Origin of the sequence: Fusibacter bizertensis, assembly GCF_029914245.1 — a bacterium.
Taxonomy (GTDB): Bacteria; Bacillota; Clostridia; order Peptostreptococcales; family Acidaminobacteraceae; genus Fusibacter_C; species Fusibacter_C bizertensis.
Map to the genome: position 1 here is coordinate 115,344 of NZ_JARYZI010000006.1, position 115,343 is coordinate 230,686.

At 34.4% G+C, this 115,343-nt stretch carries 103 protein-coding genes and 3 riboswitches (1 of these 106 only partly in view); of the genes, 84 read left to right on the forward strand and 19 right to left on the reverse strand.

The features are described from left to right. The 5 genes from flgG to QE109_RS10455 all read left to right on the forward strand — a co-directional run. On the forward strand, nt 1–614 hold the 3' portion of the coding sequence (gene flgG, locus QE109_RS10435) for a flagellar basal-body rod protein FlgG (protein ID WP_281094418.1). 181 nt of this gene lie to the left of the window's left edge; the window shows 614 of its 795 coding nt (coding positions 182–795); the start codon falls outside the window, past its left edge; the stop codon is at nt 612–614. A gap of 55 nt (nt 615–669) precedes the next feature. Beyond that, complete coding sequence (locus QE109_RS10440) at nt 670–1,110, forward strand: rod-binding protein (RefSeq protein ID WP_281094419.1); 441 nt, start codon at nt 670–672, stop codon at nt 1,108–1,110. Between the two features lie 142 nt (nt 1,111–1,252). Continuing rightward, nucleotides 1,253–2,500 carry a patatin-like phospholipase family protein gene (locus QE109_RS10445; RefSeq protein ID WP_281094420.1) on the forward strand — a complete coding sequence of 416 codons (1,248 nt, stop codon included), beginning with the start codon at nt 1,253–1,255 and terminating at the stop codon, nt 2,498–2,500. Between the two features lie 53 nt (nt 2,501–2,553). Next, nucleotides 2,554–4,224 carry a phospho-sugar mutase gene (locus tag QE109_RS10450; protein ID WP_281094421.1) on the forward strand — a complete coding sequence of 557 codons (1,671 nt, stop codon included), beginning with the start codon at nt 2,554–2,556 and terminating at the stop codon, nt 4,222–4,224. Continuing rightward, nucleotides 4,224–5,360 (forward strand): hypothetical protein, encoded by a 1,137-nt coding sequence (locus QE109_RS10455; protein ID WP_281094422.1) that lies wholly within the window; start codon nt 4,224–4,226, stop codon nt 5,358–5,360. Before QE109_RS10450 ends, QE109_RS10455 begins: the two co-directional genes overlap by 1 nt. A gap of 60 nt (nt 5,361–5,420) precedes the next feature. Here the strand turns inward: QE109_RS10455 and QE109_RS10460 are convergent, their stop codons facing one another. Next, entirely contained in the window at nt 5,421–5,615 is a 195-nt protein-coding gene (locus QE109_RS10460; RefSeq protein WP_281094423.1) for a hypothetical protein, read from the reverse strand. 178 nt (nt 5,616–5,793) lie between these two features. Beyond that, a riboswitch (SAM riboswitch) is annotated at nt 5,794–5,896 on the forward strand. Between the two features lie 114 nt (nt 5,897–6,010). On the opposite strand from QE109_RS10460, the gene metK reads away from it, so the two are divergent. The 38 genes from metK to hpf all read left to right on the forward strand — a co-directional run bounded on the left by metK (nt 6,011) and on the right by hpf (nt 44,798). Further along, a complete protein-coding gene (gene metK / locus QE109_RS10465) occupies nt 6,011–7,204 on the forward strand; it encodes a methionine adenosyltransferase (protein ID WP_281094424.1) in 1,194 nt (397 codons plus the stop codon). Nucleotides 7,205–7,354: 150 nt separating this feature from the next. Continuing rightward, nucleotides 7,355–9,583: an SF1B family DNA helicase RecD2 gene (gene recD2 / locus QE109_RS10470; protein ID WP_281094425.1), complete on the forward strand. Its 2,229-nt coding sequence runs from the start codon at nt 7,355–7,357 to the stop codon at nt 9,581–9,583. Between the two features lie 53 nt (nt 9,584–9,636). Continuing rightward, nucleotides 9,637–10,389 (forward strand): ComF family protein, encoded by a 753-nt coding sequence (locus tag QE109_RS10475; protein ID WP_281094426.1) that lies wholly within the window; start codon nt 9,637–9,639, stop codon nt 10,387–10,389. A 16-nt stretch (nt 10,390–10,405) separates the two neighbouring features. Next, nucleotides 10,406–10,822, forward strand: coding sequence for a MerR family transcriptional regulator (locus QE109_RS10480; RefSeq protein WP_281094427.1), 417 nt, complete (start codon nt 10,406–10,408; stop codon nt 10,820–10,822). Between the two features lie 76 nt (nt 10,823–10,898). After that, entirely contained in the window at nt 10,899–11,186 is a 288-nt protein-coding gene (gene flgM / locus QE109_RS10485) for a flagellar biosynthesis anti-sigma factor FlgM (RefSeq protein ID WP_281094428.1), read from the forward strand. 92 nt (nt 11,187–11,278) lie between these two features. Continuing rightward, a complete protein-coding gene (locus QE109_RS10490; protein WP_281094429.1) occupies nt 11,279–11,773 on the forward strand; it encodes a flagellar protein FlgN in 495 nt (164 codons plus the stop codon). Nucleotides 11,774–11,793: 20 nt separating this feature from the next. After that, on the forward strand, nt 11,794–13,446 hold the full coding sequence (flgK, locus tag QE109_RS10495) for a flagellar hook-associated protein FlgK (RefSeq protein ID WP_281094430.1): 1,653 nt from the start codon (nt 11,794–11,796) through the stop codon (nt 13,444–13,446). Nucleotides 13,447–13,457: 11 nt separating this feature from the next. Further along, on the forward strand, nt 13,458–15,050 hold the full coding sequence (gene flgL / locus QE109_RS10500; RefSeq protein ID WP_281094431.1) for a flagellar hook-associated protein FlgL: 1,593 nt from the start codon (nt 13,458–13,460) through the stop codon (nt 15,048–15,050). A 12-nt stretch (nt 15,051–15,062) separates the two neighbouring features. Continuing rightward, the gene (locus tag QE109_RS10505; protein WP_281094432.1) at nt 15,063–15,632 is read left to right on the forward strand and encodes a DUF6470 family protein; all 570 of its coding nucleotides are present in this window, start codon (nt 15,063–15,065) and stop codon (nt 15,630–15,632) included. Nucleotides 15,633–15,644: 12 nt separating this feature from the next. Further along, nucleotides 15,645–16,091: a flagellar assembly protein FliW gene (gene fliW, locus QE109_RS10510; RefSeq protein ID WP_281094433.1), complete on the forward strand. Its 447-nt coding sequence runs from the start codon at nt 15,645–15,647 to the stop codon at nt 16,089–16,091. 3 nt (nt 16,092–16,094) lie between these two features. Then, complete coding sequence (gene csrA / locus QE109_RS10515; RefSeq protein WP_281094434.1) at nt 16,095–16,328, forward strand: carbon storage regulator CsrA; 234 nt, start codon at nt 16,095–16,097, stop codon at nt 16,326–16,328. Between the two features lie 145 nt (nt 16,329–16,473). Next, entirely contained in the window at nt 16,474–17,667 is a 1,194-nt protein-coding gene (locus tag QE109_RS10520; RefSeq protein WP_281094435.1) for a flagellin N-terminal helical domain-containing protein, read from the forward strand. 122 nt (nt 17,668–17,789) lie between these two features. After that, a complete protein-coding gene (locus tag QE109_RS10525) occupies nt 17,790–19,832 on the forward strand; it encodes a glycosyltransferase (RefSeq protein WP_281094436.1) in 2,043 nt (680 codons plus the stop codon). An 84-nt stretch (nt 19,833–19,916) separates the two neighbouring features. Further along, complete coding sequence (locus QE109_RS10530) at nt 19,917–20,909, forward strand: NAD-dependent 4,6-dehydratase LegB (RefSeq protein ID WP_281094437.1); 993 nt, start codon at nt 19,917–19,919, stop codon at nt 20,907–20,909. 12 nt (nt 20,910–20,921) lie between these two features. Then, complete coding sequence (locus tag QE109_RS10535) at nt 20,922–21,623, forward strand: sugar phosphate nucleotidyltransferase (protein WP_281094438.1); 702 nt, start codon at nt 20,922–20,924, stop codon at nt 21,621–21,623. 19 nt (nt 21,624–21,642) lie between these two features. Then, nucleotides 21,643–22,500: an NAD-dependent epimerase/dehydratase family protein gene (locus QE109_RS10540; protein WP_281094439.1), complete on the forward strand. Its 858-nt coding sequence runs from the start codon at nt 21,643–21,645 to the stop codon at nt 22,498–22,500. A gap of 12 nt (nt 22,501–22,512) precedes the next feature. Continuing rightward, the gene (locus QE109_RS10545) at nt 22,513–26,253 is read left to right on the forward strand and encodes a glycosyltransferase (protein ID WP_281094440.1); all 3,741 of its coding nucleotides are present in this window, start codon (nt 22,513–22,515) and stop codon (nt 26,251–26,253) included. A gap of 12 nt (nt 26,254–26,265) precedes the next feature. Further along, complete coding sequence (locus QE109_RS10550) at nt 26,266–26,781, forward strand: adenylyl-sulfate kinase (RefSeq protein ID WP_281094441.1); 516 nt, start codon at nt 26,266–26,268, stop codon at nt 26,779–26,781. Between the two features lie 10 nt (nt 26,782–26,791). Further along, nucleotides 26,792–27,544: a class I SAM-dependent methyltransferase gene (locus tag QE109_RS10555; protein WP_281094442.1), complete on the forward strand. Its 753-nt coding sequence runs from the start codon at nt 26,792–26,794 to the stop codon at nt 27,542–27,544. Nucleotides 27,545–27,553: 9 nt separating this feature from the next. Beyond that, nucleotides 27,554–28,162: a gamma-glutamyl-gamma-aminobutyrate hydrolase family protein gene (locus QE109_RS10560; protein WP_281094443.1), complete on the forward strand. Its 609-nt coding sequence runs from the start codon at nt 27,554–27,556 to the stop codon at nt 28,160–28,162. 26 nt (nt 28,163–28,188) lie between these two features. Beyond that, nucleotides 28,189–28,914 carry a phosphocholine cytidylyltransferase family protein gene (locus tag QE109_RS10565; protein ID WP_281094444.1) on the forward strand — a complete coding sequence of 242 codons (726 nt, stop codon included), beginning with the start codon at nt 28,189–28,191 and terminating at the stop codon, nt 28,912–28,914. A gap of 18 nt (nt 28,915–28,932) precedes the next feature. Beyond that, complete coding sequence (locus QE109_RS10570; protein ID WP_281094445.1) at nt 28,933–31,281, forward strand: PEP/pyruvate-binding domain-containing protein; 2,349 nt, start codon at nt 28,933–28,935, stop codon at nt 31,279–31,281. A 16-nt stretch (nt 31,282–31,297) separates the two neighbouring features. Beyond that, nucleotides 31,298–31,714, forward strand: a complete 417-nt coding sequence (locus QE109_RS10575) for a sugar 3,4-ketoisomerase (RefSeq protein WP_281094446.1) — start codon at nt 31,298–31,300, stop codon at nt 31,712–31,714. After that, on the forward strand, nt 31,711–32,817 hold the full coding sequence (locus QE109_RS10580) for a DegT/DnrJ/EryC1/StrS family aminotransferase (RefSeq protein WP_281094447.1): 1,107 nt from the start codon (nt 31,711–31,713) through the stop codon (nt 32,815–32,817). Before QE109_RS10575 ends, QE109_RS10580 begins: the two co-directional genes overlap by 4 nt. A gap of 10 nt (nt 32,818–32,827) precedes the next feature. Next, complete coding sequence (locus QE109_RS10585) at nt 32,828–33,922, forward strand: ankyrin repeat domain-containing protein (protein ID WP_281094448.1); 1,095 nt, start codon at nt 32,828–32,830, stop codon at nt 33,920–33,922. A 13-nt stretch (nt 33,923–33,935) separates the two neighbouring features. Further along, nucleotides 33,936–34,805, forward strand: coding sequence for a glucose-1-phosphate thymidylyltransferase RfbA (gene rfbA, locus QE109_RS10590; RefSeq protein ID WP_281094449.1), 870 nt, complete (start codon nt 33,936–33,938; stop codon nt 34,803–34,805). Nucleotides 34,806–34,820: 15 nt separating this feature from the next. After that, a complete protein-coding gene (gene rfbB, locus QE109_RS10595; RefSeq protein WP_281094549.1) occupies nt 34,821–35,867 on the forward strand; it encodes a dTDP-glucose 4,6-dehydratase in 1,047 nt (348 codons plus the stop codon). 28 nt (nt 35,868–35,895) lie between these two features. Further along, nucleotides 35,896–37,098, forward strand: coding sequence for a DegT/DnrJ/EryC1/StrS family aminotransferase (locus QE109_RS10600; RefSeq protein WP_281094551.1), 1,203 nt, complete (start codon nt 35,896–35,898; stop codon nt 37,096–37,098). A 33-nt stretch (nt 37,099–37,131) separates the two neighbouring features. Beyond that, nucleotides 37,132–37,743, forward strand: a complete 612-nt coding sequence (locus tag QE109_RS10605) for an acyltransferase (protein WP_281094450.1) — start codon at nt 37,132–37,134, stop codon at nt 37,741–37,743. A gap of 1 nt (nt 37,744) precedes the next feature. Beyond that, nucleotides 37,745–39,058 carry a nucleotide sugar dehydrogenase gene (locus QE109_RS10610; protein ID WP_281094553.1) on the forward strand — a complete coding sequence of 438 codons (1,314 nt, stop codon included), beginning with the start codon at nt 37,745–37,747 and terminating at the stop codon, nt 39,056–39,058. A gap of 39 nt (nt 39,059–39,097) precedes the next feature. Continuing rightward, complete coding sequence (locus QE109_RS10615; protein ID WP_281094451.1) at nt 39,098–40,126, forward strand: Gfo/Idh/MocA family protein; 1,029 nt, start codon at nt 39,098–39,100, stop codon at nt 40,124–40,126. 93 nt (nt 40,127–40,219) lie between these two features. Beyond that, nucleotides 40,220–40,615, forward strand: a complete 396-nt coding sequence (locus QE109_RS10620) for a flagellar protein FlaG (RefSeq protein WP_281094452.1) — start codon at nt 40,220–40,222, stop codon at nt 40,613–40,615. 29 nt (nt 40,616–40,644) lie between these two features. Continuing rightward, nucleotides 40,645–42,537, forward strand: a complete 1,893-nt coding sequence (gene fliD, locus QE109_RS10625; protein WP_281094453.1) for a flagellar filament capping protein FliD — start codon at nt 40,645–40,647, stop codon at nt 42,535–42,537. A gap of 2 nt (nt 42,538–42,539) precedes the next feature. Further along, entirely contained in the window at nt 42,540–42,905 is a 366-nt protein-coding gene (locus QE109_RS10630) for a hypothetical protein (RefSeq protein WP_281094454.1), read from the forward strand. Between the two features lie 17 nt (nt 42,906–42,922). Continuing rightward, nucleotides 42,923–43,390 (forward strand): flagellar export chaperone FliS, encoded by a 468-nt coding sequence (gene fliS, locus QE109_RS10635; protein WP_281094455.1) that lies wholly within the window; start codon nt 42,923–42,925, stop codon nt 43,388–43,390. Between the two features lie 107 nt (nt 43,391–43,497). Beyond that, nucleotides 43,498–43,677, forward strand: coding sequence for a YjfB family protein (locus QE109_RS10640; protein WP_281094457.1), 180 nt, complete (start codon nt 43,498–43,500; stop codon nt 43,675–43,677). Nucleotides 43,678–43,761: 84 nt separating this feature from the next. Next, nucleotides 43,762–44,190 carry a hypothetical protein gene (locus QE109_RS10645; protein WP_281094459.1) on the forward strand — a complete coding sequence of 143 codons (429 nt, stop codon included), beginning with the start codon at nt 43,762–43,764 and terminating at the stop codon, nt 44,188–44,190. A 77-nt stretch (nt 44,191–44,267) separates the two neighbouring features. Then, complete coding sequence (hpf, locus tag QE109_RS10650; RefSeq protein ID WP_281094554.1) at nt 44,268–44,798, forward strand: ribosome hibernation-promoting factor, HPF/YfiA family; 531 nt, start codon at nt 44,268–44,270, stop codon at nt 44,796–44,798. A 104-nt stretch (nt 44,799–44,902) separates the two neighbouring features. Here the strand turns inward: hpf and QE109_RS10655 are convergent, their stop codons facing one another. Together QE109_RS10655 and QE109_RS10660 are read right to left on the reverse strand one after the other, a co-directional pair. After that, nucleotides 44,903–45,781, reverse strand: coding sequence for a DMT family transporter (locus tag QE109_RS10655; RefSeq protein WP_281094460.1), 879 nt, complete (start codon nt 45,779–45,781; stop codon nt 44,903–44,905). A 504-nt stretch (nt 45,782–46,285) separates the two neighbouring features. Continuing rightward, nucleotides 46,286–46,669, reverse strand: coding sequence for a helix-turn-helix domain-containing protein (locus tag QE109_RS10660; protein ID WP_281094462.1), 384 nt, complete (start codon nt 46,667–46,669; stop codon nt 46,286–46,288). A gap of 292 nt (nt 46,670–46,961) precedes the next feature. Between QE109_RS10660 and QE109_RS10665 the strand changes: the two genes are divergently transcribed. The 9 genes from QE109_RS10665 (at nt 46,962) to tsaD (ending at nt 58,031) form a co-directional block, all read left to right on the forward strand. Then, nucleotides 46,962–47,561: a DUF5317 family protein gene (locus QE109_RS10665; protein ID WP_281094463.1), complete on the forward strand. Its 600-nt coding sequence runs from the start codon at nt 46,962–46,964 to the stop codon at nt 47,559–47,561. Between the two features lie 52 nt (nt 47,562–47,613). After that, complete coding sequence (gene secA / locus QE109_RS10670; RefSeq protein ID WP_459251425.1) at nt 47,614–50,355, forward strand: preprotein translocase subunit SecA; 2,742 nt, start codon at nt 47,614–47,616, stop codon at nt 50,353–50,355. A gap of 208 nt (nt 50,356–50,563) precedes the next feature. Next, nucleotides 50,564–51,692, forward strand: a protein-coding gene (prfB, locus tag QE109_RS10675; protein WP_425365118.1) for a peptide chain release factor 2 whose coding sequence is annotated in 2 segments (ribosomal slippage) — nt 50,564–50,635 and nt 50,637–51,692 — 1,128 coding nt in all. Because the reading frame shifts where the segments join, the coding sequence is not laid out codon by codon here. Beyond that, nucleotides 51,667–53,964, forward strand: a complete 2,298-nt coding sequence (locus QE109_RS10680; RefSeq protein ID WP_281094467.1) for a Tex family protein — start codon at nt 51,667–51,669, stop codon at nt 53,962–53,964. Before prfB ends, QE109_RS10680 begins: the two co-directional genes overlap by 26 nt. Before the next feature lie 67 nt (nt 53,965–54,031). After that, a complete protein-coding gene (locus QE109_RS10685) occupies nt 54,032–55,189 on the forward strand; it encodes an amidohydrolase (protein WP_281094468.1) in 1,158 nt (385 codons plus the stop codon). Between the two features lie 205 nt (nt 55,190–55,394). Next, the gene (gene tsaE / locus QE109_RS10690; RefSeq protein WP_281094469.1) at nt 55,395–55,868 is read left to right on the forward strand and encodes a tRNA (adenosine(37)-N6)-threonylcarbamoyltransferase complex ATPase subunit type 1 TsaE; all 474 of its coding nucleotides are present in this window, start codon (nt 55,395–55,397) and stop codon (nt 55,866–55,868) included. An 11-nt stretch (nt 55,869–55,879) separates the two neighbouring features. Then, nucleotides 55,880–56,551 carry a tRNA (adenosine(37)-N6)-threonylcarbamoyltransferase complex dimerization subunit type 1 TsaB gene (gene tsaB / locus QE109_RS10695; RefSeq protein ID WP_281094470.1) on the forward strand — a complete coding sequence of 224 codons (672 nt, stop codon included), beginning with the start codon at nt 55,880–55,882 and terminating at the stop codon, nt 56,549–56,551. A gap of 17 nt (nt 56,552–56,568) precedes the next feature. Beyond that, on the forward strand, nt 56,569–56,994 hold the full coding sequence (gene rimI, locus QE109_RS10700; protein WP_281094471.1) for a ribosomal protein S18-alanine N-acetyltransferase: 426 nt from the start codon (nt 56,569–56,571) through the stop codon (nt 56,992–56,994). After that, a complete protein-coding gene (tsaD, locus tag QE109_RS10705) occupies nt 56,991–58,031 on the forward strand; it encodes a tRNA (adenosine(37)-N6)-threonylcarbamoyltransferase complex transferase subunit TsaD (RefSeq protein WP_281094472.1) in 1,041 nt (346 codons plus the stop codon). Before rimI ends, tsaD begins: the two co-directional genes overlap by 4 nt. A 413-nt stretch (nt 58,032–58,444) precedes the next feature. Here tsaD and acpP read toward each other — a convergent pair whose 3' ends face one another. Next, the gene (acpP, locus tag QE109_RS10710; RefSeq protein ID WP_281094473.1) at nt 58,445–58,678 is read right to left on the reverse strand and encodes an acyl carrier protein; all 234 of its coding nucleotides are present in this window, start codon (nt 58,676–58,678) and stop codon (nt 58,445–58,447) included. Between the two features lie 125 nt (nt 58,679–58,803). After that, nucleotides 58,804–60,708 (reverse strand): ABC-F family ATP-binding cassette domain-containing protein, encoded by a 1,905-nt coding sequence (locus QE109_RS10715; RefSeq protein ID WP_281094474.1) that lies wholly within the window; start codon nt 60,706–60,708, stop codon nt 58,804–58,806. 251 nt (nt 60,709–60,959) lie between these two features. On the opposite strand from QE109_RS10715, the gene QE109_RS10720 reads away from it, so the two are divergent. The 4 genes from QE109_RS10720 to QE109_RS10735 all read left to right on the forward strand — a co-directional run bounded on the left by QE109_RS10720 (nt 60,960) and on the right by QE109_RS10735 (nt 64,852). Further along, a complete protein-coding gene (locus tag QE109_RS10720; RefSeq protein ID WP_281094475.1) occupies nt 60,960–61,592 on the forward strand; it encodes a redox-sensing transcriptional repressor Rex in 633 nt (210 codons plus the stop codon). A gap of 132 nt (nt 61,593–61,724) precedes the next feature. Further along, complete coding sequence (locus QE109_RS10725; RefSeq protein ID WP_281094476.1) at nt 61,725–62,903, forward strand: acetyl-CoA C-acetyltransferase; 1,179 nt, start codon at nt 61,725–61,727, stop codon at nt 62,901–62,903. A gap of 29 nt (nt 62,904–62,932) precedes the next feature. Continuing rightward, a complete protein-coding gene (locus QE109_RS10730; RefSeq protein WP_281094477.1) occupies nt 62,933–63,385 on the forward strand; it encodes a MarR family winged helix-turn-helix transcriptional regulator in 453 nt (150 codons plus the stop codon). A gap of 231 nt (nt 63,386–63,616) precedes the next feature. Further along, complete coding sequence (locus QE109_RS10735; protein WP_281094478.1) at nt 63,617–64,852, forward strand: cation:proton antiporter; 1,236 nt, start codon at nt 63,617–63,619, stop codon at nt 64,850–64,852. Nucleotides 64,853–64,990: 138 nt separating this feature from the next. Here the strand turns inward: QE109_RS10735 and QE109_RS10740 are convergent, their stop codons facing one another. Further along, the gene (locus QE109_RS10740) at nt 64,991–65,158 is read right to left on the reverse strand and encodes a DUF362 domain-containing protein (protein ID WP_281094557.1); all 168 of its coding nucleotides are present in this window, start codon (nt 65,156–65,158) and stop codon (nt 64,991–64,993) included. A 403-nt stretch (nt 65,159–65,561) separates the two neighbouring features. Between QE109_RS10740 and gdhA the strand changes: the two genes are divergently transcribed. From gdhA to QE109_RS10810, 14 genes are all read left to right on the forward strand, one after another. Next, a complete protein-coding gene (gdhA, locus tag QE109_RS10745; RefSeq protein WP_281094479.1) occupies nt 65,562–66,905 on the forward strand; it encodes an NADP-specific glutamate dehydrogenase in 1,344 nt (447 codons plus the stop codon). A gap of 243 nt (nt 66,906–67,148) precedes the next feature. Beyond that, complete coding sequence (locus QE109_RS10750; protein WP_281094480.1) at nt 67,149–68,780, forward strand: PucR family transcriptional regulator; 1,632 nt, start codon at nt 67,149–67,151, stop codon at nt 68,778–68,780. A gap of 76 nt (nt 68,781–68,856) precedes the next feature. After that, on the forward strand, nt 68,857–70,899 hold the full coding sequence (locus QE109_RS10755; protein WP_281094481.1) for a urocanate hydratase: 2,043 nt from the start codon (nt 68,857–68,859) through the stop codon (nt 70,897–70,899). 57 nt (nt 70,900–70,956) lie between these two features. Then, complete coding sequence (locus QE109_RS10760) at nt 70,957–73,764, forward strand: AAA family ATPase (RefSeq protein ID WP_281094482.1); 2,808 nt, start codon at nt 70,957–70,959, stop codon at nt 73,762–73,764. A 33-nt stretch (nt 73,765–73,797) separates the two neighbouring features. Further along, complete coding sequence (locus tag QE109_RS10765; RefSeq protein ID WP_281094483.1) at nt 73,798–75,468, forward strand: formate--tetrahydrofolate ligase; 1,671 nt, start codon at nt 73,798–73,800, stop codon at nt 75,466–75,468. Nucleotides 75,469–75,534: 66 nt separating this feature from the next. Next, entirely contained in the window at nt 75,535–76,221 is a 687-nt protein-coding gene (locus QE109_RS10770; RefSeq protein WP_281094484.1) for a DUF554 domain-containing protein, read from the forward strand. A 336-nt stretch (nt 76,222–76,557) separates the two neighbouring features. Continuing rightward, nucleotides 76,558–77,856, forward strand: coding sequence for an NCS2 family permease (locus tag QE109_RS10775; protein WP_281094486.1), 1,299 nt, complete (start codon nt 76,558–76,560; stop codon nt 77,854–77,856). Between the two features lie 133 nt (nt 77,857–77,989). Next, nucleotides 77,990–78,898 (forward strand): DNA-3-methyladenine glycosylase family protein, encoded by a 909-nt coding sequence (locus tag QE109_RS10780; RefSeq protein WP_281094487.1) that lies wholly within the window; start codon nt 77,990–77,992, stop codon nt 78,896–78,898. Between the two features lie 13 nt (nt 78,899–78,911). Then, entirely contained in the window at nt 78,912–80,129 is a 1,218-nt protein-coding gene (locus tag QE109_RS10785; RefSeq protein ID WP_281094488.1) for an EAL and HDOD domain-containing protein, read from the forward strand. A gap of 152 nt (nt 80,130–80,281) precedes the next feature. Then, entirely contained in the window at nt 80,282–80,539 is a 258-nt protein-coding gene (locus tag QE109_RS10790) for a co-chaperone GroES (RefSeq protein ID WP_281094489.1), read from the forward strand. A 39-nt stretch (nt 80,540–80,578) separates the two neighbouring features. Beyond that, nucleotides 80,579–82,207 carry a chaperonin GroEL gene (gene groL / locus QE109_RS10795; protein ID WP_281094490.1) on the forward strand — a complete coding sequence of 543 codons (1,629 nt, stop codon included), beginning with the start codon at nt 80,579–80,581 and terminating at the stop codon, nt 82,205–82,207. A 212-nt stretch (nt 82,208–82,419) separates the two neighbouring features. Further along, a complete protein-coding gene (locus QE109_RS10800) occupies nt 82,420–82,626 on the forward strand; it encodes a helix-turn-helix transcriptional regulator (protein WP_281094491.1) in 207 nt (68 codons plus the stop codon). Beyond that, nucleotides 82,616–83,101 (forward strand): DUF6773 family protein, encoded by a 486-nt coding sequence (locus QE109_RS10805; protein WP_281094492.1) that lies wholly within the window; start codon nt 82,616–82,618, stop codon nt 83,099–83,101. Before QE109_RS10800 ends, QE109_RS10805 begins: the two co-directional genes overlap by 11 nt. 135 nt (nt 83,102–83,236) lie before the next feature. Next, nucleotides 83,237–83,656, forward strand: a complete 420-nt coding sequence (locus tag QE109_RS10810; protein ID WP_281094493.1) for a hemerythrin domain-containing protein — start codon at nt 83,237–83,239, stop codon at nt 83,654–83,656. Between the two features lie 59 nt (nt 83,657–83,715). On the opposite strand, the gene thiT is transcribed toward QE109_RS10810, so the two are convergent. From thiT to QE109_RS10825, 3 genes are all read right to left on the reverse strand, one after another. Continuing rightward, a complete protein-coding gene (gene thiT / locus QE109_RS10815; RefSeq protein ID WP_281094494.1) occupies nt 83,716–84,255 on the reverse strand; it encodes an energy-coupled thiamine transporter ThiT in 540 nt (179 codons plus the stop codon). Between the two features lie 105 nt (nt 84,256–84,360). Beyond that, nucleotides 84,361–84,463, reverse strand: a riboswitch (TPP riboswitch). A gap of 38 nt (nt 84,464–84,501) precedes the next feature. Next, nucleotides 84,502–86,616, reverse strand: a complete 2,115-nt coding sequence (locus tag QE109_RS10820) for an ABC transporter ATP-binding protein (RefSeq protein ID WP_281094495.1) — start codon at nt 86,614–86,616, stop codon at nt 84,502–84,504. An 8-nt stretch (nt 86,617–86,624) separates the two neighbouring features. Beyond that, nucleotides 86,625–88,382, reverse strand: coding sequence for an ABC transporter ATP-binding protein (locus QE109_RS10825; RefSeq protein WP_281094496.1), 1,758 nt, complete (start codon nt 88,380–88,382; stop codon nt 86,625–86,627). Between the two features lie 359 nt (nt 88,383–88,741). After that, nucleotides 88,742–88,840: riboswitch (purine riboswitch) on the forward strand. A gap of 116 nt (nt 88,841–88,956) precedes the next feature. On the opposite strand from QE109_RS10825, the gene guaB reads away from it, so the two are divergent. Further along, nucleotides 88,957–90,426, forward strand: a complete 1,470-nt coding sequence (gene guaB, locus QE109_RS10830; protein ID WP_281094497.1) for an IMP dehydrogenase — start codon at nt 88,957–88,959, stop codon at nt 90,424–90,426. Between the two features lie 26 nt (nt 90,427–90,452). Further along, entirely contained in the window at nt 90,453–91,985 is a 1,533-nt protein-coding gene (guaA, locus tag QE109_RS10835) for a glutamine-hydrolyzing GMP synthase (protein WP_281094498.1), read from the forward strand. An 82-nt stretch (nt 91,986–92,067) separates the two neighbouring features. Here the strand turns inward: guaA and QE109_RS10840 are convergent, their stop codons facing one another. From QE109_RS10840 to QE109_RS10875, 8 genes are all read right to left on the reverse strand, one after another. Next, complete coding sequence (locus QE109_RS10840; RefSeq protein WP_281094499.1) at nt 92,068–93,108, reverse strand: site-specific integrase; 1,041 nt, start codon at nt 93,106–93,108, stop codon at nt 92,068–92,070. A 146-nt stretch (nt 93,109–93,254) separates the two neighbouring features. Continuing rightward, entirely contained in the window at nt 93,255–93,719 is a 465-nt protein-coding gene (locus QE109_RS10845) for a helix-turn-helix domain-containing protein (protein ID WP_281094500.1), read from the reverse strand. Nucleotides 93,720–93,783: 64 nt separating this feature from the next. Beyond that, a complete protein-coding gene (locus tag QE109_RS10850) occupies nt 93,784–93,963 on the reverse strand; it encodes a helix-turn-helix domain-containing protein (RefSeq protein WP_281094501.1) in 180 nt (59 codons plus the stop codon). Continuing rightward, complete coding sequence (locus tag QE109_RS10855) at nt 93,953–94,210, reverse strand: hypothetical protein (protein WP_281094502.1); 258 nt, start codon at nt 94,208–94,210, stop codon at nt 93,953–93,955. The genes QE109_RS10850 and QE109_RS10855 overlap by 11 nt, the downstream gene beginning before the upstream one ends. 1 nt (nt 94,211) lies before the next feature. Next, nucleotides 94,212–95,192: a hypothetical protein gene (locus QE109_RS10860; RefSeq protein ID WP_342637133.1), complete on the reverse strand. Its 981-nt coding sequence runs from the start codon at nt 95,190–95,192 to the stop codon at nt 94,212–94,214. 135 nt (nt 95,193–95,327) lie between these two features. Then, a complete protein-coding gene (locus tag QE109_RS10865) occupies nt 95,328–96,050 on the reverse strand; it encodes a type IV secretory system conjugative DNA transfer family protein (RefSeq protein ID WP_281094503.1) in 723 nt (240 codons plus the stop codon). Continuing rightward, nucleotides 96,047–96,793, reverse strand: coding sequence for a hypothetical protein (locus QE109_RS10870; RefSeq protein ID WP_281094504.1), 747 nt, complete (start codon nt 96,791–96,793; stop codon nt 96,047–96,049). Before QE109_RS10870 ends, QE109_RS10865 begins: the two co-directional genes overlap by 4 nt. Nucleotide 96,794: 1 nt before the next feature. Next, entirely contained in the window at nt 96,795–97,133 is a 339-nt protein-coding gene (locus tag QE109_RS10875; protein WP_281094505.1) for a hypothetical protein, read from the reverse strand. 216 nt (nt 97,134–97,349) lie between these two features. On the opposite strand from QE109_RS10875, the gene QE109_RS10880 reads away from it, so the two are divergent. The 8 genes from QE109_RS10880 (at nt 97,350) to QE109_RS10915 (ending at nt 109,263) form a co-directional block, all read left to right on the forward strand. After that, a complete protein-coding gene (locus QE109_RS10880) occupies nt 97,350–98,399 on the forward strand; it encodes a helix-turn-helix domain-containing protein (RefSeq protein WP_281094506.1) in 1,050 nt (349 codons plus the stop codon). A gap of 172 nt (nt 98,400–98,571) precedes the next feature. After that, complete coding sequence (locus QE109_RS10885) at nt 98,572–98,817, forward strand: helix-turn-helix domain-containing protein (protein WP_281094507.1); 246 nt, start codon at nt 98,572–98,574, stop codon at nt 98,815–98,817. 27 nt (nt 98,818–98,844) lie between these two features. After that, on the forward strand, nt 98,845–101,931 hold the full coding sequence (locus tag QE109_RS10890; protein WP_281094508.1) for a DNA methyltransferase: 3,087 nt from the start codon (nt 98,845–98,847) through the stop codon (nt 101,929–101,931). Nucleotides 101,932–101,934: 3 nt separating this feature from the next. Continuing rightward, nucleotides 101,935–105,168, forward strand: a complete 3,234-nt coding sequence (locus QE109_RS10895) for a DEAD/DEAH box helicase family protein (protein ID WP_281094509.1) — start codon at nt 101,935–101,937, stop codon at nt 105,166–105,168. Between the two features lie 405 nt (nt 105,169–105,573). Continuing rightward, the gene (locus QE109_RS10900) at nt 105,574–105,909 is read left to right on the forward strand and encodes a nucleotide pyrophosphohydrolase (protein WP_281094510.1); all 336 of its coding nucleotides are present in this window, start codon (nt 105,574–105,576) and stop codon (nt 105,907–105,909) included. Then, nucleotides 105,909–107,474 (forward strand): DUF2075 domain-containing protein, encoded by a 1,566-nt coding sequence (locus QE109_RS10905; protein ID WP_281094511.1) that lies wholly within the window; start codon nt 105,909–105,911, stop codon nt 107,472–107,474. The genes QE109_RS10900 and QE109_RS10905 overlap by 1 nt, the downstream gene beginning before the upstream one ends. Before the next feature lie 343 nt (nt 107,475–107,817). Then, nucleotides 107,818–108,243 carry a hypothetical protein gene (locus QE109_RS10910; protein ID WP_281094512.1) on the forward strand — a complete coding sequence of 142 codons (426 nt, stop codon included), beginning with the start codon at nt 107,818–107,820 and terminating at the stop codon, nt 108,241–108,243. 21 nt (nt 108,244–108,264) lie between these two features. Then, nucleotides 108,265–109,263, forward strand: a complete 999-nt coding sequence (locus QE109_RS10915) for a type II toxin-antitoxin system antitoxin SocA domain-containing protein (protein WP_281094513.1) — start codon at nt 108,265–108,267, stop codon at nt 109,261–109,263. Between the two features lie 525 nt (nt 109,264–109,788). On the opposite strand, the gene QE109_RS10920 is transcribed toward QE109_RS10915, so the two are convergent. After that, complete coding sequence (locus QE109_RS10920) at nt 109,789–110,238, reverse strand: Hsp20/alpha crystallin family protein (RefSeq protein WP_281094514.1); 450 nt, start codon at nt 110,236–110,238, stop codon at nt 109,789–109,791. A 517-nt stretch (nt 110,239–110,755) separates the two neighbouring features. On the opposite strand from QE109_RS10920, the gene QE109_RS10925 reads away from it, so the two are divergent. The 4 genes from QE109_RS10925 to QE109_RS10940 all read left to right on the forward strand — a co-directional run bounded on the left by QE109_RS10925 (nt 110,756) and on the right by QE109_RS10940 (nt 114,708). Continuing rightward, nucleotides 110,756–111,454, forward strand: coding sequence for a DUF4386 domain-containing protein (locus tag QE109_RS10925; protein ID WP_281094515.1), 699 nt, complete (start codon nt 110,756–110,758; stop codon nt 111,452–111,454). Nucleotides 111,455–111,520: 66 nt separating this feature from the next. After that, a complete protein-coding gene (locus QE109_RS10930) occupies nt 111,521–112,192 on the forward strand; it encodes a hypothetical protein (protein WP_281094516.1) in 672 nt (223 codons plus the stop codon). Between the two features lie 520 nt (nt 112,193–112,712). Beyond that, the gene (locus tag QE109_RS10935) at nt 112,713–113,699 is read left to right on the forward strand and encodes a hypothetical protein (protein ID WP_281094518.1); all 987 of its coding nucleotides are present in this window, start codon (nt 112,713–112,715) and stop codon (nt 113,697–113,699) included. A 145-nt stretch (nt 113,700–113,844) separates the two neighbouring features. After that, entirely contained in the window at nt 113,845–114,708 is an 864-nt protein-coding gene (locus QE109_RS10940) for an AraC family transcriptional regulator (RefSeq protein WP_281094519.1), read from the forward strand. Nucleotides 114,709–114,833: 125 nt separating this feature from the next. On the opposite strand, the gene QE109_RS10945 is transcribed toward QE109_RS10940, so the two are convergent. Beyond that, the gene (locus tag QE109_RS10945; RefSeq protein ID WP_281094520.1) at nt 114,834–115,289 is read right to left on the reverse strand and encodes a hypothetical protein; all 456 of its coding nucleotides are present in this window, start codon (nt 115,287–115,289) and stop codon (nt 114,834–114,836) included. Nucleotides 115,290–115,343: the final 54 nt, after the last annotated feature.

The window sequence follows — 115,343 nt, forward strand, 5'->3', positions numbered from 1 at the left end:
TACCTATTGAGATAGGTCATGGTGTTATGGTTTCAGCAACACTGAGAAGCTTCACAACGGGGAACTTACAGCAAACAGAAAATCCAACGGATTTCGCAATTAATGGGGATCATTTTTTTAAAGTAATTGATAATAATGGGAATACTAGATATACAAAGGATGGTAGCTTTAAAGTTGCGACAACTGAAGCAGGCGCAGAACTAGTGACATCTGATGGATACTACGTTCAAGGTATTGATGGAAATATAGTTTTAGGCGAAAACGTATCTGAAATTAGTGTTGATAGTCAAGGATTTGTACGTGTCAAAAGAGATGGTGCTGAGGAATATGAAGATATTGGTCAAATGTCTCTCAGTAAGTTTGTTAATCCATCTGGACTTGAAGCGGTGGGAAAAAACTTATTTAAAGAAACTTCTGCTTCTGGTGTGGCGATTGAAGGGATTCAAGAGGGTGATAAAACTGAAGTATGGCAGGGTTTTATTGAAAACTCAAATGTGCAGATCGTTGATGAGATGATCAATTTAATCACTGCAGAGCGTGCTTATGAAATCAACTCAAAGTCGATTCAGACAGCAGATCGTATGCTAGAAATTGCGAATAACTTGAAGCGTTAATATAAGAAGAAGCTTTTGATTTGAAAGTTTCAGATAGATAAGGAGGATTGCTACCGTGAAAATAGACAGTAATATGATTAGCAATACCTATCAGACATCAGTGTCTCAAGAGAAAGAAGCGGGCGAAGTAGATTCATTTAAAGATAAACTTGAACAAGCTGCAAACGATAAGGATTTAACCAAACTTAAAGAAGCGAGTCAAGAATTTGAAGCCTATTTCATCAATACTTTATTTAAAGAAATGAGAAAGACCATACAAGATGGTGGACTAGTTGAAAAGAGCCAAGCACGCACGACTTTTGAAGGCATGCTAGATGAAGAAATGTCGAAGAGTATCAGTAAAACAGGTGGATTGGGACTGGCAGATATGATTTATAATAATATGCTTAAGGTATATAGTGCTTCAACACCTGAAAACGACAGTGAAAATACAGAAGAAACACAAGCTTCTATAGGGAATAATAGTAGTGTATCAAGCCTAGATATTAAGGGATAGGACTAATATAATCTACTTTAATAGTAATCAGTAACCAGCTTTTAAAGCTGGTTTTATTTTTTTGATAAGATAAAAAATGATATAATGGGTACATAATAAATTGTGATGATTAGGATAAAATCGATAAGTAAAAGGAGGCATCATGAGAGGGATAGCTTTAGAGGGGGGCGGCGCAAAAGGTGCATTTCATGTTGGCGCGATGAAAGCCTTAAAAGAACTAGGTGTAGAATATCATGCAGTTGCAGGTGCTTCAATAGGCGCACTTAATGGTGCTTTACTTGCAACCAATCAGTTAGAAAAATTAGAAAAGATATGGTTATCAACTGAGATGTCTGATATAATCAAGGGCGATTCCGAAGCTTTGATGGCACTTATGAATTTTGAATTTCCTTCAGATTCTACGAAAATCAAGAAATTTTTAAGTGAAACTTTTAAACAAGGCGGCCTAGATGTATCACCACTTAAGCAAAGTTTAAAACGCTTTGTTGATGAAGATGAGGTTAGAGCTTCTAATATCGCTTACGGACTAGTATCTGTCTCTTTAACTGATTTGAAACCAGTAGAAAAATTTATCGAAGATATTCCTGTTGGTAAACTACATGATTATATGATTGCATCGGCAAATTTACCTGCCTTCAAAGATGAAAAACTAGATAATAAACGGATGCTTGATGGCGCATTCTATGATAATCTACCTATTAACATGTTACTAGATAGAGGGTGTGATGAAGTTATTGCGATACGCGTTTTTGGAATAGGCCGAATTCGTAAGATCAGCAAAAAAGATAGAGATAAGGTCATCTATATAGAACCATCTGAAGATTTAGGAAAAGTACTTGAAATTGATATTGAAAAAGCAAAGTATAATATGAGACTGGGATATTTTGATACGCTTAGAGTATTTAAGGCATTAAAAGGGAGTCGGTATTATATAGATGAACTGGTAACAGAAGAAGTTGTTTTGGAGAAACTTCTAAAAATACCTAAAGTGGTTTTACACCAAATTGCTACTTTTTTAGGTAGTGATAGGGGCACATATCGGATGTTGTTTGAAGAAATACTGCCTTTGATGAGTGAACTGCTAAAAGTTGATAAAACAAAAGGATATGCATATGTGATCTTAAGTTATTATGAATTCTTAGCTGAACAAGCTAAAATTAATCGCTTTGAAATTATGACGTTTGATCAGTTAACTCAGAAAGTAAATGCACACTATAGCAGTGAGTTAAAAAGTTATAAAGGAATACAGGATGAAATTGCAAAAATGCTAATAGCCGCTTTGCCTAGTAAAGGTGTCATCTTTTTTCCTCAAAAATTTAAAAACGAATTATTAATTCACTTCTATTACTTAGTATTACAAGGACTTAGGGATACTGGAATTTCTTTATAATATATGATAAAATTGTGAGAAGTTATGATCACGCATGTGAAAGGAGTATTACGATGAACGCACAAGAACATTATATTCAGTGGCTAAATAATGAGTATTTTGATGAGGCATTTAGAGCTGAACTGGCATCGATTAAAAATCAACCTTTAGAGATTGAAGATAGATTCTATAAAGACCTTGAATTTGGCACGGCTGGAATGAGGGGCATCATTGGTGCTGGTAGAAATAGAATCAATGAATATATCATTAGAAAAGCAACTCAAGGATTTGTGAACTTTCTACTGGAAAGAAAGCAGAAATCACTAGGTAATAAAGTAGATCAGTCTGTGGTTATCGCGTATGATTCTCGAAGAAAATCATATGAGTTCGCACTTGAAACGGCTAAAGTTATGGCAGCCAATGGCATAATGGCTTACCTCTTTGATGAAGTGAGAACAACGCCAGAGCTTTCTTTTGCTGTTAGAGAACTTAATTGTATGGGCGGTGTAATGGTAACTGCAAGCCATAATCCACCTGAGTACAATGGCTATAAAGTATATGATGAAACTGGCTGTCAGTTGGTTCCTCATCTTGCAGATGCTTTAGTTGATCATGTTGAGAAAATCACTGATTTTAGTATGGTAAAAACCATGGGCAGAAAAGAAGCTGTTCAAGCTAAATTGTTAAAAATCATCAACGAAGAAGTTGATTTACCTTATATTGAGATGGTAAAAAAAGTATCAATTAGACCTGAACTTTTAAAATCTTCAAACCTCAAAGTTGTTTATACGCCTTTGCATGGAACAGGTGGTCATACGATTTCAAGAGTTTTAAAAGAAATGTCTTTTTCAAATCTGATTCCAGTTGAAGAACAAATGGCACCAGATGGAGAATTCCCAACTTGTAAGCAACCAAATCCAGAGTCAGTAGAAGCATTTGAACAAGCCCTCAAGACAGCAGAAAAATTTGATGCAGATTTAATTATAGCTACTGATCCGGATTGTGATCGAATTGGTATCATGATAAAAGACGGTAACAGGTTTAAAGCGCTAAATGGTAACCAAGTGGGTTCACTTTTTGTCGAGTATGTTCTTTCTTCTAAAACAGGCCTTACCAAATCACATTATATAGTGAACACCATTGTATCTTCAGATTTGGCGAAAGCGCAAGCAGAGTTCTACGGTGTTGCAACTAAAAAAACACTTACAGGATTTAAATTCATCGGAGAACAAATTGAACTCGATCAATTTCATTTTGTGATGGGGTATGAAGAAAGTTATGGCTATTTGTTTGATCCCCATGTAAGAGATAAAGATGCTGTCATGGGAACCTTAATGGCGATTGAAATGGCTGAATATTATAAAAAGCAAGGCATTTCATTAAGTCAGCTTTTAGATAATATATATAGAAGACATGGCTATTTTGTTGATGAAACTATTTCGAAGAGTTTCGAAGGAAAAGAAGGTGGTTCGTTGATGAAAGAAATCATGAATAAATTCAGAACACAATCTGAAGATATATTCCAGTATGAAGAAAAAATCGACTATTTACTAGATGAAACAGGATTACCAAAATCAGATGTGTTAAAATTCTATTTTGATAACCATTCTTGGATGGTGTTAAGACCTTCAGGAACAGAACCAAAACTTAAAGTTTATTTTTCAATATGTGATGATGAATATGATAAAGCTAAACAGAAACTAGAGTACTTTAAGACGCTGATGATTGAAAAGGTGTTGGCTTAATGAAAGATATAAAATCTTCAAAACTTAGATTTATAAATGCAAAAGCAACGGATACACGCCTAATGGGTGTTGTAGGCGTTGTTGTCAATTGGATGGATGAAGCTGAGCGAGAAATCGCTCAGATTTTTCATTTAGACTATGAAGTTTATGGTATAGATGGTTTTTATCATTTAACATTACCAACAGAGAGCGAACTTAAAGCCTTAATCTTAGCGGTAACAGGTGGATTAGGAGGGAAGTTTGTAGATATTTCATTTAGAGAGATGGTTTACCTTTTAAAAACTGCCCATGAAGTTGAACCCAACAGTATTGAAGCGCATGTTGATTTTGACACCTATTTAGACACTTTTTTGAACTGGAAATCAGATCTAGAAAAAGTTGAAATTATTGAACTTTTCCACCGTATTAATCCTAAGATTTTAAACGCATATCATGCAATTAATTATCTAGTGATGCGCATGATTGGTAAGGATCTACATTCTGCAGTTGCCTTGATGAAATATGATGAATGTTTAATGGTTTTAGATGTTCTAGATGCACCTTATACTTTGATTAAAAATACATCTACTTTACTTTCAGAAGATGAAATGGTTGAAAAATATAAGGTTGAAGCACTAATTGATTTTGAACATAAGTATAAACTATTACTTTATGAAATAGACGTGGAAAAAGGCACACATTTAATATTAAGTTGCAAACAACTAGATGAACTTGTCATGTCTAGCATAGAAGCGGCATTTAATCTAAACAAACCAGAATTTATACTAGTTTCGCAATTAAATGATGAGTTTTTTGAAAGAAGATTTGCTGAGAATAATCCGGAAATGATGAAGCAAACCTATTATCAAGGCAATTTATATATTGAGTTTAATGCTAACAACAACCACGTCTCACAAAATCCGTATTACCTCAATGGCGATATTTATGCAATGTACTTTTTCTCTAGATCTGGACATATGTTGATTTCTTCATTTGTTAAAGAGAATATCGAAGCAATTGACGAAACGTTAGTTGCTAATCAAGCTTATAATGAGAGTCTTCAGTTTGTATGTGAACTGAAAACGGATGATCCGGTGATGTATGATTATATTAATAGTAATTACGAGACAATATTTGATTATCTATCTCAACATTAAAAAATCTAGCGTTTCTATATGTGATAAACATAAGAAAGCTAGATTTTGTTTTTGAGAATATTAATTCTCATTTTTTGCGTAGATATGATGTGTTTTATGTGTTTCATATTCACGATAACGTTTAAGTTCAGATTTTAACATTTCTATTTCGCGCTCAACTTCACTACAGGCAAAAGTTGCATTTTTAGCCCGAAGAGTACGTAGCTGTGTTTTTCTAGATTCTATTTCAAGTGCGAGACGTTCAACATAATTCATAATTGCCTCCAATATGTATGTGACTACTCATATATAATATCGACCAATATCAAAAATAGTTTATGCCTAAATGGTAGATGTGTCAATATTGTATCATAATTATTTCGATTTATTTATAACAAAATTATTGTAATTCTTAAAATCATATGATACTATAGTCAAGTAAATTTAATAGTAATCCTTATCAAGAGAGATGGAGGGAATAGGCCCTATGAAGTCCAGCAACCGGTTATACACGGTGCTAAATCCTACGGGTAGTACGGATACCTGGAAGATGAGATTGTAATAAACACACCCTCTTCTTGCGAAGAGGTTTTTTTTATGCCTATGAATCATCAAATATGATAAATGGATTCCGCTGCTTTAGCAGCACTATATCAATGGAGGTGTATTAAATGTCAAGAAAAAGATTATTTACTTCTGAGTCTGTAACTGAAGGTCACCCAGATAAGATCTGTGACCAAATCTCTGATTCAATTTTAGATGCAATTTTCTCTCAAGATCCTACAGCGAGAGTTGCGTGTGAAACCTCTGTCACAACAGGGTTGGTGCTAATTGCTGGTGAAATCACGACTGATTGCTACGTGGATATCCAAGGCATTGTAAGACAAACAATTAAAGAAATTGGTTATACAAGAGCAAAATATGGTTTTGATGGTGATACTTGTGGTGTTTTAGTCGCAATTGATAAACAATCTGACGATATTGCATTAGGTGTTGACCAAGCGCTTGAGAGCAAAGACGGCAGTATGAATGACGAAGTTGAAGCGGTAGGCGCAGGAGATCAAGGCATCATGTTTGGTTTTGCTTGTGATGAAACTGAAGAGTTAATGCCACTTCCAATCTCTCTTGCACACAAACTTGCTAAGAGACTTTCAGATGTAAGAAAAGATGGCACTTTACCTTACCTTAGACCTGATGGTAAGACACAAGTTACTGTAGAGTACGATGAAAATGGAAGACCATGTAGAATTGACACGGTTTTAATATCTACTCAACATAGTGCAAAAGTGAAAAGAGAGCAAATAGAAGCTGATCTCATAGAGCATGTTATCAAACCAATTATCCCTTCAGAGTTGTTCGTTGATACAAGAATTCTTGTTAATCCAACAGGTAGATTTGTAATCGGTGGACCACAAGGAGATGCTGGCTTAACAGGCAGAAAAATTATCGTAGATACTTACGGTGGTTACTCTAGACACGGCGGCGGTGCGTTCTCAGGAAAAGATCCTACAAAAGTGGACCGTTCTGCTGCTTATGCTGCAAGATATGTTGCAAAAAATATAGTAGCTGCAGGTCTTGCAACTAAATGTGAACTTGAACTAGCTTATGCTATTGGTGTTGCTCATCCTGTTTCAATTTTGGTTGAAACTTTTGGAACGAATAAAATTGCGGTTGATTTAATTGAAGATCTAGTTGAAAAACACTTTGATTTAAGACCAGGTGCTATTATCAGAGATCTTGATCTTAGAAGACCAATCTACAGACAAACTGCAGCTTATGGTCACTTTGGAAGAACTGATATTGAACTCCCATGGGAAAAAACAGACAAAGCTGAGATTTTAAGAAAAGAAGCTTTTGGTGCATAAATTTTAATAAGTATAAAATAATATGAGAGTATGTTTCATGCCTTTTAAAGGTTTTGAGACTACTCTCATTTTTTTATGTCCTAGCAGAAGGTCTTTGATTCACTTCCAATATATGCTAAACTATGAACATAAGTTCTGATTGAGGTAGATATGAAAAATGTATTAGGTGATGACGAAACCTACGAAGGAATCGTCGACGATATCATATATTATAATGAAGATAATGGTTATGTAATTGCGATTTTCGATATTTATGATGATAGCATTTGCATAAAAGGCAGCATCCCCTTTTTAAGAGAAGGGGATAGACTGCGTGTAACAGGAAAGATAGAGATCCATAATTTCTATGGTGAACAGTTAAACGTCAGATATGCCGAGCACATCAAACCAACAGACGAAGATGAAGTTTTTCGATATTTAGCTTCAGGTATAATTAAGGGCATAGGTGACACTACTGCAGGACTACTCATAGAATCTTTTGGAGCTGATTCTCTGGAGGTCCTTCAAAATTCACCCGAGAAGTTACTGGCAATCCCAGGAATTGGACCGAAAAAATTAGAGCAAATAGTGCTCTCTTATAAAGAGCAGTATGAACTTAGAGATTTAATCATGTATTTTCAAGGGTTGGGGATTTCTATTAATCTAGCGATGAAAATTTATAAAAGGTTTGGTCATGAATCTATTAAAAGAGTTGAAGCCAACCCATATGTTTTGGCAGATGAACTTGTAGGTGTTGGATTTAAACAAGCAGATCAAATTGCTATGAAAATGGGCGTAAATTTTCACTCGCCATTTCGAATTGCATCTGGATTGACTTTCTTGCTGAATAAAGAAGCTTCAAACGGAAATACTTATGCTGAGCAAGCGCATCTTGTTAAACTTGCAAGTCAAGAATTACAAGTGAAAACTGAAGAAATTGTAGATGAGATTGGATCAATGGTAATGAATGGGCAACTTAATATTGAAAGATTACCGGAAGAAAAAGTGGGCATATATCACCCAAGTCTTTATTATGCAGAACAACAAGTCGCATCTAAATTATATCAGTTAATGCATCACATAGAGGATATCAGATTTTCTGACATGGACCAATTTATAGATGAATTTCAAGAAAATAGAGGTATTCTACTAGCAGCTAAGCAAAGAGAAGCTGTTCTGGCATCGCTAGAAAGTGGCGTTTTTGTCATAACGGGTGGACCCGGAACAGGCAAAACAACTATAATTAATGCAATTATTGAAGCTTTTGAATCGCAAGATAAAAAAGTATTGTTGGCTGCTCCTACAGGTAGGGCAGCTAAACGTATGACAGAAACAACTCAACGCGAATCCAAAACAATTCATCGTTTGTTAGAATTTCAGGGTGAAAATATTTTTCAGAAAAATTCGGAAAACCCTATTAAAACAGATGTATTAATCATCGATGAAATATCCATGGTTGATATTGTGTTGATGTATAGGCTGTTGGATGCTGTAGAACTAGGTACTCATCTTATCTTAGTTGGTGATGCGGACCAATTGCCATCTGTTGGACCTGGAAGTGTACTTAAAGATTTGCTGATGTGTTCATGGATTACTTCTAGTAGATTGACCGAAATTTATAGGCAGAGCGAAGCTTCGCTGATTGCTGTCAATGCGCATATGATTAACAAAGGAGAAATGCCTGTACTTAACAAAGCAGACAAAGATTTTTTCTTTATCAATCGCCCTAAAGCTGATGAGATTGTGAGAGAGATTAAAAATCTTGTAATTGATAGGCTTCCAAGTTACTATAACTTAAATCCGATGGAGGATATACAAGTACTCTCTCCAGTAAAAGGTTCTGGAGTGGGGGTAGAAGTATTAAATGATATGCTTCAAGAAGTTGTAAATCCAGCATCAAAGAAAAAAGTTGAACGCACCTTTGGGAAAAAGAAATTTCGTGAAGGCGATAAAGTAATGCAGATCAAAAATAACTATAATCTAGAATGGACGACGAAATATGCAGAAGAAGGCAAGGGTGTATTCAATGGTGATATAGGTTTTATCACCCAGATTAACGAATCTGAGCGTATCGTTGTCGTTGTATTTGACCAAGAACGAGAAGTTATATATGACTATCCTACAGTTGATGAGCTCGTACTTGCCTATGCAATCACCGTTCACAAGAGTCAAGGCAGTGAGTTTAAAGCGATCATTATGCCAATGGCATTTATACCACCGATGTTAATGAGCCGAAATATTCTTTATACAGCAATTACCAGGGCAAGAGAGTTGTTAGTCTTGGTGGGTGAAAAACGTGCTTTATCAGAGATGATTCGTAGAACACACGAAATGAAAAGAAATAGCGGTCTTCTAAAAAAACTAGAATTTTTTTCTGAGGCACTTAACGATGAACTATAGCTCTTACAAAACGAAATTTCAATGATAACTTAGACTTTGGCGGTGAATAATTTATGACCATTAAATCAGTGATTATACAATGTCTAGATTTAATATTTCCAAGGAGATTAACTTGTTATTTCTGCGAGGAAGAATTGCCTCCTCATAATACAAGCGCTTTATGTGAGCATTGTGTAGATGAAATTGTTAGATTAGACGGACATCAATGTATGAAGTGTGGCAGAACAATTGAGATAGCATATGCACAGCATGCTGATTACTATTTCAAGTGTAAAGAATGCCAAGAAAAATTCACTTTTTTCTCAAAGCATAGATCTTTTGGTGAATATTCGGGGCATCTAAAAATGGCAATAATGGGACTAAAATATAAAAAACAAATTTACCAAGCACAGTTTTTTGGTGAACAACTCGCTATGATGATAGAAAAAGATGAGGCGTTATTAGATTTTGATATAATTGTTCCAGTTCCTATTCATTTAACCAGAAGAATGATGCGTGGTTACAATCAAGCGGAGAGAATTGCCTTTTATTTAGCAAAAACACTTAATGCTAATCCCCCTGAAGAACTACTTGTGAGAACAAGACATACAAAAAAACTGAAAAATCTGAATAAAGCGTCTAGGAAAGCAATGCTTGAAAATGCTATAATAGTAAAAAGATACAAAAAAAATAGAGTTAAAGGTCAGAAAATACTATTGGTTGACGATATATATACAACAGGCGCCACACTTGACGCATGTTCAAAAGCGCTTTACGAAGCCGGATGTGATCAAATAAATTGTATAACCGTTGCAAGAGGCGTCTAAAACTAAGGAGGATATTATGGCAGAAAATGATAGAATGAGTTCGCTTAAAAATTGTAAAAAGTGTAATCGTGTTTTTTCTTCTGTTGATGGTGCAACGCTTTGTTCTAGATGTAATGATGATGTTGATGATGAGTTTAACCGCGTTCGAGAATATATATATGACAATCCTGCCTCTAGTGTGAAAGATGTCAGCAATGGTACCAATGTCAGTTCGGAATCTATCTTAAAATGGATTAGAGAAGGTAGAATCGTACTCGGGGATCATGCCAATATATCATTTTGTGAGCGATGTGAAGCGCCAATTGAAGGTGGTAGGTTTTGTGCTAGATGTGTCAGAGAGTTAGCAGATGGGCTAAAATCTGGTATAGGTGAGAAAGAAGAACACAAACACAAAGCTGGGATGCATATAAAAGATCAAGATCGAAAAAAATAATAAAATTAGGGCTAAACTTACCCCCATATGTGCCGATATACCTATTAGAGAAATCGGCAATGTGGGGGTGTTTTTTATGAAAATTACAAATCAAATGAATATTCAAAATGTACTTAAAACATATGGGAAAAGTGTCAAGAAAACAGAGACACCTGATAAAGTGGTTCAAAGTAGCGATAAAGTTGAAATTTCTAGCGCAGCTAGAGACATCCAAGTTGCTAGAAAAGCACTTACAGACTTGCCAGAAGTTAGAACGGAAAAACTCGATGAATTAAAACAGTTAATGGCATCTGGGAATTATAAACCATCAGCTGAAGATATAGTAGACAAATTATTTTCCGGAATTGAAGCGAAAAAAATTTAATCGCCGATTTCTTATCCCCCGTCAATATACCGGACATAATGTCCGGTTATTAATTTATTAGGTCGCAAAGATTCTATATAGGAGTGTGCTCTATGACTAAAAGTGTTGAGCAGTTGGTGCAAACATTAGATAAAGAAACAGAAATTTATAGTGATTTACTGGAACTTGCCAAGTCAAAACGTGAAGTAATCAAAGCTCAAGACATCGATAAATTAGAAGCGATGGTCAGTGAAGAACAGGGGCTTGTCGTTACTTTATTTAAACTAGAAGAAATCCGAGAAAAAGTTGTCGATAAAATCATGAGAGATGAAAAGTTAGACTTTGTTGAAAATGTCACTCAACTTGCTCAGTTATTAAAATCTGATGAACGTCAGAAGATCCTTGAGTCTAAAAGTAAGTTAATGGTTATTATTAAAAATGTAACTGAAGAAACAAAATTTAACGGTAGGTTATTAGAAGATAAATTGGAACTTATAAACTTTAATATAGGTCTTTTAGCACAAACTGGTGAAGATAGTGGGATCTATGGCAAAAGAGCTGGAAATGAAGAAAATGAACGCAAGAATCTATTTGATGCGCGTGTTTAAAGTATGTAAGGAGTGATACTATGTCAGCAGGTTTTTTAGGATTAAATACAGCTTTATCAGGATTGTTTGCCAATCAAAGATCGCTTGGCATTGTATCTCATAATATTGCAAATGCAAACACAGAGGGATACTCGCGTCAAGTGATGAATACTAAGGCGTATCAGCCTCAAGTACTACCAGGAGGTATGGGAACCTTAGGCGTTGGTGTAGACGTTACTGCTGTTAAACAAATTAGAGATAATTATCTAGATTTTAAATATAGAGTTGAAAATAGTGTAAAAAGTGAGTGGGATGCAAGAGCAAGTGTTCTAACTGAACTTGAAGGGATATTCAATGAACCATCTGACTCCAGCATTGCTGAACTAATGGATCAATATTATGAATCTTTACAGAGTTTGCAGAAAAATCCTGAAAATTTAACAGCAAGAACGCTAGTAAGACAAAATACAATTGCACTTTCAGAAGGAACAAGACGAATTTCTACGATGCTAAAAGACCTTCAGTCAGATTTAAACTTTCAATTCCAATCGGCAGTAGGTGAGGTTAATTCTCTTGCTGATCAAATTGCTAAACTCAATGAAACCATTTATAAAGCTGAACTCGAAGGTGGCATTGCAAATGACGTTCGTGACCAGAGAAATGTGTTGGTGGATAAATTATCAGAACTTGTAAATGTAGATTACTATGAAGATGAACAAAATAGATTTTATGTACTTGTAGGTGGTCAACAGCTTGTCGCTCACTATAGAAGTGATACGCTTCAACTTGTGCCAAGAGAAAAAAAACTTAACCCAGATGACGGTGATGAGATTATGGATGTCCAGTGGGCGAATGGCAACAAACTCAACGTTACCTCTGGTAAACTTCTTGGACTTAGAGATGTTAGAGATAATATCACAGGTGATAAAAAGGGTATTCCTTACTATGTGGATAAACTCAATGAATTTATAGATACATTTAGCAGTACATTTAATGAAATTCATGAAGGTGGTTATGGGCTTGATGGTAGTACTGGTAATTATATGTTTACGATAAAAAATATGACGACTGCTGAATATAAAGATTATTTGATTAATAAGGGCCTTAATGGACTTCCGGCAACTGAAATTACATCATCAGTCATGGACGGTGTATCCGCTTTGCCAGTTGATGAACAACTTGATAAAATTAATGATAATATTAGCAAGGTTTTAGCAAACAATCCAGACTATAAAGATAAAACCGTTAAATTAATTGATGATAAATATTATATCGTTGATCGCATGAAAGCATCAGATATAACGATTGCAAAAGACCTCGAAGACCTTAACAAATTTGCAGCGGGTACCAACTTAGAAGATCTTCCGGGAGATGGTACTAACATATTAAAACTCATTGAAACCAGACATAACGTCAAGCTATATGAGTGGGGAGCTCCAGAGGACTATATTAAATCGCTTGTTTCAAATCTAGGTGTTGATGCTGCCGAGGCAAATAGAGTATCAACTAATCAAGCTTTATTAGTAAATGAGTATGGTACAGCAAAAGACTCTATCATGGGTGTTTCTCTAGATGAAGAGATGGCAAATATGATCAAATTTCAAACGGCATATAACGCAAATGCGCGTATGGTTAATGTATTTGATGAAATGCTTGATTTAGTAGTGAATCGTCTTGGAACAGTAGGTAGATAGGAGTTGAAAAAATGAGAATAACGAATACAATGCTTGTGAAAGACATGCTTTGGAATGCTAATAACAACCTTATAAGTATGGCAAAAAAGCAATCTGAGTTATCTACGGGTAAGAAAATACAAAGACCTTCTGATGATCCAGTGGGAATTACACAAGTCCTAAAATACAAAACAGATATACGTGAAGCGCAGCAATACAAGAAAAATATCAATGATTCTCTTGGTTGGTTAGAAGTTTCTGAAAGTTCACTTCATAATATGAAAGATATACTACAAAGGATGCGTGAACTAACTGTAGAAGCTGCAAACGGAACCAATACAGCTGATGATCGCAATAAAATAAAAGTTGAAATTGAAGAGTTGAAAAAAGAAATCATTGTATCTGGCAATGCTACCAGTGCTGGTCGATACGTGTTTTCAGGTCTTGAGACCAATCAAAAGTTATTTAATGCGGATGGTACTTATAACATCGACATCACTTCGGAAAGAAATAACCTCAAGCCTGTAATTGGTTATGAAGTTGCTGTTGGTGAGGTTATGTCTGTTGGTGTACATCCGGTTGACTTGTTTGGTATTATAAATGTCAATAATTTTTTTGATGGTAAAATTATTAATAGCGCTGACGATACAACAAAAGCAACTCAATCTAAGTTTACAGCTGATGTGAATTTGAATTATGATTACACTGGCGATACTTTAGATTTAAATGTAGGCGGACTTTTATATAATGTTGATGAATCTCAATTAGGTAATTCAGCACTTAATCCTATGACAAAAGATCGAATGGTCTCTGCTTTAAAAGCAGCAACGAATGGAACTGCAAAGCTAGGTGATGTAGCGGATATCTATTTTGATCTCAATGATAAATTAGTGGTTAGTTCTAAAGCTTATGGTGCTGGGACGACTATATTAGATACGACTGCATCGGCTGGTTTAACAGGAAATACTGTTACAGCTGGAACAGATGGTTTGGCGTCAACTATAGCGGGTTCTGGCGTAGTAACTGATGCAGATGTACTTGCTGATAATGGGATACATGAGTTTGTTTTACAAGTAGATGATGTGAGAAAAACTTTTTCGGTAGATTTTTCAGCACTTGGTGATGTAGCTGCTTTACAATTAGAGATGCAAACTCAGATTGATGGTGCGTTTTTACCTGCGGGCACAGTTACGGTCGGTGCTGTTAGCGGCGGTACAATCGACTTTACTTTAAACGGAACCAACGATGGACAAGATCATACAATTGCAGTTGATTTTATCGTTGCAAACCAAAGTGAAATGCTCACAGATCTAGATAACTTGATTACAGGCCTGGCTACCGACGATAATAATGCTATTCAAACAGCGCTTGACAAACTAGATTTACATCTTGATCGTGTACTGACTGTAGCAGGTGAAATTGGTGGTAAAACAAATCGAGTGGATTTTATTAAAAGCCGCGTTGAAGAAAATGAGATTACATTTACTAGTTTGCTTAGTAAAGTTCAAGATGTGGATATGGCTGAAGCTATCATGTATTTTAAGAATCTTGAAAATGTGTATAGAGCATCACTATCAGTCGGTTCTAAAGTTATACAACCCAGCTTAGTGGATTTTATTAGATAGTAGGAGGTTACTATGCCTATAATCATTAGTCAGCAACCTATCGTGATGAATATTTCTTCAACGCCTGGAAAACTAAGTCAGAATGGTAATGGCGCAAAAACGCTCAATTTAAATATACAAAAACCTGAGCTTGAAATGGAAATAAAGCATCCAAAAGTGAAGATTGATCAATCTGAACCATTTGCAGAAGCTGGATTAAAAAATATTAAAGCTTTTATGGAAGATAACATCTCATTTGGCAGACAAATTATTGCTGGAGGTGTTTCAAGGATTGTCAGTCAGGGTAATGAACTTAAAGAAATCCAAAATGATTATGATCCTATTCCTGATCAAGCAATCAGCAATGCATATGATATGTTTGACAAAGAATTCAATTATGGCGCTATTCCTACTAGTAGACCAACCATTACACTTGATGAAGGAAAAGTAAATTATAGTTTTAGAAGAGGAAGTGTGAGTAATCAATCCCAACAACAAAAGGTGCAGATGTCATATACACCTTATCAAGTGAATTACTCGATTAGTCAGTATAATAGTATCAATTTCAGGTATGAAAAGCCCAATTATGATTTTATGGTTTAGGAGGAGTTTAGTATGGAGATAAGTACAACTCAATTTGGCATTGTTGAGTATGAATCATCTGATGTGATTACATTTTCACAGGGAATTCCAGGATTTGAAGATCAACAATCGTTTATAATCATACCTTCAGGAGATAATGAATTTCCGTTTAACATGTTACAATCAACTCAAACAGATAGTTTAGCTTTTATCGTGACGGATCCGTTCTTGTTTGTTGATAATTATGATTTTGAATTGTCACAAAGCGATGCTTCTTTTTTAAAGATTTCAGATGAGGGTGATTTGGAAGATATAATTGCGCTTAGTATTGTTACTATTCCGGAAAATGTAGAAGATACGACTATAAATATTATGGCTCCACTTATGATTAATAACAAAGAAAAAATTGGAAAGCAAATATTACTAAATGAATATGATGAAGTTAAATATGCGATTTTCAAAAAGACAAGTGAGGAATAGTAGATGCTTATTTTGACAAGAAAAAAAGATGAAAGCATCATTATTGATGGCAATATTGAAATTCAAATAATTGCGATAGAAGAAGGAAAAGTAAAAATAGGTATTAATGCACCTAAAGAAATCGAAATTCATCGAAGTGAAGTGTTTGATAAAATACTCGAAGCCAACAAAGCGGCAGTGAATTCGACAGGTTCAATTAAGGTGTTATCAGATCGTATGAAAAAAAACAATAAATAGAGTTTTTGTTTAAAAAAGCTAAAGTTTTTTACTGATGATCCGATATTAATGTTAGATGATCAATTTATACTTCGGCCGAGCTAAATTGAATCACATAATAAGTTAGAATGGATTCTAACTATACAAAACTCAAGGAGGAACTTTTATGAGAATTAATAACAACTTAATGGCAATGAATACCCACAGACAATTGGGAATCAACAATGCTCAAGGCGCAAAATCAATTGAAAAATTATCTTCTGGTTACAGAATTAACCGTGCTGGTGATGACGCTGCTGGTCTTGCTATCTCTGAAAAAATGAGAGGCCAAATCAGAGGTCTTGATCAAGCATCAAGAAACTCGCAAGATACAATTTCTTTGATCCAAACTGCTGAAGGTGCTCTTAACGAGTCACATGCAATACTTCAACGTATGAGAGAACTATCTGTTCAATCTGCAAATGATACAAACACTGACTCTGATAGAAAAGCACTTCAAGGCGAAGTTAAACAATTAGTGTCTGAACTTGACAGAATTGGTAACACAACTGAGTTCAATACTAAGAAACTTCTTGAAGGTTCTGCAAAAGGCGTAACTGAAGCTGTTAATGGCGCAATGAGAGTTAACAATAACTCTGCTGTAACACTTACAACAACAGCTGCGGATGCTAAAGTTGCTTCGTCTTCAAAAGTTAATGGCGCATACATGTTAATAAGAGTATCAGGTACAGTTTCATCAGGCGGAACTATTACTGCTAATGATTGGAAAGTTGTAGGTCCAGATGGCACTTCTGCAGCTCCAGCAGCAGCAACACTTAATATTGCAGCATCTACAATAACTGTAGGAACTGGTATTACTGGGTCTGCTACTACAATTACTTCTAGTGCAAACCTTAACAGTTTAAAAGTTGGGGATTCTATTACTTTTGTATTTGGTAAATATGAAGCTGCTTCATCTTCACTTGGTGGTTCAATTATGGGTCAAATCGGTGCCAACTCTGGTCAAACAGCATTTATCTCAATGGGTGACATGAGATCAGCTGCTCTTGGCGTTGATAAAGTAGACATCAGCACTAAGTTCGGTGCTCAAGTTGCAATTGAAACAGTTCAAGGCGGACTTGAGAAAGTTTCAGCTCAAAGATCTTCACTTGGTGCTATGCAAAACAGACTTGAACATACTATCAAGAACTTAGATACAGCTGGTGAGAACTTACAAGCATCAGAATCTAGAATTCGTGACGTAGATATGGCTAAAGAAATGATGAACTTTACTAAAAACAATATCCTTACTCAAGCTGCTCAAGCAATGCTTGCACAAGCTAACCAAGCTCCACAAGGTGTATTACAATTACTAAGATAGTCAATTGAACTTAAATAGCCATCCTCCCTTAGAGGGTGGCTATTTTTAATATATTTTGAATCAAGTTATTAGTTTTATAAGAATTTGATTGAATATATATTTGATAAAAATGGGAGGAATTTATGAAGCTAAGTGTATGTATGATGGTTAAAAACGAAGAAGCAAATTTAGAAAGATGTTTAAACAGTTTGAAAAATATTCGTAGTAAAGTATCAAGTGAGCTAATCATTGTTGACACTGGCTCAACAGATCGAACAATCGAAATCGCTAAATCATTTGATGCAAAGGTTTATGAACATAAATGGAATAACAATTTTTCTGAAATGCGTAATATATCGATTTCCTACTGTAATGGTGAATGGGTAATGATAATTGATGCAGATGAAGAACTTGTTGATGATACATTATTAATAAAACAATTAAATCAAAAGAATAATGATGTAAATGCAATTGCACTAGAACTACAGAACATAATAAATTCTAATGGAAAAATTGGTTCGAAAATTGTTACCATGAGGCTATTTAGAAATGATGGCAAATTTCATTATAAAGGCGTTGTGCATAACTTACCTGTAGTATACGGAAATGTTATAAAGATAGACGCTTTATTAAACCATTATGGATATATAGCAGATGATGCACAGCTGATGGAAGCAAAATATCAACGGACATCAAAATTATTAAAACAAGAACTTGAGAAAGATCCAAAAAATATTTACTATCTCTATCAACTTGGAACAACATATGATATGCATAATGAAAATGATAAAGCTATTGAACTTTATAATCAAGCATACACAATAATTAGAGAGGACAACTCTTTGTATAATGAGCATTTTTATCTTTATGGTGCTTATGCAAAAGTCCTCGTATATGCTAATCGATATGAAGAAGCAATTAAAATTGCAAATGAAGGATTGCTCATTAAGAGTGACTATATAGATTTAATGTATTTTGGTGGGTTATCAAACTTAATATTGAAAAAATTTCCAGAAGGAATAGAGTTAGTTAAACGCTATTTAAGTTATATTGACAAAATCGTTGATTCTGATATTTTCAATAATCCTAATGTTCAACTATATACCATTAACTCCAAAACGGAAGTTTTAGTCAATTTAGCAAGTGCATATATAACCCAGCGAGTTTATGATGAATCTATTTCTATAACTTTAAAGTTGTTGCAAGACCTTGACGAAGAGTCTGAATATTTTGAAAAATGTGTTAATAACTATATTGTTGCATGTGTAGAAAGTAGCAAATTTAGTTTGCTTGATGCTTTATATGAAAATATATCCCAAAATAGATGGGACAATGTGGATGTAATGATCTACACTATCTTAAAGAATAAAATTGAGATAAATAGTGATTCAAGAAATCACATATTATCTAATCTGCCTACTTATTTGGGAAAATTATTTAAGTGGTTTTATGGGAGCGATAGAGATAACAAGACAGTGGAACTAGATATTAATAAAAATATGTACTTTATTAATAATGGTATCTCTGAAATGATTTTATTTTTACTTGAAACAAAAAATAAAAGTGATGAATTTTTTGTGTTTATCGACGAATCTACATTGATGCAACACTTTGGGGAGCTAATAGGGGAGAATGAAACTCAATTGAGAATAATGCTTTTAGATTACCTTGAAATGGTTGAGAATGGTTCTACCTTTAATGAGCTTTATATAAAACGAATAATATTGAAAGTTATAGCTTTAAATGACTTCTATTCAATATCAGAGGATAATTATTTTGATAAATATATTAATGCTGGTTTAGACCAGTTATCTTACAAATATAGTGAATTGTTTTTAAAGAACAATACAGGAAAGCAATATTTAAATAGTGAGGAGCAATATTTTGCATGTTTATATAATTTGAGTAAAAATTTTGATAAATATTTTGTGCATTATGCTTTAGAAATTTTCCCGCAATATAGTAGGAAAACATTAAACTGGATTGAAAAGAACATTGTCAATGACGAGTCAAATGTCAATCGTGAAACCAATGAGTTAGTTGCAAAAATCAAAACGAACATTCAAGTACTAATTGATAGTGATAAGAAAGAAGAAGCGATGAATTTAATAAATGAATATTTGGAAATTTATCCAAACGATATTGAGATGGTTTTAATGAAGTCGGAAATGATGTTACTTAATTGATATTTATTAAAGACAGAGTTTTAAATTTCAGACTTAAATCGATGTAGCATGTTAATTCATCAAGTCATATGTTTAGGGGTATTTATGAAATTAGAAAATAAAAAAGTTGTGGTTACAGGTTCAGAAGGATTCATTGGAAGTCACTTGGTTGAAGCTCTAATTGTTCAGGGGGCAGAAGTCACTGCTCTTGTTCAATATAATTCATTTAATAGCTGGGGCTGGATTGATTCGCTTGAACCTACTGTTAAAAATAGTATTCGTGTAGTATCGGGCGATATAAGAGAATATGATAATATTAAAAAAATCATTAAGGGTAATGATGTTGTTTTTCATTTAGCTGCATTAATTGCAATACCGTATTCATATCAGTCTCCAATGTCATATATAAGAACAAATGTTGAAGGAACTGCAAATGTTTTAGAGGCTTCAAGAGAGTTAAATGTAGAAAAAGTAATTCACACTTCAACGTCAGAAACGTATGGTAGTGCTTTGTATGTTCCAATTGATGAAAAGCATCCATTACAAGGTCAATCGCCATATTCTGCATCAAAAATTGGCGCTGATATGTTAGCTCAAAGTTACCATTTAAGTTATGAATTGCCTGTAGCAACTTTGAGACCTTTCAACACATATGGACCTAGACAGTCTTCTAGGGCTGTAATTCCAACTATTATATCTCAAATTAGTAGTGGTAAAAAAATAATTGACTTAGGTGATGTGACGCCAACAAGAGATTTTTCTTATGTTAAAGATACAGTTAATGCATTTCTTAAAGTAGCAGAATCCGATTTGAGTATTGGAAAAATAATGAATGCAGGGTCTGGAAAGGAAATCAGCATTGGTCAGTTATTTTATACTATATGTAAGTTAATGGGAGCAAATGTAGAGTTAAACATAGAGCAACAGAGAATAAGACCTGCAAATAGTGAAGTAAATAGATTACTTGCAGATAATCGATATTTAAAAGAAGTGACTGGTTGGGAATCGAGATATAGTTTAGAGGATGGGCTAATTGAGACAATTAGGTGGATTGACAAGAATATCAATCACTACAAGCCCAATATATATAATGTATAGAAAGGAGTAATCATGAGGGCGATAATAATGGCTGGTGGAAAGGGCGAAAGATTAAGACCTTATACGACAGTTATTCCAAAACCGCTTATGCCAATAGGGAATGTTGCAATTTTAGAGGTTGTAATTATTAGACTTAAGAATGCTGGATTTGAGAAGATCACAATCGCTGTTGGTTATTTGGGTAATTTGATTGAAGCATATGTAGGTGATGGTTCGAGGTTTGGTGTGCAAATTGACTTTGTTTATGAAAACAAGCCATTAAGTACAATTGGACCTTTAGCTTATATAAGTAATTTAAATGAAACTTTTTTAGTGACAAATGGCGATGTGTTAACCGACATTTCATATGAGGAGCTATTGTCGTTTCACAAAAAAGTAGGTGCAAATGCTACAATAGCTACTTATAAAAGAAACGTAAAAATTGATTTTGGTGTATTAACTTATAATGATGAGTTTTGTATTGATGGTTTTATTGAAAAACCAGAGTATAACTATAATGTCAGTATGGGTGTTTATATATTTGAACCTTCTATTTTAGATTATATAGAAAAGGGAAAACCATATGGTGTTGATTCATTAGTACTCGATATGGTTGAAAAGAAAGATAAAATATTTAGCTACTTGTTTGAGGGATATTGGTTAGATATTGGAAGACCTGATGATTATGAAATTGCTATTAATAAATTTCTATCAGAGGCACAAAGTTTTATATAAATGAAATGAGGATAATACTATGAAAAAAGTATTAATAACTGGGGCTTCAGGGTTTGTTGGAAAAGCATTGGTTGATAAACTGATGCTTTTAAATTACGAAGTGATTGCTTTAAATCATAAAACTTGTGATATAACCATTTTTGATAATGTAATGAAAACGGACATGATTGATATTTGCCATGTCTTTCATTTAGCGGCAAAAACATTTGTTCCAGATAGTTGGAAGTCCCCAGAGCAATTTTATAGTGCAAATGTGATAGGTACTTTGAATATACTGGAGTTATGTAAAAAAAATAACACGAACCTTACTTATATTAGTTCTTACTTATATGGCGAGCCTGAATACCTACCTATTGATGAGCATCATGTACTTAAACCTAACAATCCATATGCACATTCAAAATATTTAGCAGAAAAATTGTGCGAGTTTTATAGAGATAATTTTGATCTGAATATCACTATTATAAGACCTTTCAATATTTATGGGAAAGGTCAGAATAGCCAGTTTTTAATTCCACATATTATAAATCAAGTATTAAAGAATGCTGTTGTAACGGTTGAAAATTTGACGCCAAAACGAGATTATATTTATTTGGACGACCTTGTTGATGCTATTGTTTTGAGTGCTAAGGAGCCACTAAACACCACATACAACATTGGTAGTGGCATATCTTATAGCGTGCAAGAAGTAATTGAGATAGTCGGAAAAATTGCTGAGGTTGATGTGAAAATTATCAATAAAAATGTATTGAGAAAGAATGAAGTAAATAATGTAGTTTCAGATATTAGCAAAATCAATTCAGAACTTGGATGGAGTCCCAAATATACGTTTGAAGACGGTTTGCGTTTTCTTGTTCACGAATATAGTCGAACTTGATAGGAGGTAATAATGAAAATTCTCATTGCATGTCATTTTTTTTCACCATATACAAGAGACTTAATTGAAGAAATGTACAATCGATATGGAATAGTATTCGATGTTCTAACGATGGATAAAAAATATAAAAAAGAGATTGATACTGAAATGATTAGAGATGTTTACTATTATGAGAATCTTAAATCATTAGAGAAAGTAATTAATAGTATGGATCACTATGATGTAATTGAAATTCATTTTATTTCAACTTTTTACAGTGCTTTTGCATCGGAATTAAGATCAAAATGTAATAAGTTGAACTTATGTGTATGGGGAAGTGACTTTTATAGAACTTCTAATTCAGAGAGAGAGAAACAGAAAATTCTTATAGATCAAGCGGATCTGGTTATTTTTGGTAATCCAGACACTGCATATGATTTTAAGAATTTTTTTGAAACAAAGGATGATTTGTTGACAATCAACAGATTTGGTTTGTCTGTGCTAAATGAAATAGATTTTGTTAATGAAAAAGATAAAACTGCATTTCGAGATATGTTCGGGATAAATGAGAATGATTTAATCATAACTTGTGGACATAATGCATCTGTTGCACAGAATCACATGTCAATTATTAATTCAATTATCCAGATGCCTAAGGACTATTTAAAGAGATGTCATTTTATTTTTCCGCTGACATATGGCGCTGAAGAGGAATATATAAAAAGTATTTTGAAGCATTTGAAGAAAACTGGTTTAAAGTATACTGCAATTACTAATTACATGAGTAAAAATGAGATTGCAGTTTTAAGAAAGGTCTCAACAATTTTTATACAACTTCAAACAAGTGACCAGTTGAGCGGATCTATGCAAGAGCACATGTATGGTGGTAGTATTGTAATTACCGGTAGTTGGCTACCATATTCCATATTAAAAAATGAAGGTATTTTTTTTATTGAAATCGACCAGATAACCGAATTAGGATCTTGTTTGTCAAATACAATAGATAATCTTGCAGAGAATCAAAATTTGTCGAATATTAATCGAGATATTATTTATAATACATCGTCTTGGCATGTAATTACTGAGCAATGGTACAAATTGTATCAAATTGATACTACAAGGGATAATCCTAAAGAAAAATTGATTTACAATATATCGGAGTTAATTGAAGCAAATAAGCTTGATGCTGCAAAAAATTTAATTTCAAATTATATAAATGTAATTGGACTTGATGCACCCATCAATGCAGTATCGGGTGTTGTTGCAATGATTGAAGGTGATTTAGAAGCAGCAGAGGTATACTTTAAAAAGGGACTACATCAAGACAGTACAAATTTCGATTTGTATTATAATATAAGCTTTTTATATCAAAATCTTAATAAAAACACATTAGCATATATGTATCTTTACAAATCATTAGAGTTTGTCAATGGAGAGGAACTCAGAGCTGAAATTATTAACGAGCTAAACTTAATTACACAGCAAAACAAGACAGGACTTCCATTGATTACAATTGGTGTCATCTCGTATAATAGTGAAAAATATATAGACGAATGTATAAAAAGTATAATAAAACAAGATTACCCCAATTATGAGATTTTTATAGTTGATGATGCATCAATGGATAATACGAGAGAAAAATTAGCATATTACGATGCTGAGTATCCAAATGTTGAATATATAGTTCACGAAAAAAATACTGGTTGTCAGTCAAAAGCGATTAATGAAATTATAGAACATGCTAAGGGTGATTATTTAATGATTTTATCATATGATGATGGTCTTAAAACTAAGTCAACTCTATTTGACTATTTACTTGCTCTTGAAGAAAATAAAGAACTAGATTTTGTTTATGGAGATATGACAATTATTGATGAAGATAGCATTTGTTATGATAATTGGAATTTGAAGATTAAATCACCAGAAGATATAATAAGAAAAACTGTAGATTATGGTTCTGGATCTCTTCCCATGGGAATGGGAGTATTTAAGAGAAGTTTCTTTAGTAAGTTAAAAGATAAATATATAACACCAAGTCTTAAAGACCCTAAAGGAAATACCGGAGCAGACACACTAAATGTTCTTAATTATATCAATAACAATTTGAATTATTGTAAGTTAGATAAATCTCTAATGTATTATAGAGTGCATAGTTCAAATCTATCACATAGTATTGAGTCAAGAATAAAATCAAATTATTATGTTCAGAAATACGCGGTTGAGAATTTAAATAGAAGCCTAGTATTTCACGAAGAAAATTGGAATACAGTTATTGAAGAAGATGCATACTATTATTATCTCTGTGCCTCACATTTTTGGTACTATGTAGAGAACTATTTATCTGGAGAATTAATTCCTAATTATATTAATTTTGAGTACACCCCTAAGCAAATTTTGTCATATTGTGAACTTTTTATAAGATACGCGTTAGACTCTATTCAAAATTCCAGAATAATTTCTTCAGCTTATTTGAGTGAGCTTAATAATTTGGAAGAAAGAATTTGTATGGCAATTTACTCAATTGATGAAAAGTTTTTAAATTCTCTTAGCTTAGACTATCATCAAATTTCAAGTTTGTTTCAAGAAAGTATAGTGTTGTCAAATGTCGACAAATTAAAAATTCAAGATATTGAAAAAGCCGCTTGTATCAGCTTTTATGGGAGAAGTGGTTCTGTCTTTTTACAGAGTCTATTAGATAGTCATCCTGAAATATTGATGCTTCCAGGTTTGTATTTGATGGACTACGGAAGATTTTGGGAAAACCTTGAAGGAAACTTCGAAAAAAAATATGTTTTGGAGAAGTTCTATAAAAAATATGAGTACTTGGTGGATACAAAAGTTCGGTATGATGCCCCTAAAGGGGAACCATGGGTGGATTTAGCATATTATTGTAAGTATGATGAAATGGGAGATAATCAACAAGAAATAATAGAAATTAATGAATCTATTTTCTATAAAGAAATGGACAGATGTTTATCACCTTTTAAATTTATATCAAGAAAAAATTTGTATAAAGCTGTTCAAATAGCATATTTTTATGCAATAGGTAGAGAATATAAAGAAAAAATGCCTCCTCTTATAATTTATCCTATGCATTCAGCACTAGTTTTAGGTTCTCATCACCAGTGGTTTTTAGAGGATTTTACTAATGCAAAAATTCTATATACTGTAAGAAATCCTGTTTATAATTTGACATCGCTAATCAAATACCAAAAGGGATTTGATTTAGTAAATGAAAATACATTGATAACACTATTTTACCACTTAGGTTTGTTGACAGGACCACAGATGCTGTTTGAAAAGTTTAAATTGAGCAATGTCGGGGTTGTAAGACTTGAAGATTTACATCAAGACTCAGAAAAAACGCTAAAGAGAATATGTGAATTTTTGGATATAAAATGGAATTCTGTTTTACTTGAGAGCACTTTTAATGGATTGAAATGGTGGAACTTTAGAGACACAGTAAGTATAAATGGCTTTAGTAAAAGTATAATCAATAGAAGCTGTGATGAATTTTTAGATCAGTTTGATGTGGATAGAATAGAATCCTTATTGAGAGATATTTTAGAGAGCTGGGAATATTCAAAAACATTTAAGTACAATGATAGTGAACTAATTGAACTTATAAAACGACCATTTAAATTTGAAAAAGAATTACTTGAAGAAAAGAAAATTGCTATTAATCGAAATGATTTTGAAAATTTGATTTCAAGTTATATTGATAATCGCGATGGATTTAAGAAATTTATCAGAGAATTGAAGCTATTAAATTGAGAGGATAATATTATGGAGCCGGGAAAAGTATTGTGGATTACTGGGTTGTCGGGAGCAGGGAAAAGTAGTGTTGCAAAGTTGCTTTATGACAAAATCAGGAGGACTAAAAGCAATGTTGTACTATTTGATGGTGATGAGCTCCGTATAATTTTCGGAAATGATTTGGGCTATACTGAGCAAGACCGTAGAATAAGTGCAATGAGAAATTCGAGGCTATGTTCATTTCTATCTAAACAAGGAATTGATGTTGTTTGTGCAACGATTTCAATGTATGATGATTGTCGAAATTGGAATAGAGAAAATATTGATAATTACTTAGAAATTTATCTTAAAGTGCCGATAAACGTTTTGATTGAGCGTGATCAGAAAGGTTTATATACAAGTGCAATAGATAATATTGAATCAAACGTCCTTGGCATCAATCAAAAGTTTGAAGAACCTCAAAATAGTGATTTAGTAATTGTTAATGATGGACAGCAATCTATTGAAAATATTGTAGAAAATATTATGAATGAGTTAAATATTTAGGAGGTATTTTATGAAAGTGAAATGGGATTATACAGAATTAGCAGAGGCATATTTAAAAAGACCGGATTATTCAAAAAAAGCAGTGGAGAAGATGCTTGAAATTTCTGGAGTTAAAAAAGGTGATCATGTTTGCGATGTTGGAGCTGGAGCAGCTCATTTAACTAAATTGCTTGCGGAAAAAGACCTAATAATTGATGCTGTTGAACCAAATGATGCCATGAGAAATAATGGTAAAATCATCACTGAAATGTATGATTCTGTTACTTGGCATGATGGAGTTGGAGAAAATACGGGACAAGAAAGTGGAAAATATAAGCTTGTAACTTTTGGTTCATCTTTTAATGTAACGGATAGAGCTTTGGCATTAATAGAGAGTGATAGAATCTTAGAAAAAGGTGGTTATTTTGCGTGTATGTGGAACCACAGAGATCTTAATGACTCTATCCAAATACAAATAGAAAATGCAATAAAATCAAGAATATCTGATTATGATTATGGATCAAGACGTGAAGATCAAACTGACATTATCGATGCAAGTGGCTTATTTGAAAAGGTACAAAAAATAGAGGGAACTGTCTTACATGAACAATCAATACAAGATTGCTTAGAAGGTTGGAAATCACATGCAACTTTATATAGACAAGCTGGTGATCAGTTTGAGAATATCATCTCGGATATTGAGGATATATTAAAATCATTAAATTCTGAAAAAATCATCATCCCTTATACTACGAGAATTTGGATCGCAAAAGTTAAAAAGTAGGTAATTAATATGACGAAATTTGTTGCAATTACAATGCGTGTAGATGATGTTTTATCTTATCGAGAGAGAAGAGATGCTATTGATCAAAATTGGTATGATTTTATTACTGAATGTGGTTATACACCAATTTTATTGCCCAATAAGCTTACTGTAGTCAAAGAGCTACTTTCTAGTATTCAATTGTCTGGCATTATCTTGAGTGGTGGAAATTCTTTAGTGAAATATGATGGGGATGCTCCTGAAAGAGATGAAATTGAAAGATATTGTATCAAATTTGCTGAAACAGTTAAAGTCCCCTTAATAGGAGTTTGCAGAGGAATGCAAGTAATCGCAGATTATTATGAGAACAATCTTGTTAATATACCAAATCATGTTGCAGTAAAACATCAAATCGTTGATGCTAATAACATCGAAAGGACTGTTAATAGTTATCATAATATGGGTATTGAGAGTATAAAATCACCATTAAGAATTAATGCTCAGTCAAAAGATGGATCAATTGAAAGTATTAGTCACACAATATTTCAGATAATAGGAATAATGTGGCATCCGGAAAGAGAAACACCATTTGAACTAGAAGATATTAATCTGTTTAGTAATTTCTTCAAAAATAAATAATGATTTTATCACTATAAGGAGTCAATATGAAAGCAATCATTTTAGCTGCTGGCAGGGGAAGTCGATTAGGAAATTTGACAGAAGATAAACCTAAGTGTTTTGTGCATGCAAACGGAGTACCTTTGATAATACATCAGATGAATACACTAAGGAAAGCGGGTATCCATGAAATTGCAATCGTTAGAGGATATAAAAAAGAAAGTTTTGAGTTTGAAAATGTCAAATATTTTGATAATGATAATTGGCAAAATACCAACATGGTGATGTCATTATACGAAGCAAAAGAGTGGTTAAGTTCAGACAATTGTATTATAACTTACTCGGATATATTATTTGAGGAAAATACTATTTTGAATCTTTGTAATATAGATAATGATATTGTGTTACCATATAACTTAAATTGGCGATCATTGTGGGAACAAAGGTTTGATAATCCACTGGATGATTTAGAAAGTTTTAAGATTGATGAATTAGGTCGAATAACCGAAATTGGAAAGAAAGTAATAGATATTGATTCTCTTCAAGGTCAATATATGGGGATTATTAAAACAACTCCCAAAGGTTGGCTTGATATTAGTGTTCTTATTAACCAGTTAGATGATTCTGTTAAAAATAAAATGGATTTCACAACATTGTTAAATTTGCTAATAAATGCACAGATAGTATTGAAAGGAATGCCGTGTAATGATACATGGTATGAAATTGATAATGAGAAAGATTTGAGTGTATACCATTTACTCAATCCTAAATAGAGATTGGAGGCTTAACATATGCAAAAGTATTCATTTAAAACAAAAGCGGAGACACTTTTCGATTTAAGTAGCTTAGTTAAGCTTTCAAATATTTTACCATTAAAAACTATTAATTATCATGATTTTAAAATAGACACAAATTTTTATATAAAAGAAATCCAGGATTTTTTTGAGGAAGATCTATTAATTGTTAGATCTTCATGTAGTAATGAAGATACTAATGAACAATCAAGTGCTGGTATGTTTGAAAGTGTTTTAAACGTTGATAAATTGAATTCAGAGATGCTAATAAAAGCAATAGAAGCAGTTTTTGCTTCATATAACACTAAAGAAGAGCAAGTAGTTTTAATTCAACCAATGTTGTCAGGCATTGCTAAATCAGGAGTAGGATTTACTTGTGACATTGATACTATTGCGCCTTACTATGTCATAAATTTCGACGAAACAGACAAAAGCGATACAATAACAAATGGTTCAAGTCGAGATTCAAAGACTTTTATTTGCTTTAAGAATAGTACGATTAAGATTCAAGACCCAAATATGAACAGCCTGATTAATTGTATTAAGGAAATTGAGTTAATATTGGGACATAAATATTTGGATATAGAATTTGGAATTGACATACATGATAATATATATATTTTTCAAGTAAGACCAATTGTTGTTAGTAGAAAAGAAAATTTTTCTAATTTACCACTTGATGTTTCCTTAAATAAAATATTTAAAAAAGTCGAAAAATTGATGTCAAAGCACCCAAACTTATTAGGTGATAGGACTGTATTTGGCGTTATGCCGGACTGGAATCCGGCAGAAATTATTGGATTAAGACCAAAGCAATTGTCAATTTCACTATACAAAGAATTGATCATGGATAATATTTGGGCTTATCAAAGAGATAACTATGGATACAGAAATTTAAGATCTCATCCCTTGATGGTTACTTTTTTAGGTGTTCCATTTATTGATGTAAGAGTAACCTTTAATTCATTTATTCCTAAAAATTTAAACGAAATCACATCAGAAAAATTGGCTAATTATTATATTGAGAAATTAATTTCTAAACCAATTTATCATGATAAAGTCGAATTTGAAATTGTATATTCCTGTTATTTTGCTAATTTGAATGAGCGACTTTTGGAACTATTAGATTATGGATTTGATAATTCTGAGTTAATAGAAATTGAATCATGTTTGTTAGAGTTAACGAATAATATAATTGATCCAGTTGAGGGGTTATATAAGAAAGACATTGAAAAATGCAAGTTGCTTGAAAAGAAATATGATGATATTACAAATAGTAATCTTTCGATTGTAGATAAAATATATTGGCTTGTTGAAGATTGCAAAAGATATGGAACGCTTCCTTTTGCAGGAGTTGCAAGGGCAGGGTTTATTGCAGTTCAATTTTTAAAATCATTTGTTGATTCTGGTATTATCACTGATCTTGAATACAACACATTTATGAATTCTCTTAATACTATAAGTAAAGAAATGAATGAGGATTTATTGGCATTAAGCCAAGGGTCGCTTTCAAAAGAAGTTTTTTTAGATAGATATGGACATATTAGACCAGGAAGTTATGATATTATGTCATATTGCTATGATGAAAAGTTTGATAGTTATTTTTCTAAGGATCATATTTTTGAAAGACCAAGTAGTGAATTTACATTTACAATTGAGCAGGAAAAGAAGATAAATGATTTACTAATTAAAGGTGGCGTTAAAGTTAATGCTAAAGACTTGACAACCTTTATCATCGAAGCGATTGAGGGACGAGAATATACAAAATTTGTATTTTCGAAATCACTTAGTATGTGTTTGAAGCTTGTGGAAGAATTTGGCGGAAAATATGGTATATCTAGAGAAGATTTAGCATTCGTAGATATTCACCGAATCCTTGAATTATATGCATCTTTAGATCACAGAGATGTATATGATATTTTAATGGATGATATTGTTAAAAACAAAAGAATGTATCATTATACTAAGGCTGTTAAGTTCCCGAGTTTAATTATTAGCCCAGAGGATATATATCAATTTTATCTACTTGATGAAGAACCAAATTTTATTACTCAAAAATCAGTTACGGCATTAAAGGTTGATGAAAAAGATATTCAGGTTGGAAATATTGAAGGATTAATTGTTATGATTGAGTCAGCTGATCCAGGTTATGATTTTCTTTTTTCGAGAAATATTGGAGGATTGATTACTAAGTTTGGAGGTGCAAACTCACATATGGCAATTAGATGTGCAGAACTTGGAATTCCAGCTGTTATAGGATCCGGTGAAAAAAATTATATTGAATGGAAAAAAGCAAATAGGATTGAAGTCAATTGCTTAAATAAACAAGTCAAATGTTTTAATTAAATAAAAGAGGTTCTATATGCTTGAAGATATACTCATTAATTTCAAAGTGAATTCAGATAACAAAGGAAAACTGGCATTTTTTGAAGCTGTGAAAGATATTTCTTTCGAAATAAAGCGCGTATATTTTGTTTATGAGGTTCATCAAAATACAATCCGAGGCAAACATGCACATAAAAAATTAGAACAAGTACTTTGGTGTCCTTATGGTGAAATAAGCGTACTTTTAGATGATGGTAAAAATAGTCATGAAATAATACTTGATTCGCCTGAAAAATCAATTATCGTTCGCCCGGGTGTTTGGCATGAAATGAAATGGAATATTGATAACAGTGTGCTTTGTGTAGCTGCATCAGAATATTATGATGAATCCGACTATATTAGAGAATATAAGGACTTCATGTCATACATTGCGAAAGGATATTGGTCAAAATGAATATTGAATTTAATCGTCTTGATTTGAGCTATAAAAAATATAAAGATAGATTTGATAAATCAGTGTCTGAGGTAATGACTTCTGGTTGGTATATACTTGGTAACAAAGTTAGAGATTTTGAAAATGCATTTTCCAACTTTGTAGGGGCTGAATACTGTGTGGGTCTCAATTCTGGACTTGATGCATTGATATTAGCTTTTAGAGCATTAGAAATTGGAGAAGGAGATGAAGTTATTGTTCAAGGAAATACCTATATTGCTTCAGTACTAGGTATAACTGAAAATAAAGCGATTCCTATTTTTGTGGAACCTAATGATTTCCATAATTTAGATTGCTCAAGAATCGAAGAAAAAATCACTTCTAAAACTAAGGCGATATTAGTGGTTCATCTTTATGGACAAGCAGCAAATATGACAGAAATTATGAATATTGCTGAAAAGTATGATCTTTATGTGATTGAGGATTGTGCACAGTCACATGGAGCAACATTTGATAGTAAAGTAACTGGAGTTTTTGGTGATATTGGTTGCTTCAGTTTTTATCCCACTAAAAATTTAGGCGCTTTTGGTGATGCAGGTGCTATTGTAACTTCAAGTACTGAGATTTATGAACGCGTTAAATTACTAAGAAACTATGGAAGTAAAATAAAATACCATAATGAGATTCAGGGGATAAATTCTAGATTAGATGAAATTCAAGCTTCAATTTTGTTGGTTAAGCTGGAACTTTTTAATGAAATGCAAGCAGAGAGAGTGAGTATTGCTCAGAGGTATTTGAGAAAAATTAGTAATATCCTAATTAAATTGCCAGAGATAGATCAGAATTGTGGACATGTTTGGCATTTGTTTGTTGTTCGATGTGAGTTCAGAAGAGAACTGATAGATTATTTGCAAAAAAAGGGGATTACGACTCAAATCCATTATCCAATTCCACCACATCTATCTGATGCATATCAATCATTAGGATATAAAATAAGTGATTTTCCCAAAACTGAATTATTTGCGAATGAAGTATTAAGTCTCCCAATTTATAACGGTCTAAGTCTTGAGGAAGTTGACTATATTATAGATGTAATTAATGATTTTGAAATAAGTGAAAAGTAGTGAGGTAAACATGAAAATATGCATAGCTGGTAAAAATAATATTGCAATTGAAATATGTAAACTAGCAATGCAATATTTCGACAAAGATGATATTTATGTTATTACAAATAGTACAGATAATGGAATTGATGGTTTTCAACGTTCATTTTTAAAATATGCTTATAACGAACAATTAAATATTGTGAATTTAGAGTTTGTGTATTCGTTTAGTAATATGATTTTTTTATCGCTTGAATTTGATAAACTAATTAACCCAAGCAGATTTAAATCTACTAACCTATATAATATTCACTTTTCTTTATTACCTAGTTACAAAGGAATGTACACTTCTTATTGGCCCATTATAAATAATGAAACTTCTACAGGTGTTACTTTGCATAAAATTGACCATGGGATTGATACTGGGGAAATTATATCACAAATAGAAATTCCAATTGCTTCAAATATGAATGCAAAACAATTATACCAAGAATACATTCGAGCTGGTATAATCTTAATCCGAGATAATTTTGACAATATAATTAATGGCAACATTGTATCAAAAATTCAAAGTGCAAAAGGATCAACATATCATTCTAAAGCAAGTGTTAACTATAAAAATATTATCATTGATATGAAGCAAACTGCACACACAATTAAAAATCAAATTAGAGCTCTAAATTTTCGGGATTTTCAATTACCAAAAGTAGAAAACATACCTATTTCGCATTGTGTTATTGATAAGATTAAATCTACAAAAAAAGCTGGAACGCTAATTAGAGAAAATAAGTGGTGTTTTTATTATGCAACTATTGATTATAATATTTATCTATATAAAGACAAATTGCTAGAGATTTGTAATTGCTGTTATGAAGGAAATGTGGAGTTATTAAAATATTTCATCATGTGTGAATATAACATGAATGAACAAGATCGCGAAGGTAATACACCACTTATCATGGCATGCAAAAAAGGTCAAATTGAAATTGTTAAATTGCTAATTGCAAATGGAGTTGAGATTTCTTTAGAGGATTATATGGGTAATAAACCATTAGATCATGCTTTTAATTTTGGTAAATCTACCAATTCTTACGAGTGCTATGACTTAATACAAAACAACATATAGGAGGGTAAGAATTATGAAAGGAATAATTCTGGCAGGAGGTAAAGGTACCAGACTTTATCCAATGACTAAAGTAATATCAAAACAATTACTCCCCATTTATGATAAACCAATGATATATTATCCCCTTTCTGTATTGATGCTAGCTGGAATTAAAGAAATATTATTGATTACTTCACCTTCAGACATTCATCAATATCGCGCTCTTTTGGGTACGGGAGAGGAATTAGGGATATCAATTGAATATGTTATACAACAATATCCTAATGGTATTGCAGAGTCGTTTATCTTAGGGGAAGATTTTATTGGTAATGAAAGTGTTTGTCTAATATTGGGTGATAATATATTTTTTGGTCAGGATCTTGTAAGAGAATTACAAAAAAGCTCTGAAATTATCGAAGGAGCTAAAATTTTCGGATATCCTGTTAAAGATCCTTCATCATTTGGAGTGGTAGAGTTTGATTCGGAATATAATGTAGTATCAATTGAAGAAAAACCCTTGATTCCAAAATCAAATTATGCAGTTCCAGGCTTATATTTTTATGATAATGAAGTGATAAAAATAGCAAAGTCAGTTAGAAAATCTGAACGTGGAGAATTAGAAATCACAAGCATAAATAATCGTTATTTAGAACTAGGTAAGTTAGTTGTAGTACCTTTAAGCAGAGGAATCGCATGGCTTGATACTGGAACACCTGAAGGTATGTTAAAGGCTGCAGAATATGTCGAGACAATTCAATCAAGACAGGGACTATATATTGCATGCTTAGAAGAAATAGCATGGCGGAAAAAATTTATCAGTGACGAGTTATTCAGAAACCTTGGTCAAAAATTGGCTATGACCGATTATGGTAAATATATTCTTACATTATTGAATGAATCTTAATGAGGTGGTGAGTTTATTAATACAATTTTAGTTACTGGAGGAGCAGGTTTTATAGGTAGTCACTTTATAAAATTGTTACTTAATAATGATAAATACAATATTGTAAATTTAGATGCATTAACTTATGCAGGAAATTTAAGAAATTTAAGTGCAATAAGTGAGAATCAAAATTATGTATTTATAAAAGGTGATATTACAGACCATGAGTTAGTATATAGTTTATTTGAAAAATATGCTATTGATATCGTTGTAAATTTTGCAGCTGAATCTCATGTTGATAGAAGTATATTAGACCCTATGGTTTTTCTTAAGACTAATGTAATGGGAACTCAGACGCTTTTAAACGTTGCAAATCAGTTTTGGAAAATTGACCCTTTAGATAAGCATAATCGTCAATATAGAGAAGGAACTAAATTTATTCAGGTTTCTACAGATGAAGTTTATGGATCATTAGGGGAGCTGGGAAAATTTACGGAACTAACAAGTTTATCTCCAAATAGCCCTTACTCAGCTTCAAAAGCAAGTGCAGATTTGTTTGTTAAAGCGTATCACACGACTTACGGGCTCCCCATAAATATAACGCGATGCAGCAATAATTATGGAACTAATCAATTTCCTGAGAAGCTTATTCCATTGGTTATAAGGAATTGTCAGAATAACTTTGAGATTCCTGTGTACGGAGATGGATTGCAAATTCGTGACTGGCTACATGTAGAAGACCATTGTGAAGCTATAAAACTTGTTATGACTCATGGTATTTCTGGTGAAGTATATAACATCGGAGGGAATAGTGAAAAAACAAACATTGAGATCATAAAATTTATTCTTTCAAAAATGGGAAAATCAGAAAAATTAATAAAATATATAAATGATCGACCTGGACATGATAAAAGATATGCCATAGATAATACAAAAATAACTAAAGAGTTAATGTGGTGTCCTAAATATCAATTTGAAGACGGATTATTACAAACGATAAATTGGTATTGTGATAACCAAGAATGGATTGATGATATTGTAACAGGTAATTATGAACTATATTATAAAAACATGTATTTGTGATTAAAATAAAAATATGAGAGGTTTTATGGTGAATATTCCCTTAATAGATTTAAAAGCACAAAACAAAGCGATTGGTTCTGAGCTAATGAATCAAATTGAAAACGTTATGAGTTCTACCCAATTTATCATGGGACCAGAGGTAAAAGCGTTTGAAATGAATTTCTCTAAATATCTAGGTGTAAAACATGCGATTTCTTGTGGAAACGGTACTGATGCACTTGTCATAGCACTTGAAGCCCTTGGCATTGGAGAAGGAGATGAAGTCATTACGACGCCTTATACTTTCTTTGCCACTGGTGAGAGTATCGCGTATGTTGGTGCTACGCCTGTATTTGTTGATGTTGAAGCAGATTCGTTTAATATTGATGTCACAAAAATAGAAGCTGCAATAACACCACGTACAAAAGCGATCATGCCAGTTCATTTGTTTGGTAATGCATGTGATATGGATGAAATTATGCAGATTGCTGACCGGAATAATCTATATGTAATAGAAGATGCATGTCAAGCAATAGGTGGTGAATACAAGGGCAGAAAACTTGGTACAATTGGACATATAGCATGTTTCTCGTTTTTTCCAACAAAAAATCTTGGTGCTGCAGGTGATGGTGGTATGATCATAGCAAATGATGATCAGATCGCAATTATTTGCAAAGCTATAAAAGCACATGGCAGTGGAGAAAATGGTCAAAAAGCTTCTAATTTCTTAAATGGAATGACTGAAGAAATCATCATTGACCAAAATGAGGACAATACGGTTTACAATCCTTTTAAATACTACAATTATCTTATTGGACACAATTCAAGACTGGATGAAATTCAAGCGGCAATACTCAATGTGAAATTAAAGTACCTTGATGAATGGAATACTGCACGAATTGATCATGCAGAGGTTTATACGCAAACGCTTCACCCATTTGAGCAAAGTTTAAAATTTACGTTGCCTAAAGTTGCATCTCATGTGAAGCATGTATATCATATGTATATTTTGAGAGCTGAAAATAAAAGCGCTCTTATTCAACACTTAAAAGACAATGGGGTATCGACAGGTGTGTATTATCCTGTACCGCTTCATTTACAAAAGGCATTTTTACAGTTAGGTTATAAAAAGGGTGATTTTCCAGTTGCGGAATATTTATCAGAGAGAACTTTCGCTATACCAATGTATGCAGAATTAACCCACTCTCAGCAAATGTCGATTTGTGAGATCATAAAAAGATTTAGGTTATAAACTCTGAGTTGATTTTTTATTTCAGGAGGCAATATGGATAAATTAAATTACTACATTCATGAATCGAGTTATGTGGATGAACCTTGCGAAATTGGTGCAGATACTAAGATTTGGCACTTTTCTCATATTATGAAAGATTGTCAAATAGGTGTTGGTTGTAACATCGGCCAAAATGTAGTAATCTCTCCTGGAGTAAGCTTGGGTAATAATGTAAAAATCCAAAATAATGTCTCTGTGTACACAGGGGTAATCTGTGAGGATGATGTTTTTTTAGGGCCTTCATGTGTATTTACCAACGTCATCAATCCTAGAAGTTTTATTCAGCGAAAAGATGAATATCGTAAAACTGTAGTAGGAAAAGGTGCTTCAATTGGTGCAAATGCAACTTTAGTATGTGGTCATAATATAGGCAAATATGCATTTGTTGGGGCCGGTGCTGTAGTGACAAAAGACGTACCTGACTATGCACTTGTCGTTGGAAATCCAGGTAAAATTATTGGATATGTATGCAGTTGTGGGAATAGACTTAAGAAATCTGATGTTAATTACGGATATAAATGTGATGTGTGTGATAAAACTTACCAAAAGGTTGATCATCAAATCATTGAAAATCAAAGCAGAGAAAGGATTTCCGCTGATGAATGAGATGAAAGAATTATTACTTAATCGTATTAAAGATAAAACAGCGGTTGTCGCTGTAATTGGCCTGGGGTATGTTGGACTTCCCCTTGCTGTTGAAAAGGCAAAGGCAGGCTATAAAACCATCGGTTTTGATGTACAACAAGAAAAGATAGATATGGTGAATAGAGGGAAGAACTATATTGGCGATGTGGTCGATAGTGAGCTTGAGAGTATCATAAAAGATGGAAAGTTAAGTGCTACTTCCGATTTTTCAGTGGTATCAGCAGCAGATTTCATTGCCATTTGTGTACCGACACCACTTGATGATTATAAGCAGCCCGATATAAGTTATGTAAAGAATTCAACAATAGAGATTGCAAAATACTTACAACCAGGAACGATTGTTGTTCTTGAAAGTACGACCTATCCAGGTACCACTGAAGAGTTACTTTTACCTATCCTTGAAAAAGGAAGTGGGTTAAAATGTGGTGAAGATTTCTTTTTAGCTTTCTCACCAGAACGAGTTGATCCTGGCAATTTGCTTTACAAAACGAAGAATACACCTAAGGTAGTTGGTGGTGTTGGAAAAGATGCCACAGAGATAGCTGCCGCAATGTATCGTAATGTACTTGAAGGAGATATATTTGAAGCATCATCGCCAAGAGTCGCTGAGATGGAGAAAATTCTTGAAAATACTTATAGGAACATCAATATAGGTCTTGCCAATGAGATGGCAATTATTTGCAATAAGATGGGAATTGATGTATGGGAAGTGATTGAAGCGGCTAAAACGAAACCCTATGGTTTTCAAGCGTTTTATCCTGGACCTGGACTTGGTGGACACTGTATACCTCTTGATCCATACTATTTGAGCTGGAAGGCAAGGGAATATGATTATCATACACAGCTTATAGAAACTTCAGGTATTATCAACGATGGTATGCCAGCTTATGTTGTAGAAAGATGTAGTCTTATACTCAATCGATTTAAGAAACCACTCAATGGATCAAAGGTTTTGATACTTGGCGTGGCTTATAAACAAGATATTGACGATTTTAGAGAAAGTCCAGCACTTAAGGTGATTGAACATTTTGAGGAATCGGGTAGTATGATAGATTATTATGATCCTTATATAGAAAATTATCGTTACAAAGGTAAAGAACGTAAGGGTCTTAGAGTATTAAACGAATCAGCTATAAAGGGGTATGACCTTGTAGTTGTGACAACTGCACATACAAAAGTCGATTATGAAATGGTTCAAAACAATGCTACGTTTATTTTTGATACAAAAAATGCAATGAAAAATGTTAGTAAACGTGACAACATTGAATTGCTTTAATTATAAACACGCTAATTAAAAGCATAGCCGAGGTGAATAATGTCAAAGTTAAAAGTCGCAATCCTAGGATGCGGACGAATTTCTTATAAACATGTGGAAGCGTTGATTAATAACTCAGATGAAGCTGAACTGGTTGCTGTATGTGATTTAGTTGAAAGTAGAGCGATTGAAAGACAAAAACAATATTTGGATAAAATGATAGATGGAAAAGTGGACTTATATACAGATTATAAAAATATGCTAAAATATACCGAAATTGATGCAGTTGCTATCGCTACAGAAAGTGGTTACCATGCGTCGCACGCACTTTACTGTATAGAACATGGAAAACATGTACTAATTGAGAAGCCAATGGCACTATCCACGGATGATGCAAATAAGATTAACGCTGCGGGAAAGAAAAATGATGTTAAAATATGTGTGTCACATCAAAACCGTTTCAATCCACCTATACAAAAGTTAAGAAGGGCCGTAGAAGAAGGGCGATTTGGAAAGATCATTAACGGTACTGCACGTATACTTTGGACCAGAGATGAGAACTATTATAAGCAAGCACCATGGAGAGGCACAAAGACACTTGATGGTGGTACTTTGATGAATCAATGCATCCATAATATCGATTTACTCCAGTGGATGATGAATTCTGAGGTCACTAGAGTGCATGCAGAGAGAGGTACATTTTTAAGAAAAATAGAGATGGAAGACTTTGGTGCTCTTTTATTGCGTTTTGAAAGTGGAGCGATTGGCATTGTGGAAGGAAGTGCGTGTGTATATCCTAAAAACTTAGAAGAAACCTTAAGTATCTTTGGTGAAAAAGGAACGGTAGTAATAGGTGGACTAGCAGTGAATGAAATTAAGGTATGGCAATTTGAAGATGAAAGGTCTTATGATCGTGATGATGTAAATGATGAAGTTGATTCTGTTTATGGGAGCGGACACACGCCGTTATATAAAGACTTCTTCCAAGCTATCGTTGAAAACCGTGAACCCTATATCAATGGCATTCAAGGAATGAAAGCAATGAAAATAATTTTAGACGCCTATGAAGTTTCTCAAATCCAAAAATAAACATTAATTCGTCTGAATATTATAAAGATTTCTCTGATGAATGCCGATATATCCTACAGAATATAGTTTTTTCCATGGAGAGGAGAATGTATTATGAAGATTAACCAGATTAACATAGGGAGTCAACCCACAACTAATACAGGCACGGAAGCCGTTAGAAAATCAATTGAAACTAGAATTCCAGTTGCAAAGCCTGTAGAAAGAATAAAAACAGAAACTTTAGTTAAAAAATCATCGAAAGAGGATGAAGACAAAAAAAATGTTGATGATGAAATTTTACAAAAATCAGTTGAACAGGCAAATAAATCTTTAGAAGTATACAATAGGGTTATTGAACGATCTGTTCATTCAAAAACACATACAATTATGTATACTGTAAAAGATTCAAAAACGGGTGAAGTAATTCAAGAATTCCCACCCAAGAAAATTCAAGATATGATTGCTAAGATGTGGGAATTAGCAGGGCTTTTTGTTGATGAGAAAGCGTAAGTGTTTTGTATTAAAAAGGAAGTGAGCATATGGCAGTAACAAGAATATCTGGAATTGCATCAGGTATGGATACGGATCAAATGGTTAAAGATTTAATGAAAGCAGAGAGTGCTAGACTTGATAAAGTGAAAAAAAGTCAAACGTATGTATCTTGGCAACAAGAAGCATATAGAGATGTTATTTCTAAAATTAAAGATTTACAAGCGAAGTATTTTGATACATTATCACCATCTAAAAACATTAGTTCATCTTCCTCTTTTGGAAGATTTTCGTACAATGTAACGAGTGGTGGGGTTGCATCAACTGCAGTAGAGATAACTGCAAATGCTGATATTAAATCTAGAACATTAACGATAGATAGTATAACTCAATTGGCAACAAAAGATACCATGTCAGGTGTTAAATCTGGAATTAAAGGAATCACAACTTCTGGATTTGATTTTAATGCTTTTAAAACCAGCATGGGAACCGATAATTTTGATATGAATTTGTTAATTGGAAGTAATTCTAAAAAAATAGAGATTACTCAAACTGAATTAAGTGGAATCAATAACTCAACGGAGTTTGTTGCTGCACTTAATACGAAAATAGCTGAAGCTTTCGGTTCTAATTATAACAATTTAGTTTCAGAAATAAATGGTGAAATATCCATTGATAAATCAGGATCTGTAGTTAGAGTTGCAGATTATACATCAGCAACTAGTTTATCTGCGCTTGGTTTAACTTCAGGGCAATCTAATATAGACTATCAATCAAAAACGCTTAAAGATCTATTTGGTTTGACTGACTCAGATTTAGGAACTTTACTGATCAATGGAAAGTCAGTTTCCTTATCAGAAGAAGATACTTATGCGACCATGATGGATAAGATTAACAAATCTAATGCTGGCATTAGCTTAAACTATGATAGCCTGAGCGACAAATTTTCGCTAGAATCTACTACAGAAGGTAGTGTCAATAATATAGAGATAGCTTCGGGTTCCAACACGGAAGTGCTTTTTTCTAAGCTATTTGGTGTGACTGATTTTTCAGATCCTAATTTTGTACATGAAGAAGGGAAAAATGCGGTTTTGAGTATTAACGGTACCGAAGTTGTTCAAGATAGTAATTTATTTTCATTTGAAGGTGTTACTTACAACTTAAAAGCTGTAACAGCATCAGCAATTGACGTTTCTGTAAATATAGATAAAACACCGATCATTGACAATATCAAGAACTTTGTAAGTGAATATAATCAGTTAATTGACGATATTTCTACAAAATATAGTGAAAAAAAATATTATAGCTATGAGCCTTTAACTGATGATGAAAGAGATGCGCTTTCGGAAGATGAAATTAAAAAATGGGAAGATAAAGCGAAATCAGGTGTCATTAGAAGTTCATCAGAATTAGATGCGTTTTTATCAAAACTTAGAAATGCACTGGTAGAACCAGTTGAAGGAGTTGGTATTTCGCTGAGTAGTATTGGAATTACAAGCGCTAGTTATACGGACAAAGGTAAACTTTATATTGATGAAACTAAACTCTCAGAGAATTTAGAGAATAATTTTGACAGTGTAGTCAAGTTGTTTTCACAACAATCTGATGAAACTTATCTAAATGGAAATGCTTCTGTTAGATATAAGGAAAGTGGAATCGGAGCTAGACTTGACGATATTATGAAAGATTATACAAGAACGACACGAGATGAAAATGGTAATAAAGGAATTTTGGTTAATAAGGCTGGACTTATTAATGATTCTAGTGTAATTAACAATGAACTCACAAAAAAATTACTAGAATATGATACTAGAATTAACAGCTTAGAAGATTATTTGGCTGATAAAGAGTCTAGTTATTATAGTATGTTTTCAGCCATGGAGACAGCAATGTCGAAACTTCAATCACAAGCAGATTCACTCGTTAATATGTTGGGTAGTTGATCATGAAAACAATTAAAGATATTTTCGATAAAGTTATGGAAGAAACGTATCTTTTACAGGGTACAGTGAAGATTGGTGATATTGCAACTGCACTTAATATAATTGACAGAAGAGAACCGTTGATTAAGATGCTTGAAAAACTCGAAGTTCCAGAAAGGGATGCGCTTCTAGCGGAGTTTTTACCTGAATATCAGCGTATTGACGAAGAGTGTAAAATTGCAATAGCGGAGTTAAAAACAAAGATGGAACTTGAGTTTTATCAAAATAGAAACAAGCAACACCAAGTACGTCAAAATAGAAAAGCGCATGATTTATACAGCAATAACGCTATTAGCGAATATGGCTCACGTATAGATAACAGGAAATAGACAGAAGGAGGAAAGAAATGGCAGTTATGAACCCTTATAACTATTCTAAGCCGAAGAGTTTTGTAAGAGTAGAACCTCAAAAAAAAATAATGACTTCTGTAGGCGAAAATAAGCCAAACGCAATAGGCGATAAAATGGATCAATATCTAGAAAGCAAAATTATTGCTGCTAAACCAGAAGAATTAACGTTTATGCTCTATGAAGGTTTGGTCAAGTTTATTAAAAAAGCGATGTTAACTTTAGAAACTAAGAATTATGAACAAGTTAACTACAATACACAGCGTGCTCAAGCCATTGTAGATGAACTTAGAAGTACACTTAATATGGATATCCCATTAAGTGAAAGTTTAGATGCGTTATATGAGTATTTAGGATTTAAATTACTCAATGCAAACGTAGGAAAAAGTGAAGAAGAGTATGGTGAAGCACTTGAAATTGCAGAAAACTTCAAAGATACTTGGAAGGAAGCGTTTAATATCAAGTAGCATCATTTCATAAATTGTTTACATTCATGAACTGTTAACGCAGTAGAAAATAGGGTATAATAGTGTATGACAGGTTATACCCTTTTGGCATAGAATGGAGGGACTAAATGAATATTCAACCATCGTCCTATCAAGCTCAGATGTTAGCTAGCGTTAAACAAGCTCTTAATATCTCGGTACTTCAAAAAACCATGAAACAAGATGCGCAATCAGTAGATAGTGTCATCAAAGCCATGGAACAGTCAGTATCACCAAACTTAGGACAAAATATTGACATTAAACTATAGAGATAAGGTTAAGCGATAACGCTTGACCTTAATTTCGTTTAATCACATGTTAATTCTTATTTAAGTATAATAGTGGAGCATGAAATGATGAAAAGTGAACTAATCATAGAAATGGAAGATCTTCTGCTTGAAAAAATAGAAAGACAAAATAGATGTCTTAGTTTATATAAAACGTTAGACGATAGCGTGAGGGCAGATCTATGTAGTGCGATATTTCGTAGCATCGATGAAGAAGTAATCCTGATTGGACATATAGATTTGGTTTTTGTTTCAAAATTAGAAAAATTTAAGAGCCGTCATAATGTTAGTGATTTGAGTGAACTAAAGCGTGAGGCTTTAGATGAGTTTGCCATGGTGAAAAAAGCTGTTAATAGGATATTGGAAAGCGATGAGAAGTTGAATATTTATTTTGATAGTACTTATTTGCTGCGCGTGAAAGCGAAAAAAGACGCCCAAGATCAAGTGAAAAAATTGCGTATGACATCTGCTTATAGAAATATAAATAAAATATGATATTTTTTATAACTTAATGGTTATTACAAATGATCATGGGTATAAAATTAGATATCAAAAGTAAAGGGGTTGAGCTTATGAAAGTAATCGTGACTGGAAGAAACCTAGTAATTACTGATGCAATTAGAGAGCAAGTAGAGAAGAAGCTTGGTAAATTTGACAAAATGTTTAATAAAGATGTCGAGGCACATGCGACTTTTAGTACTCAAAAAAACAAACATATCGTGGAGGTGACAATCCCACTCAAAAATGGGGCATTATTTAGAGCAGAAGGTATTACTGAAGATATGTATCAATCTATCGATGAAGCAATAGATCATATATCAAGACAAATGAAAAAACATAAAACAAAAATTGAAAAAAGATTTCATGCAAATGATTCAATTAGATTTGAAGAAATTCCAGATTCAGTTGAGGATTATCCAGAGCAATCTATCGTGAAGACGAAAAGATTTGGTGTTAAACCGATGATGGCTGAGGAAGCGGTATTGCAGATGGAACTCTTGGGACATGACTTTTTCGTATTTCTCAATGGAGACACTGATGAAATCAACGTTGTATATAAGAGAAAAGACGGAGATTTTGGTTTAATTGAACCATATTTATAGTCGATAGTATAATATAATATCAAAGAGCAATTAATGTGGATAAACACATTAATTGCTCTTTTTAAGTTAAAAATTGAACTTCTTATCCGGTTTAATTTGAGGCATTAGGAAATTAATAGTACAGAAAGTATAATAAGAAAAATACCAATGTATTCTTTTCTTTCTAACTTTTCTTTAAATAAGAAAAAACTCAATAAACTGACGAGTACGATAGTGCTCGCGCTAAATAGAGGAAAAACAACGACAGCAAGCATATTATTAAGGGCCATTACTAAGAAAAAAGAGGAGAGCAAATTTGGAAAACCTATGGTTATGCCCGTGATTAGATCCCATTTTCTAAAATTTTTCTGTTTGAAAAACTGCTTTAAACTGAGTAATAGCGCAGTGAAAAAAACGATAAAAAGAAATACTTCCTTATATGCTACATCACTATACGTTTGAAAAATCTTGTTACCAAAATCCGCAAATCCACCTATGAATAATAAAACAATTAGGACGGGGTGGATCTTAGAAAGTTTAAATGCACTAAAATCGATAGAGATATATAGAATCGCAACAATCGCAAGTATAATACCGATCCATTGTTTTGTTGTTGGGTATTCCTTGAAAATAAGTAAGGACAACAGAACGGGAATCAATATGCCGATTTTACCGAATGCACCTGCCATAGTAGCGCCACTTTGGCGCACTGCTTTTTGATAATAATAGAAACTAAAATAAAATAAGGCACCCGTTAATACACCTATAAGTATGGATAACCCAAATTTTGATGTAATAAAACTTAGTAAATCAGGTGTTTCACTTAAGAGCACTTTGCCCTGAAACAACCAATTGTTCCTAAGGACAATGAATCCCATAAAAATAGTAATTACAAAATAATTAAGTGTAATCACTATAGCTTCTTGAACTTTATGTTGATGAGCGAGTTTGAATAGTATGGGTATAAGGGCGCTACTTATAACAGCTCCAACTAAATAAATCATAATTTTATCTCCAGTAGGTAAATTTTGTGTCATCTAAGTATACAATAGATTAACGATTCTGTACTAGTAAAATCGATGCTCTGAAAAGTGAGCAGCACTTTAAAGGGCGTCGAAGCACAAGAGTACCATAACTAAAAAAGAGCTTCGTTAATAACTTATAAGTAGTTATTAACGAAGCTCTCTTTGTAAGTATATGATTAGTTTAGCATTTTCCTTTGATGTATTCGACACACTCTTCGCATATGCACTGATTTTTAAATGAGATGATATCGTTTTCCCCTCGACAAATTTTACAATACGTTTGATTAGGTACAATTGTGGTTTCTAGCTTGAAATTGTTTTGAACTTTCATTAAATACTCCTCCAATTGGCATAATTTTACATCTATGAAAAAATTATAACATTTTCGTAAAATAAAAACAACAAAAAAGGAAGAAAATTCAAAATAAATTTATAAAAATAAAACTATAAAATTAAATCTATATCAGAATAACATAAAAATTACTATGTCTTTTTATCAAGTTTACCTTTTTTAGCATTTCGCTCATATAGCATTTCAGCATATTCTCTTATTTTTAAGAGCTCAGTGAGTGGTAATGCTCTCATTTTATCAGCTTCCAAAATTACAAAATCCGCATTTGAGGGGTGGGGTTTTAAATACTCATCTAAGTCTTCATTGACACTAGGTGTATAGACAAAAGATACAAGTTCCTCTATTGAAATATTAAATAATTTTGAAAAAGCATATAGTAAATCATAGCTAGGAACTCTTGATCCACGTTCATAGTGACTGAGCGTAGATGCAGAAATATTAAGTTTTTCCGCAGTCTCCTTTTGAGACATATTACTGGATTCACGAATCTCTTTTAATTTATTACCGTTTAGCATAGAATACCTCATCAATTGTCACTTAATTGAGTTTAGCATATAACAATATGGAAATATTTAGCGCTAGCCACATTGTATATTAGTCAGACTGAACTGTACAAAATGTCAATTGTGTGATAGAAAATTATCAATTTGTTCATAATATAGACGCAGCTCTGAAAAGCTTGAGTGCTATAATACAAATTGTGGAATGCCGCTGAGTAGTTTAAAATCAATTTATTTTATGATAGAATAAGTTAAATGATTATCTTTAGAAATCTGATGATTTCTATGACTGACAAAGGAGTGTTCTATGTATATTGAAGCAATATTACTAGGTTTGATCATAGGTTTAGCTCGTAATGGTAGATTAACAAATTTTTTTGAAGTAAGATTTAAAGGATGGGGATTAAGTATACTGGCATTTTTACTTTTTTTAGTTCCTTACGGTTTAAAACTTTTAGATATTTCCTATGATAAACTTCAGATATTCCCCTTTGCAGCAATGGTAATTTGTGCCCTCATTGCACTGATGAATTTTGAAAAAACGGGCATGAAGATTTTATTGGTTGGGATATTGCTGAATTTGATTGCAATGGGTTTTAATGATTTTAAAATGCCAATGGATACTGTTAAGATGGCAAGTCTCGGATTTAATTCATTTGTAGAATCCATGAACAATGGCGACGTAGTAAATTATATGCCATTATCACAAGCGGAAGGATTTAGTAAATATCTAGGTAAAATTATTGCATTGCCAAAGGCATATCCGCTTGCCAAAGTTTTAAGTATCGGCGATTTCATAGTTTCAATCGGCATAGCATTTATCATTCAATATGAGATGTTACTCTCTTCACTAAAAAGTAGAGGGTCCATGTTACGGTTTACTTACAATTCAAAAATAAGAAGATAATATAAGTGATGGTTATGAGCAACTACAAATATAGAATAATGGGGACAGAATAATGAGTCTTTTAAAAGTAATTTTTGGCGATATTAATGCAAAAGAAGTAAAGAAACTTGAAAAAACAGTGGATCAAATAGAAGCGTTAGAAGGAAAATATAGCGCTATGTCTGATCAAGAGCTTCAAGGGATGACAGCTTTACTAAAAGAACGTCTTTTTAAAGGTGAAACGCTAGATGATATTTTGCCAGATGCGTTTGCAACGGCAAGAGAAGCCGGTAAAAGAGTACTTGGCATGCGTGCCTATAGAGTACAACTAATGGGTGGTATCGTTCTGCATCAAGGACGAATCGCTGAGATGAAAACGGGTGAAGGTAAAACGTTAGTGGCAACACTTCCTGCATATCTCAACGCACTAAGTGGCGACGGTGTCCATATCGTTACTGTCAACGATTATCTTGCGTCTCGTGATAAAGAGTGGATGGGTAAAATTCATGAATTTTTAGGACTTAAAGTTGGTTGTGTTGTGCATGGTGTGGAAGGAGAAGATCGTAAAAATGCTTATCTTTCTGATATCACATATGGAACCAACAACGAGTTTGGTTTTGATTACTTAAGAGACAACATGGTAATGCGTCAAGAACGTCTAGTTCAGAGACCGCTTAACTTTGCAATTGTGGATGAGGTAGATAGTATACTTGTAGATGAGGCAAGAACGCCTTTGATTATCTCAGGTGAAAGTGCGAAATCTACAGACCTTTATAGAGTCGCGAACATGTTTGCAAAAACGTTAAAAAACGAAGAAGATTTTAAAATTGATGAAAAAGCAAAAACGATTACTTTAACTGATGGCGTTGTTCAAGATAAGTTTGGTTCAGTTGAAGAAGGCAGTGAAAATAGAAATGGTGTTAAGAAAGCTGAAACTTATTTTGGAATTACTAATTTATCTGATCCGGAAAATCTTGAATTTTCACACCATATCAATCAAGCTATTAGAGCAAACTACTTGATGAAGAGAGATGTAGATTATATCGTTAAAGATGGAGAAGTAATTATTGTTGATGAGTTTACTGGCCGTCTAATGTATGGTCGTCGTTATTCAAATGGACTTCATCAAGCCATTGAAGCAAAAGAAAACATAGAAGTTAGAAAAGAATCGCAAACATTGGCGACAATTACGCTACAAAACTATTTCCGTATGTATAAAAAATTAGCGGGTATGACAGGTACGGCAAAAACAGAAGAAGAAGAATTTAGACATATTTACAACATGGATGTTGTAATGGTGCCAACCAATCGACCTATCGCTAGACTTGACATGGAAGATGGCATTTATAAAAATTTGCAAGGTAAGTTTAATGCTGTTTTAAATGATATTGAAACACGCCACGCTACAGGTCAACCTATACTTGTGGGTACAATTAGTATTGAAACTTCAGAGTTTTTAAGTACTTTGCTTAAGAAAAAAGGCATTAAACATGAAGTCTTAAATGCAAAGCAGCATGATAGAGAAGCTGAAATTGTCGCTCAAGCAGGTCGATTTGGAGCAGTTACCATAGCGACTAATATGGCAGGTCGTGGTACAGATATCGTACTTGGTGGTAATCCTGAATTCTTAGCAAAACGCGATATGTTAAAGAAAGGTTATGATGAAGCACTAGTATTGGCTGCCGCTAGTCCTATCGTAGGAGATGAACCAGAAGTACAAGAGGCTAAAAAAGTATATGATGAACTTTATCATTCGCATAAAGTTGTAAATGATGCAGAAGCAGAACAAGTTAAAGCAGCAGGTGGACTTCATATTATTGGTACAGAGAGACATGAGTCAAGACGTATTGATAATCAGCTTAGAGGTCGTGCGGGTCGTCAAGGAGATCCCGGATCTACTCAGTTTTATATCTCGTTTGAAGATGATTTGATGAGGTTATTTGTAAGTGAACGCGCTAAATCCATCGTTGATACGTTAGGTTTTGAAGAAGACATGCAACTTGAGAATAAACTTTTAACCAAATCAATTGAAAACGCTCAGAAAAAAGTCGAGGGAAGAAACTTCGGAATCAGAAAGCATGTCCTTCAATACGATGATGTAATGAACATGCAACGTGAGATTATATATGGTCAAAGAAACAAGGTGTTACATGGTGAAGATTTAAGAGATAATGTCATGAACATGATTGAAAAAGTTATTGAACGTACTATTCCTATGTTTACTGAAGGATATAAGTATCCTGAAGAGTGGGATTTAGAGGGTTTGTTTAACCACTTGCACCCATTGTTTTTACCTTTAGGATCTGTACAGATAGATCGAGTTGAAGACCTTACAAAAGAAAGTCTAAAAGAAATAATTCTTGCGAAAGCAAAAGAAATTTATGCAATTAAAGAAGAAGAAATTGAAATTGAACGTATGAGAGAGGTTGAACGCGCGATTCTTTTGAGAGTTGTTGATTTGCACTGGATTGATCACATAGATGCCATGGATGATTTGAAACAAGGTATTGGACTTAGAGCGATAGGACAGCAAGATCCAGTTATTGCATACAAAATGGAAGGTTTTGAGATGTTTGACGAGATGATTGCTAACATTCAAGAAGAAACCGTTAAAGCTTTATTCCATGCAACGATTCAAACGGAAACAGAACGAAAAGTCGTAGCTAAGATCACCAATACATCAGGTACTGGAGACGGAACTTCGACAAAAAAACCAGTAAAAGTAGATAAAAAAGTTGGTAGAAACGACCCTTGTCCGTGCGGGAGTGGCAAAAAATATAAAAAGTGCCATGGCGCTTCATACGATGGTGAATAGTCAAAGTGGTCGTTAAAGCAAGTTTTTTGCTAATATTCACAAATTGTTATGAAACAAGCGTATAATATAATAGTCAGATTAGGCCAGAATTGATCTTTCATTCTGGCTTTTTTAAAGTCTTAATTTTGTTGTGTTTCATCACAACTAGAATATCAATAATCAGAAGATGAATAGTCGGATGATGTTATTTATGAGAGAGGTGAGCTATATGATTTTATTAGAGAAAGTTGGAAAAGAAGTTAAAAAACTAAAGGCGTCTATCGCTGAGCTTGAGGTGTCACTTTGACTTAGCTAACGTTAGGTACAGAGTTGAAGAAATCGAGATGGATATGACAGCGCCCGATTTTTGGAATGACAACGAGGCAGCACAAATTAAGCTTAAGTTTCAAAAGATGCTAAAAAATAAGATTGAAAAGTATGACCAACTGTTTGGAAAAGCAGAAGAACTTGAAGGCTTAATCGAAATGGCACTTGAAGATAACGATGATTCTATGGAAGAAGAGATTGATGAAAGTTATCGTGAACTTGAAGTAGCCTATGAAAAACTCTTGCTTGAAACGTTGTTAAAAGGCGATTATGATGCCAATAATGCAATTTTTTCTATACATGCTGGTTCTGGTGGTACTGATGCGCAAGATTGGGCATCCATGCTACTTAGAATGTATAAAAGATGGGGTGAACAACACGGCTATGGTGTAAAAGTACTTGATCTTCAAAATGATACTGAAGCTGGAATCAAAAGCGTCTCTCTTCTATTCGAAGGTCTCAATGCTTATGGATTTTTAAAATCGGAAAAAGGTGTGCATCGTATTGTAAGGATTTCTCCTTTTGATGCCTCAGGTAAAAGACATACTTCTTTTTCATCGGTTGATGTTATGCCAGAACTCGATGATTCTGTTGAAATTGATATAAATCCTGTAGACTTAAAGATTGATACGTATAGGTCTTCAGGATCTGGTGGTCAGCATGTTAATACCACAGACTCAGCGGTAAGGATTACACATATTCCAACAGGTGTTGTGGTGCAGTGTCAAAATGAAAGATCTCAGATTGCCAATAGAGCAACTGCTATGAAGATGCTCATGGGAAAATTAATTGAATTACAAGAGCGTGAGCATAAAGACAAAATCGAGGACCTAGCAGGTGATTATTCACAAATCACATGGGGGAGTCAAATTAGATCGTATGTTTTTCATCCATATAATCTTGTAAAAGACCATAGAACTGGTGCTGAAATGGGGAACATACAAGCGGTGATGGATGGAGATATAGATATATTTATTGATGCATATTTGAAGGAGGCCAACAACCATGAACTTAAAACCGACAACGCATAAAGAAGAGACTGAGGCAGCTTTAGAAGCAGAAAAACTAGCGATTATTGAAGATGCAGCAGCAAGAAAACTTATCGTCGCGCAACTGAGTAAAGAGTTGGCACTTAAGTCGTCTCAAGTCGAATCTACTATTGCTTTAATAGATGAAGGAAATACAATCCCATTTATTGCAAGGTATCGTAAAGAAGTAACAGGTGGTATCAGCGATGAAGTGCTTAGAAATTTTGATGACAGGCTCAAATACCTTAGAAATCTACAAGCGAGAAAAAATGAAGTCTTGAGAATAATTGATGAACAAGGAAAATTGACCCCTGAATTAAAGGCGGATATTGAAAAAGCTACTGTACTCCAAACTGTAGAAGACTTGTATCGACCATATAAACAGAAAAAAAGCACGCGTGCTTCAAAAGCAATCGATAGAGGACTTGAACCGCTTGCAGATGTAATTTGGTCACAAGAGATGGTTAGTGGTGATTTTGATTCGATAGCTGCTACGTATATAGATGCTGAAAAAGAAGTCGCAACCACTGCTGATGCTATTGCTGGTGCAATGGATATTATTGCTGAGCGTATCTCTGATCATCCTGAGAACCGCGCATTTATCAGAAAGATGTCTATTGCACAAGGCGTTGTAGAGTCAACAGCAGTAAATGATGCAGAATCCACAGTGTTTGACATGTATTATAAGTACTCAGAGCCAATTTCAAAAATTGTTAACCATAGGATTTTAGCAATGAACAGAGGTGAAAGCGAAAAAATTCTAAAAGTTAAGTTAAATACACCAGATGCGTTGATACTTGAGCGCCTAGAGAAAGCTGTTGTTACAAATCCCAAAGCGATAACAACGGGCTATCTAGTGGCGGCAATGGAAGATGCTTATAAAAGGTTGATTTCACCTTCTATTGAAAGGGAAATTAGAAGTATGTTAACAGAACGTGCTGAAGAAGAGGCGATTAAAGTTTTTGGGAAAAACACCAAGTCTCTTTTATTAGTTGCTCCTGTAAAAGATGCACGTGTTCTTGCCGTTGATCCAAGTTATCGAACTGGTTGTAAACTTGCCGTTTTAGATGAAACAGGAAAACTTTTAGAATACGCAACAATCTATCCAAATGCACCACAAAACAAAGTTGAGGAAGCTAAGGTTAAGCTAACTGAACTCATCAAAAAACACCGAATCAACATTATTCCTATTGGAAATGGAACGGCATCTAGAGAAACAGAACAACTAATAGCGGAACTCATAAAAGAGTTAAAAGAAGAAGTTTACTATACCATTGTCAGCGAGGCAGGAGCTTCGGTGTATTCTGCATCTAAACTTGCTACAGAAGAGTATCCGGATATAGATGTATCTATAAGAGGTGCAATCTCTATTGGAAGGCGTCTTCAAGATCCACTTGCAGAACTCGTTAAAATAGATCCTAAAAGTATAGGTGTAGGGCAATATCAACACGATGTTAATCAAAAAAGATTGGAAGAACAGTTGACGAATGTCGTTGAGGATTGTGTTAACAGTGTCGGCGTTGACCTCAATACTGCTACACCATCTCTACTGAGCTATGTTTCAGGTGTTTCATCGGCAATCGCTAAAAATATCGTAGCTTATCGAGATGAAAATGGTAAATTCAAGTCTAGAAAAGAACTTCTAAAAGTTAAACGACTAGGTGATAAAGCTTATCAGCAAGCAGTTGGTTTTATGAGGATTCCAAAAGCGAAGAATCCACTAGATAATACGGCTGTCCATCCAGAATCATATGAAACGACAAACAGACTTCTAGATACACTGGGATTTAGCCAAGAAGATATCGCTAGTGGGGCTGTGAAAGACATCGTAGGTCGCGTGATTCTTCAATCGGGTGTAATGGGTAGCCAACCGGATGCGATGAAATATCAAATGGGCCTGGAGAAGTTATCTAAACAACTTGATATAGGGGTACTCACATTAAAAGATATTGTAGATGAGATCGTAAAACCTGGTCGCGATCCAAGGGAAGATATGCCGAAACCGATCTTCAGAAGTGATGTTCTGAAAATGGAAGATTTGCAAGTAGGGATGATCATGCAAGGCACTGTTAGAAATGTTGTGGATTTTGGCGCTTTCGTAGATATCGGTGTCAAGCAAGATGGGCTTGTGCATATCTCTGAGATTTGCGATCGATTTATCAAACACCCTATGCAAGTACTTTCTGTTGGAGACAATGTGAAAGTTCAAATTATTAGTATTGATCTCAATCGACATAAAATTGGCATGACCATGAAAAATATTAAAGAATCCTAATGCAGTATGACGTTAGAAGTGCTATAATTTAATTAGTGTTACGAAACAATACGTAGGGAGGCCATTCATGCTTTTTATCAAAAACGCAAAAATTTACACAATGGCAGGTGAAGTCATTGAAAACGGATGTATTTTAGTAGAAAATGGTAAGATCAAAGAGATTGGTACAGACCTTGTAGCGCCACTTGACGCTCAAGTGATCGATGGAGAAGGTAAGAACGTTTTTCCAGGTTTTATTGACGCACACTGCCATATCGGTATGTGGGAAGAGGGCATTGGTTTTGAAGGTGCTGATGGAAACGAGATGACTGATCCAGTTACACCACATCTTAGAGCGATTGATGCACTCAATCCAAGAGATGAAGCTTTTGAAAATGCCATAAAAGGTGGCGTTACAACTGCTGCGACCGGACCAGGAAGTGCAAACGTTATCGGCGGTACGTTTTCAGTAATCAAACTTCACGGCAATCGTATTGATGATATGATTGTGAAAGAAACTTTGGCTATGAAATGTGCTTTTGGTGAAAACCCAAAACGTGTTTATAACGACAAAAAAATGATGCCATCAACACGTATGGGCACAGCTGCAAAATTAAGAGAAACTTTAGCTAAAACTGTAGAATACAGAGATAAAAAAGTAGCTGCTGGCGGGGATGCATCTAAGATGCCAACGTATGACATGAAGCTAGAAGCGATGCTTCCTGTAATTAATAAGGAAATTCCTTTAAAAGCACATGCGCATAGAGCTGATGATATTTTCACTTCAATTAGAATTGCAAAAGAATTTGATGTGCTTTTGACACTTGAACATTGTACAGAAGGACATTTGATTGCAGATCAACTTGCAAAAGAAGGATATCCAGCAATAATCGGACCTTCATTTGGTAATAAATCAAAGTTTGAGCTCAATCAAAAAACTTTTGACACACCAGGTGTACTTCATAAAGCAGGTGTGAAAATAGCGATTATGACAGATAGTCCTGTGATTCCACTTGAGTATCTACCAATGGCTGCTGCTTTAGCACATAAAGCCGGTCTTGAGGAGATGGAAGCACTTAAGTGTATCTCTATAAATGCTGCTGAGATATTAGGTGTTGATGACCGCATCGGTTCAATTGAAGTCGGAAAAGATGCTGATTTAGTAGTATGGGAAGGTCATCCTTTTGATTTACAAGCAAGAGTTGCATTCACGCTTATAAATGGTGAAGTTGTATACCAAAAATAATAATAGAAACTTTACAAAAGTATCATGAGGGAGATCTTTGCACAGATTGAAAAATCAATGTGAATTTCTCCCTTTCCTTTTTACATATTTGTCCTAAAAATTGATTAAAAATTTTTTTTGTTATAAAATATAGTGTGGTCTAGTTAGTGATAAGATTAGATTTAACACTTAAATCTTAAAGATTAATAATAGATGAGGAGTTAGCATGCGCATTAAACTCAAACAATTAGAAGATACAGAGAAATTTGCAAAACAATTGATAAGGTACTTAAAGCGAGGACAAGTCATTTGTATGGTAGGGGATTTAGGTGCAGGTAAAACTACTATGACGCAGTTTTTATGTAGCTTACTTGGCGTAGATGATTATATTACAAGTCCAACTTTCAATTTAATGAATTCTTATACTGGCAAGTTGGCAGGTGATGATATTGAGATTCATCATTTTGATGTGTATCGAATTTTTGATCCAGATGAAATGATAGAAGTTGGATTTGATGAGTATTTGTTTGGTAATGGGATTAGTATTGTTGAATGGGCCAACCAGGTTGAAGAAATGTTACCCAAAGACAGTATCTGGCTTCGTATATCATTTGATGCTATGGGAGAACGTATACTAGAATATTCAGGTGGTCCACTAACGGATGTGATCATGGATGAATTTGAGTATTTAAATGAATGAGGAGCTTAATTATGAAGATTTTAGCGATAGATACATCATCAAGTGCAGCGGGAGTTGCGCTTTTTAAAGAGAATAGATTAATGGGTGAATTTGTAGTAAATACTGCACAAACCCATTCTCAGAAACTTATGCCTATTGTTGATTCGCTTTTGAATCAGACGCAGACAGCTATGGATGAAATTGATACTTTTTTCGTCTGTGAAGGTCCAGGGTCATTTACAGGTGTCAGAATTGGTATTGCAGCGATCAAAGGATTTGCTCAGCCTTTTGGGAAGAAAGTATTTGGCTACTCAAGCATGTTTTTATTAGCGTGTAACTTTAGATATGAATCAGGGTATATTTTTACAGCAATTGATGCGAAGAGAGGCGACGTTTATTATGGTGTATATACATGGCAAGATGATAAACTTATAATCCTTGAAGAAGGAATAGAAGCGTTGTCCAAGCTACTTCCTCTTGTTGCGGAGAAATACAAAGACAAACCCGTGATACTGGCAGGTGATGTGATCGCGATATATCCAGATGCTGTGAAAGAGTGGCCGGGACGTTTGTGCAGGCCAGAAGATGTCGTTCAAAGAGTTGGGAACTTACATGTCGCATCCATTGTTCAAAGTGATGCGGGCAGTGTTTATGAAATAAAAGCAAACTATATGAGAAAGTCTCAAGCAGAGAGGGATAAATGATGCTAATTTCTCGAAGAATGAAAGTAGAAGATATTGATCGCGTATTTGAAATAGAGACAAACTCTTTTACAACACCATGGTCTAAAGAATCTTTCCACCAAGAACTGATCGAGAATACTTTAGCAGAATATTATGTACTTGAGCTAGACGATTACATTATAGGATATGGCGGTATGTGGTTGATTATAGACGAGATTCATATTACAAATATCGCCATAGATACGCCGTTTAGAGGGCATGGTTATAGCAAAACCCTTATGTATGCTTTAATTGAGTTTGGCGCAGCAAATGGTTATCACCATATGACACTTGAAGTGAGAGTGAGCAATGATGTTGCAATCGCTCTTTATGAAAAAATAGGATTTACAGGCGTTGGAAAAAGACCAAAGTATTATATAGACACTGGTGAGGATGCCTTAGTAATGTGGAAGGAAATCAAATGAAAATAAACGAAAATCAAAACGTAAATGATGTCATTACTTTAGCAATTGAAACGTCTTGTGATGAAACTGCATGTGCAATATTGAAAAATGGACGTGAGATTCTATCCAATGAAGTTTACACTCAGATAGAGATACATCAAGCATTTGGTGGGGTTGTGCCTGAAATAGCATCTCGAAACCATCTCGAAAAAATATCGGAAGTTATGGATAAAGCGTTAAATGATGCTGCAGTCACCTTTAGTGATATAGACGAGATTGCCGTGACATACGGTCCGGGACTTGTAGGCGCTTTATTGGTGGGGCTTTCAACTGCAAAAGGTCTAGCATATAGCCTTGATATCCCATTGATTCCCGTAAACCATATTGAAGGACATATCGCAGCGAATTATATTGCACATCCTGAACTAGAACCTCCATTTGCCTGTCTAGTTGTATCAGGAGGGCATACACATCTTGTAGACGTTAAATCCTATACCGAGTTTGAAATCATCGGTAGAACAAGAGATGACGCCGCTGGAGAAGCTTTTGATAAGATCGCAAGGACATTAGGTCTTGGTTATCCAGGGGGACCACTGATTGATAGAATTTCAAAGGAAGGAAATCCCTTAGCAATTGATTTTCCAAAAGCTATGTTAGATCAAGAACATATGGACTTTAGTTTTAGTGGGCTTAAATCTTCGGTGCTTAATTATCTTAATTCTTGTAAAATGAAGCAAATTGAGATCAACGTTCCCGATGTTTGTGCAAGTTTTCAGCATGCGGTTGTACAGGTTTTAAAACACAAGGCACAGCAAGCCGTTATAAGTACGGGGTATGAAACTTTGGTTATAGCAGGTGGTGTCGCTGCAAATAGTTCATTGCGTGCTGCCTTGGGCGAAATTCCGGGAATTAAGCTATATTATCCACCGATCCATTTGTGTACAGATAATGCTGCGATGATTGGATGTGCAGGTTATTATGCTTCCAGAGCTGGAAATCGAGGACACTTAGAAACCAATGCAGTACCTAATTTGAAAATAGGGGAGAAAAAATATTAAAAATGGGACGAGAGTCCCATTTACTTTTTTGCCACAAAAAAGGCAGATTATTTGTTGTTAAGTGATTATGTAAACCAAAGCCGTGTAACGATATTCATGTTCAAAAAACAGTACAATTGTGGACAACATTGTGGATAGTGTGGAACATTATAATTTCAGTGGACTACGTTCTTGACAAACTGTGGATAACAGTGTGGAAAACAGTGGATAACCTAGTGAAGCTGTGGACTAAATGTATTATATACACTTTCATATATGAAAATGCATAAAATTTATGCATTTTTTCGGTTTCCATAATAATTACACTGTTAACCATGTAACTGTGATTTTGATAAAATAAGTTAAAAACAATCATAAAAAAATGAGCCTATTAAAATAGACTCATTTATGATTAATGAATTTTCACTAATTTTCTACCCTTCAATCTCGATGCTGTTCAAGTAATTGATAATATCGGCAATAGATGTAAATTGTTCAGCTTCTTCATCAGGGATCTCAATTTCAAATTCATCTTCAATCGCCATGATAATTTCAACAGCATCTATTGAATCAATATCCATACTATCAAACGAAGTATCTTGTTTGATCTCAGCTGGATCAATAACGCTTAGTTGCTCAACAATAATAGCCTTTATTTTCTTAAACATATGTACCTCCTAAAATTCTGTAAATACGTGTTAACACACCTTTATTACTTATTTTTAATTATAAAGAAAAAATTTGATTTGTCTACATTGTTTTTAGTGATAATGGACTAGGACTTCTGAACAAATTATAATATTTCTAATAATTCATAAAGTTCAGAATAAAGTGTATCAATGTGACTTTTTAAACTTTCAACTTCTTTTTGTACTCTAAAAGCCTCATTATGGTCATTATAGACCTCAGGACTGCATAGTAATAAATCTAATCGATGCAATTCACTTTCTGCATCTTCAATGCTTTTTTCAACATTTTTAAGTGCTTGTTTTTGCTTTTTGATCTCTTGAGATTTTTCTTTTTCTAATTTTGCTAGTTCCTTTTGTTTGGTTTTGGTTAATGTGGGTTCTAGTGTCTCTTCTGTTGACAATTGATTTTTTTCAATGATCTTTTGCTGGTAATAGTCATAATTTCCCCAAAAGACTTCTATTCCCTCTGATGAGAGTTCAAAAATTTTAGTGCAAATTTTATTGAGAAAATAGCGGTCATGCGAAATAGTGATCATGGTACCGTCATAGCTATTTAAAGCTTCTTCTAGTGTTTCTTTGGAGTAAAGATCTAGGTGGTTAGTCGGTTCATCTAGAAACAACAGATTTGAAGTAGAAAGCATCAGTTTTAAAAGTGTCAGTCTGCCACGTTCACCACCACTTAGTTGATGAACATATTTATCAATATCATCACCTGAAAACAGAAAAGCCCCCAGAAGGCTTCTGACCTCAGTAATAGATAGCTGCGGATTGTCATCGTGAATTTCTTCGAGCACTGTATTTTCCAGTGTTAGCGTATTCATCTCTTGATCATAATAACCTGGATAAACATGATGTCCAAGTGTGAGCTCGCCGTCATCGAAAGAGAGCTGACCAAGCAAGATTTTAAACAAAGTTGTCTTACCTACACCATTGGGTCCTATCAGTCCGATACGATCACCTTTATATACTTCCATAGAAACATCTTGAAAGACCTCTTTATCTTCATATGCCTTTGAAAGTGACTTTGCCATAAGGACTTCCTTACCACTAGACACGCCTGCTTTAAGGTCGATTTTGAAATGAGCTTTAAAGAGTTTAGGCTGCGTCATCACTTCCATATGCGCAAGACGCTTTTCTCTTGAACGTGCGCGCTTTGCCAATTTTTCAGTTCCTCTATCTTTAAACTTTCTGATTAGTGCTTCTTGTTTATTTAGTTCCTTTTGCTGGGACTCATATTTTTTGAGTTCAGCTTCAAATAACATCTTCTTCTGATCGATAAATTGACTATAATTACCATTATAAGTAGCTAATATACCATCTTCAATCTCAAAGATCCTAGTTGTAATTTGATCGAGAAAATAACGGTCGTGTGAAATCATGATAATTGTACCTGGATAAGTTTTCAAGAATTCTTCTAGCCATTTAATCGCGGAGATGTCCAAGTGGTTAGTAGGTTCATCGAGAAGTAAAATATCAGGTTTTTTTAAGAGTAATCTTGCTACACCGACTCTTGATTTTTGTCCACCACTTAACTGGTTAATGGGTTTGTTATACTCATCATCAGAGAACCCAAGTCCACTTAGCACCCCGCGAATACGGCTGCTAATAGAGTACCCATCTAGTGTTTCAAATTTTTCTTGTAAAAAACTATATTCATCTAGAACCGACTGTGAATGATCATCAATCATTTTCAGTTCTAATAGTCGCATTTCTTGCTCAAGAGCGAAAATATCACTAAAAACCTCTTCGCAATAATCAAAAGCAGAAGCTGAGATGTCTAGGTTGGTATTTTGTTCAAGATAACCTATCGTCATCTCTTTAGCAATAAAGATATCACCAGAGTCTTTGCTTTCTATACCCATGAGGATCTTCATAAGCGTGGTTTTTCCAGCACCATTGACACCAATAAGACCAACTTTATCCCTGGCGCTAACAGTAAAGCTTATATCTTCTAAAATGTCATCGATTCCATATGCTTTTGATATGTTTGTACACGAAAGAGCAATCATTATAAACCTCAAATCAAAAAAATATTCATAAACTACATAAGTCACTAGATATTATAACTTAAATCATATAAAATAAAAAGAGATTCGAGAGGCTAAATGCCTTGTTATATATTTGACAGTCTTTCTATGAAAGTGCTATAATCTGAATATCAGTAAGATTGGTAAGATCAAATAACTTGAAATCGGAATAAATAAACCTTTATTTAGTATTGAAGTAAAGGTAATAGTTGATTTGATGATGAGGTGAAGAAATGAAAGATAAGAATATCTCAGTTGCAGTAATAAGAAGACTCCCAAAATACCATCGCTATTTGAAAGAAATGCTTGATAATGATATTAAGAGAATATCTTCAAAAGAGCTCAGTAAAATGATAGGATTTACTGCTTCTCAAATCAGGCAAGATCTTAATAATTTTGGTGGATTTGGTCAACAAGGTTATGGCTACAACGTTGAAGATTTATACAATGAAATTGGAAAAATTCTTGGATTAACAAGGCAATACAACGTAGTAATAGTAGGTGCTGGTAACTTAGGTCAAGCGCTTGCTAATTATTCGAGTTTTGATCGCTTAGGCTTTAAATTACAAGCTATGTTTGATGTCAATCCTAAAGTGATTGGATTAAAGATCAATAACGTAGAAGTAATGGATATGGATAAGTTCGAACAATTCGTTGATGAAAATAATGTTGAAATAGTCTACATATGTACAAGTAGAGATGGTGCGCAAGAAGTTGCGGATAAGATTCAAAAAACTAAAGTTAGAGCAATTTGGAATTTTGCACCTGTTGATTTAAAACTCAAATCAGATATTATAGTAGAAAATATTCATCTGATTGACAATCTACTCACTGTTTCTTATTTCTTAAAGGAAAACTTAGAATAGTAGATCATGATAAACTGTTTATGAATAATTTATATTTAAAAGTGGGATAAGGGATGACCTTATTCTTTTTTTTTGATAAAATAGTCAATAGGGATTGTCACAAAAGGGATTTTAAAACTAGGGAGGTTCAAAATGAAAGAAGTTGTTATCGTAAGTGCAGTACGTTCTGCACTAGGTTCCTTTGGAGGAACACTTAAAGATGTTACACCAGCAGATCTTGGTGCGACAGTTATCAAAGGAGCACTTGATAAGATTGGTTTAGCACCTGAAGCAGTAGAAGAAGTAATTCTTGGTTCTGTAATCCAGGGCGGATACGGACAAGGTGTTGCAAGACAAGCTTGGATTAAAAATGGCTATCCAGTGGAAGTACCTTGTACAACGATCAACATGATCTGTGGTTCGGGACTAAAAGCAGTTTCCATGGCATATCAGTCAATTGTATCTGGCGCAAATGACGTGGTTATCGCTGGTGGAACTGAGAACATGAGCATGGCACCATACCTTATAAAAAGTGGACGCTGGGGTCAAAGAATGGGCAATGGCGAACTTTATGATACGATGGTAATGGATGGTTTATGGGATGCATTTAATAACTACCATATGGGAATTACAGCAGAAAATGTAGCGGCGCAGTTTAACATTACAAGAGAAGAACAAGATGCGCTCGCGTTTAACTCACAGAAAAAAGCAGCTCATGCAAGAGCAACAGGCAGATTTAACGATGAGATCGTTCCTGTATATATTCCTATGCGTAAAGGTGATCCTGTTAAATTTGATCAAGATGAATATATAAAAGAAACAACAATTGAAAAATTAGCTGGACTTAGACCTGCTTTTAAGAAAGATGGCGGAACAGTAACTGCAGGTAACGCATCTGGGATCAATGACGGTGCATCTATGGTTGTTGTCATGAGTAAAGAAAAAGCAGATGAGTTGGGTCTTAAACCACTTTGTACAATTGTAACGCATGCATCAGCAGGCGTTGATCCTAAAATCATGGGTACAGGACCAATTCCAGCAACTAAAAAAGCACTTGCAAGAGCTGGACTTAAAGTAGAAGACTTAAGCTTAATTGAAGCAAACGAAGCATTTGCAGCACAAGCGCTTGCAGTAAGTAAAGAACTAGGTTTTAATCAAGAAATTGTCAATGTAAATGGTGGCGCTATCGCACTTGGTCATCCAATCGGCGCTTCTGGTAATAGAATATTAGTAACACTTATTCACGAGCTTATTAAAAGAGATGGTGAATATGGACTTGCGACACTTTGTATCGGTGGCGGTATGGGTGAAGCACTTATTATCAAAAGATAATTACGTCTTAGAGTTATGGTGGAGGCACAATGGCAAATTATACGCGAGAAATAGCACATATGTTAGATCGACTAAATACTAAGATATTGACACAAGATAAAAATGGCTATTTCCGTAAGGATTTGAAAGTCAAATTAAACCTCGTTGAATTATTGTTATTAAAACAATTAGGTGAGAGTGGCGAAGTAAAACTGAATCAACTTATTAAGACTTTGGAAGTAGATAGAAACTTGATTACAACAACTGTCAAACGTCTGAGTAGTCTTAAGTTGGTTCAAAAGCGTGCTGATGAAATAGATGGGCGTGGCCAGGTGATTGTACTTTTGCCTGCAGGTAAAGAGCTATATAATTCACTCATTACGCAGCAAAGCCGAGAGCTTGACTTTATACTAGATGATGTCACCATCAATGAAGAGAAAACAATCCTCAAGTTTATCAGTAAAATGGTTCAATACCATACTGATAAATTTGAAATCAAGTAAGTGTTATTTAAGAATAAAAATAATTTGTATAAATCAAGAAAGTGAGTTTGATTTGAAGACGTATTTTTCAAGTTAACTCACTTTTTTTGTTTTGATGATCAAGGATACATAGCACTCACATCGATACAACAAAATTAAACTGTTAAGAAAAATACTTAGTGAATACAATAATACATGTTGAAGTTAGCTTCAAATAGGAGTACAATCAAATTTGTTTGTCAAGGAGGAAATATGGAAAATGCAATTATACAATCGGCAGATCAATTGATGGAGCTCATGGGTCTCGTAATTTTAGCCGGGCTTATTTTTACAAAAATCAGTAATATTGTCAAGCTCCCAGATGTCGTACTCTACATTTTAGCAGGAATCATACTTGGTCCTAGGCTGCTAAACTGGATCAATATCGATAAATATCCCGTAGAAAATCAACTCATCTTGTCCTTTGGAGCAGCTTATATCTTATATGATGGTGGTAGAGAAATTGATCTTAAGATTCTCAATAAAGTAAAGTTGTCTGTAGGGATGTTATCAACAGTAGGTGTTATGATATCCACTACAATAGTAGGCTTTGTTGCAATGAAAGTGTTCAACTTGCCATTGACCTATGCACTATTGCTTGGGTCAGTAATTGCATCCACAGACCCATCGGTACTTGTACCGCTTTTTAAAAAGATGAATATAAGCACAAAACTAAAACAATCCATTATCTCTGAGTCAGCATTTAACGATGCCGCTGGTGCAGTGATTACCTTTTCGCTTTTAGCCGTTATTTTAGGAGGGGAGTTTTCACTAGGAGAGAGTTTGCTTGAACTTGTTACTTCTATTATAGGAGGACTTGCAATTGGTGCGACTATTGGTTATATGACACATCTTTTAACAGATGAAAAACAAAAATGGGGCATTTTTAAAGATTATGCCACTGAACTTGTTTTGGTTTCAGTTGTAGGCTCGTATTTGATTTCTAATCATTTTGGGTTTAGCGGATTTATGGCAGTTTTTATCATGGGAATGTTCTGTGGCAATAAAAAGATATTTAAATTTTGGATTCCAGAAGAATCTTTTCAATCACATTTACGCTTTAAAGAAGTCTTAACAGTTATCTTGAGGATGATGATCTTTATCTTACTTGGCACGCATCTACAATTTGACACGTTAATTGCAAATCTAGGTTCAACCCTTATTGTAGTAGGCGCCTTGATATTCGTAGCTAGACCTATATCGGTTCTTGCATGTGTCTTAATAGATAAAAAAGCAGAGTGGACTTGGAAGCAGATCATTTATCTGATGTGGGTACGTGAAACTGGTGTTATCCCGGCAGCACTTGCAGGGATGCTCGTTACATCTGGTGTGTTGCATTCTGATATAATTTCATCGGTTACATTTGCCACAATCATGGTAACTTTGACGTTTCAGGCTAGTACTGCAGGAATTCTTGCACATTTTCTCAAGTTAGATGTAGGAAAATAAAATGATTTTTTATACATGTTCTGTGTATGTTTTATGTATACTTAATACGTGCAATAAAAATATGAAATTTTGATTTATAAAAAGTTTATTTTGAATAAAAAAAAAGGACTTCATCGCTGAAGTCCTTTTTCAATTTAATTATTCAGGTTGTGGAGCGTCAACTGGGCAAACATTTGCACAAGCGCCACAATCGATACAATCAGCACTTACAACGTAGATGCTATCACCAGCAGAAATAGCGTTAACTGGACATTCTGGCTCGCATGCGCCACATGAAATACAAGAATCATTAATTACGTACATAATAGACCTCCTTATAAAGTAAAGTTAACTCTTTGTTTAACTTTTGTCACCTCATTATAATACCCAGTGGTTATAAAGGACAACTTATTAAACGAGAAAAAAAGCAATTTTGCCATAAGTACAATGATAATCATTATTAATAGAATAATATAACCAAAACACTTGCAACTGTCTGAATTATCAGAAAACAAAGGGATGAATAATTCCCCACAGGGCATAAAAAAATGCAATAACTATTGCAAAAAGTTTATAGATTTACATGTCAATATAGTTTACACTGTAGTTGGGATGTGTTAAGATGAAAGCGTTAGAGGGTTTAATATTTTTTTAACAATCTCATAACACGAAGCAATATGACCCTATGGGTCAGGGGTAACCACATATCATTTTAAAGGAGATGTTTGAAATGAAGTACATTCAAGAAGTATTTGAGCAAGTTAAAGCGAGAAATGCGAATGAGCCAGAATTCTTACAGACAGTTGAAGAAGTATTCAAGTCATTAGAGCCTGTGATTGAAAGACATCCAGAATATGTAAAAGCAAATATTCTTGCAAGAATCGCTGAGCCAGAAAGACAAATTACCTTTAGAGTTCCATGGGTAGATGATGCTGGTAATTTAAATGTGAACAGAGGATTTAGAGTTCAATTTAACGGCGCAATTGGACCATACAAAGGTGGTCTTAGATTCCACAAGTCAGTATATATTGGAATCGTTAAATTCTTAGGTTTTGAGCAAATCTTTAAAAACTCTTTAACTGGCCTACCAATCGGTGGCGGTAAAGGTGGTTCTGACTTCGACCCTAATGGCAAATCAGATGCAGAAGTAATGAGATTTTGCCAAAGCTTCATGACAGAGTTATATAGACATATCGGTCCAGACGTAGACGTTCCAGCTGGCGACATCGGTGTTGGCGGAAGAGAAATCGGCTACTTATATGGTCAATATAGAAGAATCAGAGGCGCTTTTGAAAATGGCGTTTTAACTGGAAAAGGTTTAACTTATGGTGGATCTTTAATTAGACCAGAAGCAACTGGCTTCGGTGTAACTTACTTTACGAGAGAGATGCTTAAAGCACATGGCGAAACTTTCGAAGGTAAAACAGTTGCATTATCAGGTTTCGGTAACGTAACTTGGGGAACTGCAATTAAAGTAACTGAACTTGGTGGTAAAGTTATCACTATATCAGGTCCAGATGGCTACATCCACGATGAAGCTGGTATTTCTGGCGAAAAAATCGAATTCTTACTTGAACTTAGAGGAAGTGGAAAAGATATCGCGGCACCTTATGCTGATAAATTCCCTGGATCTAAATTCGTTGCTGGCGAAAAACCTTGGGGCATTAAAGCTGATATCGTTATTCCTTGTGCAACTCAAAACGAAATCAGAATTGAAGATGCTAAGAAAATCGTTGCTAACGGCACTAAATTCCTTTGTGAAGCATCTAATATGCCATGTACAAATGAAGCAATTGACTATTTCCTTGAGCACGGCGTTATCGTAGGACCTGCTAAAGCAGCTAATGCTGGTGGTGTTGCTACTTCTGCTCTTGAAATGAGCCAAAACTCTATGAGATACAATTGGACTGCTGAAGAAGTAGATGCTAAACTTGACCAAATCATGGTTAACATCCACGCAAGTGCAGCTAAAGCATCTGAAGAATATGGCTTTGGTTACAACTTAGTTGCTGGTGCAAACATCGCTGGTTTCAGAAAAGTTGCTGATGCTATGTTAGCTCAAGGCAATTACTAAGATTTATTTTAAAAGTATGGGAGAATCTCTAAGGAGATTCTCCTTTTTTAATACATAGAAAAAAGTGTTTAGTCACAGATCGATTCAGCCACGTGTTTATTTGTAATAAGTGTACATAATTGCCGATTGTGTGAAAATATATAAAATACTTGTCAACTAACCACAACAAACAAAGTCAATGTTGTATAATTTTACATGTTTGCTATAATTAAATTATGAAAAAGTAATAAACGGGAGGTCAAATTGATCAACGAATCGAATGTCCTATTAAAGGAAGTTTTAGAACTTCCACTATTTAAAACATCTAAACTGCTGACAGAACATGAAGACTTAAACATGCAGGTAACGTCTGTAAACGTAATGCTCGATAAGGAAATCATTGATTGGATCGGTCAGGATGGACAGCTCATTTTGACCACCGGACAAATTTTTGAGAAAGTTTCAGTAAAGGAGCAAATTGAGCTCTTTAAAGCCATAGCAGAGAAAAATGTAACTGCAGTTTTTATCAAGATCACGCCATATATAGAGGCTTTAGAACCAGAAGTGATAAAGGTTTGTTCTGAGCTAAACCTAGCTGTAGTTGACCTTGACTATCAAGTTTCATTTACAGAGATTTTTTCAACCGTTTACAGTTTGATGTTTGCGAGGCAATCAGCTGTACTTCAGCGTGTAGAAAACCTACACAAAGATACCATGAATGTTGTTATAAATGGTGGTAATTTAGACGATATTTTAAGAAGTATCCAAAAGACCATAACATCACCAGTGTTTATAAGAGACTATTATTTTGAAGACACCTATTTTATCAAAAAAGCCTTTGAAGATGATTATGCGCTACTTTATGAAAACATCGAAGGGATCCAGCTTGATGGCAAAAATTCTAAGTTAATCTGGGATACCGTGACGTTTAAAGAACGTGAAATAGAACGCTTGATTATCCCTATTTTTGTTAAAAATCAAGTTTTTGGACATATAGTCACGTATGGAAAAGACTATGCGATTTCTAATTATGATAAACTTGGACTTGAGGCAACCTCCAATATCATCGCACTTGAATTTTTAAAGAAAATCTCAGTGCAAGAAGTTGAAAATAAATATAAATTGGAGTTCTTTGATGACTTGATCGCTCTTGATGAAGTAAGAAGACAAAAGGCGATTGAGAGAGCTTCGAATTTTAGATTTTCAGAAAGTGCCAATTATGTCATAATCGATGTGAATGTAAGTAGTAAGCAGACCATTGATGAATCTGAAAAAGCACTTAAAGCTGCCTACTTGATAGAAATGATCTGCAAGGATATGGGAAGGGCTTATATGATCCTTAATAAGAGCGATCGTATCTATGTCCTCATCATGCTAAAAGAGGGCGAGGGTGCAACAACTGTTAAAAAATATGTGAAATATATATACGATATTCTTAAGTCAAAGATGAAGAAGTATCAGACTCAGATTGGTGTGGGTCGAATTTATAAAGGGCTTAACCAAGTCCACAAGAGTCTGCAAGATGCAATAAAAGCACTTGAAGCAGCAACGTATTATATAGAAGATGAGATTGTTCTCTTTGAAGAGATGGGGATATACAAAATTCTATCAAATAGTGCAATTCAGACTGAACTCGAGATATTTTACAAAGATATACTAGAGCCACTTGCACTTTATGACAAGAGAAAAGACACTGAACTAGTGAAAACACTTGAAGTGTATTATGAATGTAATGGCAATCTAAAAAAAATGTCAGAACACCTATATACTCATTATAATACTGTTTTGTATCGTCTCTCAAGAATTCAAGAAATTATGAAAATTGACCTTGATAAAGAAGAACACCGCTATGCGGCGCAGACTGCACTCAAGGTGCATAAAATTTTAAGGTTATAACATGGACTAAAAATAGACGCGTAACTGATAAACTTGCTTTAATAAGATAAAAAAAGTAAAGGTTGGAGGCGTTTCAATGATTACAAATCATGATATTTCAATGGCTATGAAGGTGAAGCTAGAAGATATTTTTACTGAGCTTCCCGAGTATCCAGAATTTGAGAAGGGTATAAGAAGAGCACCTAAGAGAAATTTATCTCTTAGTCAAGATGAAGTAGAACTTGCACTTAAAAATGCACTTCGTTATATACCTGAAAAATGGCACCGTGTTTTAGCACCGGAATTTTTAGAAGAGCTTTTAACAAAAGGTAGAATATATGGTTACCGTTTTAGACCTGTTGGCAACATCAAAGCAAAGGGAATCGAAGCGTACAAAGGTGTGATTACAGAGGGAAAAGCAATCCAAGTGATGATTGATAACAATTTGGATTTTGATATTGCACTTTATCCATATGAACTTGTGACATATGGCGAGACTGGCAGTGTATGTCAAAACTGGATGCAGTATCACCTCATTAAACGTTATCTAGAAATTATGACAGATAAACAAACACTTGTGATGCAATCAGGTCATCCAGCTGGACTTTTCCAAGCGCCAGAAAACGCACCTAGGGTGATCATCACTAACGGTTTAATGATTGGTATGTTTGATGATCTCGACAACTTTAACAGAGCTGCTGCACTTGGCGTTGCATCATATGGTCAGATGACTGCAGGTGGTTGGATGTATATTGGACCACAAGGGATCGTTCATGGGACGTATTCTACGGTTTTAAATGCAGGTAGAGATAAACTGGGCATCGCAGAAAAAGACGATTTAAAAGGCAGATTATTTGTAACATCTGGACTTGGTGGCATGAGTGGTGCACAAGGTAAAGCGGTAGAGATTGCTGGTGGTGTAGGGATTATCGCTGAAGTAGATGAGTCGCGTATAGAGACGCGCTTTAGTCAAGGATGGATCAGTGAAGTGACTAGGACGCCTGAAGAAACATTTAGACAAGCTAAAAAATATCAGGTTGAAGGACGTGCTATCGCAATAGGTTTCCACGGTAATATCGTTGATCTTTTGGAATATGCAGTAGAAAATGACGTGCATATAGATCTTTTAAGTGATCAAACATCTTGTCACAATGTCTATGAAGGTGGCTACTGTCCAGCGGGCATCACTTTTGAAGAGAGAACAAATTTGCTAGGTAGTGATAAAGAAAAATTTGAAGCGCTGGTAAATGAAACTTTAGTGAGACATTATAACGCGATTAAGAAGCTTACAAATAAAGGTGTCTACTTCTTTGATTATGGTAACAGCTTTATGAAAGCGATCTATGATGCTGGTGTGAGCGAAATTTGTAAAAATGGCGTCAATGAACTCGACGGCTTTATATGGCCATCATATGTTGAAGATATAATGGGACCAATTTTATTTGATTATGGCTATGGTCCATTTAGATGGGTTTGCTTAAGTGGTAATGATGAAGATCTTGATAAAACAGATGCTGCAGCAATGGCGTGTATTGATCCTGATAGACGATTCCAAGATCGCGACAACTGGATATGGATTAGAGATGCTAAAAAGAACAAACTCGTTGTTGGCTCTAAGGCGAGAATTCTTTATCAAGATGCACTTGGTAGACTTAAAATAGCACTTAAATTCAATGAAATGGTGAGAAATGGCGAAATTGGCCCTGTTATGCTTGGTAGAGACCACCATGATACTGGCGGAACCGATTCACCTTTTAGAGAAACATCAAACATCAAAGATGGATCGAATATCATGGCTGAAATGGCGACGCATATTTTTGCGGGTAATGCGGCAAGAGGTATGAGTATGATTGCCCTTCACAACGGTGGTGGTGTCGGTATTGGCAAGTCTATCAATGGTGGATTTGGCATGGTACTTGATGGTAGCGCAAGAGTGGATGAAATCCTTAAAAATGCAATGCCTTGGGATGTTATGGGCGGCGTTGGTAGACGTGCGTGGGCTAGAAACGACCATGCCATTGAAACGACAATTGCTTACAATCAAACAAGAGATAATGACCATATCACACTTCCGTATTTAACGGATGAAGACTATATTAAGACTTTGGTGCAATCAGAATTTACACCAGGGGGCAAATAAGATTAATTAAAGGCTGCTGTTCCTAGGATTGCAGCCTTTTTTACAAGGTGATGAATGATGAAGATACAGCTTCAGCTCTATGGGAAACCGAGCCTCAAAATCGATGAACAGAATATTGAGATCTCACTAAAAAAGAGTGAAGCATTGCTTTACTATGTAGCCTATGAAAAAAGAGTTACCAGAGATGAACTTGTAGGTGTGATCTGGAGCGATGTAGTGGATCAAACTGCTAAAAAAAATCTAAGAAACAGCCTTTATCGCTTAAAAAAGGACTTGAACTTAGAGCTTTTTTACTGTCCCAACAAACATGTGGTTGAGATAGACCATACACTGGAAATTTTTGTGGAAAGTGAGATGGATGATGACTATTTTTTGGCCCACTATAGCGGGAAATTTCTTGAAACATTTAGTTTAAAAGAAGCGGATAACTATGAAAAATGGCGTTTGGAAGTTGAAAATACACTCAATCAAAGGTACTTGAAGCTTGCTTTTGCAAAAACAAGTGACTTGATGTTGGAAGGAAAAAATGAAGAAGCTCTGAAAATTGCACTTGTAATGCGCAAAATTGATGAATTTGATGAAGCAATTGCAAGACTTTTGATGCAAATTTACTATAAGATGGGTCAGTATAAACAGATCACAGAAGTGTACGCGCAGCTTAAACAGCTATTAGATGATGAGATGGGGATACAACCGGATAAAGTTACAAGGGACCATTATTACGGACTTGTGTATGCACCGCATGAAGCAAAAGATGAAGGCTTAAGGTATTATGGTAGGCAGCGAGAAGCTATGACCATAGAGAAGTTACTTCATCAATCTGCACTGGGACAAAACAAGCAATCTTTAATTGTCAGTGGTGAAGCGGGCGTGGGGAAATCAAAACTTTTAGAGGAATGTCTCTCTCGGTATGACAGTACCTTTAAAATATTAAAGACAACATGTTACCCAGCTGAATCTTCTTATGCTTACAAAGCATGGAATGATGTTTTTTCACAAATCGCAGGGATTGTAGAAGAACAAAAGATAGAATTACCACTTTTTACAAAGCAAGTTTTGGTGAAATTCTTTCCGGGATTTGATGAATGGACTGGCACTGTGTATATGGAAAATACAGAATCTATTAATTCTGATTATCTAGAAAAATTGACTGCTAAATTGTTTAGTCGATTGCTTAAAAGCAGCCGATTGATTCTCTATATTGATGACTTGCAGTGGATGGATCCGCTCAGTTTGAAACTGTTATTAAACCTGGTAAATCACGTGGAGGGCTTTGTCTTTATCGCGACGCTACGCAATGAATTTACCGAAGGGCTTGATGATTTTCTTGGGCACCTTTATCGTTACGAGCGATTATTAACAATTCCACTTGAACGTTTTAATAAAGCAGAGACTTTTGAGTTTATGGACTTTTTATCAGATACGCCGTTGTCACTAGAGCTTAAAGAACAGATTTTTCGAGAGTCAGAAGGAAATGCATTTTTCATCGTCGAGGGAACCGTAGCCATCACACAAGATACTGCCGATAAAGGGCACCGTTTTAAGGGGATACTCGATTCTCGCTTTATTGGACTAGATGCTGGTGAGATGAAGCTACTTGTTATCGCGGCTATGTTTTTTGATGAACTTGAGTTTGAACTTTTAAACAAACTTTACACAATCGATGAAGATTTGCTGTTAGAATATATACAGTCGCTAAAAAGACGTTTTATATTAAAAGAGATTGAACACGACGGTGGTATCAAGTTAAAGTTCACACACCATAAACTTAGAGAACACGTCTATGGACAAACTGCAAGTGCAAAAAAGAAGATTTTACACAATCGAATTGGGGGGCTCTTAGAAGAGCAACTCTGTGGCGATCAAAAAGATGTTTTGATTTTTCAAAAATTAATATATCATTATCAAAGTGCAGGTAATATTGTAAAGCACCTAACGTATTATTTGAGATATTTAAAAGCTTATTTTGACTTTAGCCATGAACTTTACCCTGAACTTGTCAATCAGATGCCGGCAATTATGGATAAGAGTCCTGAGGACTACTTTGATGAACTTGAACAGCTGTTCTTAAAGATAGAGGAAGAGGATGCCATAGAACTCAGGGCACAATTCATGCACATGAAAGCGCGCTACTATATACGCAATGGTGAATATGTGCAAGGGATGGATCTAATTGATAAGCTAGTGAAGATTGGGTTAGAAGCGCATGATGATGAACTTCTATTCAAAGCCTATGTACAATGGTTTTACTATCAAATTCAGACCGAGCGCATCGAAAACATGTCTGAAGTAATTGGTAAGATGTCGCGACTAAAAAGAACGCCCAAAAATGATGCGGTTCTACTTAGACTCATGGGTATAAGTAGTTTGATGTCAGGTCGCTATGAAGAAGCGCGTGTGTATTTTGCAGATTCGATTATAGGTTTTGAAAATTTAGGTAAATCAGGCCGCTATGTGCTCAACATTGCGGCAGCATACAACTATATATCGGATGCGTATCGTAGGCAAGGGCGCATGGAAGAGGCGCTTGAAGAAGTAGAACGCGCAATAGAATTATGTAAGCTTCATAATATTATACGTGGAAGTTCTATATTTAATACAAATGCGGGTATCATTGCTTATAGTATGTCTCGGATTGATCTTGCTAAAGCTTATTTTGAAGAAGCGTTAAAAAACTTTGAGACTGTAGATACACTTTGGCGAAGAAGTGAAGCGGAAGGTTACCTTGGTGTAATTCTCGTCGAAAATGGCTATAAAGAAAAAGGGCTATATTATCTCAAAGAAGCAAAAAGGCATGCGCAAATTATTGGAACACCCGAAACCATAAAATTAATAGATAGTCTTGAAAATGCACTTAATCATTAAAAAAAATTATTTATCATTTGAAAGGGGATTGTTATGAAAACGGATGTACAAATTGCTCAAGAAGCGCAGAAAATGCACATTAAGGAAATCGCTAAAAAAGTAGGCGTTTCAGAGGATGATTTAGAACTTTATGGTAATTATAAAGCTAAAGTGAACCTGGATGTACTAAATAGCAAAAGAGATATGCCAGATGGCAAATTGATCCTTGTGACAGCGATTAATCCAACAGCTGCCGGCGAAGGAAAGACAACAGTTAACGTTGGTCTTAGTATGGGACTTAACAAGATTGGTAAGTTGACATTTACAGCACTAAGAGAACCATCTCTTGGACCTTGTTTTGGTGTAAAAGGTGGAGCAGCTGGCGGTGGATATGCCCAAGTTGTACCAATGGAAGACATTAACCTACACTTTACTGGTGATATCCACGCTGTAACAACGGCAAACAACTTGCTATCTGCGCTTATAGATAACCACTTACATCAAGGAAATGCACTTAATATAGACCCAAATAGAATCACTTGGAGACGTGCGATCGATATGAATGACCGTGCGCTTAGAAACATGGTGATTGGACTCGGTGGCAAGACAAATGGTGTTACACGTGAAGATGGTTTTGATATCTCGGTTGCATCTGAAGTAATGGCAATTTTGTGTCTTGCAGATAGTTTAGAAGATTTAAAAGCGAGACTTTCTAAAATGATAATTGGCTACACATATGCGAACAAACCGGTTACTGCAGCAGAGCTTGACGCTGTGGGATCAATGGCGCTTTTATTAAAAGATGCGATTAAACCAAACTTAGTTCAAACATTAGAAAATACACCAGCTTTTATACATGGTGGTCCTTTTGCAAATATAGCACATGGATGTAACTCTGTAGTTGCAACTAAAACAGCACTTAAACTTGCTGATTATGTTGTTACAGAAGCGGGATTTGGGGCAGATCTTGGAGCAGAAAAATTCTTTGATATCAAATGTAGATTTGCGGGATTAAAACCAAGTGCAGCAGTTGTTGTAGGCACAGTTAGAGCGCTTAAAAAACATGGTGGAGTTGGTAAAAACGATTTAAATACTGAGAACCTTGAGGCGTTATCGGTTGGTTTTGAAAACCTTAAACGTCACGTTGAAAATGTTAGAAAATTCGGTGTACCAGTTGTTGTTGCAGTTAATGAGTTCCCAACAGATACGCAGGCAGAAGTTGATTTGTTGCAAAAAAAATGTTCGGAAATGGGCGTAGAAGTTGTGCTTACACAAGTTTGGGCTAAAGGTGGCGAAGGTGCTGTAAAGCTTGCTGAGAAAGTTGTAGAGCTTGCAGAATCTGGCGTGGCTGATTTTAAACCGCTATATGAACTTGATCAACCAATTATCAGTAAGATCGAGAAGATTGCAAAAGAAATCTATAGAGCTGATGGTGTTGAGTTTACAAACAAAGCACTTAAAAATATCAAGAAGTTCGAAGAAGATGGATTAGGTGGTTTGCCGATTTGCATGGCAAAAACACAATATTCTTTTTCAGATGATCCAAATTTATATGGTGCACCAAATGGGTTTAAAATTACGATCAATGATGTAAAAGTATCTGCAGGTGCTGGATTTATCATCCCAATGGCTGGAGATATTATGAGGATGCCTGGTCTTCCAAAAGTACCAGCTGCAAATAGAATCGATATACTAGATGACGGTGAAATAATCGGATTATTCTAATATCTATCTATTGATTTCTTCCTGTGATGCTGATAATATGGAAATAAAATTTATGAAGGTGTAACTATGCTAGGTACAATTGTAAATGCTATTGCCATTATAGCTGGAAGTATCGCCGGGATCATACTAAAAGGTGGATTGCCTGAAAGGATGAGTCAAACCATCATGCAAGGGGTCGGACTTTGTGTGACGCTCATTGGTCTTTCGGGAGCGCTTAAAGGTATGGATTACTTGATGGAGATCATTTTCTTTATAGTCATCGGAACCATTATAGGTGAAGGTTTTAATATCGAGTTGAGATTAGAACGATTTGGAGATCGGTTGGAAAAACGCTTTTCTAAAAACGGTTCTACTTTCAGTAAAGGCTTTGTAACTGCCAGTTTGCTATATTGTGTTGGTGCAATGGCGATTATGGGGGCACTTGATAGCGGGCTAAGAGGAAATCATGAAACGCTTTTTGCAAAGTCAATCTTAGATGGAATTATCTCCATTGTATTGGCATCAACACTTGGAATTGGCGTAGCATTCTCTGCTTTTTCAGTTTTTATCTATCAAGGATCAATTACCTTGCTTGCAGGCGCTCTGTCATCGGTTCTAACGGAACCAGTTATCATTCAGATGTCTGCCACTGGTGGTTTGTTGATTCTTGGCCTAGGGCTTTCTATGGTGCTTTCTGCGAAAGTTAAAGTTGGCAATATGTTGCCAAGTGTTTTGTTGCCCATCTTTTACCATATGATCATGCAAATTTTCTAAAATATGCAAATCGAGCTATAAAATAGATTACTATTATATACTAAACCAGCCTGAACTTGATGCTTAGGCTGGTTTTTTACGTCTATATACAAATTGTGTAGAATTAGGGTTGATTAATAGGGAATAATACGCTATTATTTTAAGATGTTGTTAAATGTATCTAAATATTAGGTGTATTTATATCATAAAATACCGATTGTTTTGTACTATAAATACATAATAGGTATCAAAAAGACGAAAAATATGATTAAAAACGAAAATAATATTTGTGTTTTTGCGAACTATTTGTTAAAATCAAATCTGTAGAGAATGAAATTATTGGAGGTTATATTTATTATGGAAAAGAACGTAGGTTTCTTTGAAAAAGTTTTTAGACTCAAAGATCACGGTACAAATGTAAGAACAGAAGTGATCGCAGGATTTACAACTTTCATGACTATGGCGTATATCCTTATCGTCAATCCATTAACACTTGGTGCTGCTGGTCTTGATATGGGGAAAGTATTTACAGCTACAGCGCTTGCATCACTTGTAGCAACATTGGTTATGGGTTTATTAGCGAATTTACCATTTGCACTTGCTCCGGGTATGGGACTCAACGCGTTCTTTGCTTACACAGTAGTAATCGGGATGCAAAAATCGCCTAGTTTTGCACTTACAGCAGTATTTTTAGAAGGTCTTATATTTATTTTACTTTCATTCTTCAATGTTCGTGAAGCAATTATTAACTCAATTCCTCACAATATCAAAAAAGCAATATCAGTTGGTATTGGTTTATTTATCGCTTTTATTGGTCTTGTTAATTCAGGTATAGTATTACAAGGTGGCGCAATTCTTGAACTTGGAGATATCACATCTGGTACAGCACTTTTAGCAATTATCGGAATCGTGATCGCAGGTATTTTATTAGCATTTAATGTAAAAGGTGCACTATTTATAGCAATATTAGTAACAACAGTAATTGGTTATCCAATGGGGATCACAACATTACCAGGTAAAGTTGTATCTATGCCTACAGCGCCATACTTCTTTGATTTTGCATGGAGTGAAATTTTCACCTTTGACATGTTCACTGTATTATTTACTTTCCTTTTTGTAGATATCTTCGATACAGTAGGTACACTTGTTGGTGTAAGTACTAAAGCAGGTATGATTAACGAAAAAGGCGAAGTGCCTAAAGTTAAGCAAGCATTACTTGCTGATGCAATCGGAACAACATTTGGTGCGATTTTAGGAACTTCTACAGTAACAACTTATGTAGAATCAGCAGCAGGTGTTTCTGAAGGTGGTAGAACAGGACTTACTGCAGTAGTTACAGCGGGTATGTTTGGAATCGCATTACTTTTCTCACCAATCTTTATCATGATTCCATCTGCGGCAACAGCACCTGCATTAATCCTTGTTGGACTATTTATGATGAGTCCAATTAAAGAAATTAATTTTGATGATTTTACAGAAGCGATTCCCGCTTTCTTGACAATCATCATGATGCCACTTGCTTATTCAATCTCTGAAGGAATTATGTTTGGGGTATTATCATTTGTTATTCTTAAACTTGCAACAGGAAAATTTAAAGATGTTTCATATGTTACTTTGATCTTAGCAGTTTTATTTATAGGTAAGTTATTCATCTAGTATTTAAAGATTAAAGCTTCACTTCAAATTTATTTCTGAAGTGAAGCTTTTTTAGTTTTTTGTCTAAGATTATTGTATAATGATAAGAGTGAGTTGATAATCAGGTGATTGTCCATACAAGGTAGAGGTGAGCATGGATTTTAGAAAAAGTGACCTTAAAACAGAACATAAAAAACTCGAAAAGATAAGAGAAATTCATATAGAGAGTACTTACTTTGACCTTGAAAAAACGCTGTATTGTGGACAAGCATTTCGGTGGAGAAAAGCAGGAGATGTGTTTTATGCGCCTATAGATCATTCCGTCGTTGTTGCTAGAAAAACAGCTGTTACTTCAACTATACAGACAAATAAAACCGAAAGTTATATCTTTGAAATTTATGGTGATGATTTCACTAAAGAACAGTTGATCACCTATTTTGATTTAAATAGAGATTATGCATCGATTTTGGAAGAAATTTCAGGCATAGATGAACATTTAAAAGCTGCAGTCTTGTATGGTAAAGGCATACGAATCATGCGTCAAGGGTTGGTAGAGATGCTGATTACTTTTATATTATCAAGCAACAACAATATTCCGAAGATTTCTATGACAGTTGAAGCGCTTTGTGAAAAATTTGGAGATGCTCTAGGAGTATACAATGGAGAAGTGCTCTATAGCTTCCCGACGATTGCGCAACTGTCAGATGCATCGCTTGAGGACTTAAATGTAAAAGCAATTGGGTATAGAGCAAAATCTTTATATGCGACAGTTCAGCTTCTGCTTAATAGTCAGCTTGATCTAAACGAGCCTTTCAGGCTCTCACATCATACTTCAGTTGAGTGGCTAAAGCAATTTCATGGGGTGGGTAATAAAGTGGCAAATTGCATCTTATTATTTGCCTATGGAGATTACGAAGCCTTTCCTGTGGATACATGGGTAAAACGTATGTTAAATGAACTTTATGGTGTTGAGAAGAAACATGAAGCTTTTGTTGAATCTTATTTCACAAAATTTCCAGGAATTGCCCAACAATATTTATTCTATTATATAAGAAAAGGATAATCACAGGTGAAATATGGAAGTGTTTTTGGCAAGGCAACCGATTTTTGATGTCCATAAAAAAGTTGTTGCTTATGAAATTCTCTATCGAAGTGGAATGAAAAATACATACGATATCAGTATAAATGGAGACTTGGCAACGGCATCAGTCGTTGTTGATGCGCTGATTAATTTTGGTATGGGGCAATTGACAAGTGGGAAGAAAGCGTTTATAAATTTCACGCGAAAACTTCTGCTAGAAGATTTACCCTCTCTTTTTGATGTTGATACCTTGATGATCGAGATCCTTGAGACGCTTGAAGTTGATGATATCCTAGTTGCTAAGTGTAAAGAGCTGAAGGAGAAAGGGTATAGCATCGCGCTTGATGACTTTGTGGGAGATGAAAGGTTTGATGCGCTAATCCCTTATGTGGATATTATCAAAGTAGATTTCTTGGTCTTAAAAACCATGGGACGCAAGTATGTCGCTGAGAAATACCTGCCACTTGGTGTAGAATTACTGGCTGAAAAGGTAGAGACTAAAGCAGATTTAGATGAAGCGATCGCGCTTGGTTACCACTATTTTCAAGGCTATTTCTTTGAAAAGCCAATCATGTGCAAAACAAAGAGTCTCAATGTTACCACATATAGATATATGGAAATCTTAAACGAAACCATGAATGAAGTCCCGGACTTTAATAAAATGTCTGATATCATCAAAAATGATTTTTCATTAACGTATAAATTGCTGAGATTGATTAATTCGCCAGCGTTTTATACAATTAGTCAAATTACATCAGTAAATCATGCGGTATCGTTACTTGGCATCAATGAGATTAGAAAGTGGACGACACTTATTATGCTAAGAGATATTGGCGCTGATAAACCCGATGAACTTATAAAAGTATCTTTGATTCGGGCGATTTTTGCTGAACATCTAGCTGAAGTATTTGGTATAGAATTTAGAAAAACAGAAGCATTTTTGCTAGGGCTTTTTTCACTGATAGATACAGTGATGGAAAAACCACTTTATGACATTATTGAACCACTGCCTTTGAAAGATGATATTAAAGGTGCAATCATGGGGCAAAAGAATACATTCCATGAGATTTTAAGATTAATTAAGTATTATGAATCTGGTAACTGGGACATGGTTATAGGGATCGAAGAACGTAACATGATTGATCCAAGTCTAGTAAATGGTATGTACTTAAGTTCTGTAAATGAAGCGACAAAGATGTTTGCTGAAATGTAAGCGATGAGCGAGGATTGGCATTAGCACTCTAAACCTTAGAGTGCTAAAAAAGTGTTGATTTTTCTCGCTTATTATTATATGATATTTTTAGAAATGCACTGAAGAAAATGCCATTTTGGGCTGCAAAATATGATTTAAAATAGGAGGAAGAAATGCTAAGACCATTGGGAAAAAGAGTAATTATCAAGAGATTAGAAGCTGAAGAGAAGACGGCTAGCGGTATCGTGTTACCATCTCAAGCAAAAGAAAAACCGCAAATGGCGGAAGTAATTGCTGTGAGCAATGAAGTAGAAGATATCAAAGTAGGCGATAAAGTTGTCTTTAAAAAATATGTAGGCACTGATATTAAAGTAGAAGGTGACGAAGTTACAATCTGCGAAATCGCGGATATTTTAGCAATTGTTGAATAGATTTATTCGATAAAATAGACTTAAGTAGGAGGCAATAACATGGCAAAAGATATTATGTTTGGCGAAGACGTCAGAAAAAAACTTGAAGCAGGCGTTGATAAACTTGCGAATACAGTAAAAGTAACACTTGGACCAAAAGGTAGAAATGTTATTTTAGATAAGAAATTTGGATCACCACTTATCACAAACGATGGTGTAACTATTGCAAGAGAGATTGATCTTGAAGATCCATATGAAAACATGGGTGCTCAACTTGTTAAAGAAGTTGCAACACGTACAAATGATGTTGCAGGTGATGGTACTACAACGGCTACTTTACTTGCTCAAGCGATTATCCGTGAAGGCATCAAAAACGTAGCTGCAGGTGCTAACCCAATGATCCTTAAAACAGGAATTGAAAAAGCAGTTAAATCTGCAGTTGAAGTGATAAAAAGTGAAAGTGTATTAATTGTAAACAAAAAAGACGTAGCAGACGTTGCATCTATATCAGCGGCAGATCGTGAAATTGGAGAACTTATCTCTGAAGCAATGGAACGTGTTGGAAAAGATGGCGTTATCACAGTTGAAGAATCAAAAACTTTTGGTACACAACTTGAAGTTGTTGAAGGTATGGAGTTTGATAGAGGTTTCGTATCTCACTACATGGTAACAGATTCTGAGAAGATGGAAGCTTTCTTAGAAAATCCACATATCTTAATCACGGATAAAAAAATCAACAATATCCAAGAAATATTACCTATTCTTGAGCAAATTGTTCAAAGTGCAGGTAAACTTTTGATTATTGCTGATGATATTGAAGGTGAAGCACTTACAACTTTAATCGTCAATAAATTAAGAGGCACTTTTGATTGTATCGCTGTTAAAGCACCTGGCTTTGGCGATAGAAGAAAAGCAATGCTTCAAGATATTGCCATCCTAACAGGTGGAACTTTAATTTCAGAAGAATTAGGTTACGAACTTAAAAATGCAACTATGGAAATGCTTGGTCATGCTAAATCAGTTAAAATCAACAAAGACAATACAACGATCATAGACGGTATGGGTGACAAAGACTTAATCAACGAGCGTGTACGTCAAATCAAAGTCCAAATGGATGAGACTGATTCAGAGTTTGATAAAGAAAAACTTCAAGAGAGACTTGCTAAAATTGCAGGTGGAGTAGCAGTGATCCAAGTAGGTGCTGCAACTGAAGTTGAGATGAAGGAGAAAAAACTCCGTATAGAAGATGCGCTTAATGCAACAAGAGCTGCTGTTGAAGAAGGTATCGTTCCTGGTGGTGGAACTGCACTTATCGGCGCGATTTCAGCGGTACTTGAACTTGTTGAAACACTTGAAGGCGATGAGAAAACAGGTGCACTTATTATCGCAAGAGCACTTGAAGAACCAGTTAGACAAATCGCAATCAACGCTGGACTTGAAGGTTCTGTCGTTGTAGAAAAAGTAAAAAATGCTGCGCCTGGTATTGGTTTTGATGCACTTAAAGGTGTATACATCAACATGATCGAAGCAGGTATCGTAGACCCTACTAAGGTAACGCGCTCTGCACTTCAAAATGCAGCGTCGATTTCAGCGATGTTCTTAACAACAGAAGCGGCAGTTGTTGATACAAAATCTGATAACATGATGGCTATGGACCCAGGTATGGGCGGTATGGGCGGCATGATGTAAATTGAGTAACATATAACACAACAGGTAAGAGGCAAAAACAAAAGTCAAAAATATAAGACTCACCCGATCAACATTCTAAAAAGAATGTAGTAGAGGGTGAGTTTTTTTATGAGAGCGACAAAAAGCGAAAAAAAATCATTTAGTCATAATGCAATTTATATATTGCATTATGCAATTTATATGATATACTATGTAACATAAGGAGGTCGCCTATGAAAAACAAAAGAATGAAAATTGCTCGTATTGAACGAGATATGAAACAAGAGGATTTAGCAAAAGCGGTTTCTGTTACGCGCCAAACGATAGGCTTGATCGAAGCTGGTACATATAACCCTTCTTTAAACCTCTGCATCGCAATATGTGAAGCGCTAGGTAAAACATTAAATGATTTATTTTGGGAGGAAGAACATGAAGAATAACGTAATTCAAGATGAACGTGCAGTAGCGTTAAAGCGTCAAATTAGCAGTGAAGCTTTTAACCTTGTAATGGGATCTTTGGTGATTTCTTTGCTTGTAAAACAGTATGTTTTAGATGTGCCGTTTTCACAATCTATGACAGAGATTCTGTGTTTGTCTGGTGCAGCATTATATGTCTTGGTGAGAAATATCATTGCAGGAAACAATGTATATGAGTCTAAAAAAGGTAGCAAGAAATCATTGATCTATTCTAGTCTTGCAGGCGGCCTTGGTGTTTGCTTAAGTGCAGGAATTTTCAATTATGCAAAGTATAGTGAAAAGTATGCAAATAATTGGATGTTTCTCGCAATCCTAGCAATTTTGTTTGTATCTGGATCGCTTTTTGTTTTCTTTATGTACTTGCCTATATATAAGATTAACCAAAAGAGACAAAAAATGATTGCTAATGAGTTGGACAAAGAAGAGGATGATATTTAGTGATCAAATAGTATGATATTTACTGGTCGAATAGTATGACATTTGGATATCAAATAGAATGATTTGTAAATTTTGATTTTCCCATGATTTTTTACAGTTTTATAGGGTATCAATTTATCGCAAGGAGGTGAGTTGATGCATATCTATAAATGGGATAGTACGCTCAGTACGCATCATACTAATATTGATCAAGACAACCATGAAATTATAAGAAAAGCACAGCATCTTAAAAATTTAATGGCTGACGGTACTGATCAAAAGAAAATTAAAGAAGCAGCAGATCGTCTTGAAAATATGATATATAATCATTTTGAACAAGAGGAAATGATGCAACTTTATAGTCACTTTTCAAACTATGAAGCGCATAAGAAAAGCCATGCGAGGTTTTTAAAAGCGCTTAATCGTTTGATTCACAGTATTAGAGAGAACCCTTGTGAATCAGAACACCTTGAAAGCTTAGACGCATTGATTCAGGATCAATACTTTAATCATATCAAAGAGTACGAAAAAGAAGCTGCAAAGTTTATACTACAAAGGGATTTTTATCACAATTAAAGCATAAAAAAGGTGTGGATGATCTTCAGATTTCAGAAGATTATCCACACATTTTTGTTTTATTTGATGCCTTCAACCGGTTTACGGATGAGGAAGAAGATCACAACTGAGATCACAAGTTCAGGTAACATGTAAGAACCGTTGTAGATCAGTGAGTAAACCACTGGATGCGTACCTTCAGGTGCATAAGATGCAAAGAAGATAAATCCTGAAAGAAAGTGTGCAACAAAACGCATACCAAGCGCTATCGTCGCTGCAAGTGTGATCTGTACAGCAGTAGATTTCTTGTTAGCAAAGTAACCAAAGAGTCCAATCATACCAAATGCAAGTGGGTAGTCAAGTACTACTGAAAGCGGATGCGCTGCATAAGGCTCGATCATAAACTGTAAAAGACCATAAACGGCACTGACAAACATCCCTTTTGTACCACCCCAGCGGTATGCAAACACTAAAAGCGGAATCATACTACCAGCAGTGACAGAACCACCGTTAACCCAAAGTGGTGTCTTCATCTTTAAAAAACTGAGAACTGTTGCTATGGCAATCATCATTGCCCCTTCAACTAACATCTTTGTAGAAATTGACGATTTTCTTTCCATTTTAAACCTCCATTTAAATGTGGTACTGCGTTTTAGCAGTCCTATCTAAATGATTCTTGGTGTCAAAAATAAAAAACCACGCCTGGGAATCCAAACGTGGTTAAACTTTCATTCTTCCACACTTTCCTCCGCTAGCTTTAACTAGTTCAGGTTCAAAGGGTTACACAGTTCATGTGCTCTCAGCTTTTCAGCACCCCTAGGTGAATCATTTTATTTAATTACAAGGCAATAATACCATAAAACCGCTTAGTTGTAAACGCTTTCGCTATATTGAAGTGTGTAAAGATCGTAATACATGCCGCGTTTACTAAGTAGTTCTTGATGGTTACCCATCTCTTTAATTTCACCTTTGCTCATAACGATGATTTTGCTCGCATGCTGGATTGTGGAAAGTCTATGTGCTACAATCAGCGTCGTTCTTCCTTTGATAATCTTGTTGATAGCATCTTGTATGAGCAGTTCAGTTTCAGTGTCTATGTTGGAAGTGGCTTCATCTAGGATCAGAATCCCTGGATCAAATACAAGTGCTCTTGCAAATGAGAGGAGCTGTCGTTGACCGGCGGAAAGTGTTGCACCGCGCTCTACCACGGGTTCATCATAACCAAGAGGGAGCTTAGAAATAAATCCGTCTGCGTTGACGTATTTGGCAATCTCTTTGATGTTTTCATCAGTGATGCTTTCATTGTAGAGTCTGATGTTGCTTTTGATATCACCAGAGAAGAGGAAGACATCCTGAAGCACAATCCCGATGTGTTCTCTGAGTTTGTGTTTGTCAACATCTCTAATATCAACGCCATCTATAGTGATGCGCCCTTTTTGGATATCGTAAAAACGATTGAGTAAGCTGATAATAGTGGTTTTTCCAGAGCCAGTTGCACCGACAAGTGCGATAGATTCGCCAACGCCTGCCTTAAAGGACACCCCTTTTAATACATAGTCATCATCTGTTTGTGGATTTGCTTGATAGCTAAACCACACATCTTCAAATGCAATCTCACCACTAAAGTGACGGCCAGCAGATGCATTTGCAAGTGGAACAGGATGAGTAGGGTTAACGATAGATTCTTTTTCATCAAGGAGCATAAAGATACGCTCTGCACTTGCCATGGATGACTGAAGGATATTGAATTTTTCACTTAAGTCCATGATAGGTCTAAAAAACTGCTGTGTATAAGTGATAAAAGCAACTAGGACACCAAGTTCTACAGCGCCTTTTATGGCATCTCCGCCACCGAACCAAAGGAGCAAGCCTAATGATAAAGAATAAGCTAAATTCATAGTGGGTCTAAAAATAGCGTAGACTCTTGTCTCAGCAATGGTGCTTTTTAGAAAATCAGTATTGATGGCATCAAAGTCTTCGTAGATATCCTTCTCTTTATTGAAAATCTGTATGATTTTCATACCGTTAATGTTCTCTGCCAGTGTCGCGTTGATCTTAGCAAGTTTGACCTTTACTTCTCTTTGTACGTTGCGCGCTTTCTTTCTAAAGATTGAAGCAGAGATCAGTACAAGTGGCATCGTGCTAAAGCAAATTAAAGTCAGTTTAAAGTCTATGATACTCATCACCACAAGTGTACCTATAAGCAGTAAAAAGTCTTTTATGGATGTAACTAGCACGTTGGTAAACATCTCGTTGATGTTGTCCATGTCGTTTGAAACACGCGTTACTAGCCTTCCTACAGGGTTCTTATCGAAGAAGCTAAGGCTCATGTTCTGAATATGTGAATAGAGTTCTTCGCGCATATTATAGACGATCTTTTGACTCCCGTAGTTGAGGAGATAGGTGTGGCCAAAGGCGCAGAAAAAGCTTATAACAAGTAGCGAACCAAGTGTTAAGGTGAGTACTAGAATCTGATGTTTGTTGTTAGCTTTCACAACATCCAGTTCGGTTGCAGTAACGGATTTAACCTTATAAGTTACGCCGTCAAGTGTAGCTGTTTGTCCATCGTTAGCAAGCTTAAATGTTTCAAGTGATTTTGAACGGCTCATGCCTTTAACGAGATAGGTGACACCGTCTTCAGTATAAAGAACTGACGGTTCATAGGCGGTTGTTTTATAAGTGCCTAGTACTTTTTCGCTGATACTTGGAAGGATCAACGAAGCACTTAAATCACTGGCAAGTGACACGTTTGGATCGTCTTTAAGTGTATAGACCTGTTGCTGTTTTGGTGAGATATATTCATCTATTGCAATCTTAGTTACATATGGTATAGCAAGATCTAGTGCGGTAACAAGTAACATAAGAATGATGCTTATGCCTAGCAAAAGCCATTGCGATTTTGCGTAGTGCATCAGTCTCTTCATGATACTTGAGTCAAATGACTTTTCTATCTCTTTTTCTTGATGTATGGTTTCAGCCATTTTTCCTCCTACGCTTCTGATATTTTTTCTTCTAGTAGTTGTTTACGGTACATGTCAGCATAGATACCATCTTTTGAGAGTAACTCTTCATGACGTCCACGTTCTACGATCTCGCCATCTTCAAGTACGATGATCTGTGAGGCATGTTTTATAGTAGAGATCCGATGTGCAATTAAGATGCTTGTCGTGTCTACAAGTGTTTCTTTAAGGTGTGTCAGGATACTTTCTTCTGTCTTGGTATCTACTGCTGAGAGTGAGTCATCTAGGATGATAATCTCAGGTTTTTTAGAAAGTGCTCTGGCGATAGAAACCCTTTGTTTTTGTCCGCCAGACATGTTCACACCGCGTTCGCCAAGTTCTGTTGCATATCCTTTTGGGAACTCTTTGATCTCACTGTGAATCTGTGCGATCTTGGTGTATTTTGTGCCCTCGGTTTCATTGATACCCTCTGTGCCAAATCCTACGTTGTAGAGGACTGTTTTTGAAAAGAGGAAGTTATCTTGTGGCACATAGCCCATCATATGGCGAAGCTTTTTAACAGGAATGCGGTTGATATCTTGATCCCCGATGAGGATCGTGCCATCTGGTACCTGATAAAGTTTGAGCAATAGGTTGACCAAAGTGGTTTTGCCGCTGCCAGTTTTGCCGACGATCGCCAGTGTCTCGCCTTCGCCTAAGTTAAAGGAGATGTTTTTCAGAACCGGAGATTCGCTACCTGGATAAGTAAATGTCATGTCCTTCACTTCAAGTTTTGGTCTAAGTGCGAAGGATTCGTTTAGTGCGTCAATGACATCTTCATCGAAAATCTCAGGTGGTGTATCTAAGATGGTGTTGATTCTTCTAAGGGAAACTTGACCTCTTTGAAGCTGGTTGTAGACGAAACCAAGTGCCATCATCGGCCAAGCTAGCATCCCTACATAGGTTAGAAAAGCAACAAAGTCGCCGATGCTGATCGCGCCATCTATAACGAGACCACCCCCGTAGATCATGGCGATCAGCGTGCTGAGCATAGCGATAAATCCTACCATTGGATTGACCATACCAAAGAGTTTTGCAAGCTTGATGTTTTTGTTAAAGTTGTTTTGGTTCTTCTCGTTGAAATGTTTAAGAGAAGGCGCTTCTTGAACAAACGACTTGATGATGCGTACGCCAGAGAAGTTTTCCTGTGCCACATCTGTGAGGTCTGAGAAGGCTTCTTGTACTTCTTTAAAACGCTGCCTTACTTTCTTGCCAAGTATGATGATGAAAAATGCGATAAGTGGCATAGGGATTAGTGCGATCAAAGTCAGTTTGAGGTCGATGCGTACCATCATGATGGCGATGGTCATAAGTCCCATAAAGAGGGCATCAACGAGCATGATTACACCACCACCAAATGCGTTGCGGATCGATGAGATATCGTTGGTACAGTGCGCCATGAGATCGCCAGTTTTATGGTGGTTAAAGTAGTTGAGCGACATCTTTTCAAGGTGCTCGAAAACGGTGTTGCGTAGCCAGTACTCAAGCTTTTTTGCAGTGGTAACGATGGTCATACGCCATCCATACCGACCGATAGCCACACCGATAGCAATGGCCAATATGTAAACTATCAGCTTTAAGATCGTAGGCGCATCTAGTGTGCCAGTTTTTAGTGCATCGGTAAAGTTTCCGATGAGTAGTGGCGTAATAAGTTGCAGTGCATCGATGATCATGAGTAGCATTATACCGAAAACGTACTTCCATATATGCTTTTTCAAGAATCCCGATACATATCTAAAATCGTTCATAAATTTCCTCCGAATTAATTTAGGGGCACTACTTATCTATTGTAACATATTATCAAAAAAAATCGATTTGGAAAGCCTAATTTAAAAAGTATAATTAAAATGTTGATTTAAATATTGATTTAAAATATTGATTATAGAACTTCATATTGCTGAACTTTAATTTGCCGGAATTTGTATTGTAAGATTTCGAATTAAGCAATATGAGATGGTAAATTATATAATAGTAGAAAAATGTCTTTTTAAGTGTACAAGATAATTAAAAAAAATTAACAGTTTTAAAAAAAGTTTATAGATATGTTTGGTTGACAAAACCCTTTAAAAATGATATTTTGGTTATTAATATTAAACGCAATAGCATACATTTTTGAAGACAATGCACTCATATAATTCCAAAGAAATGGCTTGGAAGTCTCTACGCGGTGGCCTTATATCGCACTATGGGTTGTATCTTATAATTTTTTGTACGTTCTCATTAGACGCTATAAAAGGATTATTAGGGACAACCTGAGGGTTGTCTTTTTTTTTATTTTTTTAAGTTACAACTAAACGTCTATTTTATTATTGGGAGGAACACATGGAAGGCAAATTGGTCAAAGAGGGCTTAACGTACGATGATGTACTTTTAATCCCGCAAAAATCAGAGGTTTTACCACATCAAGTTAGCGTGAAAACGAAGTTGACAAAGAATATCTCACTAAATATACCAATCATCAGTGCGGGGATGGATACAGTAACTGAATCTAAACTTGCAATTGCCATCGCCAGAGAAGGCGGCATCGGAATCATCCACAAGAATATGAGCATCGAGCAACAAGCGCTTGAAGTGGATAAAGTAAAACGCTGTGAACATGGCGTTATCGTTGATCCTTTTTCACTCACACCAACACATAAAGTGAAAGACGCAGAACAATTAATGGCAAGATACAGAATTTCCGGTGTACCTGTAGTAGATGATAAACATAAACTCGTGGGCATCATCACCAACCGTGACATCCGTTTTGAACCGGATATGGAAGCTTATATTGGCGACGTGATGACAAAGGAAAAACTCATCACTGCCCATGCTGATATCACTATGGAAGAAGCAGGTGCTATCTTAAGAAAGCATAAAATTGAAAAATTACCACTGGTTGATGAAAGTGGCAACTTAAAAGGCCTCATCACCATCAAAGATATAGAAAAGCAAGTAAAATACCCTAACCGTGCAACTGATGGACGTGGTAGACTATTAGCAGGTGCTGCTGTAGGTATCGGTTCAGATATGATGGAGCGTGTCGCTGCACTTGTAAAAGCAGGTGTGGATGTCATCGGTCTTGATTCTGCTCACGGTCATAGTATCAACATCTTAAAAGCAGTTACAACGATTAAGAAAGCTTATCCTGAACTTGAAATCATCGCTGGTAACGTCGCTACTGCAGAAGGTACAGTTGATTTGATCAAAGCTGGCGCAGACTGTGTAAAAGTAGGGATCGGTCCTGGATCTATCTGTACAACACGTGTGGTCGCTGGTATAGGCGTCCCTCAAATTACTGCTGTTTACGATTGCGCTCAGGCTGCTAAAGCTTATGGCATCCCTGTAATCGCTGATGGCGGCATCAAGTTCTCAGGCGATATCCCAAAAGCTATCGCTGCAGGCGCTCATCTAGTGATGCTAGGTTCACTTTTCGCAGGTACGGAAGAAAGCCCTGGCGAGATCGTGATGTATCAAGGTAGAAGCTTTAAGACATACAGAGGTATGGGTTCAACAGCTGCTATGGAAGCTGGCTCAAAAGATAGATATTTCCAAAATGAAACGAAAAAATTTGTACCAGAAGGCGTAGAAGGTCGCGTGCCATACCGTGGTTATCTAAGAGATATCATCTATCAACTGGTAGGTGGACTTAGATCTGGTATGGGTTACTGCGGTACTGGTACTATAGAAGAATTACAAGAAAACGGTAAGTTTATGAGGATCACCAACGCAGGACTTAAGGAGTCACATCCACATGATATCTCGATCACTAAAGAGCCACCTAACTATAGTATCTCTAGTGGCGATAAATAGGAAAACAACAATTTTGGAGGAATATAATGCACAATGAACTCATAATGATTGTCGACTTTGGTGGACAATACAATCAGCTCATCGCAAGACGTGTCAGAGAATCTGGCGTATACAGTGAAGTTGTCTCATGGAGAAATGCACTTGAAAAGATCAAAGAGAAATCACCAAAAGGCATCATCTTTACAGGTGGTCCTAATTCGGTATACCTCGATAACGCGCCAACTTTGGATGCTGCGATCTTCGATCTCGGTATCCCAGTGCTTGGTATCTGCTACGGTATGCAGTTGATGTCACAAACGCTTGGTGGTAAGGTTGAACGCGCTAAGCAACAAGAGTATGGTAAGATCAAACTCAATATTGAAAATTCAGATGGTCTTTTTAAAGATGTGGAAACTGGTGCGCAGTGCTGGATGAGTCATTTTGATTATGTTTCGAAAGCACCAGAAGGTTTTGAAGTAATTGCTACAACTGATAACTGTCCTGTTGCAGCGATGAAAAACGACGCTAAAAAATTATATGCGGTTCAGTTTCATGCTGAAGTTGAGCATACACCTTTTGGTAGAACGATGATTAAAAACTTCTTATATGAAGTATGCGGTTGTAGTGGTGACTGGAACATGGGCGACTTTGCTCAAAATATGATCCAAAAGATCAAAGAAACTGTAGGCGATAAAAACGTCCTTTGTGGTTTATCAGGTGGCGTGGACTCTTCAGTTGCAGCGACTATGGTGCATCAAGCAGTGGGCAATCAACTCACTTGTATCTTTGTCGATCACGGTCTTCTAAGAAAAAATGAAGGCGATGAAGTTGAAAAGGTATTTGGCGATGAGTTCCACATGAACTTTATCAGAGTGGATGCCAAAGAGCGTTTTATGAACCGTCTTAAAGGGGTTTCTGATCCTGAGACAAAACGTAAAATCATCGGAGAAGAGTTTATCCGCGTATTTGAAGAAGAAGCAAACAAACTTGATGGAATCGAGTACCTTGTTCAAGGAACAGTTTACCCAGATGTCATCGAAAGTGGTACAGATACAGCTGAAGTCATCAAAAGCCACCACAACGTGGGCGGTCTTCCTGAAGACATGCAGTTTAGCCTGATAGAGCCTTTAAGAGACCTTTTCAAAGACGAAGTAAGACGCGTTGGCGAAGAGATCGGCGTACCAGGTCACATCGTATGGCGTCAACCTTTCCCAGGTCCAGGTCTTGCGATCCGTATCCTTGGCGAGATCACTGAAGAAGCGCTTCACCTTGTTAGCGAGTCTGATGCCATCTTAAGAGAAGAGATCGCTAAAGCAGGTCTTGACCGAGAAGTATGGCAGTACTTTACTGTCCTTCCAAATGTCCGATCAGTAGGCGTTATGGGTGATGAACGTACGTATTCGCATGCCATCGGCATCAGAGCGGTTACGTCTATCGACGGTATGACAAGTGACTGGGCGAGACTTCCGTATGAGGTGCTTGATAAGATCAGTTCGAGAATCGTGAATGAAGTGCAAGGGGTTAATCGTATACTTTATGATGTTACGAGTAAGCCGCCTAGTACGATAGAATGGGAATAGAATAACAAAACCCTACAGGCCTTATTAATACAAGGTTTGTAGGGTTTCTTTATTTCAAGTGATACATTTTTGATACAACTTATTATTTTTCTTCAAAAGATGGTTGAAATCTTGAGCTGTTAAGATTGATTTCTTGTAACCGATCAGCAACTTCACCATGTTTATTTGGATATAGATGTGAATAGGTTTGTAGTGTTGTTTCAATCAATAATGAAGCGTGAGAGTGTCTTAAATCATGAACACGTATTCTTTTGACTCCTGATTTTTTACAAATATGAACGAGATGTGAGTTGATTGTTGATCTGTAAAATGAAAAAAGTCTGTTTTCTGATTTGTAATCATATAGTTTTTCAGAATAATCCTTTACCATATCGCATAAAAAAGAGGGGATCGTGATTATTCTTTTTGATTTTGGTGTTTTTGGTTCTAATATCAAATCTTGCTTATTAACTTTTGCATAGTTCTTATTGATTGACACTGTTTTAGTTACGAAGTTAAAGTCATTAAGCGTTAAGGCTAAACATTCTCCTATTCTTATACCCGTCCAAAATAGAAGTTCATACATGACAGAGTAAGTAGGATTGTCTGAATAAGCGATAAATTGATTGAATTCATCTATAGTCCAAAAGTTCATACCGTCTGCATTCTTTTTACCCATTGATCCTGCGATACGAGCAGGATTACTTGGTAATTTGTAATATTTCATGGCGTAATTGAATATGGCGGAGACTTGGTTATTTACTGTTTTCAAATAGGTCTGGGAGTATCCTTTTTTATCTGAAAGAAGTTCGTTTTGCCAGCGCCTAATAGTGGCTGGTTCTATTGTGTTTAACTGCATATCTTTGAAAAATGGCAATACTTTTGTATTTATTACAAATCCTTTATTCTCATAAGTCGTTGGTTTCAATCTCGTTTTACAGTCTTCCATGTATAAATCAACGAGTGTTACGAATTTCATTTCTGGACTTGCTTGAGATTTTTCAAGAAATTCACGTTCAAATGCTTTTGCTTCTCTTTGAGTTTTAAAACCTCGTTTTAGTTTTTGCTTTATTGTACCTGTCCAATCAGTATAATTGAACTTTGCATACCAAGTACCTCTTTCATTGTCTTTATAAGTTGGCATAGTTATTTCCTTTCTTCTGTTTTTAAATATGCTATTTGCAGAACAGATGATAAGGATGATATAATAAAACTTGCAGAGTGGTATTATATCAGCATCTGTCTGAATAGTATCTACTTGTATGACTGCTTGTGTTCCCGCACAGGCAGTTATTTATTTTTGTTTAATTTAAATAACTGAAATGACAAATAATCTTGTAAACTTGCCTTCAAGTTAATGAGATCATCCTCAGACACTTCATAATCGTCACCATAAGGTGTTTGTATCCTAATTGAAGTATTTGATAGACTTTCTGAAGATATTGCTGTAAAAGCATTTTTTGAGTTTAGATGTATGCATTTAAAATCTAGCGTTTTAATAAATCTTATAAATAGATCCTTTTGAGTTTTACTTGGTGGAATTTCCAATAACTCATTTGTCGAAACATTATAAAGTCTTGAAAGTGCTTTGACTGTTTCAATTGGTATGTTTGGTATTGAACCGGATTCATATCTTTGGATTGTAGTTTTATTCACACCTATTACATTTGCTACATCTTCAAGGGTCATCCCCAACATTTTTCTATATGCTTTCAGATTGCTTTGTGTATTGTTTCTGATTTTTATCACCTCCATATTCTGACTATATCATATGTAAAATTTATACGCAACAATTGAGATAAAGTTGCGTATAAAGAAATCAATTGTAAAACTTCTCTTCAAAATACTTTTTACTAATTTTGCCTCTGATGACAATGAAACCTTTTAAGTGTAGTTCATGATTTAATTCTTTGATTATTCTATAAGCAGAAGATGTTGATATTCCGAGTATTGTTGCTATATCGTTTGCATTATAGAAAGTTGATTTATCATTTTTCATTTGAAGTAACCTCCCATAAAGTTTTAAAAAATTCATATTCAAGTTCACAGAATCTTTTGCTAGGATATTCATATCTTTCGCCTGCTGTTTTTATTGAAATATTGTAGATTGCATCCGTTTTGTTTGCCTGATATAACCATTTGTCTTTTCTGATACAATCTTCTTCAACGTTTGAACCATCTGGATATGTTTTGTAAGAACTCAGATGATTTTTAACTGCATTAAACTTGATTTTTATTTTTTCCATTTTATACACTCCTTCTAAAATATTCCTCTAGATTATATAGTTGATGCTGACCAATTCTCTCAAAATACATGATCTTATGAATTCTCCTTAAAAATGCACGCCATGTTTCAGGTGCTTCTCTTTGAATATCACTATACTGCATGTTCAAATCGATGTTTGATGTTATAAATATTTTGTTGAAACAAGCTACTTTGTTCATATATCTGCATGGCAGCTCAAGAGGGTAAATGTCTAAGTAATTTAGCATTTCATGTATCTTAAAACTTGAATTGAATTCTTCGAAGACTATGACTTCTTGACCTGCATATGAATCAAAACAACCTCTTGAGTAGTGCGTTACTCTATACACATTTTCGTATCCATACTCTTGCATGATGAAATTAGTTTTCCCTGTTCCAGCTTTTCCCCAGATATAGATCGTTTCAATTGGCCTGAGCACGTTTTTGTACTGCTGGGTACGAATTCTCTGTCTAACTTTTTCAAGGGTGTCTACTTGTAAAATATATGTCGGATTTTCTTCAAAAATTTCATAATCAGTGAGACCGTCTTTAATCATGTCATATAGATCATTTAGATCATTTCGGTTTCCCTGTCTTTCAAGAGGAATGACCCCAGATTCTTTTTCAGTACCAGCAATTTTTGTATTCCCTTTTTCTTTTTCATATTTTCCAATTTTAAAAACATAGTCTCTGTTCTGTTCTGATGTTCCTCTTGCCATTTCTATGTGAGCTGAAGGGAATCTATTTTTCATAGTGCTAAAGCGAACCCCTGAATTACATGCCAAGAAGACATGTGTATGATGTGTTTTCTCTTTACCTCCTACTTCGTCACTAAGACAGTAATAAACACAGGATTTGATCTTTTGAATCTCTGAAATAATACGATTATGATCAAACTCTTTCTCGAGGGGATTGTTTATTGTGAGAAGCCATTTTCTTGATTGTGTATTTTTAGCGATAGGCTTTCCTCCTTTGTGTCGCAGTTGTTAAACTGCTGTTATTTCAATGATTTCTTCTTATTGCGACAGATGTTGCATAGGGTAATACTATGTCCTATGCAACTGAATGAATGCTTCGCATTCATAAAAGTCAGCGCCACCACTTCGTTAGCGCTGACTTTATTGATTATAATCAACTAGTTTTCGAATGCAATTATTTAGCTTTTTGAAGTTATTTACGGTAGGGACAATAATAGGTTCGAAATTGCAACCATTTTGGATAATATAGCCTGTACCTTGTTTTCTATCAGGCTTAATAATATCTTTATACTCGTGAAAGAGCATATTTTTTGACTCTTCACTTAAATTGCCAAGTCCAACAACTAAGTTAAAATTATCCCTCGCTGAACTAAAATATGAAGCGTCTGCTCTTTGCTGACTGATGATTACATGCACATTGAAAGACCTGCCCAGCATAAGCAAAGTTGCAAGTTTTTTCTTTTCTTCTTCAACGATTTTTTTATCAAGACTATTGCAATAACTAGCCCATTCATCGAAAAAAAGTATCTGATGGTGTCTGGTTTTATTTTCACCACTTTGTCTTTTACGAAAGTTAGTGAAAAACTGATCAAAACCTATTGAGCAATCATCGAATCTATAGAAACTACTGCAATTGGTTAAGAATGAGAAATCATCATCACCCTTAAAGTCACAAATTATAAGTTCAGTATCAGACAAACTGATTGCGATTTTTCCAAGTAAGTACTTGCTGAAATATGTTTTTCCGCTTCCAGTTGATCCAATTATGACAACGTGGGGAGATTGATGAATGAACCATTTCACTTCTTTTTTCACATCGTATTCGATGAGGTCGCTATTGTATCCAAGAGTTAATTCATTCATAGGAAATCCTTGTCTTGAATGAGTTTGTTATCAGTAGTTCGTTCCATTTGCCTCGCTATAAGCCGACTATTTAATAGCTTACAATATCGCTCGTTAACCCAAACTACATCTATTTGTAGCTGGTTTCCGTGTTCTTGGACATCCTCTACCATCAATAAGGGGTATGGATTACCTTCGTATATATAGGCTTTCTGATCAATGCCAGAAAAATCAAGATTGAAGAATTTCTGAGATAGTTTAAATTGAATGGTTTCTTTGACTTGGATAGGATCGATTGGTTTTCTTTTAAGCACGACATACCTATTGATATAAATTTTACTTTTTCGAACGGTTTTTTCATGAGAGTTCAGATCATCATACTTTGATGGCATTAATATCCCCAGTATTTCGGATATGTCTTTTAAAGTGTGAAATAGAATTTCTCGTGCTAGCTCATATTTTTCCACTTGAAATAGTTCTTCTGCATTTTCTATTGAGTTTATAAGAGCCTCTTCTTCTTGTATTAGCTGGTTAATTTTCATTCTGCTTCTGTCTTTTAGCCATGTTAATATTAATGAGTATGCTCCTACTATAACCATGACGATTACAAAGTTTTCTGTAATTAGTGTGATTAGTAGTTTTATTGCGAATACGGTTAAGGTAAGAGCAATTGCAAGTGCAATCGCTCCTACTGTTAACAGTAATCCAAATTGAACATATCGTTTTTCAGCTAAAAGATTTCTGAAATAATTGACTATGCTCATTTTATCTAATCACCTCAATTCCAGCAGCAGTGGATGTAAATATGACTTCTTTTGATGCATTCTGATAAAATTTACCCACGAAATCAGTAAATAGAACTTCGACTTGTCCTCCTAAGTTTTCAAGTTCCTCATTTGATATGACAGGCTTTTTCTGGTTGACTTTTACTATGAATTGAGCATACTTGTTCCCTGTAGCAACGCAATTATATGCATATCCAATTGTTTTATCTGTTCGTTGTCCCTCCACGTATTCCACTATTTCTCTTATCCCTATAAGGATAATTTTTCCGTTTTGTGTTATCATATTCTCGGTGATATGAATTTGATTTAGTTTGATCATTTAGTATCTCCTTTGCAATTTGAACAGCAGTGTTTTTAAGTGCTGTTTTTAGTATTGTTTTAAGCATATAGTTTCCTTTCTAACTGACAGTTATTTTGTTGTTCGAACAAGTTTATTATGAATGATTTTTCATTTGGTAGCACTGTGTAGTATTCTTGTATAACAATAATCGAAACATTGACAAAAAAAATAAAATATGGTAGGAGTTAATAATTAATGAATAAATGCAGTGCAAGAAATAGAGGGATTGCTGAAATTCCATTTAACATAAGACTAAAATATTTTATGGAAATACGAAATTTGGATGCAAAAGCAATAGGTGAAATTTCCGAAGATGATAATTTCAATGGTAACTTGGAGAGATCAATTTACAATTATCTTAAAGGTATTACGGTGCCTAAATCCAATTCAATTGATAGATTGGCAAGAGTTTTAAATGTTCATCCCGAACACTTATTATGCGATTATGGCATTTATTGGAGATCGATTGCTGTAGTGCGTTGTAAGCTTGATGGAATTGCATACAACGGAGAACCATTTAACTCAAAAGGAGAGTTTTGCTTATATGGAAGATATGAGTTTGATACAAGCGAATACATTGATAAAGAAAAGTTCAATTTTAATAATGGTGGGTGTTATGATTCAGACTATTTCAATATAAGTTCTGCTGAAAAAGAAGAGTATGACATAATTGATGAAGAAATAGATGATTATATTGAAAGAATTACAGACATTATTGCGGAAAAGGATTTATTTGATATCTATAAACTTACAACATACAATGATTGTTATTTTAGTTTTAGTGATCATGCCTGGGATCTATTGATTGATTTCAATGGACTGGATACTAATGAAAAAGAAGAATTGTTAAGTTTTTTAATCGATATAACCCCTATTAAGAATTTTGATAAAGCTTCAGTATGTATTTCTGATTTTATGAAATCAATAGAGCTTATGTTGGGACATGATGAAACTTATTTCAAAAATGATTTTGAGAATATAATGAGTAAGTTTAATGATAGTCAGGATTATAGAACATATTGTTTGAATATAGTTTATGATTTAATCGAACAATCAACACCAATAGAAATTGAACGGATTTCTGAACGTATTAATGATTGTACAACTATGGACTTAAAAGATTGGAGGTTTTTAAAGTGTCATTATAGTCTATTAGAACTAAATAACGATATTTATTACTATTTAGATAAGGTAATCACAAATAAAATTGAAAAACTGATGTCAAAACAACAAATTATTGATTAGAATGCATATAATCAAACGCACTTATTTTGAGATGATTCTTATCCTTTCTATTTATTTTAGTTTCATATAGCAGATCAAAAATTCGACATATCAAATATTTCAATTGAGATTTAAGTAATGAAATGTTATTGTATGTATAGTGAAAAGATAATTAAATAAATGGAGATGAATTATGGGCGTTAATTATAAAAGGCTTTGGAAATTGCTAATTGACAAAGAATTAAAGAAAACGCAGTTGAAGGATATTGCGGGTGTTAGTTCAAGTACACTGGCTAAGCTAAATAAGAACGAGTATGTTTCTCTTGAAGTTCTCGTACGTCTATGTAAAACATTAGAGTGTGAGTTGGAGGACATAGTAGAAATAGTTCACGCTGAAGATGATGCAGGGGATAATAAGTATTTTAGAAACGAACATTAAAATGAATATAAATAACGAGGAAATAAAATGTCTGATAAATTGATAAAATTCACGGGATTAATGAAAGCAATATTTGAATTAGATAAATCTGATCTTGATTTTGGTATATACAGAATAATGAATATTAGGAAGACTGAAATAGAGAAATTTTTAAGCGAAGGTTTACCTCAAAAGGTAAAAGAAACGTTGGAATCATTCTCATCAAACACTGATGAAATCAATGCACGTATTGCAGAAATTGAAAAAACTTGTGAGTCGGTAGGAGTAGAAGTGTCTGCAAGTAAGATGGCAGATGAATATGATAAGCTTAAATCGCAATTAATTTCAGGAATTGATATGTCAGCACTTGAAACGGATGTATATTCTGCCTTATTTAGTTTCTTTAACAGATATTATGATGAGGGTGACTTTATATCAAAGCGTAGATATAAAGAGGGGGTTTATGCTATTCCATATGAAGGGGAAGAGGTTAAGCTCTATTGGGCTAATCAAGACCAATACTATATAAAAACTTCTGAGAATTTTAAGGACTATATTTTTAAAGATGGTGAACAAGTAGTTCATTTTAGACTTATTGATGCAACTATGGAATTAAACAATAACAAAGAAAATAGTAATAGTAAACGTGTATTCATGTTGTATGAAGAAAATGAAGAACGTCCAGACATTAAGACGTTTGAACAAAATGATAATGAACTGATTATTCGTTTTGTTTTTGATGTTCCTGCTGATAAAAAAAGAAAGTATGCAGAAGAGAATGCACAAAAAATTTCAAATGAAATAGTAAAAACTTATAAAGGTTTTCTAGGTTTATTACGTAATGTTTCATCTGACCCTAAAAAACCTAAAACACTGATTGAAAAGCATTTAGATGCTTATGTTGCAAAAAATACTTTTGACTATTTTATTCATAAGGATTTACGTGGATTTTTAACTAGAGAACTGGATTTCTATATTAAGAGTGAAATCATCCATCTTGATGATCTAGATACAACAAATGAGAAAAGGGTAGAAACATACCTTGCAAAAGTTAAAGCAATAAAGCGTGTAGGTAAAATTATTATTGATTTTTTGGCTCAAATAGAAAACTTCCAAAAGAAGCTATGGCTTAAAAAGAAGTTTGTTGTAGAAACAAATTGGTGTATAACACTTGATAAGGTTGATGAGAGCTATTATCAAGATATTATTAATAATAAAGACCAATTACAGGAATGGATTAATATGTATTCAATAAATGAAATTGATGGATACACCGAACCATTATCTGTTGATTTCTTGCGTCAAAATTTAAATCTTATAATTGACACAAAACATTTCACTCAAGGTTTTAAAGATAGTCTAATTGCATCTGTAGATGATTTAGATGAACAAACTAATGGATTATTGATTCATGGTGATAATTATCAAGCTTTAAATTTGATAAAAGAACGTTATGAGAAGAAATTGAATGGTATTTACATTGATCCACCATATAATACTGATGGAATGGAAATTATATACAAGAACGGATACAAAGATAGCAGTTGGATAACTTTAATGGCTGATAGATTAGAATTAGGTAATGTATTATTGAAAGATGACGCAGTTGAATGCGTGATGATAGATGATGCTGAATATGCTAATCTATTCAAGCTAATGAGCCAACAGATGCCAACATATTCAATTAGACCTGTAATAATTGAATATAATCATAGAGGTAGAGTTAAAAGTAATTTTGCATATACACATGAATATGCTGTTTGGGCTATTCCGGAAGGAAAGGACTTAATAACTCGAAAACGAGAAGTGTCAGATGACATAAGAAGAAATCTGAGAAGAACTGGAACTGATTCCACTAGACAATCATCGCCAAGCATGTTCTACGGAATTGAAGTAGATACTAAGTCATTGAAAATTGTCGGTATTACAGAGCCACTACCAATAGATGATGTAATACCTAAACATACAAATAAAAAGACTACAATGATATGGCCAATAGATGACAATGGGATAGAAAGAAGATGGTATTATGGTAAAGCCCGTATTATGGATGACGTAGAAAATGGTACTGTTTGGGCTAAGATTATATCAGGAAAGATTCAAATTCACTATCATCAAGATGGTAAACCGAAATATAGAAAAACGTTACTAAATGGATCACTGATGGATTCAAGTACTTATGGTTCAGAGTTATTAAACGATATTTTTGGTATGGGAGCTTCTGCTTTTTCCTTTCCTAAAAGTATACATGCAGTTGAAGAATGTATTAACTCTATGACGTATTCAAATGATGCTTGCTTCTTAGATTACTTTGCTGGATCAGGAACTACAGCGCATGCGGTGATTAATATTAACAGGTCGGATGAAGAGTCGAAAAGGAAGTATATTTTAATAGAGATGGGTGAGTACTTTAATATTGTAACTCTTCCTAGAGTAAAGAAAGTAGTTTATTCAAGTGAATGGAACAACGGTAAACCTAAAAATAGAAATAGTGGAGTGTCTCAGATAATTAAGTATTTTAGACTTGAGAGTTATGAAGATGCTTTGTCAAATATTGAATTTAATGAGAATGCAGGTCAACTACAAAGTCTATTTGGTGAAAACTATTTAATAAATTATATGATGGATGTTGAAACTGAAGGAAGCTTATTGAAAATTGATTGTTTTAAATCACCTTTTGAATACAAACTTAATATCGTTGAAAAAAATGAGAGTTTAATCAAGAAAATTGACTTAGTTGAGACATTTAATTATCTATTAGGCTTACGAGTTATGAAACAAAGCATCATATCTTACTTTAATGCAATAGAAAATGAAAATGGAAATTATGAAGGTGCAGTAACTTTAAAGCAAGATTCTAGTGGAATGTACGGCTTCAAAATGATTGAAGGAACATTAGCTGACGGACAAAAAGCATTGATTATATGGAGAACGATTTCAGACAACTTGATTGAGAGCAATGCAGCTCTTGACGCTTATTTCAGCGAGAAATCTTTAAAAACAGTTTCAAATCAATTCGATGTAATCTATGTTAATGGTGACAGTAATTTGGAAAATCTAAAGTCAGATAAAGAGAATTGGAAAGTACGCATGATAGAGATTGAGTTTAAAAATCGTATGTTTGAGGGGGTGTAGTTTATGCCTCCTAAAAATAATAAGCAACTTAACGCATTTAGTGATCAACTTATACTGTTTGAATATTTTTTAAATCAATTCGGAAAAAACAGTTTAAAATCTTTGGCTGGTAAACTTAATGATGCTGATTATGAAGGATACGATTCGAATAATCATACCTATTTTTACAATTATCTAGTTAGAGTATGTGCTGCAAGTAAAGACAAAGTAAAAATCAGTAAGGACAAATTAAGTATCTATGATGATAATATAGTTAGACACGTAAAACAAATTGGTGAAAAGCGTGGTGGAATTACGTTAAAGTATTTTCAGTATATATCACTGTTGTTTACTGAGATGTATTTAGATAGGTATTTTACTGATCAACACAATTTCATTCAAGACTTAAACTCATTTATTAAAACAAAGAAAACAGAATCTCTTGGGAAGCTGGAATTTAAACCTTACGATTCAGATAGTATAAATAAGATTGCATTCATGTCAGCAACAGGTAGTGGTAAGACATTGATTATGCATATCAACATATTACAGTATATACACTATTTTAAAAAAGCTCAGAGAATTAATAGCAAACTTACAATTAACAAAATAATCATGTTAGCACCCAATGAAGGTATGTCAATGCAACATTTAGATGAGCTAAGACTATCGTCAATTAAAGCTGCTTTATTTGAGAAAAACACTGTTTTATTACAGTCTCAAAATGAGGGCGTTGTTGTAATTGATATGAACAAACTAAAAGAAGAAGGAAAAGTAAAAACTGTATCGGTAGACAGTTTTGAGCAAAACAATTTAGTACTAGTTGATGAAGGTCATAGAGGTTTATCAGGAGATGTGTGGTACGATTTTAGAACACGATTATCTGAGGAAGGATTTGTCTTTGAATATTCTGCTACATTCAAACAAGCTCTAAAAGCCAATAGTACTAAAACTGATGAAAAAGCTTTAATGGAAGAGTATGGCAAGTCAATTATTATGGATTATTCCTATAAGTACTTTTATGAGGACGGTTATGGTAAAGAATATCATATATATAATCTGAAGGATAGTATAGACGAGGAACAGCGGCATCTATACTTAACAGGTTGTTTGTTATCGTTCTATCAGCAACTGAAACTGTTTGAAACTAATGGTCAGGATTATAGAGCATTTAATATCGAGAAGCCTTTATTAGTATTTGTAGGTAATCGTGTTACTGCTTCTACTTCGAAGGCTGAGCTTACTGATGTTGAGGAAGTATTAGATTTCATTGATAAATTCGTTAATAAAATTGAAAGAACCGTTTCTCGTATAAAAGCCGTACTTGATGAAGATACTGGTTTAATTGATGGACGTGGTAATGAACTTTTTTATGGAGATTTTCAAGCATTGCGTTCAATTTTTGGTCAGTCACCTGATGCTAAAGATATCTATAGAGACATTTTAAAAGTAGTTTTTAATACTGAAACAGCTTCTGACGAACCGAGACTTCATCTTGTGAATCTTAAACAAGTTAAAGGCGAAATAGCTTTGAGAATCGGAGAATATGGTGAATTTTTTGGCGTTATCAATATTGGTGATACTTCAGCACTCCTTAAGAAAAGTGAAGAAAATAAAATTGTAACAAGAACAGAAGAATTTATTAGTGATTCACTATTTAGATTAATTAATGACAAAAATTCAACTATTAATATTCTTGTAGGTTCAAGAAAGTTCACAGAAGGATGGAATAGTTGGCGAGTATCTACAATGGGTTTAATTAATTTTGCAAAAGGCGAAGGGTCGCAAGCAATACAGCTATTTGGACGTGGAGTGAGATTAAAGGGCTATAACGGCGGATTAAAGCGTAGTAATAAAATAGAGGATAGCTTAACGCTTCCTAAATACATCAATGTTTTAGAAACATTAACCATCTTTGGTATCAAAGCTCAGTATATGGAAGATTTCAAAAAATATTTGGATTTGGAAGGTATGCCTTCTAATGAAAATGTACATGAGTTCACGATGCCAGTAATAAGTCGATTTAATGAAGTCAAATCAAAGAAATTAAAAGTAATAAAAGTAAAAGACGGGGTTAATTTTAAAAAGCAAGCTAAGCGTCTTATTCTAGATATTCCAGATGAAGGATTTATGAGATACCTTGCTAAAAACAAAGTTACTATTGATTGTCGTTCAAAGGTACAAACAATAGAATCGAGCTATAGCATATTAAACATACATTCAACTACGGATGGACATGTTATTGATAAGGTATACCTCTCAATCTTTAACTATGAACTGATTTTTGAGGAGCTTGAGATTTATAAAAATGAGAAGCATTATTTCAACATTATAATTAACAAAGACAAACTTAAAGATATATTAAGTGTTGAAGGTTGGTATTCATTGATAATACCAAAAACTCATATTGAAATTGACACAGTTGAGAAGTTGTATGCAGCAACCGATTATTGTGTTATGGTTTTAAAAAGTTACATGGATAAGTATTTTAAGTTTAAGAAAGAAGAATGGGAAGCTCCGTTTTTAGAGTACAAAGAACTGACGGAAGAAGATAATAACTTTATATCAGAGTATAATATATCTTATACAGAAGCAGGTGAAGGTGATGAAGGCGCAACTGAACTTAATGAGTTCATTAAGAATATTGCTGATATCATTGATGCCAATAATGGATTAGATGAGTACGAAAAAACAAGTTTCAATGGGAGCCTAACAGCTTTTGACTTTAGATCACACCTATATTCGCCACTACTATGTCTGAAGGCAAATGGACTTAAAATACAAGTTTCACCGGTAAGTTTAAATGAAGATGAAAAGGCGTTTGTAGATGTATTGAGACAATATGTGGAAGATAATTCAGGGTTATTCACAGATAAAAGCTTATATCTTCTTAGAAATAAAAGTAAATCAGGAATGGGATTTTTTGAAGCAGGTAACTTCTATCCAGATTATGTATTATGGATAGATACAGAGGAAATTCAATATATATCCTTTGTTGACCCAAAGGGTCTGATGAGAGTGAGACCAGATGATCCTAAAATTAATTTCTATGCAAAGATAAAAGAGTTAGAAGAACAGTTACAACCTTCTTGTACTGAGAAAAAAATCGTTCTTAATTCATTTATTGTTTCGAGTACTCCTTCATTAGATTTAAAAAGTTGGTGGAATATGAGTAAACCTGAACGTGAAGAACGGAATGTATTAAGTCTTGATAATAATGATTGTATTGAAGTTATGATTGGTAAAATCCTTTCCTAGATGTTTAATTACTTGCGAACATTTACAAAAGCACTAAGTAGTGATACGCATATGATACACGTATTATTTGATAATAGAGAAATAAGCCTATTTGAATGATTTGCGCGAAGAGAAAAACCAGTATTTGCAGTATGTGTAGAATTGACACAATGCCACTGTATTGAGTGGGAATAGGAAGTTGATATAACTTAGATCATGAAGCCCCCAATAACTTAACCGAAAATGACAAGAAGTCCTCGCCCTTCGGGCTGTGGATTGCCATTTTCAGTTAAGTTATTGGGGGCTTTTTATGTTGATCTAGGTGAATCAATTTGTGGGGGCGAAACGACATACATTATCAACCTTTAATATAATAATGATTTATGATAAACTGATACCAAAATAACCTATAAAAGAAGGTACGAGATGGACAGGATTGACAACCTTTATAAATCAATTTTAGAATTCAGAAACGCTAGGGACTGGAAACAATTTCACACACCAGAAAATTTGGCTAAATCTATCTCAATTGAAGCGGCTGAACTACTTGAACATTTTCAGTGGGGCGATGATTATAGTGTAAATGAACTCAGTGATGAGTTAGCAGATATCCTCATTTACTCCTTTCTGATGGCTGATGCAGTAGGCGTTGATATCGAAGAAATCATGCTTAAAAAAATTGAGAGAAACAAAAATAGATTTCCTGTGGAAAAAGTAAAAGGAAATAGTGGTAAAAATACACGCGTTGACTTGGAGGAATGATGGGTAGATTAACTCAATTTGACTTTAACTATTTATCTATTCAAGAAATTCAACTACACAAATTTGGGAATAATTGGCCGGTTGTTTATATCTTGGAAAATGGAAAGGAAGCATATGTTGGTGAAACTACAAGTGCAGTTAGGAGAATCAAAACGCATTTAGAAGATCCAATAAGAAAACCGTTAAAAACTGTAAGTATTGTTACAGATGAAGAGTTTAACAAATCTGTTGCGCTAGATTTGGAGTCAATGCTAATAGAATACATAGCAGCAGATGGCAAGTATCTCTTACAAAACAACAATAAAGGAATTAGGAATCACAATTATTTTGAGCGAGAAAAGTACACTAACAGTTTTAAGGAAATTTGGGAAGAACTTAAGGAAAATAAAATCACGGTTAACAGTATTTTTGATATAAAAAATAGTGATTTATTTAAATTGTCACCCTATAAAGTACTGACAGAAGATCAAATTGATATCGTTAATGCATTAGATCAAATTATATTAAGTCATACTGATTCTGTTAATGTTATAAAAGGCGAACCGGGTTCAGGTAAAACTATCTTAGCTGTTTATCTTGCTAAGTATTTTGCATCACATGAATTTATGCCGCTACCTAAGATAGGTATTGTTTTACCCATGACTTCTCTCAGAGGCACTGTAAAAAAGGTTTTCAAAAATGTCGGTGGACTGAAGAGTAACATGGTGTACGGTCCAAGTGAAGTTGTGAAAAGTAATGAAAAATTCGACCTATTAATCGTAGACGAAGCACATAGACTATCGCAAAGAAAAAACTTATCAAGTTATGAGTTTTTTGATAAAACTAATGAAAAGCTTGGTTTAGATAAAGAGACTGGCACACAGCTTGATTGGATACTTGGTTCTGCAAAACATGTCGTGCTATTTTATGACCATAATCAGAGTGTAAAACCTTCTGATATTTCACCTGACAAATTTAGTGATTTAAGTGCTAACTGGTTTACTTTGAAAACGCAAATGAGGATTAAAGCTGGTGATGAATATTCGGGTTATATTGAAAATATATTGAGAGCCGAGCAAACTAACAAAATGGTATTTGATAATTATGACTTGAAGTTATTTGAAGATGTTCAAGAAATGGTTGATGATATTAAAACTAAAGATGGAGAATATGGATTATCTCGGGTTGTTGCAGGTTATGCATGGGAATGGAAGTCTAAGAAAAAAACGGAAGCTTATGATATCCAAATTGATGGCTATTCTTATCGCTGGAATAGTGTAAATAGCGATTGGATTAATTCTAACAATGCGATAAATGAAATAGGCTGTATTCATACAGTTCAAGGCTATGATCTAAATTATACGGGTGTGATTATTGGTCCGGAGTTAATCTACCGAGATCATCAAGTGAAAGTAGATATAGCTAAATACAAAGACCGATATGGCAAACACAATTCAAAGTCTAATTATGAAATGTTAAGCTATATCATCAATATCTATAAAACGCTTATGACACGTGGCATTTTAGGGACGTATGTTTATGTTTGTGATGAGGGGTTAAGAGCGTATTTAAGGCAGTATTTATAGATCATTAAAACGAGAAGTGCAACCAATAACTCAAAAATGAAAAAAGGGGGGGACTGATTAATAATTTTTGATTCCTCCTACGTACTTATAGTAAATAAGCATCATCACTCATTAGAGAAAATAGAAAAATTTTGAACCTATGTTCTATCTTATTTTCAAGATAAGATTGACATAGGTCTTTTTAATTACATTACCAATAGAGTCATGTTTTATTATAATAGGAAAAATAAAATTGGGATATATATTAAAAAAACATTAAAATGTATCAATTAATACGTTTTGGTTGATATTTATGTATTAAATGGGTATACTATTAATACAAGAGAACAAAGGTGGATACTGAATGAATGAACAAATAATAGAGACAAAAAAATTACTAGATTTCTCACCTGAAGATATTAAAGCATATCTAAAAGTACTAAAGAGTCTAGTTTTTGAAGATAAATATACAATCTCGAGAAATAGAAATCGAGAAGAAAATAAGCAGTTTATCGAGGATTTTAAAATTGATTCAAGGAAAGAAAAAGAAATTCTAATGAATTTAGAATTTGATGATTTTTGTTATGCAGTAAATAACAAGAATCCCCAATTTGCTCATGAAGTCCTATATATTTTTAACAAAGAGTATGAGTTAGATAGATGGGGTGAGTTAGTTTCAGTTGATATTTACATTAAAACGAATAAAACCCAGACAAGGATTGGGGAAGATTTTTTGATTATTGTATCATTCCATGAAAGAAATATGCCATTAAAATACTTATTTAAGTAAATTGGCGAGGAGGTGAAGTGTATGAGAGCATTTTGTGAAGAGTGTAGAGATTATGTGGACTATCAAATAGATGAAATTGAAAGAGCAAAAGATATTAAAAGCAGACTCATTAATTTTAAAGAGAAGATAGCATACTGCTCAGAGTGCGGAAATGAAATTTTTGTTTCTGATTTAAGAGACCAAAATTTATCTGCAATGGATAGTGCATTTAGAGCTTCGGAAGGGTTAATTACTGTGCCTGAAATAATTGATTTACTTGAAAAATATGATATTGGAAAAAGACCTATGTCGTTATTATTAGGTTGGGGTGAAACAACATTAACGAGATTTGTAAATGGAGATATACCCTCGAAAACATACTCAGATCAACTAAAGAAAATGAAAGAATCACATGAGTCTTTTCTAGAGATTTTGGTAACTAATAAAGATAAGGTGACAGAAACTGCGTTTAAAAAGAGTTTCGATGCTACAAATATGTTGATTGGTAAAGTTGAAACTTGCTTTGCAGAAACTAAAATTGATAGTGCATCAAATTACATTATTACTAGAAGTTTCGAAATAACACCATTGGCATTACAAAAGTTACTTTATTTTGCTCAGTCTTTCCATAAAGTGTTCGTAGGAGACTATATTTTTGATGAAGATTGTGAAGCGTGGGTACATGGTCCAGTATACCGGGAAATCTATTTTAAGTATAAGGATCATGGATATAATCCTATAGATGACAATCAAAAGCAATTTGAGTGTTTTGATTTGTCTGACAGTGAAATAGAAGTTATAGATGCAGTAATCAATCATTTTGGCTGTTATAGCGGTAAGATTCTTGAAAAAATGACTCATGCCACAACACCTTGGAAAGAAACTAGGGTCGGACTTACTGATGAGGAAGCTTCAAATAGGATCATCAGAAAAGAGTTGATTGAAAAATATTTCAATCAGGTTTACGACAAATTTAAGATGCTAACCATTGCAGATATTAAAGATTACTCCGAAGACATGTTTGTAAAAATCAGACACTAGAATTTGATTTATTTGCCATCACATATATACTGTGGTGGTTTTTATTTTAAAAGCTTGATGATTTAAAATTATAGTAAAGAATAAAAAGAATAGATAATTTGAGATGCTTTCTTGGACTATTTGGTTTTAGGAGGTTTCCTTTATGCACTGAAAAATAAACGAAACGTTTACCTTTAGCCTAATAAGCAGACTGAAATTGCCAATAAACTCGATGAGGAGTATAGAAAGGAATTGAGATAATATGGCTTGTCCTAATAGAAATCGAAAAAGGCTCATGTTGAAGGAAGTCTGGTGTGCTACACAATTCATTTGCCATGAAGAGTATGCGTGAGCTCAAATCCATCTATGATATATATTTTGAAACAAATACAAATGTTTATTAAAAGAACTGAAGAATATTCTCGCATTTACATACTTCCGAAAGCGAGTCAAAAAAATAGCGAAGTAGTAAAAACTACTTCACTATAAAGTGAAACTTGTTGGGCCTTAACATTACCTAGATTTATAAGAGCTCTTTTAAAAAAATTACTTGATTTCAATTTGTGTTTTGCTTACTTTATGCTCTAATTTTGGCAGCACTATTTTTAATATTCCTTCGTCTAACTTTGCATCAATTTGAGAGCTATCTACATCTCTAAGTTGGACACTACGTTTTTGAGAAGAGTATCTTCTTTCTCTATGAATATAATTGTCTTGATCATTGTTTTGCTCTTGCTGAGATTCAACACTTATTACCAACTGGTTATCAATATAGTTTATTTTGATTTCTTCTTTTTTAATGCCAGGCATCTCAGCTTCAACTATAAAAGCATTTTCTTCATCTTTAATATCCATTTTAAATACATTTCTTGTTTGACTTCTATCATTTATCCAGCTATTGTTGAAAAAGTCATCTAGCATATTATAGAAGTCCTCAAAACCGTCTCCATTACGTCTTTGCATTGAATTTTTTACAAATGGTGTAATACTTAACATACTGATTCCTCCTTAAAATATTTTTTGAATTAGCACTCTAATGGATCGACTGCTAATTTCACTTTTAAAATACACCTTTTTATATTATTAGTCAATATTTCAAAATGAAATTTAAAAAAAAATAAAATAAAAATTTAAAATCAGTTTACATATCATTAATTTCACTTTTGTGATTGGGGTGAAATTCAAAAAAATAGGAATTATAGAGTTGAGTTGCTAGTAATAATTAGTTTATTAGGTGTTATAATTTATTGGAATTTTAGGGCCTATAAGTCTATATATGAAATTAGACCAAAACCGATATAATCTTCTCTTCATGTAGTAAACTCTCATATAAACAAATGCCATATATTAGACAGAAGTAGATTACTTAACTGTCTGAGAAGTGGTGTTTTTTTTTGTTAAAATTCTAATCAACACTTGATAAGTATAAAGGAATATGGTAATATACATCTAATTACCACTGGTAATTACACAGTGAAATCAGCACTGGTAATACTAGTTCCAAGGAGGAGTTATGAAAAAGATAAAATTGAAAGCAAGATTAGCAGGTATTAGTTACCTGTTAATCATAGTATGTGGCATTTTTAGTCATATGGTTGTAAGAGCGAGTCTTATAGTAAAAAATGACGCAGCACAAACCGCACAAAATATTATTGAGAATGAAACACTATTTAAATTAAGCATTTTAAGTGATTTTATAATGATTTTAAGTTATTTGATGTTAGGTGTTTTGTTTTATACACTATTTAAGCAAACAAATGGTCTAGTTTCAAAAATCTTGATTTCATTAAATGTAGTTGGTGCATCTATGATGGCAATAAATATGTTGAATCAACAAGCTGCTTTATTAATATTAGATGGTAGTGAATATCTTTCTGCATTTGATTTAAGCCAATTAGAAGCATTGTCATTTTTCTTTATGAAGTTGCATAGTTATGGCTACCAATTCGCAGCTATTTCATATGGTGTATGGTTATTTCCAATGGGTTACTTGATTATAAAATCAAACTTAATGCCAAAAACGATTGGTTATTTTTTAATAATTGGGTCAATTGGTTATACGATTGTTTTTATTGGTACAATATTAGGTGCTGCAGTGCCATCTGATATAACTATTCCAGCGGATATAGGTGAATTTTCTTTATGCATTTTCTTGTTAATCAAGGGTGTTAAAAAAATAGATATAGATACAAAAGAGAAATCTGCTTTATAAAGCTTTTAATCTATGCTAATTTTTGAGATAATGAATGAGACATTATTGTAGATTAAGGGTGGACAAATGCGCGCTAAGAAACTGGATAACGAAACATATAATAAATATATTGAAGCGATGTTAGAATTGATTGCAGAAAAAGAGGGGTTGACCGGTGTTAATTTAAGGATGGTATCAAAACGAGTTGGTTGTGCACATACTAATGCATATAACTACTTTGATGGTTTTGATGGTCTTATTTTTGCTGCATATGACAGAGCTTTGGTCTTATATGGCTTAGCGGTGGTCAAGGGGTTAGATGAGATTGAAGATGGTGGACAATATTTTCTAGCGTTCATTAATAACATCATCAATTTCGCATTAGAAAATCCTGGTTATTACAGATTTATTGGATCGGATTCATTTAATATTAAAAATTTGAGTATAGAAACTATACAGAAAGCCATTGAATTAAAAGCATTCTTCTTAGATGTGTTTTATTCAGTTGTTAAGCCTGTACTTGATAAAGAAGAGTCAGACGAAGATGCTAATATTCTGATGTCTTATATAGATGGAGAGTTATTTAATATCATTAACATGCGTGCATTTCCTGATGATAATACTGCAAAAAGGATGATTTTTAACACGGTTAAGTTAGTGAAGTTGTTTACCTTAAAAGATGGAAATTGTATTGATTTGGAAAAAAACTGTGAAAGAAGCTTTGAACCTAGTATGCCCAAGTACTTAATGAATAACTAGTATTGGGGCATTGTATATAGAGGGATCATGGTTATAACAGATAAAAATTATATAAATTAAAATGATAGGTTGAGTTTATTGCTATAGGTGATAAGCAAACCTATTTTTTTTTTACATAAATTTAGCTTGAAGTACCTTATCTTTTCTGCTCTTCACTGAATGCTCTGGAAGTGAAATTAGTGAGGATTTTCTTTGAAGATAAAACGCAATTATAGCAAAACCTCATTGTTCGATGTAGAAAATTATTTATGAGAATCAGTCTATTTTAAATTGCATAATGAAATAACTTTAGACGAAAACGTATAAAAAATATAGCATAATGAGATATAATGTGATTGATAGTAATTCTCAATGGTATATATTAAATATAGAAAAATTACTTGGATATACTAGAAGAGAGGTATTTCTCATCTAAATTAGCAAACAAATGCGTGATCTGTGCAGCTAGATAAATATGAAATCTTGATGTGCATTAGATCGTGTGGATGACTATCTTGTCTTTAGAAAGTAGGTGAATAAAATGACTAAGGAGAGCTTTGTAAAAGGTGTTGAAAGACTAGTAGACCCAGTAGAGGTTGGCACCTTACACTTTATAGAAGGATTCACAAAGAAAATCCCTAAGAATATACAAGAAAAAATGGTTGAAAAATCAGGTGAAACCACGCCCTACATGGGTTTTGTCGTAGAACCTTATAGTTATTTTTTATGCTATGAGCTTAAGGATCTTGAAAAAGCAGCATCACTTCTCCCAGAAGGCTTTAGGCTAATTAAAACCAGTATATTTAATGAAGATGAGCCAAAGTATTATGGCATCTTTGGTTGCTTTAATGCCCATACCAGTGGTTTTTGGGGGTTGCGTGTGGAATTTTATGTGATTGCTGAAGATATAAAAACTGGACTTATGAGTTGGATTATAATTGATTATGACACAAATACCATTACTTATGATCCTAAAAACGGTTTTACGGATCCCAATGCAACGGGCTCTTTAATCACCACAGACTACGAAGGGTACTTACATCTAGATGTAAAAAATGATAAGGGAAGAGCACTTGCTCTCAGTAGTGATCTTAATCAAGGGAAAATGACGAATCTATATGATCGTCTTTGGGTTGAAGGCAACCTTTCTATTGCATATGGAAGAGATAAGATAAATACAAACTCTGGACAGTTTTCTTTAATTTTTAATCCTAAGGAATTTGAAAAGGCACTTAGAATGCCTAAGGGCAGTTACCATATAGAAGTGAATAATTGGTATCCGGGTCTATTTTATGATTCGCCGTCTGAAGTTGCATGTTTCCCATATGCACAGCATTTCTTGTCCGATAGCCCAGGACATGCAAGTTTGCTATATGATGAAAAACAACTCAACGAGAAAATTAATACCGTTGATTTTAGTAAAATTAGTGTATTTTCGACGAAAGAGGTTTCAAAACTTATTTTGGCTGGTGGTGTATTATCCGCATTGACCAATACAGTTTTACTTGGACTTTTGCTATTTAAATAAAATGCAGTTTGAAGTGCCAAAGTTTCCCCTATGTGGTAGTATAATTGTTAGAGACCAATAAAGAAGTGGACACTTGTTAGCAGTATAAGACAGGCTAAGACAATTTTAAAATGATATCATCTTAATTAAGGATGGGTAGATAAATATGGATTGGTTAAGCAATATGCAAAATGCAATTGATTACATGGAAGAAAATATCTTAGACAGAGTTGATTATGATAAGATTGCTCAATGTGCTTATACATCACCATTTCATTTTCAGCGTATGTTTAGTATGTTGACAGGATTTACCGTTGGTGAGTATATACGCAATAGAAGGTTAACACTTGCGGCACAAGAGTTATCATTTTCAAATACAAAGGTTACAGATATTGCCTTCAAGTATGGTTATGAAACATCAGAAGCATTTACAAAAGCATTCCAAAGGCTTCATGGTGTGACGCCATCGGCTGCGCGTGAGTCAGGTGTTAAGCTAAAATCATTTAGTCGATTATCCATTCAAATTACTTTGAAAGGTGATAAAGAGATGAATTATCGTATTGAAGAATTACAAGCATTTGAAATGTTTGGTGTATCAACGGAGATTAATGATATTGGAGAACAACCATACACCGAAATCCCTGAATATTGGCAGAAATGTATTTTGGATGGCACAATAGACCGTATTCACAAGGATGCTGGAATAAGTGAGGAAACACAGGTACATGCAACTTTATATAATAGAAGAGATGATGCTTTTTCCTACATGATCTGTTATTATCTTCCGGATCATGATGTTCCAGATGAGTATGAAAAGTTGTCAGTACCTGCATTAACATGGGCTATATTTACAACCGGTATTTGCACTGATGGCGAGTGTGATATTCAAAGTATTTGGAAGCGTATTTGGACGGAATGGTTCCCAACATCTAACTACGAACAGGTAGTTGGACCAGAATTTGAAATGACGTATTATAGGGGCAATAACTCATATGAACAAGAAGTTTGGATTCCTGTAATTAAGAAGTAGCATTTTAAAATAAAATTTGAATTAAAAAAAGACCTTATAAAAAAACGACCTCCTCTAAGTTAGATTTTAGGTCTAACTTTTGGGGGTGGTTCATTGTAGGGTCTTTATCTTATACTAAAGTTATTTTAATCAATTTCATATAGATCATTCTTAATTAAATTAATAATCCGGATTGCCTCTTCTCTAGTTTCAACATCGAAAATAATATATCGGTCTTTATTTAAAAAATCGGAACCAGCGATGCTATCGACACTAGGCTCGTAAGGATAATTTGCTAATTCAACGATCCTATATAAATATGGAAATTTACTTGTTATGAAAAATCCTAAATTATGGTGTTTGTAACGATATCTATTTTCTTCGAATAAATATTTCTCAAGATATACAGTAGGATATCCGTATTCGTCATTTGTTAATTCGATCTCTTCCATTGGAAATTGCGTTTTGTTATAGCCACTAAATGTAATTTGTCCAGACAGTGTATCGTCTTGGAATACATTAAAATGATAATGTCCATTAATCGTGATGTTGTGCTCTACTAAGTATGAGTTATCAGAAAGTGATACTTCAAGTCCTTTCACAGTCTTGTTAATGGGTATTGGAATTGCCTGAATCAATAGAAAGATTATTGTTAT

Excerpts from the sequence above, each read along its gene's own strand:
- QE109_RS10445 (WP_281094420.1), top strand. The coding sequence starts at position 1,253 with ATGAGAGGGATAGCTTTAGAGGGGGGCGGCGCAAAAGGTGCATTTCAT.
- QE109_RS10450 (WP_281094421.1), top strand. The coding sequence starts at position 2,554 with ATGAACGCACAAGAACATTATATTCAGTGGCTAAATAATGAGTATTTT.
- QE109_RS10455 (WP_281094422.1), top strand. The coding sequence starts at position 4,224 with ATGAAAGATATAAAATCTTCAAAACTTAGATTTATAAATGCAAAAGCA.
- QE109_RS10460 (WP_281094423.1), bottom strand. The coding sequence starts at position 5,615 with ATGAATTATGTTGAACGTCTCGCACTTGAAATAGAATCTAGAAAAACA.
- metK (WP_281094424.1), top strand. The coding sequence starts at position 6,011 with ATGTCAAGAAAAAGATTATTTACTTCTGAGTCTGTAACTGAAGGTCAC.
- recD2 (WP_281094425.1), top strand. The coding sequence starts at position 7,355 with ATGAAAAATGTATTAGGTGATGACGAAACCTACGAAGGAATCGTCGAC.
- QE109_RS10475 (WP_281094426.1), top strand. The coding sequence starts at position 9,637 with ATGACCATTAAATCAGTGATTATACAATGTCTAGATTTAATATTTCCA.
- QE109_RS10480 (WP_281094427.1), top strand. The coding sequence starts at position 10,406 with ATGGCAGAAAATGATAGAATGAGTTCGCTTAAAAATTGTAAAAAGTGT.
- flgM (WP_281094428.1), top strand. The coding sequence starts at position 10,899 with ATGAAAATTACAAATCAAATGAATATTCAAAATGTACTTAAAACATAT.
- QE109_RS10490 (WP_281094429.1), top strand. The coding sequence starts at position 11,279 with ATGACTAAAAGTGTTGAGCAGTTGGTGCAAACATTAGATAAAGAAACA.
- flgK (WP_281094430.1), top strand. The coding sequence starts at position 11,794 with ATGTCAGCAGGTTTTTTAGGATTAAATACAGCTTTATCAGGATTGTTT.
- flgL (WP_281094431.1), top strand. The coding sequence starts at position 13,458 with ATGAGAATAACGAATACAATGCTTGTGAAAGACATGCTTTGGAATGCT.
- QE109_RS10505 (WP_281094432.1), top strand. The coding sequence starts at position 15,063 with ATGCCTATAATCATTAGTCAGCAACCTATCGTGATGAATATTTCTTCA.
- fliW (WP_281094433.1), top strand. The coding sequence starts at position 15,645 with ATGGAGATAAGTACAACTCAATTTGGCATTGTTGAGTATGAATCATCT.
- csrA (WP_281094434.1), top strand. The coding sequence starts at position 16,095 with ATGCTTATTTTGACAAGAAAAAAAGATGAAAGCATCATTATTGATGGC.
- QE109_RS10520 (WP_281094435.1), top strand. The coding sequence starts at position 16,474 with ATGAGAATTAATAACAACTTAATGGCAATGAATACCCACAGACAATTG.
- QE109_RS10525 (WP_281094436.1), top strand. The coding sequence starts at position 17,790 with ATGAAGCTAAGTGTATGTATGATGGTTAAAAACGAAGAAGCAAATTTA.
- QE109_RS10530 (WP_281094437.1), top strand. The coding sequence starts at position 19,917 with ATGAAATTAGAAAATAAAAAAGTTGTGGTTACAGGTTCAGAAGGATTC.
- QE109_RS10535 (WP_281094438.1), top strand. The coding sequence starts at position 20,922 with ATGAGGGCGATAATAATGGCTGGTGGAAAGGGCGAAAGATTAAGACCT.
- QE109_RS10540 (WP_281094439.1), top strand. The coding sequence starts at position 21,643 with ATGAAAAAAGTATTAATAACTGGGGCTTCAGGGTTTGTTGGAAAAGCA.
- QE109_RS10545 (WP_281094440.1), top strand. The coding sequence starts at position 22,513 with ATGAAAATTCTCATTGCATGTCATTTTTTTTCACCATATACAAGAGAC.
- QE109_RS10550 (WP_281094441.1), top strand. The coding sequence starts at position 26,266 with ATGGAGCCGGGAAAAGTATTGTGGATTACTGGGTTGTCGGGAGCAGGG.
- QE109_RS10555 (WP_281094442.1), top strand. The coding sequence starts at position 26,792 with ATGAAAGTGAAATGGGATTATACAGAATTAGCAGAGGCATATTTAAAA.
- QE109_RS10560 (WP_281094443.1), top strand. The coding sequence starts at position 27,554 with ATGACGAAATTTGTTGCAATTACAATGCGTGTAGATGATGTTTTATCT.
- QE109_RS10565 (WP_281094444.1), top strand. The coding sequence starts at position 28,189 with ATGAAAGCAATCATTTTAGCTGCTGGCAGGGGAAGTCGATTAGGAAAT.
- QE109_RS10570 (WP_281094445.1), top strand. The coding sequence starts at position 28,933 with ATGCAAAAGTATTCATTTAAAACAAAAGCGGAGACACTTTTCGATTTA.
- QE109_RS10575 (WP_281094446.1), top strand. The coding sequence starts at position 31,298 with ATGCTTGAAGATATACTCATTAATTTCAAAGTGAATTCAGATAACAAA.
- QE109_RS10580 (WP_281094447.1), top strand. The coding sequence starts at position 31,711 with ATGAATATTGAATTTAATCGTCTTGATTTGAGCTATAAAAAATATAAA.
- QE109_RS10585 (WP_281094448.1), top strand. The coding sequence starts at position 32,828 with ATGAAAATATGCATAGCTGGTAAAAATAATATTGCAATTGAAATATGT.
- rfbA (WP_281094449.1), top strand. The coding sequence starts at position 33,936 with ATGAAAGGAATAATTCTGGCAGGAGGTAAAGGTACCAGACTTTATCCA.
- QE109_RS10605 (WP_281094450.1), top strand. The coding sequence starts at position 37,132 with ATGGATAAATTAAATTACTACATTCATGAATCGAGTTATGTGGATGAA.
- QE109_RS10610 (WP_281094553.1), top strand. The coding sequence starts at position 37,745 with ATGAAAGAATTATTACTTAATCGTATTAAAGATAAAACAGCGGTTGTC.
- QE109_RS10615 (WP_281094451.1), top strand. The coding sequence starts at position 39,098 with ATGTCAAAGTTAAAAGTCGCAATCCTAGGATGCGGACGAATTTCTTAT.
- QE109_RS10620 (WP_281094452.1), top strand. The coding sequence starts at position 40,220 with ATGAAGATTAACCAGATTAACATAGGGAGTCAACCCACAACTAATACA.
- fliD (WP_281094453.1), top strand. The coding sequence starts at position 40,645 with ATGGCAGTAACAAGAATATCTGGAATTGCATCAGGTATGGATACGGAT.
- QE109_RS10630 (WP_281094454.1), top strand. The coding sequence starts at position 42,540 with ATGAAAACAATTAAAGATATTTTCGATAAAGTTATGGAAGAAACGTAT.
- fliS (WP_281094455.1), top strand. The coding sequence starts at position 42,923 with ATGGCAGTTATGAACCCTTATAACTATTCTAAGCCGAAGAGTTTTGTA.
- QE109_RS10640 (WP_281094457.1), top strand. The coding sequence starts at position 43,498 with ATGAATATTCAACCATCGTCCTATCAAGCTCAGATGTTAGCTAGCGTT.
- QE109_RS10645 (WP_281094459.1), top strand. The coding sequence starts at position 43,762 with ATGATGAAAAGTGAACTAATCATAGAAATGGAAGATCTTCTGCTTGAA.
- hpf (WP_281094554.1), top strand. The coding sequence starts at position 44,268 with ATGAAAGTAATCGTGACTGGAAGAAACCTAGTAATTACTGATGCAATT.
- QE109_RS10655 (WP_281094460.1), bottom strand. The coding sequence starts at position 45,781 with ATGATTTATTTAGTTGGAGCTGTTATAAGTAGCGCCCTTATACCCATA.
- QE109_RS10660 (WP_281094462.1), bottom strand. The coding sequence starts at position 46,669 with ATGCTAAACGGTAATAAATTAAAAGAGATTCGTGAATCCAGTAATATG.
- QE109_RS10665 (WP_281094463.1), top strand. The coding sequence starts at position 46,962 with ATGTATATTGAAGCAATATTACTAGGTTTGATCATAGGTTTAGCTCGT.
- secA (WP_459251425.1), top strand. The coding sequence starts at position 47,614 with ATGAGTCTTTTAAAAGTAATTTTTGGCGATATTAATGCAAAAGAAGTA.
- QE109_RS10680 (WP_281094467.1), top strand. The coding sequence starts at position 51,667 with ATGAACTTAAAACCGACAACGCATAAAGAAGAGACTGAGGCAGCTTTA.
- QE109_RS10685 (WP_281094468.1), top strand. The coding sequence starts at position 54,032 with ATGCTTTTTATCAAAAACGCAAAAATTTACACAATGGCAGGTGAAGTC.
- tsaE (WP_281094469.1), top strand. The coding sequence starts at position 55,395 with ATGCGCATTAAACTCAAACAATTAGAAGATACAGAGAAATTTGCAAAA.
- tsaB (WP_281094470.1), top strand. The coding sequence starts at position 55,880 with ATGAAGATTTTAGCGATAGATACATCATCAAGTGCAGCGGGAGTTGCG.
- rimI (WP_281094471.1), top strand. The coding sequence starts at position 56,569 with ATGAAAGTAGAAGATATTGATCGCGTATTTGAAATAGAGACAAACTCT.
- tsaD (WP_281094472.1), top strand. The coding sequence starts at position 56,991 with ATGAAAATAAACGAAAATCAAAACGTAAATGATGTCATTACTTTAGCA.
- acpP (WP_281094473.1), bottom strand. The coding sequence starts at position 58,678 with ATGTTTAAGAAAATAAAGGCTATTATTGTTGAGCAACTAAGCGTTATT.
- QE109_RS10715 (WP_281094474.1), bottom strand. The coding sequence starts at position 60,708 with ATGATTGCTCTTTCGTGTACAAACATATCAAAAGCATATGGAATCGAT.
- QE109_RS10720 (WP_281094475.1), top strand. The coding sequence starts at position 60,960 with ATGAAAGATAAGAATATCTCAGTTGCAGTAATAAGAAGACTCCCAAAA.
- QE109_RS10725 (WP_281094476.1), top strand. The coding sequence starts at position 61,725 with ATGAAAGAAGTTGTTATCGTAAGTGCAGTACGTTCTGCACTAGGTTCC.
- QE109_RS10730 (WP_281094477.1), top strand. The coding sequence starts at position 62,933 with ATGGCAAATTATACGCGAGAAATAGCACATATGTTAGATCGACTAAAT.
- QE109_RS10735 (WP_281094478.1), top strand. The coding sequence starts at position 63,617 with ATGGAAAATGCAATTATACAATCGGCAGATCAATTGATGGAGCTCATG.
- gdhA (WP_281094479.1), top strand. The coding sequence starts at position 65,562 with ATGAAGTACATTCAAGAAGTATTTGAGCAAGTTAAAGCGAGAAATGCG.
- QE109_RS10755 (WP_281094481.1), top strand. The coding sequence starts at position 68,857 with ATGATTACAAATCATGATATTTCAATGGCTATGAAGGTGAAGCTAGAA.
- QE109_RS10760 (WP_281094482.1), top strand. The coding sequence starts at position 70,957 with ATGAAGATACAGCTTCAGCTCTATGGGAAACCGAGCCTCAAAATCGAT.
- QE109_RS10765 (WP_281094483.1), top strand. The coding sequence starts at position 73,798 with ATGAAAACGGATGTACAAATTGCTCAAGAAGCGCAGAAAATGCACATT.
- QE109_RS10770 (WP_281094484.1), top strand. The coding sequence starts at position 75,535 with ATGCTAGGTACAATTGTAAATGCTATTGCCATTATAGCTGGAAGTATC.
- QE109_RS10775 (WP_281094486.1), top strand. The coding sequence starts at position 76,558 with ATGGAAAAGAACGTAGGTTTCTTTGAAAAAGTTTTTAGACTCAAAGAT.
- QE109_RS10780 (WP_281094487.1), top strand. The coding sequence starts at position 77,990 with ATGGATTTTAGAAAAAGTGACCTTAAAACAGAACATAAAAAACTCGAA.
- QE109_RS10785 (WP_281094488.1), top strand. The coding sequence starts at position 78,912 with ATGGAAGTGTTTTTGGCAAGGCAACCGATTTTTGATGTCCATAAAAAA.
- QE109_RS10790 (WP_281094489.1), top strand. The coding sequence starts at position 80,282 with ATGCTAAGACCATTGGGAAAAAGAGTAATTATCAAGAGATTAGAAGCT.
- groL (WP_281094490.1), top strand. The coding sequence starts at position 80,579 with ATGGCAAAAGATATTATGTTTGGCGAAGACGTCAGAAAAAAACTTGAA.
- QE109_RS10800 (WP_281094491.1), top strand. The coding sequence starts at position 82,420 with ATGAAAAACAAAAGAATGAAAATTGCTCGTATTGAACGAGATATGAAA.
- QE109_RS10805 (WP_281094492.1), top strand. The coding sequence starts at position 82,616 with ATGAAGAATAACGTAATTCAAGATGAACGTGCAGTAGCGTTAAAGCGT.
- QE109_RS10810 (WP_281094493.1), top strand. The coding sequence starts at position 83,237 with ATGCATATCTATAAATGGGATAGTACGCTCAGTACGCATCATACTAAT.
- thiT (WP_281094494.1), bottom strand. The coding sequence starts at position 84,255 with ATGGAAAGAAAATCGTCAATTTCTACAAAGATGTTAGTTGAAGGGGCA.
- QE109_RS10820 (WP_281094495.1), bottom strand. The coding sequence starts at position 86,616 with ATGGCTGAAACCATACATCAAGAAAAAGAGATAGAAAAGTCATTTGAC.
- QE109_RS10825 (WP_281094496.1), bottom strand. The coding sequence starts at position 88,382 with ATGAACGATTTTAGATATGTATCGGGATTCTTGAAAAAGCATATATGG.
- guaB (WP_281094497.1), top strand. The coding sequence starts at position 88,957 with ATGGAAGGCAAATTGGTCAAAGAGGGCTTAACGTACGATGATGTACTT.
- guaA (WP_281094498.1), top strand. The coding sequence starts at position 90,453 with ATGCACAATGAACTCATAATGATTGTCGACTTTGGTGGACAATACAAT.
- QE109_RS10840 (WP_281094499.1), bottom strand. The coding sequence starts at position 93,108 with ATGCCAACTTATAAAGACAATGAAAGAGGTACTTGGTATGCAAAGTTC.
- QE109_RS10845 (WP_281094500.1), bottom strand. The coding sequence starts at position 93,719 with ATGGAGGTGATAAAAATCAGAAACAATACACAAAGCAATCTGAAAGCA.
- QE109_RS10850 (WP_281094501.1), bottom strand. The coding sequence starts at position 93,963 with ATGAAAAATGATAAATCAACTTTCTATAATGCAAACGATATAGCAACA.
- QE109_RS10855 (WP_281094502.1), bottom strand. The coding sequence starts at position 94,210 with ATGGAAAAAATAAAAATCAAGTTTAATGCAGTTAAAAATCATCTGAGT.
- QE109_RS10865 (WP_281094503.1), bottom strand. The coding sequence starts at position 96,050 with ATGAATGAATTAACTCTTGGATACAATAGCGACCTCATCGAATACGAT.
- QE109_RS10870 (WP_281094504.1), bottom strand. The coding sequence starts at position 96,793 with ATGAGCATAGTCAATTATTTCAGAAATCTTTTAGCTGAAAAACGATAT.
- QE109_RS10875 (WP_281094505.1), bottom strand. The coding sequence starts at position 97,133 with ATGATCAAACTAAATCAAATTCATATCACCGAGAATATGATAACACAA.
- QE109_RS10880 (WP_281094506.1), top strand. The coding sequence starts at position 97,350 with ATGAATAAATGCAGTGCAAGAAATAGAGGGATTGCTGAAATTCCATTT.
- QE109_RS10885 (WP_281094507.1), top strand. The coding sequence starts at position 98,572 with ATGGGCGTTAATTATAAAAGGCTTTGGAAATTGCTAATTGACAAAGAA.
- QE109_RS10890 (WP_281094508.1), top strand. The coding sequence starts at position 98,845 with ATGTCTGATAAATTGATAAAATTCACGGGATTAATGAAAGCAATATTT.
- QE109_RS10895 (WP_281094509.1), top strand. The coding sequence starts at position 101,935 with ATGCCTCCTAAAAATAATAAGCAACTTAACGCATTTAGTGATCAACTT.
- QE109_RS10900 (WP_281094510.1), top strand. The coding sequence starts at position 105,574 with ATGGACAGGATTGACAACCTTTATAAATCAATTTTAGAATTCAGAAAC.
- QE109_RS10905 (WP_281094511.1), top strand. The coding sequence starts at position 105,909 with ATGGGTAGATTAACTCAATTTGACTTTAACTATTTATCTATTCAAGAA.
- QE109_RS10910 (WP_281094512.1), top strand. The coding sequence starts at position 107,818 with ATGAATGAACAAATAATAGAGACAAAAAAATTACTAGATTTCTCACCT.
- QE109_RS10915 (WP_281094513.1), top strand. The coding sequence starts at position 108,265 with ATGAGAGCATTTTGTGAAGAGTGTAGAGATTATGTGGACTATCAAATA.
- QE109_RS10920 (WP_281094514.1), bottom strand. The coding sequence starts at position 110,238 with ATGTTAAGTATTACACCATTTGTAAAAAATTCAATGCAAAGACGTAAT.
- QE109_RS10925 (WP_281094515.1), top strand. The coding sequence starts at position 110,756 with ATGAAAAAGATAAAATTGAAAGCAAGATTAGCAGGTATTAGTTACCTG.
- QE109_RS10930 (WP_281094516.1), top strand. The coding sequence starts at position 111,521 with ATGCGCGCTAAGAAACTGGATAACGAAACATATAATAAATATATTGAA.
- QE109_RS10935 (WP_281094518.1), top strand. The coding sequence starts at position 112,713 with ATGACTAAGGAGAGCTTTGTAAAAGGTGTTGAAAGACTAGTAGACCCA.
- QE109_RS10940 (WP_281094519.1), top strand. The coding sequence starts at position 113,845 with ATGGATTGGTTAAGCAATATGCAAAATGCAATTGATTACATGGAAGAA.